The sequence below is a fragment of the Acinetobacter sp. ANC_7511 genome (genome assembly GCF_056779975.1).
Map to the genome: position 1 here is coordinate 57,672 of NZ_JBWYIY010000005.1, position 112,122 is coordinate 169,793.

95 protein-coding genes, 1 tRNA gene, 1 rRNA gene, 4 pseudogenes and 1 riboswitch (1 of these 102 cut by a window edge) are annotated in these 112,122 nt (G+C 39.5%); of the genes and pseudogenes, 45 read left to right on the plus strand and 56 right to left on the minus strand.

The features are described 5' to 3' along the window. The 8 genes and pseudogenes from aroB to AC1M9L_RS04595 form a co-directional block, all read right to left on the minus strand. Window positions 1-833, minus strand: partial view of a 3-dehydroquinate synthase gene (gene aroB, locus AC1M9L_RS04560; protein WP_481591469.1) — the 5' portion only. 247 nt of this gene lie to the left of the window's left edge; 833 of the gene's 1,080 nt are visible here — the first part of the coding sequence; it begins with the start codon at window positions 831-833; the stop codon falls past the left edge of the window. A 25-nt stretch (window positions 834-858) separates the two neighbouring features. Then, entirely contained in the window at window positions 859-1,401 is a 543-nt protein-coding gene (aroK, locus tag AC1M9L_RS04565; protein WP_035263975.1) for a shikimate kinase AroK, read from the minus strand. A 36-nt stretch (window positions 1,402-1,437) separates the two neighbouring features. After that, window positions 1,438-3,168, minus strand: a pseudogene (locus AC1M9L_RS04570) (type IV pilus secretin PilQ); the annotation flags it as partial. A 360-nt stretch (window positions 3,169-3,528) separates the two neighbouring features. After that, a pseudogene (locus tag AC1M9L_RS04575) lies at window positions 3,529-3,927 on the minus strand (AMIN domain-containing protein); the annotation flags it as partial. Between the two features lie 19 nt (window positions 3,928-3,946). Beyond that, the gene (locus AC1M9L_RS04580; protein WP_481589152.1) at window positions 3,947-4,474 is read right to left on the minus strand and encodes a pilus assembly protein PilP; all 528 of its coding nucleotides are present in this window, start codon (window positions 4,472-4,474) and stop codon (window positions 3,947-3,949) included. Continuing rightward, on the minus strand, window positions 4,474-5,202 hold the full coding sequence (locus tag AC1M9L_RS04585; protein ID WP_481591470.1) for a type IV pilus inner membrane component PilO: 729 nt from the start codon (window positions 5,200-5,202) through the stop codon (window positions 4,474-4,476). Before AC1M9L_RS04585 ends, AC1M9L_RS04580 begins: the two co-directional genes overlap by 1 nt. Next, window positions 5,199-5,825 carry a PilN domain-containing protein gene (locus AC1M9L_RS04590; RefSeq protein WP_035263969.1) on the minus strand — a complete coding sequence of 209 codons (627 nt, stop codon included), beginning with the start codon at window positions 5,823-5,825 and terminating at the stop codon, window positions 5,199-5,201. The genes AC1M9L_RS04585 and AC1M9L_RS04590 overlap by 4 nt, the downstream gene beginning before the upstream one ends. Beyond that, on the minus strand, window positions 5,825-6,883 hold the full coding sequence (locus AC1M9L_RS04595; protein WP_035263966.1) for a pilus assembly protein PilM: 1,059 nt from the start codon (window positions 6,881-6,883) through the stop codon (window positions 5,825-5,827). Before AC1M9L_RS04595 ends, AC1M9L_RS04590 begins: the two co-directional genes overlap by 1 nt. A gap of 168 nt (window positions 6,884-7,051) precedes the next feature. Here AC1M9L_RS04595 and ponA point away from each other — a divergent pair, with 168 nt between their 5' ends. After that, the gene (gene ponA, locus AC1M9L_RS04600) at window positions 7,052-9,577 is read left to right on the plus strand and encodes a penicillin-binding protein PBP1a (protein WP_481591471.1); all 2,526 of its coding nucleotides are present in this window, start codon (window positions 7,052-7,054) and stop codon (window positions 9,575-9,577) included. A 32-nt stretch (window positions 9,578-9,609) separates the two neighbouring features. On the opposite strand, the gene AC1M9L_RS04605 is transcribed toward ponA, so the two are convergent. The 9 genes from AC1M9L_RS04605 to AC1M9L_RS04645 form a co-directional block, all read right to left on the minus strand. Then, window positions 9,610-10,416, minus strand: a complete 807-nt coding sequence (locus AC1M9L_RS04605) for a putative RNA methyltransferase (protein WP_180028177.1) — start codon at window positions 10,414-10,416, stop codon at window positions 9,610-9,612. Between the two features lie 71 nt (window positions 10,417-10,487). Then, window positions 10,488-11,606 carry a phospho-N-acetylmuramoyl-pentapeptide-transferase gene (mraY, locus tag AC1M9L_RS04610; RefSeq protein WP_092767279.1) on the minus strand — a complete coding sequence of 373 codons (1,119 nt, stop codon included), beginning with the start codon at window positions 11,604-11,606 and terminating at the stop codon, window positions 10,488-10,490. Then, window positions 11,607-13,010, minus strand: coding sequence for a UDP-N-acetylmuramoyl-tripeptide--D-alanyl-D-alanine ligase (locus AC1M9L_RS04615; protein WP_035263958.1), 1,404 nt, complete (start codon window positions 13,008-13,010; stop codon window positions 11,607-11,609). 9 nt (window positions 13,011-13,019) lie between these two features. Then, window positions 13,020-14,516, minus strand: a complete 1,497-nt coding sequence (locus AC1M9L_RS04620; protein WP_481591472.1) for a UDP-N-acetylmuramoyl-L-alanyl-D-glutamate--2,6-diaminopimelate ligase — start codon at window positions 14,514-14,516, stop codon at window positions 13,020-13,022. A gap of 7 nt (window positions 14,517-14,523) precedes the next feature. Continuing rightward, the gene (ftsI, locus tag AC1M9L_RS04625; RefSeq protein WP_035263956.1) at window positions 14,524-16,353 is read right to left on the minus strand and encodes a penicillin-binding protein PBP3; all 1,830 of its coding nucleotides are present in this window, start codon (window positions 16,351-16,353) and stop codon (window positions 14,524-14,526) included. 9 nt (window positions 16,354-16,362) lie between these two features. Continuing rightward, window positions 16,363-16,707 carry a cell division protein FtsL gene (gene ftsL / locus AC1M9L_RS04630; protein WP_092767285.1) on the minus strand — a complete coding sequence of 115 codons (345 nt, stop codon included), beginning with the start codon at window positions 16,705-16,707 and terminating at the stop codon, window positions 16,363-16,365. Beyond that, on the minus strand, window positions 16,707-17,630 hold the full coding sequence (gene rsmH / locus AC1M9L_RS04635) for a 16S rRNA (cytosine(1402)-N(4))-methyltransferase RsmH (RefSeq protein ID WP_481591473.1): 924 nt from the start codon (window positions 17,628-17,630) through the stop codon (window positions 16,707-16,709). The genes ftsL and rsmH overlap by 1 nt, the downstream gene beginning before the upstream one ends. A gap of 184 nt (window positions 17,631-17,814) precedes the next feature. Continuing rightward, window positions 17,815-18,831 carry a sulfate ABC transporter substrate-binding protein gene (locus AC1M9L_RS04640; protein ID WP_481589159.1) on the minus strand — a complete coding sequence of 339 codons (1,017 nt, stop codon included), beginning with the start codon at window positions 18,829-18,831 and terminating at the stop codon, window positions 17,815-17,817. Between the two features lie 239 nt (window positions 18,832-19,070). After that, window positions 19,071-20,045, minus strand: a complete 975-nt coding sequence (locus AC1M9L_RS04645; RefSeq protein WP_481591513.1) for a sulfate ABC transporter substrate-binding protein — start codon at window positions 20,043-20,045, stop codon at window positions 19,071-19,073. A 404-nt stretch (window positions 20,046-20,449) separates the two neighbouring features. On the opposite strand from AC1M9L_RS04645, the gene AC1M9L_RS04650 reads away from it, so the two are divergent. The 5 genes from AC1M9L_RS04650 to AC1M9L_RS04670 all read left to right on the plus strand — a co-directional run bounded on the left by AC1M9L_RS04650 (window position 20,450) and on the right by AC1M9L_RS04670 (window position 23,501). After that, window positions 20,450-20,764 (plus strand): DUF4179 domain-containing protein, encoded by a 315-nt coding sequence (locus AC1M9L_RS04650; protein ID WP_481591474.1) that lies wholly within the window; start codon window positions 20,450-20,452, stop codon window positions 20,762-20,764. Between the two features lie 127 nt (window positions 20,765-20,891). After that, entirely contained in the window at window positions 20,892-22,400 is a 1,509-nt protein-coding gene (gene gltX, locus AC1M9L_RS04655; RefSeq protein WP_481589160.1) for a glutamate--tRNA ligase, read from the plus strand. Window positions 22,401-22,514: 114 nt separating this feature from the next. After that, window positions 22,515-22,590, plus strand: a tRNA-Glu gene (locus AC1M9L_RS04660). A 105-nt stretch (window positions 22,591-22,695) separates the two neighbouring features. Beyond that, a complete protein-coding gene (locus AC1M9L_RS04665) occupies window positions 22,696-23,037 on the plus strand; it encodes a zinc-ribbon domain-containing protein (protein WP_035263946.1) in 342 nt (113 codons plus the stop codon). A 158-nt stretch (window positions 23,038-23,195) separates the two neighbouring features. After that, the gene (locus AC1M9L_RS04670; protein WP_051586493.1) at window positions 23,196-23,501 is read left to right on the plus strand and encodes an SEL1-like repeat protein; all 306 of its coding nucleotides are present in this window, start codon (window positions 23,196-23,198) and stop codon (window positions 23,499-23,501) included. Between the two features lie 52 nt (window positions 23,502-23,553). Here the strand turns inward: AC1M9L_RS04670 and ettA are convergent, their stop codons facing one another. Further along, the gene (ettA, locus tag AC1M9L_RS04675; protein ID WP_035263944.1) at window positions 23,554-25,215 is read right to left on the minus strand and encodes an energy-dependent translational throttle protein EttA; all 1,662 of its coding nucleotides are present in this window, start codon (window positions 25,213-25,215) and stop codon (window positions 23,554-23,556) included. Window positions 25,216-25,513: 298 nt separating this feature from the next. Here ettA and AC1M9L_RS04680 point away from each other — a divergent pair, with 298 nt between their 5' ends. The 4 genes from AC1M9L_RS04680 (at window position 25,514) to AC1M9L_RS04695 (ending at window position 28,767) form a co-directional block, all read left to right on the plus strand. Continuing rightward, window positions 25,514-26,791: an O-acetylhomoserine aminocarboxypropyltransferase/cysteine synthase family protein gene (locus tag AC1M9L_RS04680; protein WP_481591475.1), complete on the plus strand. Its 1,278-nt coding sequence runs from the start codon at window positions 25,514-25,516 to the stop codon at window positions 26,789-26,791. Between the two features lie 241 nt (window positions 26,792-27,032). Continuing rightward, the gene (locus tag AC1M9L_RS04685) at window positions 27,033-27,920 is read left to right on the plus strand and encodes an SDR family NAD(P)-dependent oxidoreductase (protein WP_179998874.1); all 888 of its coding nucleotides are present in this window, start codon (window positions 27,033-27,035) and stop codon (window positions 27,918-27,920) included. Window positions 27,921-28,036: 116 nt separating this feature from the next. Next, window positions 28,037-28,336, plus strand: a complete 300-nt coding sequence (locus AC1M9L_RS04690) for a hypothetical protein (RefSeq protein WP_481591476.1) — start codon at window positions 28,037-28,039, stop codon at window positions 28,334-28,336. Window positions 28,337-28,449: 113 nt separating this feature from the next. Then, window positions 28,450-28,767 carry a hypothetical protein gene (locus tag AC1M9L_RS04695; RefSeq protein ID WP_481591477.1) on the plus strand — a complete coding sequence of 106 codons (318 nt, stop codon included), beginning with the start codon at window positions 28,450-28,452 and terminating at the stop codon, window positions 28,765-28,767. 58 nt (window positions 28,768-28,825) lie between these two features. Here AC1M9L_RS04695 and AC1M9L_RS04700 read toward each other — a convergent pair whose 3' ends face one another. Together AC1M9L_RS04700 and AC1M9L_RS04705 are read right to left on the minus strand one after the other, a co-directional pair. Further along, window positions 28,826-31,021 carry a bifunctional SulP family inorganic anion transporter/carbonic anhydrase gene (locus AC1M9L_RS04700; RefSeq protein ID WP_481591478.1) on the minus strand — a complete coding sequence of 732 codons (2,196 nt, stop codon included), beginning with the start codon at window positions 31,019-31,021 and terminating at the stop codon, window positions 28,826-28,828. A gap of 198 nt (window positions 31,022-31,219) precedes the next feature. Beyond that, on the minus strand, window positions 31,220-33,586 hold the full coding sequence (locus tag AC1M9L_RS04705) for a Tex family protein (RefSeq protein WP_481591479.1): 2,367 nt from the start codon (window positions 33,584-33,586) through the stop codon (window positions 31,220-31,222). Between the two features lie 482 nt (window positions 33,587-34,068). On the opposite strand from AC1M9L_RS04705, the gene ompR reads away from it, so the two are divergent. The 3 genes from ompR to AC1M9L_RS04720 all read left to right on the plus strand — a co-directional run bounded on the left by ompR (window position 34,069) and on the right by AC1M9L_RS04720 (window position 38,127). Then, complete coding sequence (gene ompR / locus AC1M9L_RS04710) at window positions 34,069-34,833, plus strand: osmolarity response regulator transcription factor OmpR (protein WP_035263934.1); 765 nt, start codon at window positions 34,069-34,071, stop codon at window positions 34,831-34,833. 107 nt (window positions 34,834-34,940) lie between these two features. Further along, a complete protein-coding gene (locus AC1M9L_RS04715; protein WP_092767308.1) occupies window positions 34,941-36,401 on the plus strand; it encodes an ATP-binding protein in 1,461 nt (486 codons plus the stop codon). Window positions 36,402-36,609: 208 nt separating this feature from the next. Continuing rightward, window positions 36,610-38,127 carry an acetyl-CoA hydrolase/transferase family protein gene (locus AC1M9L_RS04720; protein ID WP_481591480.1) on the plus strand — a complete coding sequence of 506 codons (1,518 nt, stop codon included), beginning with the start codon at window positions 36,610-36,612 and terminating at the stop codon, window positions 38,125-38,127. A gap of 397 nt (window positions 38,128-38,524) precedes the next feature. Here AC1M9L_RS04720 and phoU read toward each other — a convergent pair whose 3' ends face one another. Together phoU and abuO are read right to left on the minus strand one after the other, a co-directional pair. After that, entirely contained in the window at window positions 38,525-39,250 is a 726-nt protein-coding gene (phoU, locus tag AC1M9L_RS04725; RefSeq protein ID WP_035263928.1) for a phosphate signaling complex protein PhoU, read from the minus strand. Between the two features lie 96 nt (window positions 39,251-39,346). Continuing rightward, window positions 39,347-40,687 carry a multidrug efflux outer membrane protein AbuO gene (gene abuO, locus AC1M9L_RS04730; protein WP_481591481.1) on the minus strand — a complete coding sequence of 447 codons (1,341 nt, stop codon included), beginning with the start codon at window positions 40,685-40,687 and terminating at the stop codon, window positions 39,347-39,349. Window positions 40,688-40,966: 279 nt separating this feature from the next. On the opposite strand from abuO, the gene AC1M9L_RS04735 reads away from it, so the two are divergent. The 7 genes from AC1M9L_RS04735 to AC1M9L_RS04765 all read left to right on the plus strand — a co-directional run bounded on the left by AC1M9L_RS04735 (window position 40,967) and on the right by AC1M9L_RS04765 (window position 47,657). Beyond that, window positions 40,967-42,019: a hypothetical protein gene (locus AC1M9L_RS04735; RefSeq protein ID WP_481591482.1), complete on the plus strand. Its 1,053-nt coding sequence runs from the start codon at window positions 40,967-40,969 to the stop codon at window positions 42,017-42,019. A 40-nt stretch (window positions 42,020-42,059) separates the two neighbouring features. Further along, a riboswitch (TPP riboswitch) is annotated at window positions 42,060-42,179 on the plus strand. 87 nt (window positions 42,180-42,266) lie between these two features. Further along, window positions 42,267-44,162, plus strand: coding sequence for a phosphomethylpyrimidine synthase ThiC (gene thiC / locus AC1M9L_RS04740; RefSeq protein WP_481591483.1), 1,896 nt, complete (start codon window positions 42,267-42,269; stop codon window positions 44,160-44,162). Window positions 44,163-44,235: 73 nt separating this feature from the next. Next, window positions 44,236-44,862 (plus strand): NUDIX domain-containing protein, encoded by a 627-nt coding sequence (locus tag AC1M9L_RS04745; RefSeq protein ID WP_481591484.1) that lies wholly within the window; start codon window positions 44,236-44,238, stop codon window positions 44,860-44,862. Between the two features lie 3 nt (window positions 44,863-44,865). After that, on the plus strand, window positions 44,866-45,672 hold the full coding sequence (gene cpdA / locus AC1M9L_RS04750; RefSeq protein ID WP_481591485.1) for a 3',5'-cyclic-AMP phosphodiesterase: 807 nt from the start codon (window positions 44,866-44,868) through the stop codon (window positions 45,670-45,672). 206 nt (window positions 45,673-45,878) lie between these two features. Further along, a complete protein-coding gene (gene dksA, locus AC1M9L_RS04755) occupies window positions 45,879-46,400 on the plus strand; it encodes an RNA polymerase-binding protein DksA (protein WP_035263919.1) in 522 nt (173 codons plus the stop codon). A gap of 59 nt (window positions 46,401-46,459) precedes the next feature. After that, window positions 46,460-47,323 (plus strand): tRNA glutamyl-Q(34) synthetase GluQRS, encoded by an 864-nt coding sequence (gene gluQRS, locus AC1M9L_RS04760; protein WP_481591486.1) that lies wholly within the window; start codon window positions 46,460-46,462, stop codon window positions 47,321-47,323. Window positions 47,324-47,402: 79 nt separating this feature from the next. Continuing rightward, window positions 47,403-47,657 carry a zinc-ribbon domain-containing protein gene (locus AC1M9L_RS04765; RefSeq protein ID WP_481589171.1) on the plus strand — a complete coding sequence of 85 codons (255 nt, stop codon included), beginning with the start codon at window positions 47,403-47,405 and terminating at the stop codon, window positions 47,655-47,657. 16 nt (window positions 47,658-47,673) lie between these two features. Here the strand turns inward: AC1M9L_RS04765 and ftsW are convergent, their stop codons facing one another. The 5 genes from ftsW to AC1M9L_RS04790 all read right to left on the minus strand — a co-directional run bounded on the left by ftsW (window position 47,674) and on the right by AC1M9L_RS04790 (window position 52,764). Then, the gene (gene ftsW, locus AC1M9L_RS04770; RefSeq protein ID WP_035263915.1) at window positions 47,674-48,870 is read right to left on the minus strand and encodes a putative lipid II flippase FtsW; all 1,197 of its coding nucleotides are present in this window, start codon (window positions 48,868-48,870) and stop codon (window positions 47,674-47,676) included. A 10-nt stretch (window positions 48,871-48,880) separates the two neighbouring features. Beyond that, complete coding sequence (gene murD / locus AC1M9L_RS04775) at window positions 48,881-50,236, minus strand: UDP-N-acetylmuramoyl-L-alanine--D-glutamate ligase (RefSeq protein ID WP_481591487.1); 1,356 nt, start codon at window positions 50,234-50,236, stop codon at window positions 48,881-48,883. 150 nt (window positions 50,237-50,386) lie between these two features. Continuing rightward, on the minus strand, window positions 50,387-50,635 hold the full coding sequence (locus tag AC1M9L_RS04780; RefSeq protein ID WP_035263913.1) for a DUF6587 family protein: 249 nt from the start codon (window positions 50,633-50,635) through the stop codon (window positions 50,387-50,389). Window positions 50,636-50,659: 24 nt separating this feature from the next. Then, complete coding sequence (gene feoB, locus AC1M9L_RS04785; RefSeq protein WP_481591488.1) at window positions 50,660-52,516, minus strand: ferrous iron transporter B; 1,857 nt, start codon at window positions 52,514-52,516, stop codon at window positions 50,660-50,662. Beyond that, window positions 52,513-52,764, minus strand: a complete 252-nt coding sequence (locus AC1M9L_RS04790; RefSeq protein WP_481591514.1) for a FeoA family protein — start codon at window positions 52,762-52,764, stop codon at window positions 52,513-52,515. The genes feoB and AC1M9L_RS04790 overlap by 4 nt, the downstream gene beginning before the upstream one ends. Window positions 52,765-52,934: 170 nt before the next feature. Here AC1M9L_RS04790 and xerD point away from each other — a divergent pair, with 170 nt between their 5' ends. The 4 genes from xerD to thrC all read left to right on the plus strand — a co-directional run bounded on the left by xerD (window position 52,935) and on the right by thrC (window position 57,406). Then, complete coding sequence (xerD, locus tag AC1M9L_RS04795) at window positions 52,935-53,852, plus strand: site-specific tyrosine recombinase XerD (protein ID WP_481591489.1); 918 nt, start codon at window positions 52,935-52,937, stop codon at window positions 53,850-53,852. A gap of 109 nt (window positions 53,853-53,961) precedes the next feature. Then, entirely contained in the window at window positions 53,962-54,777 is an 816-nt protein-coding gene (locus AC1M9L_RS04800; RefSeq protein ID WP_481591490.1) for a DsbC family protein, read from the plus strand. A 124-nt stretch (window positions 54,778-54,901) separates the two neighbouring features. Further along, on the plus strand, window positions 54,902-56,206 hold the full coding sequence (locus AC1M9L_RS04805) for a homoserine dehydrogenase (RefSeq protein WP_035263907.1): 1,305 nt from the start codon (window positions 54,902-54,904) through the stop codon (window positions 56,204-56,206). 60 nt (window positions 56,207-56,266) lie between these two features. Further along, window positions 56,267-57,406: a threonine synthase gene (gene thrC / locus AC1M9L_RS04810; protein ID WP_092767330.1), complete on the plus strand. Its 1,140-nt coding sequence runs from the start codon at window positions 56,267-56,269 to the stop codon at window positions 57,404-57,406. Between the two features lie 48 nt (window positions 57,407-57,454). On the opposite strand, the gene AC1M9L_RS04815 is transcribed toward thrC, so the two are convergent. Further along, window positions 57,455-58,516: a serine hydrolase gene (locus AC1M9L_RS04815; protein ID WP_143047408.1), complete on the minus strand. Its 1,062-nt coding sequence runs from the start codon at window positions 58,514-58,516 to the stop codon at window positions 57,455-57,457. A gap of 217 nt (window positions 58,517-58,733) precedes the next feature. Between AC1M9L_RS04815 and gacA the strand changes: the two genes are divergently transcribed. The 4 genes and pseudogenes from gacA to AC1M9L_RS04835 all read left to right on the plus strand — a co-directional run. Then, on the plus strand, window positions 58,734-59,369 hold the full coding sequence (gene gacA, locus AC1M9L_RS04820; RefSeq protein ID WP_092767334.1) for a response regulator transcription factor GacA: 636 nt from the start codon (window positions 58,734-58,736) through the stop codon (window positions 59,367-59,369). Window positions 59,370-59,387: 18 nt separating this feature from the next. Further along, window positions 59,388-60,959, plus strand: a complete 1,572-nt coding sequence (locus AC1M9L_RS04825; RefSeq protein WP_481591491.1) for a sensor histidine kinase — start codon at window positions 59,388-59,390, stop codon at window positions 60,957-60,959. 17 nt (window positions 60,960-60,976) lie between these two features. After that, window positions 60,977-62,105: pseudogene (locus tag AC1M9L_RS04830) on the plus strand (sigma-54-dependent transcriptional regulator); the annotation flags it as partial. 107 nt (window positions 62,106-62,212) lie between these two features. Next, window positions 62,213-62,392 (plus strand): annotated as a pseudogene (locus AC1M9L_RS04835) (helix-turn-helix domain-containing protein); the annotation flags it as partial. Window positions 62,393-62,420: 28 nt separating this feature from the next. Here the strand turns inward: AC1M9L_RS04835 and AC1M9L_RS04840 are convergent. From AC1M9L_RS04840 to lptF, 4 genes are all read right to left on the minus strand, one after another. Then, window positions 62,421-63,596, minus strand: coding sequence for a S41 family peptidase (locus AC1M9L_RS04840; protein WP_228143113.1), 1,176 nt, complete (start codon window positions 63,594-63,596; stop codon window positions 62,421-62,423). Between the two features lie 20 nt (window positions 63,597-63,616). Next, entirely contained in the window at window positions 63,617-65,161 is a 1,545-nt protein-coding gene (gpmI, locus tag AC1M9L_RS04845) for a 2,3-bisphosphoglycerate-independent phosphoglycerate mutase (protein ID WP_481586719.1), read from the minus strand. A gap of 123 nt (window positions 65,162-65,284) precedes the next feature. Beyond that, on the minus strand, window positions 65,285-66,355 hold the full coding sequence (gene lptG, locus AC1M9L_RS04850) for an LPS export ABC transporter permease LptG (RefSeq protein WP_481591492.1): 1,071 nt from the start codon (window positions 66,353-66,355) through the stop codon (window positions 65,285-65,287). After that, on the minus strand, window positions 66,355-67,455 hold the full coding sequence (gene lptF, locus AC1M9L_RS04855; RefSeq protein ID WP_481591493.1) for an LPS export ABC transporter permease LptF: 1,101 nt from the start codon (window positions 67,453-67,455) through the stop codon (window positions 66,355-66,357). Before lptF ends, lptG begins: the two co-directional genes overlap by 1 nt. Window positions 67,456-67,598: 143 nt before the next feature. Between lptF and AC1M9L_RS04860 the strand changes: the two genes are divergently transcribed. The 4 genes from AC1M9L_RS04860 (at window position 67,599) to AC1M9L_RS04875 (ending at window position 70,412) form a co-directional block, all read left to right on the plus strand. Beyond that, window positions 67,599-69,038, plus strand: coding sequence for a leucyl aminopeptidase (locus tag AC1M9L_RS04860; RefSeq protein ID WP_481591494.1), 1,440 nt, complete (start codon window positions 67,599-67,601; stop codon window positions 69,036-69,038). Then, window positions 69,038-69,445, plus strand: a complete 408-nt coding sequence (locus AC1M9L_RS04865; RefSeq protein WP_481586716.1) for a DNA polymerase III subunit chi — start codon at window positions 69,038-69,040, stop codon at window positions 69,443-69,445. Before AC1M9L_RS04860 ends, AC1M9L_RS04865 begins: the two co-directional genes overlap by 1 nt. 30 nt (window positions 69,446-69,475) lie before the next feature. Next, window positions 69,476-70,084 (plus strand): cell division protein BlhA, encoded by a 609-nt coding sequence (blhA, locus tag AC1M9L_RS04870; RefSeq protein ID WP_481591495.1) that lies wholly within the window; start codon window positions 69,476-69,478, stop codon window positions 70,082-70,084. Between the two features lie 109 nt (window positions 70,085-70,193). After that, a complete protein-coding gene (locus AC1M9L_RS04875; protein WP_481591496.1) occupies window positions 70,194-70,412 on the plus strand; it encodes a hypothetical protein in 219 nt (72 codons plus the stop codon). A gap of 44 nt (window positions 70,413-70,456) precedes the next feature. Here the strand turns inward: AC1M9L_RS04875 and AC1M9L_RS04880 are convergent, their stop codons facing one another. The 7 genes from AC1M9L_RS04880 to glnK form a co-directional block, all read right to left on the minus strand. Next, on the minus strand, window positions 70,457-71,005 hold the full coding sequence (locus AC1M9L_RS04880; RefSeq protein WP_180028159.1) for a VTT domain-containing protein: 549 nt from the start codon (window positions 71,003-71,005) through the stop codon (window positions 70,457-70,459). Window positions 71,006-71,116: 111 nt separating this feature from the next. Beyond that, window positions 71,117-71,776 carry a riboflavin synthase gene (locus AC1M9L_RS04885; RefSeq protein ID WP_092767353.1) on the minus strand — a complete coding sequence of 220 codons (660 nt, stop codon included), beginning with the start codon at window positions 71,774-71,776 and terminating at the stop codon, window positions 71,117-71,119. A 28-nt stretch (window positions 71,777-71,804) separates the two neighbouring features. Further along, window positions 71,805-73,097: a DNA adenine methylase gene (locus AC1M9L_RS04890; RefSeq protein WP_180028158.1), complete on the minus strand. Its 1,293-nt coding sequence runs from the start codon at window positions 73,095-73,097 to the stop codon at window positions 71,805-71,807. After that, complete coding sequence (gene ribD / locus AC1M9L_RS04895) at window positions 73,094-74,191, minus strand: bifunctional diaminohydroxyphosphoribosylaminopyrimidine deaminase/5-amino-6-(5-phosphoribosylamino)uracil reductase RibD (RefSeq protein ID WP_481591497.1); 1,098 nt, start codon at window positions 74,189-74,191, stop codon at window positions 73,094-73,096. The genes AC1M9L_RS04890 and ribD overlap by 4 nt, the downstream gene beginning before the upstream one ends. 31 nt (window positions 74,192-74,222) lie before the next feature. Then, window positions 74,223-74,687: a transcriptional regulator NrdR gene (gene nrdR / locus AC1M9L_RS04900; RefSeq protein ID WP_092767359.1), complete on the minus strand. Its 465-nt coding sequence runs from the start codon at window positions 74,685-74,687 to the stop codon at window positions 74,223-74,225. A gap of 138 nt (window positions 74,688-74,825) precedes the next feature. Beyond that, window positions 74,826-76,220 carry an ammonium transporter gene (locus tag AC1M9L_RS04905; protein ID WP_481591498.1) on the minus strand — a complete coding sequence of 465 codons (1,395 nt, stop codon included), beginning with the start codon at window positions 76,218-76,220 and terminating at the stop codon, window positions 74,826-74,828. A gap of 58 nt (window positions 76,221-76,278) precedes the next feature. Next, window positions 76,279-76,617, minus strand: a complete 339-nt coding sequence (gene glnK / locus AC1M9L_RS04910; protein WP_004650081.1) for a P-II family nitrogen regulator — start codon at window positions 76,615-76,617, stop codon at window positions 76,279-76,281. Window positions 76,618-76,889: 272 nt separating this feature from the next. Between glnK and AC1M9L_RS04915 the strand changes: the two genes are divergently transcribed. Both AC1M9L_RS04915 and AC1M9L_RS04920 read left to right on the plus strand, forming a co-directional pair. After that, entirely contained in the window at window positions 76,890-77,117 is a 228-nt protein-coding gene (locus AC1M9L_RS04915) for an accessory factor UbiK family protein (protein WP_092767430.1), read from the plus strand. Window positions 77,118-77,206: 89 nt separating this feature from the next. Next, window positions 77,207-78,691 carry a YifB family Mg chelatase-like AAA ATPase gene (locus AC1M9L_RS04920; RefSeq protein WP_092767363.1) on the plus strand — a complete coding sequence of 495 codons (1,485 nt, stop codon included), beginning with the start codon at window positions 77,207-77,209 and terminating at the stop codon, window positions 78,689-78,691. Window positions 78,692-78,734: 43 nt separating this feature from the next. On the opposite strand, the gene AC1M9L_RS04925 is transcribed toward AC1M9L_RS04920, so the two are convergent. Further along, window positions 78,735-79,475, minus strand: coding sequence for a TorF family putative porin (locus AC1M9L_RS04925; protein WP_180028850.1), 741 nt, complete (start codon window positions 79,473-79,475; stop codon window positions 78,735-78,737). 690 nt (window positions 79,476-80,165) lie between these two features. On the opposite strand from AC1M9L_RS04925, the gene AC1M9L_RS04930 reads away from it, so the two are divergent. After that, window positions 80,166-81,479, plus strand: a complete 1,314-nt coding sequence (locus AC1M9L_RS04930; protein WP_481591499.1) for an OprD family outer membrane porin — start codon at window positions 80,166-80,168, stop codon at window positions 81,477-81,479. Between the two features lie 101 nt (window positions 81,480-81,580). Here AC1M9L_RS04930 and ppa read toward each other — a convergent pair whose 3' ends face one another. Together ppa and AC1M9L_RS04940 are read right to left on the minus strand one after the other, a co-directional pair. Beyond that, a complete protein-coding gene (gene ppa / locus AC1M9L_RS04935) occupies window positions 81,581-82,117 on the minus strand; it encodes an inorganic diphosphatase (protein WP_005233448.1) in 537 nt (178 codons plus the stop codon). A 121-nt stretch (window positions 82,118-82,238) separates the two neighbouring features. Then, entirely contained in the window at window positions 82,239-82,637 is a 399-nt protein-coding gene (locus AC1M9L_RS04940; RefSeq protein WP_035268067.1) for an MAPEG family protein, read from the minus strand. Window positions 82,638-82,737: 100 nt separating this feature from the next. Between AC1M9L_RS04940 and AC1M9L_RS04945 the strand changes: the two genes are divergently transcribed. Next, entirely contained in the window at window positions 82,738-83,121 is a 384-nt protein-coding gene (locus AC1M9L_RS04945; RefSeq protein ID WP_035268065.1) for a hypothetical protein, read from the plus strand. Window positions 83,122-83,160: 39 nt separating this feature from the next. Here the strand turns inward: AC1M9L_RS04945 and AC1M9L_RS04950 are convergent, their stop codons facing one another. Together AC1M9L_RS04950 and parC are read right to left on the minus strand one after the other, a co-directional pair. After that, on the minus strand, window positions 83,161-84,834 hold the full coding sequence (locus AC1M9L_RS04950; RefSeq protein WP_481591500.1) for a long-chain-fatty-acid--CoA ligase: 1,674 nt from the start codon (window positions 84,832-84,834) through the stop codon (window positions 83,161-83,163). A gap of 150 nt (window positions 84,835-84,984) precedes the next feature. Beyond that, window positions 84,985-87,201: a DNA topoisomerase IV subunit A gene (gene parC, locus AC1M9L_RS04955; protein ID WP_180028852.1), complete on the minus strand. Its 2,217-nt coding sequence runs from the start codon at window positions 87,199-87,201 to the stop codon at window positions 84,985-84,987. 244 nt (window positions 87,202-87,445) lie between these two features. On the opposite strand from parC, the gene AC1M9L_RS04960 reads away from it, so the two are divergent. Continuing rightward, window positions 87,446-89,176, plus strand: a complete 1,731-nt coding sequence (locus AC1M9L_RS04960) for a hypothetical protein (protein ID WP_481591501.1) — start codon at window positions 87,446-87,448, stop codon at window positions 89,174-89,176. A 34-nt stretch (window positions 89,177-89,210) separates the two neighbouring features. Here the strand turns inward: AC1M9L_RS04960 and niaP are convergent, their stop codons facing one another. From niaP to AC1M9L_RS04980, 4 genes are all read right to left on the minus strand, one after another. Next, complete coding sequence (gene niaP / locus AC1M9L_RS04965) at window positions 89,211-90,530, minus strand: niacin transporter NiaP (protein ID WP_481591502.1); 1,320 nt, start codon at window positions 90,528-90,530, stop codon at window positions 89,211-89,213. 143 nt (window positions 90,531-90,673) lie between these two features. Continuing rightward, a complete protein-coding gene (locus tag AC1M9L_RS04970; protein ID WP_035268119.1) occupies window positions 90,674-91,318 on the minus strand; it encodes a trimeric intracellular cation channel family protein in 645 nt (214 codons plus the stop codon). Window positions 91,319-91,379: 61 nt separating this feature from the next. Beyond that, complete coding sequence (locus tag AC1M9L_RS04975; protein WP_481591503.1) at window positions 91,380-91,847, minus strand: YchJ family protein; 468 nt, start codon at window positions 91,845-91,847, stop codon at window positions 91,380-91,382. Between the two features lie 53 nt (window positions 91,848-91,900). After that, complete coding sequence (locus AC1M9L_RS04980; RefSeq protein WP_481586709.1) at window positions 91,901-93,487, minus strand: TerC family protein; 1,587 nt, start codon at window positions 93,485-93,487, stop codon at window positions 91,901-91,903. A gap of 349 nt (window positions 93,488-93,836) precedes the next feature. Here AC1M9L_RS04980 and AC1M9L_RS04985 point away from each other — a divergent pair, with 349 nt between their 5' ends. Then, on the plus strand, window positions 93,837-94,463 hold the full coding sequence (locus AC1M9L_RS04985) for an LOG family protein (RefSeq protein WP_481591504.1): 627 nt from the start codon (window positions 93,837-93,839) through the stop codon (window positions 94,461-94,463). Between the two features lie 89 nt (window positions 94,464-94,552). Here AC1M9L_RS04985 and AC1M9L_RS04990 read toward each other — a convergent pair whose 3' ends face one another. Then, complete coding sequence (locus AC1M9L_RS04990) at window positions 94,553-96,394, minus strand: choice-of-anchor I family protein (protein WP_481591505.1); 1,842 nt, start codon at window positions 96,392-96,394, stop codon at window positions 94,553-94,555. A 164-nt stretch (window positions 96,395-96,558) separates the two neighbouring features. Here AC1M9L_RS04990 and mdtD point away from each other — a divergent pair, with 164 nt between their 5' ends. The 5 genes from mdtD (at window position 96,559) to AC1M9L_RS05015 (ending at window position 101,735) form a co-directional block, all read left to right on the plus strand. Beyond that, on the plus strand, window positions 96,559-97,950 hold the full coding sequence (gene mdtD / locus AC1M9L_RS04995) for a multidrug transporter subunit MdtD (protein ID WP_179998909.1): 1,392 nt from the start codon (window positions 96,559-96,561) through the stop codon (window positions 97,948-97,950). A gap of 88 nt (window positions 97,951-98,038) precedes the next feature. Beyond that, the gene (locus AC1M9L_RS05000) at window positions 98,039-98,803 is read left to right on the plus strand and encodes a glycoside hydrolase family 25 protein (RefSeq protein ID WP_481591506.1); all 765 of its coding nucleotides are present in this window, start codon (window positions 98,039-98,041) and stop codon (window positions 98,801-98,803) included. A 98-nt stretch (window positions 98,804-98,901) separates the two neighbouring features. Next, complete coding sequence (locus tag AC1M9L_RS05005; protein ID WP_481591507.1) at window positions 98,902-99,912, plus strand: MBL fold metallo-hydrolase; 1,011 nt, start codon at window positions 98,902-98,904, stop codon at window positions 99,910-99,912. Between the two features lie 42 nt (window positions 99,913-99,954). Beyond that, window positions 99,955-101,016 (plus strand): DNA polymerase IV, encoded by a 1,062-nt coding sequence (dinB, locus tag AC1M9L_RS05010; RefSeq protein WP_481591508.1) that lies wholly within the window; start codon window positions 99,955-99,957, stop codon window positions 101,014-101,016. A gap of 365 nt (window positions 101,017-101,381) precedes the next feature. Continuing rightward, window positions 101,382-101,735 carry a RidA family protein gene (locus AC1M9L_RS05015; protein ID WP_481591509.1) on the plus strand — a complete coding sequence of 118 codons (354 nt, stop codon included), beginning with the start codon at window positions 101,382-101,384 and terminating at the stop codon, window positions 101,733-101,735. A 44-nt stretch (window positions 101,736-101,779) separates the two neighbouring features. On the opposite strand, the gene AC1M9L_RS05020 is transcribed toward AC1M9L_RS05015, so the two are convergent. Together AC1M9L_RS05020 and AC1M9L_RS05025 are read right to left on the minus strand one after the other, a co-directional pair. After that, on the minus strand, window positions 101,780-102,325 hold the full coding sequence (locus tag AC1M9L_RS05020; RefSeq protein ID WP_092767397.1) for a DUF2726 domain-containing protein: 546 nt from the start codon (window positions 102,323-102,325) through the stop codon (window positions 101,780-101,782). A 428-nt stretch (window positions 102,326-102,753) separates the two neighbouring features. After that, window positions 102,754-105,150 (minus strand): YgiQ family radical SAM protein, encoded by a 2,397-nt coding sequence (locus tag AC1M9L_RS05025; RefSeq protein ID WP_035268131.1) that lies wholly within the window; start codon window positions 105,148-105,150, stop codon window positions 102,754-102,756. Window positions 105,151-105,476: 326 nt separating this feature from the next. Here AC1M9L_RS05025 and AC1M9L_RS05030 point away from each other — a divergent pair, with 326 nt between their 5' ends. Then, on the plus strand, window positions 105,477-106,502 hold the full coding sequence (locus tag AC1M9L_RS05030) for an alpha/beta hydrolase (protein ID WP_481591510.1): 1,026 nt from the start codon (window positions 105,477-105,479) through the stop codon (window positions 106,500-106,502). Window positions 106,503-106,991: 489 nt separating this feature from the next. Further along, window positions 106,992-107,534, plus strand: a complete 543-nt coding sequence (locus AC1M9L_RS05035; RefSeq protein ID WP_481591511.1) for a type 1 glutamine amidotransferase domain-containing protein — start codon at window positions 106,992-106,994, stop codon at window positions 107,532-107,534. 40 nt (window positions 107,535-107,574) lie between these two features. Here AC1M9L_RS05035 and AC1M9L_RS05040 read toward each other — a convergent pair whose 3' ends face one another. The 5 genes from AC1M9L_RS05040 to rrf all read right to left on the minus strand — a co-directional run bounded on the left by AC1M9L_RS05040 (window position 107,575) and on the right by rrf (window position 111,933). Beyond that, window positions 107,575-107,886, minus strand: a complete 312-nt coding sequence (locus AC1M9L_RS05040) for an ankyrin repeat domain-containing protein (protein WP_092767432.1) — start codon at window positions 107,884-107,886, stop codon at window positions 107,575-107,577. A 30-nt stretch (window positions 107,887-107,916) separates the two neighbouring features. Then, window positions 107,917-108,549: a hypothetical protein gene (locus tag AC1M9L_RS05045; RefSeq protein WP_213032612.1), complete on the minus strand. Its 633-nt coding sequence runs from the start codon at window positions 108,547-108,549 to the stop codon at window positions 107,917-107,919. Between the two features lie 65 nt (window positions 108,550-108,614). Then, a complete protein-coding gene (locus AC1M9L_RS05050; protein WP_092767403.1) occupies window positions 108,615-109,964 on the minus strand; it encodes an aromatic acid/H+ symport family MFS transporter in 1,350 nt (449 codons plus the stop codon). A 372-nt stretch (window positions 109,965-110,336) separates the two neighbouring features. Continuing rightward, entirely contained in the window at window positions 110,337-111,587 is a 1,251-nt protein-coding gene (locus AC1M9L_RS05055) for an esterase-like activity of phytase family protein (protein ID WP_481591512.1), read from the minus strand. A gap of 231 nt (window positions 111,588-111,818) precedes the next feature. Beyond that, window positions 111,819-111,933 (minus strand): 5S ribosomal RNA (gene rrf / locus AC1M9L_RS05060). Window positions 111,934-112,122 lie beyond the last annotated feature (189 nt).

Genomic DNA, 112,122 nt, shown 5'->3' on the forward strand with positions numbered 1-112,122 from the left:
GATAAATCTGCCGCCATCACCATTCCCGTCGCCACAGCCTCACCATGTAACCACTCACCATATCCCAGATAAGATTCAATCGCATGTCCAAAGGTATGACCTAAATTCAGTAATGCACGCTCACCCTGTTCTTTCTCGTCATTGGCCACAATTCGCGCTTTGTGTGCACAAGAGCGGTACACTGCTTCAGCAAGTAATTCTGGATGTTGTGCAACCAGACCATCCATGTTTTCCTCAAGCCATGCAAGAAAATCAACATCTCCTAATAGGGCATACTTAATGACTTCAGCCAAACCTGCTGATAACTCACGCTCAGGCAATGTTTTAAGTTGCGCCATATCCGCAAGTACGACCTGTGGCTGCTGGAATGCGCCAATCATGTTTTTGCCTAATGAGTGGTTGATTCCAGTTTTACCGCCAACGCTCGAATCGACTTGCGATAGCAGCGTAGTCGGGACTTGAATAAAATACACTCCGCGTTGGAAACAAGATGATGCAAATCCAGCCATGTCACCAATCACCCCTCCACCCAAGGCAAGCACTGTACAATCGCGGTTAAATCCTGCCTCAAGCAAGGCATCAAAAATTAAATTCAAATGTTCAATATTTTTATAACATTCACCATCAGGTAGAACACATGTCTCAACTTTTTTACCTAAACCTTCCACAGCTGATACATAGTGATTTAAATACAACGGTTTAACCGTTTCATTGGTGACAATCATGACCTGTTGCCCATGAATATAGGGTTCAAGTAATTGTTGCGGATCTAAATCACTACCAATGAAAATAGGATAACGGCGTTCACCGAGTTCAACGAATAAGGTTTGCATGATGTTATAAGCCAATAAAACAAATTTAATTCAATTCTTTTGCGACAATCACATTAAGAATACGTTGTGCCAAATCACGCGCAGCACCTTGATTCGTTTCAATAATATGATGTGCAACTTCACGATACAGCGGATCACGAATATTCAATAATTCACGTAATTTCTGTTCAGGATTTTCGACTTGTAATAAAGGTCGATTTTTATCACGGTAGGTTCTTTGAAGTTGTATTTCTACGGGAGTATAAAGATAAATCACAATACCTCGATCTTTTAGATAAGATCGATTAATCGACTGAGTAACTGCACCGCCACCCGTCGCAACAACTAAATTTTGTTTTGATGTTAAATCATCAATTACCAGTGATTCACGATGTCTGAATCCCTGTTCACCCTCTTTCTCAAAAATCCATGGGATGGTCGCCCCAGTTTTTCTTTCTATCTCATGATCACTATCAAGAAACTCTCGATGAAGTAAATCTGCAAGATGTCGACCAACGGTTGTTTTACCAGCTCCCATGGGCCCTACCAAATAAATATTCGGTAGGGTTTCAAACTCTTTGCTTGGCAAGGAGTCACCTATTGAATTGCTTTCATTGAAACTATATTAATTGTTTCTAGTTTGCCTGTCATTAACAATTCTTGGTGTCACAAAGATTAATAACTCACGCTTATTCTCTGTTTTACTGTCTTTACGGAATAGACGACCAACAGCAGGAATATCACCAAAGAAAGGCACCTTGGTTTGGTTAAAAATCGTTTCTTGCTCGAAAATACCACCTAGCACCACAGTTTCACCGTTGTTCACAAGCACATTGGTATCAATTTGATTTTTATTCAAAATGATTTCCCCATTCTGTGCATAACCTGCTGGTGAATCACTGGTAATGTTCAATTTCATTTGAATTTTACCATCAGGCGTAATACTTGGTGTTACCTCTAAGCTTAACAATGCTTCTTTAAAGGAAGTCGTCGCCGTTGCAGCACCACCTGCAGTTTCAGTGGTTTGGTAAGGGATTTCTTGACCCGAAGCAACTTTCGCTTGTTGCTTATCAGCAGTGAGAACTTTTGGTGTAGAAATAACTTCACCGTAGCCATCAGCTTGTAGTGCCGACAACTCAAGATCCAGCATAAAATCAGACATATTGATTAAACCAAATGCAATTTTACCTGCAGCCCCAGCCACACCTAAATCCACATTTAAGTTATCAGGACGTTGAATATTATAACGACCATCCTCACTTGGTGATTTTAAATCCCACAGCGTTTGATCACTACCACCAACCAAAAGATCATTATTGGTTGCAACACCTTTCGATACTACACCCCATTTCACACCCATTTCTTTGGTGAAATCTGTTGTCGCGCGTACAATACGAGCTTCGATCATGACTTGTTTTACAGAAACATCCAGTAAATCAATCATCTTGCGTATTTGATCAATTTTTTGAACTGTATCATTAATGATCAATGTATTGGTGCGTGGATCAATTGAAACTGTACCACGTGGACTTAATAATGACCCGACACTGTCCCCCAATGGGTCAGTTGTTGAGTTTGTATTATTACCATTAGATGAACGGCTGTTACGACCTTCAGTAATCAACTTTTCAATATCTTCAACTTTGGCATAGCTCAATTGAATATATTCGGTTTGTAATGGTGCCAATTTCACACTTTGTGCAATGGCTTTCGCCTCTTCTTCTTCAGCTTTAATCAATTCTGGAACAGGTGCAATCCAAATCACGTTTCCGTTGCGACGCTTATCCAAGTTCTTGGTTTTCATTACAATATCAAGCGCTTGATCCCAAGGCACATCTTTTAAGCGTAATGTAATATTCCCCTGAACTGAATCCGAAGTCACCATATTAATGCCGGTAAAATCAGCCAACAATTGTAATACGCGGCGCACTTCAATGTCTTGGAAGTCGAGAGAAATCTTATTACCTGTATATTTCGGTGTACGATTTTGGCTGCTTAAGCCTTTTTTCTCTTCTGGGCGTTTTAGACTGATCGTTAACTTACCATCTGTTTGATAAGCCATATATTCAAAGCTACCACTCGACTGAATGGAAATTACACCATTTGACTTATCATTATAAGCGTCTACTGTAGAGACAGGCGTCGCAAAATCATTAACGTTTAAACGGCGCACCAAATGCGATGGAATTTTGTTACCAAGGAAACGCACCACAACTTTGCTACCTTGCTGTTGTACATCCACTGGTGTATCTGCTGTTTTTAAATTCAGTACAACTTGTCCCTCACCTGCACTACCGCGCTCAAAACCAATATCTTGTAGTCCTTGTTCTACTGCTTGATAAGCGACAGGTGCTGGCGGTGTATACGCAACAGGCTGCTGATAAACAGGAGCTACTGGAGGTGGTACAGGTGCTGCAACTTGCTGACGAACCACTGGTGCAGGTGGAGCGGCAGGTCTTAAAACCGTAGGCGTTGGTGCAGTTGGTTTCAATACCTGCTGTGCTGCAACAGGAAACACAGGTGTTGGCGTTACTGGTGTCTCTGCCACAGCTGTAGCCGCAACAGGTGTAATGTTATTCGTCAGATTAGGACGTATGACTGGCTTTAAAACACTTGGTTTAGTCGCTGGTTCTACTGCTTTGGCTTGTGTAACCACTGGCGCCGCTGGTGTTGCCACTTTCGCAGAGTTCGGGTTATTTATTTTTAAAATAAAGGTATTGCCTTCAACACGTGTCGTGTAGCTACCTTTCTGCGTTAAATTGACAGTTAACCGTGAACGCTGATCATTAGAAATGACTTCAACTGAGTTTGCTTCAGTGGTCGACACAGGTATTTTAGTATTGGCCAGTGTTTGACCTGCCTGCATAAAATCCAAAACCAATCGAGATGGATTTTCCAATTGATATGACTGTGGCTGTGGAGGTAATCCGTTAAACATGACACGGATTTCTGTTCCTTGACCTGGCACCTGCAAAGGCACAATATTGGTCATCGTAGTTTTAGCCGCCGCTGCCTGCATAACAGCTATAGAAACAGTGGTCATAGCGAATTGACGAAGAAAACGGTTCATATACTGTCGATCCCCACCCCAAAAATTTTGCATACTCTTTTTCATTGTTATTCCTTAACTCGTCTTAACCAACAGGCCCAAGCAACACTAAGCTTCTTGGTCTTTCGATATAACCATCTCGACCATCTGAAACAATTTCAATCAGATCGATTTGAGTCGGCGTTATCTTCACGATGCGCCCTTGGTTCATCCCCATGTAATTACCACGTTGCACACGCTCAATCTCACCATCAGGGGTTTGAATCAAAGCGAGAATCTGGCCATTGTTACGTTTTAAACTTCCTTTGAAGTTTAACGTTTCCAATGCATAGCTTTCTAAAGGCTGTGGTTGACGATTAAAATTAGGATAAACACGTTTACCCGACATGATTCTTAGCTCTGTTGCCAATGAGTTTGGCAAGAATGGACTTCGAAGTTGATGTGCCGAGTAAAGAAAATTTGGAACTGGATTAAATACAGGTGCCGGTTCTATGGGTAAAGGCGGCTGGCTACGAATATTCGCCATTTCTTGATTGACCGCATCAATACGCGAATCACATCCCACCAAAGTCGTTGCAATAATTAATCCGCACAAAAGCTTAAATGATTTCATTATTGTCCTCCTGCTGGCATATCAGCTGGTGGAACAACCGCTGAACCTACCGTATCTTCAGTCGATGCAACATAACGATATGTTTTGGCTTTTAATGAATAATTGATCAGTGGAATATCAGATTTTTTATCTGTACTTGGCGTCGCTGTAATCACAAAATCATGTAAGGTCACGATACGCGGTAAAGACGCAATTCCACTCACAAAACGCCCAAATGAATGATAATCACCTGTCGTTTCTATCGAAATTGGCTGCTCAATAAAGAATTCTTGAGCCACTTCATTTTCGAGACGGATATTTTTAAATTTGAGCCCTGAATTCACACCTGTTAAGTTGATGTCCTCAACTAAACTTGGAATTTCTGTTTCTTTTGGCAATTGTTGTAATTGCTCATTGAAATTCATTTCCATTTGTTGCAACTGTGCTTGGTATTGCTGCAAATTACGGAGCTTAGAATCCTTTTCTTTAAACTCTGTCAGTAAATTTGCCTCTTGTGCTTTAGCAAGATCAATGGATTCAAGTTTTGGTTTAATCACCAAAAAGTAACCAATAGCACAAACAAATAGGAAAATAAAAATCCAACAGGTCATTTTTACAGACAGTGGCCAACTACCGTAGTTATTGGAGTCCAAAGTATTAAATTGCTGAAAGAACTTTTCAACAGTCATGGACTTCTTTTTTGGTGCAGTGACATCTGAATCAAAGTCATTTAAATCATTACGACTCATGGTGCACCTCCCACATTATTCGCGTCCATCTCTGATGTCGGTTGAGCAATTGCACCCAAGTCGACAGTCACGATAAATGTACCGTATGACTCTTCAACTCGAGGGATTACCGAACTTGGTGCTTTTTCCTTCACTTCTGGCGCAGCCAAGAATGAATTCATAAATGCATTTCGGTACCACTGGGAAGCTTCTAAACCACGTAATAACTCTGCTACCGCATTCGGACTTTCTGCTTTACCTTCGATGGTAAATTTATTACCAGTACGGGTAAATTTCGTCAGATACACCGTTTCAGGAACAACACGTACCAATTCATCTACTAAACGCACAGTAACAGGTCGTTGACCTTCAAGACCTTGAATCAGTTTCATCCGCTCAATCACTGCATTTCGACGTTCTTGCAATCCTTCCAAGGATTTTAATTGAACGTCTAAACTTTGATTGGTGCTTACAATAAGTTGGTTTGCTTGTTCTTGGTCTTGCAATTTATGATTCAAGAAGAACCAAGCTGCTAAAACCGATAAAATCGCAAGTAATACCACTGCGATACAGATATAAACAAATTGCTTTTTTCGCTGTTCTCTTAGCTCTTCGCGCCAAGGGAGTAAATTAATTTTAGCCATTAATCAAAACTCCTCAATGCCAAGCCACACGCCACCAATAATGATGGTGCATCATTTTCTATTTTTTTCAGGTCGATTTGAGGAGAAAAGCCCATTTGTAAAAATGGATTAGCAATAGTGACACGATATCCCAATTTTTGTTGCATCATTTTTGCAAGACCTGGGATATTGGCATTACCACCCGCCAATAAAATATGATCAATCTCGTTAAATTGAGAAGAAGAGAAAAAGAACTGTAATGAACGCGCTGCTTGTTGAATCACTGCATCAAGGAATGGCATTAAAACTTCTGTTTCAAAGTCATCTGGTAAGGTGTTGTCTTTTTTAGCACGCCCAGCTTCATCATAAGATAAGCCATAACGATTTTGCACATCTTGAGTCAATTGCTTACCGCCAAACACTTGTTCGCGCGTGTAAATAATTTTGCCATTTTGCATGACTGATAAAGTCGTCATGGTATGACCAATATCAAGAACGCCAACAAGATTTGCACCAATCGGCAATGTATCTGCAAAGACTTCAAAACTACGTTCCAGTGCATAGCTTTCAACATCGGCAACTTTTGGGGTAAGGCCGACCAAATCCAATACTTCAATACGAGAGTCCACGTTTTCAGTACGTGTCGCAACGAGTAGAACGTTCACTCTGTTTGGATTGTTTAATCGCTCAGGAAGCACTTCAAAGTCTAAACTGACTTCGTCAAGTGGGAATGGGATATATTGCTCAGCATCCATACGAATCTGAACTTCACGCTCATCATCGCTCATGTCGGCATCCATCTCGATGACCTTGTGAATCACCATAGATGTAGGTACCGCAAAAGCAGCATTCGTCGATTGCGGATTTGCAATATTAATCGCGCGCTCTAAAGCATCAGCCACGTTATCCTGATTGAGGATGTTTTTTTCAACAACACTCCCATCAACCAATGGACTTAACCCGTAACTTTCAACCCAATAGCGACCGTTTTTAACTGATAGCTCTAATAGCTTAACAGAGGTCGAACTAACATCTACCCCCACTAACCCCTTATTTGGCTTACGATATAGTCTAAGCACAATGCAATTCCTATTATTTTTTTGTCCCCAACAACAGCACAATACAAACTAACTACACTTGGTCTAATTTTTTTGCGGATATAATAACTCAACTAACATTCTGTTAAATGAGAAGCTATACTGACCTTCTATTAGTTTGCCTTTAGCACCTATTAAAACTTACTTGTTATGAAAAAGCTATCTTGTTGTGGACAGATTCACCCTTTTTTTTTGCTGATTATCATTATCTTAGTCACAATTCCAATGGGCTTTTATGGAATGTATCTCTATATTGCACCATCTTTGCCAGAGATGACTGCTTTTAAGAAGGCTCCATTATTAAAACCGCTGCAAGTTTATACAGCAGATAACCAATTAATCGCAGAATATGGTGGCAAACTTTCTGTTCCAGTTGATTATGAGCAAATCCCACAAGATTTTATTCATGCTTTTTTAGCTGCAGAAGACTCTTCTTTTTTTGAGCATAGCGGTATTAGTTTTAAAAGTTTAGGACGTGCAGTCAGTGAATCGATCACGGGTTCTGACATTCAAACTGGTGGTTCTACAATTACCATGCAGGTGGCTAAAAACTATTATTTAACACCAGAACGAACTCTCAAGCGCAAACTCACCGAAATTTTCTTAGCACGTAAAATTGAACAAAAATTATCTAAAGAAGAGATTCTTACACTCTACGTCAATAAAATTTTCCTCGGTAAAAATGCTTATGGCATAGCTGCAGCAGCAAAAATTTATTACAACAAGAATTTAAACGATCTTTCAATTGCCCAAATGGCAATGATTGCAGGATTACCTAAAGCACCCTCTAAGTATAATCCTGTGGCCAATCCTGAACGTGCGTTAGAACGTCGCAATTGGATTTTAGGTCGTATGCTTCAATTGGGTTATATCAGTCAAATTGAATATGAAGATGCTGTATCAGAGCCTATCGCTTTGGACATGCCTGATCGCGGTATTAACAATAAATTCCCTTATGTCGGTGAAATGGTTCGTTCTGAACTCGTCAAAAAATTTGGCGATCTCGCGATCGATTCAGGATATAAGGTTTACACCACTATTGATTACAATCGTCAAGCCTTTGCCGAAGAAGCAGTTCGTGTTGGTTTAGAAAGTTATGACCGTCGTCATGGATGGCGTGGCCCAGAAGCCCATGACAAACCCTTAAAAGACTTTGTACCATTTGCAAACACCTACCCTGCTGAAGTCACTAAAGTTTTAAGCAATTCTTTTGAAGCAACTTTACAAGATGGTTCATCAGTCACTGTTCCTTGGTCTGGCATGTCTTGGGCGAGACGCTATCGCAATGCCAATAGTGTGGGTGGTGCACCTAGCAATGCTTCACAAATTGTAAAAGTCAAAGATATTGTTCGTCTACGTCCAAATCAAAATCGCAGTATGTGGTCCTTGGTACAGGTGCCTCGTGTACAAGGTCAGTTAATTGCACTTAACCCAAATGATGGCTCAATTGTCGCGATCGTTGGTGGATATAATTTTTATCAATCGAAATTTAACCGTGCACTGCAAGGTTGGCGTCAACCTGGCTCTATTATCAAACCATTTGTCTACTCGCTTGCACTTGAACGAGGTATGACGCCGCATACCATGGTTAGTGATAATCCCATTACCATTGGTAAATGGTCACCACGCAATTCTGATGGGCGCTATTTGGGGATGATTCCATTACGTCGCGCTTTATATTTGTCACGTAATACTGTCTCTGTTCGCCTTTTACAAACAGTCGGTCTAGAACGTACTCGCCAATTGTTTATGGATTTTGGTTTGCAGGATGATCAGATTCCACGTAACTACACGATTGCATTAGGAACACCTCAAGTACTCCCTGTGCAAATGGCAACAGGCTATGCCGCAATTGCCAATGGCGGTTTCCGCGTGCAACCTCACTTCATTAGCCGTATTGAGGATGCTTACGGCAAAGTGATTTATCAAGCCAATCCTGAATACGCATGTATTTCATGTATTAAATCTCAGAAGCAAGATACAACCTCTGCTGAAGCAACAACACCAGACGACGAAATTATTGAAGTTACCAATCAGTCTTTAGAGGATAAGCAACCCACTTTAACCGATGAAGAGCGTAGCCAATATCGTCAAGCACATCGAATTTTAAAATCCAGTTCAGCATTTGATATGGCGAATATTTTACGAGACGTAATTCAGCATGGTACTGGTCGCGCAGCATTAAAAATTGGTCGTGGTGATTTAGGAGGTAAAACAGGAACAACCAATGATGCAAAAGATGCTTGGTTCGCTGGCTTTAACGGCAATCTAGTCGCAGTTTCATGGGTAGGTTTCGACCAACCGACTACGCTAGGTCGTCGTGAATATGGGGGTATCGCTGCTCTTCCAATTTGGAGTGACTTTATGGAGAAGTCGCTTGCCAATACACCATATGCTTGGGTAAGTTTAGATAAAAATGCAAAAGCTCCTTTAACTCGAGAACAACGTGGTCGTGTACATACATTAAACCATGAGCAAAAAGATAAAACTCCACCTTTAGCTCGTCCAATTTATCGCCCTGCTCCAGTGGTAGCACCAACGAATGATCGCGATTTTGATGATCTACCAGATAACGATCAACCGTTAACACCGACGTCGTCGACACCACCGGATATGAATTCAACACCACAAGTTAAACGAGATTCAATCGAAAATTTGATTAATCAAGTTCAATAACCAAAATAAAGCCCTCTAAAAGAGGGCTTCTTTTAACTTTTCTTTTTTAAAATATAGATCTGAAACTCTGCACTCAGTTCAAATTTTTCAACTTGCTCTAATTGCTCACGCCGTTCAGGTTTGGCCTTATAAGCATATGGCGTCATTGCGATAAGACACTTTAGGTCATTTTGGTTCAACACCAATGGTGCCTGAATTAAGCTTTCATCAATTAACTCAAAGTGCTCGCTCAACTGTGCTACAAATTTATGTGGCTCATGTGCCTTAACTTCTTCAAATAGTGCTTCTCGCATTTTATATAAATGTTGTGGACCTGGGGTAACAACCATTAAATACCCCGATGATTTTAATACACGTAATATTTCCGCCTCGGGAATAGGACTAAATAAACTGGTACATAAATCGATGGTCTCGCTTAAAACAGGCAACACAGCCCCCGTACCCACAACCCAAGTGACATTTTGATTTAATTTTGCTGCTACCTGAACTGCAGTTTTAGCAATATCCACCCCCACAACTTGTATCGCTTCAGCTTCCATTGCATTGGTGTAATATCCTTCACCGCAACCAATATCTAAAAGATTTTCTATACGTAATTCTCGGATTTTAGCAACGACAGCTTGCTGTAATGGCGCATAAAATCCCGCTGATAAAAACGACCGTCTAGCTTGAACAGACTCAGGGGTATCCCCTGGATTTTTACTATGTTTATGCTGTACGACATGCAAATTCACATAACCTTGCTTTGCAATATCGTAACTATGATTACTCTTGCAGCGCCATGTTTTCCCCTCAAGCGCCAATGCCTCGCGACAAACAGGACACATCAACAGATTCATCATTTTCTCCAAAAAATTTTAGCGATGAAAAAAAGTCGGCATAAGCCGACTTGATCTCATTTGATTCTTGCTTAGCGCAATTTTAAGGTCATTAGACCTAAAACTACTAGCATAATTGTGATAATCCAGAAACGGATGACCACCTGTGTTTCACGCCATCCTTTCTTTTCATAGTGATGATGTAACGGCGCCATAAGGAAAACACGTTTATTTCGCATACGAAGCGAACCGATTTGTAAGAATACAGAGACTGCTTCGACTACAAATACACCCGCCATAATTGCAAATACAATTTCCTGACGTACCATCACCGCAATAGTTCCCAGCATCGCTCCAAGCGACAAGGCACCAACATCACCCATAAATACTTGTGCAGGATGCGCGTTATACCAAAGGAATGCTAAACCTGCACCTATCATTGCAGCACAAATAACAACGAGTTCAGATGAATATTTCACATAGGGAATATGTAAATAATTTGCAAAACGAACATCACCCGCCAAATAAGCAAACACCCCTAGGCCCGCCGCAACCAATACAATTGGCATAATTGCAAGACCATCTAAACCGTCAGTCAGGTTAACAGCATTCGACGCACCGTTAATCACTAAATAAGTGAATATGATAAAACCGATCCCTAAAGGTATTACCGATAAAGGAATTGTAAGATCTTTAAAGAAAGGGATCAGCAAATCCAACATATTCGCAGTGTGTACAGGATTAGTTTGCTGAGTCGCAATTACGTAGAGTGATATCCCTGCACCCAAAGAAGCGACAGATGTCCAAAAAAACTTCTTACGCGCTGGCAAACCTGCATTGTCTTTATAACGGATTTTAATCCAGTCATCCGCCCAACCTACGGCGCCAAATATCACCATCACGCCAAGCACAATCCAAACATAAGGGTTTGAAAGATCTGCCCAAAGTAAAGTTGAAATCCCAATAGAAAGCAAAATAAGGAGACCACCCATGGTTGGTGTTCCCATTTTTTTGGCATGGTTTTCCGGAGCGAAAGAACTTACCGCTTGGCCATATTTTAAAGCTTGTAACTTACGGATCATAACAGGACCAAGAACTAGGCCTATCGTGAGTGCTGTCAAGACACTGAGCAGCGCACGTAATGTTAAATAACGAACCACTTGGAACGAGCTGTGATAGCCGGAAAGTTGTTCAAATAACCATAACAGCATTTAGAGTTTCTCCATCAAATCTGCCATCAACGTTTCCATATGGGTATAACGAGAACCTTTGAATAAGAAACTCATTTTTTGCGGTTGATGTGTTTCGATTAGACTAATTAAAAATGGTAGAGCTTGCTCTTGATTGAGGAAAGCTTGTAACTTTTTCCCGTACTGAGTACTACGTGCGCCTTCCTGTGTTGCTGGTGCAAACTCACCAACAGCAACGACAAAGTTGAGTCCGCGAATCGAAACCAAATCTCGCCCGAGTAAATAATGTTGTTGAGCAGCAGTCGGACCTAACTCACCAATATCCCCAATCACCATGACACGAATACCTTCTTGCTGTGCAAGCACTTCACCCGCTGCACGCATCGAAGTGGGATTGGCATTGTATGTATCATCGATAAATAAAAAATCATTTTTTTGAATAAAATTCAAACGTCCCTTTGCACCCACAGCTTGTTCTAAACCCGTGACAATATCATCCAAGCTGATATTTAATGACAATGCAAAAGCAGCAGCAGCCAAAGCATTTTGAACATTATGCTCACCAGCAAAAGGTAAATCCACGGGTTGGACACCTACAGGCGTATGTAATTTAAATTGAGCACTCTGTGGATTCAGCTGAATATCTGAAGCATAGACATCGCCACCTTCTCCAAAACTTAAGGTTTTTGTTGTTTTTACACTTTGACGGATCTGGTCTATATAATCATCAGCTGCTGGCACGATCGAAGTTTCTGAAACATGACCATAGATTTCAGATTTAGCTTTACAAATTCCGTCACGCCCACCGAATTCACCAAGATGAGCCGTACCAATATTAATAATACCCGCAACATGAGGTTGAACGAGCTTCGAGGTATAGTCAATTTCTCCTTGATGACTTGCTCCAAGCTCCATCACTGCATATTCATGATCTGGTCGAAGCTCTAATAGCATCATAGGCACACCCAGATCATTATTGAGATTACCTCGCGTGATCAATGTCGGTGCTTTGCGAGCAAGAATACTACCAAGCATTTCTTTAGTCGTGGTTTTGCCGCTACTACCAGTCAGTGCGATAACTTTTAATTGCGCATGTTGAGCGCGACGAAATGCACCAAGCATACCTAATGCTAATCTCGTATCTGTTACCACCAACTGACAAATATCAATGTCTAAAGGCCGCTCAACAATCGCAATCTGACAGCCTCTTTCAGCCACTTGTTGAACAAACTCATGCGCATCAAAACGCTCACCTTTCAGGGCTAAAAAAGCATCCCCCGACTCCGCATGACGTGAGTCTGTCAAAATACGCTTTACTTCTCCAGTCGGTTTTTTATCATTCAACCAATACCCTTGAGTAGCAGCAACAAGATCAGACAAAGTCCATGGGACAAGTGTCGCAGTACTTGTAGTAGATGTGTGCATAATGATTCCTTAGTCTGCTGGATAAGATGCTGGCTTAGTCGCATGCTGACCCTTAATGGCTGCTTGGACTTCTACCACATCATCAAACCAATGACGAACACCATCAATCTCTTGATAATTTTCGTGGCCTTTGCCTGCAATCACAACAATGTCACCTGCTTTTGCTGTTTTCACTACAAACTTAATCGCTTCACGACGATCATGAATTTCATGAACCTCTCTGTCCAAAAATTCAATTCCAGCCTTCATGTCAGCAAAAATTTGTTCTGGGTTTTCAGTACGTGGATTATCTGAGGTGAGCAATACAACATCTGCATGATCTAGAGCAGCCTGTGTCATTAAAGGTCGTTTACCGCGATCACGATCACCACCACACCCAAACACGGCCCATAATTGTTGTGAAACATGACGTTTTAATGTTTGAAGAACCTGAATTAATGCATCAGGAGTGTGGGCATAATCCACGACAAACAAACGATCTTGATCACGCAACACTTGCATACGCCCTGGCGCGCCTTTTAGCTGAGGAACTAAAGCGACTAACTGAGATAAATCTAAACCCGCCTGTTCAACAGAGATTAAGCTCGCAACTACATTTTCAATATTAAAATGACCCAATAACGGACTATGCACTAAATAGCTTTGGGACTTGGTCACCAATTTAAAATGAACACCATCTAAACTATATTGAATCTCTTCAACACGGTAATCCGCGGGCTGAGTGGTGGAATAAGTTAAAATTTTAGGTTTTGCTGGATTTTGCTCCGCCGCTTTGAGCATGATATTTGCGTAAGCATCATCGATATTGATAATTGCAACTTTAAGACTCTCAAACTGAAATAAGCGTGATTTTGCCTCAGCATAGGCCTCTAAAGTCTTGTGATAATCCAAATGATCGCGACTTAAATTACTGTAAGCTGCAACTTCAATTGGCGTTCCATTGAGACGCCCCTGTTCAAGACCATGGGAGCTGGCTTCAATAGCAGCAAACTTAGCCCCCTGCTGAGCATAAGCATGCAATTGATTTTGCATATGCAATGCATCTAACGTGGTATGTGTAGATGCTTCAAGGTGAGGTAAAATCCCATTCCCTGTCGTTCCCATCACAGCACATGGGTACTTACTTAACATCAGTAGCTCTGCAACAAGCCTTGAAATGGTCGTTTTACCATTGGTTCCCGTGACAGCCAATACTCGAAGTGGATTTACTGGCTGTGTCTGTTGCAAATAATCTTTCTGCCATTGTCCCATAAGCATACGCACATTCGGAACGATCAAACTTGGCGTTAAACCTAGATCTTGTTCTGAAATAATAGCCAAAGCACCAAGATCCAAAGCCTTCTGTGCATATTCTGCAGTTTTTTCAGGTTGAGAAAGACTGGTCAAAGCAATAAACACTTGTCCCGCTTCAACTTTACGACTATCTAATTGGAAGCCATTAAATGCTTGTTGCATCCATTCTGCTGGATGATCTACAGCGTAGATTTGTTGAAATGTAATCGACATTCATCACCTATGGAATGGATTTTGGAGTATCTAAGGGTTTATCCAATGGTACGTTTAACAGTCTCAGCGACTCCTGCATTACTTTTGCGAAAACAGGTGCTGATACAGTACCACCGTAATATGTGCCTTTTGGATTTTCGACCACGACGACCATCGCCAAACGTGGATCACTTACAGGTGCAACACCTGCAAATAAAGCTCGATATTCATTGGTCGAATAACCTTTACGGTCAGCACGTAATTTGTGTGCTGTACCCGTTTTACCTGCAACGCGATAACCTGGTATTTGAGCACGAGTCGCTGTACCGCCTGGTAATGTTGCTGTCTCCATCATTAACAAGACTTGATCCGCAATTTTAGGATCAATCATTTGTTCACCTTGAGGAGCTTCATCCAACTTGTACAAACTTAAAGGAACTTTCTTCCCTTTGTTTGCCAACATGGCATAAGCGTCTGCCAATTGTAGTACCGTGGCATTAAGACCATATCCATAGGACATGGTTGCAACTTCTGAAATATTCCATTTACTTGGCGGTAAGATCAGACCTGGACTTTCACCAGGGAATTTGACAGCCGAACGCTGTCCAAAACCAAGACGCTTATAGAACGTTGGTAAAGTCGGATAAGGCAAAGATAAGGCAATTTTCGCTACACCTACGTTGGAGGATTTTTGAATAATGCCACCTAAAGTAAGCGCTCCATAATTATGTGTATCACGAATCGTATGATTACCGACACGCATCGACCCTGGCGTGGTATTAACGACTGAGTTTGCAGTGTACTTACCACTTTCAAGCGCCATCGCCACCGTTAATGGTTTCATCGTCGAACCTGGTTCAAACGAATCAACTGCACCGCGATTTCGCATTGCATCTTTATTGGATAAACTTTTTTTATCATTCGGGTTATACGACGGCCAACTGGTCATCGCTAGAATTTCACCGGTTTTGACATCGACCGCAATTGCTGTAGCAGAACGTGCATTATTTGCCACGCCTACCGCGGTAAGCTCTCGATACATAATGTATTGCAATCGAGAATCAATACTCAGTGTAATATTTTCCCCAGCTTCAACTTCTTTAATAACTTCTGGAACTTGAACACGGTTACCATGCTTATCACGTACAATTTTCTGTTCGCCATTGACCCCTGCAAGCCGCTTATTCAGCTGCATCTCCAAACCTTCAATCCCTGTTCCCTCGGTATTGGTTAAACCAATGATTTGAGAGTTGGGTTGTGGTTGTGGGTAATAACGTTTATATGATTTTTCAGAATATACGCCAGCAAAATTACGTTGTGCTAACAGAGCCGCTTGAGCAGGTGGTACTTCTTTTTTCAATACTAAATAACGTGAACGAGCTCGATCTTGAACACGCTTTTTGAGGTCAGCTCGATCCAACCCAACTGCATCTGCTAGCTCATCTAAATTCAGGTTTTCCTGTGGTAACTGATTTTTTAATTTACGGCTGGTTGGATTCTTTTTTAACTCTTCAGTGATTTCATCAAAAGTTGCTTTAGTTTCAAAATAATGTTGAGGATCAATCACCACCTTCATAATTGGTGTACTAATAGCCAAGGGAACGCCATTACGGTCGCTAATAACCCCTCGCATCGCGCTTAATTTTTCAGTACGTAAAATTTTGGCATTGGCTTTATTTTGCAAAAAGTCTTTGTTCACAATTTGAACATAAAAGGCACGTGCAACCAATACTACAAAAAATGTCAGGACTAAGCCCCACATTAAATAGAAACGCCACATATCTACAGCAACGGTTCTTTTCTGTGTAATGGGCTGCTGTTTTTTACGTGTTTGTTTTGTTTTGCTTTTATCAACCATTCAGCGTGCCTATTGATTTTTCGCGGTTTCAGCAGGAAGTGAAATCACCACAGTCTGTGATGTTGGTGGTGAATACATACGTAATTGTGTCACTGCACGTGTCCCAATTTGTGCAGTCGCTCCAAATGTCTGTTGCTCAATAAGTAGACGACCCCATTCAGCATTTATGTCTTCAAGCTCACGCATATGCGTATTGAATTCACGAAAATCTTGACGATAAGAATAGACCTGATAGACCACCATAAATGCGCTCACCATGACCATAGCGGTTAAAACGCTATAGATCAGTATTTTTTTACGCACCAAGGTCGTTGCTACCAGTTCCTGTTGTTCTACGTCTTTTTCCTTTTTCATTATTCGCCTTTAAAATTTATTCGCTCTGCAACTCGCAACCAAGCACTTCTAGAACGCGGATTTTGTTTCACTTCTTCTTCACTTGCACGTACGCGATCAATTTTTTTCAAACGACGAGTTTCTTTAGGTTTCTGAGGTAAGCCCCAACCATCATCCTCAGCTAAAGTCGACTCTTTTTGAATAAATTGTTTAATAATTCGATCTTCTAAGGAATGGAAACTGATGACCGCTAATCGACCTCCATTATGAAGCATATCCAGTGCTTCAGGTAAAAAAGCATGCACATCTTCTAATTCTTTATTGATTTCAATTCGAATTGCTTGGAATGTACGTGTCGCAGCATGCTTATTTTTTTCCCATTTCGGATGGGCAACTTTTACAATTTCAGCCAATTGACCTGTAGTCTCAATATAACCTGCTGCTTTAATCGCTTTCGCAATGCGGCGGCTATATCGTTCTTCACCATACTGAAAAATAATATTCGCTAAATGCTCTTCATCAACTTCAACCAACCATTGCGCTGCAGTTAAGCCTTGAGAGTTGTCCATTCGCATATCCAGTGGACCGTCTTTCATAAAGCTGAAACCACGTTCGGCCTGATCAAGTTGTGGTGATGACACACCTAAATCTGCCATAACACCATCGACAGTTTCAACACCGCGTTGATTTAAGGCTGTTTTAATATCTGCAAAACTTGCATGAATAATGGTAAATCTTGGATCTTCTTGTTCTAACTGAGCAGCCACAGCCAAAGCCTGCGGATCTTTATCAAATGCATAGACACGAGAATGTTCATCTAATTTAGACAAGAGAAGCCGAGTATGACCTCCTCGACCAAAGGTGCCATCTACATAAATCCCTGTATTACGCCCACCCAATAGAGCATCTACAGTTTCATGAAGTAATACAGAAATATGCGACATAATAACGTTTCAGAACATCTAAAAATTTAACTGCACATTATTACCTTGTTTTAATAAAGCTCCAAACGACTTTTTGTAGGTAAATTTTACTTTCTATAGGCAAAACCGTTTCATTCACTGGAATGTTCAAATAAAAAAGCCTCACTTGGAGGCTTTTTTATTAATTTTCAATTACTTCAGTATATTAACGACGACTGTTATAAATCTGATCAAAAATCGCACCATTCACAAAATGTGCTTGTTGTGCTTTTGCCCAACCACCGAAAACCTCATCAATGGTGAATGTTTTTAACTTAGGAAATTGTTTTGAGTATTTTGCTAACACTTCAGCATTACGCGGACGATAGAAATGCTTAGCAGCCATCTCCTGACCTAATGGTGAATATAAATAGTTGATATAGCCAGTTGCCAACCATTTATTGCCATTTTTATCTACAGTACGATCAACGATGGCAACAGAAGGCTCTGTCAAAATAGAAATAGATGGATAAACAATATCAAACTGATCTTTGCCCAAGGCTTTTTGAGTGACCAGTGCTTCATTTTCCCAAGTGAGCAACACATCGCCAATTTTACGCTCAGCAAATGTCGTCATAGAAGCGCGCGCCGCAGAGTCCATCACTTTGACGTTATGGTACATCTTGCCAACAAAGTCTTTTGCTTTCGCTTCATTACCACCTGGTTGTTTGAGTGCATAACCCCAAGCTGATAAATATACCCAGCGTGGTAGTCCACCTGTTTTAGGGTTTGGTGTGATGATTTCTACACCCGGCTTAACAAGATCTTGCCAATCCTGAATTTTTTTAGGGTTACCTTTACGCACCATAAAAACAATGGTTGATGTATAAGGTGCAGAGTTATAAGGGAACTCTTTTTGCCATCCTTTATTGATTTGACCCGATTTCACGATCTCTTCAATATCATTTGCCAAAGCCAAAGTGACAACGTCGCCTTTCAAGCCATCAACCACAGAGCGTGCTTGTTTACCTGAGCCACCATGAGATTGTTTAAAGTTGACTTTCACTCCAGTTCTTGACTGCCAATATTGACCAAATGACTGATTAAACTCATCATAAAATTCACGAGTCGCATCATAAGATACATTCAGGAAATCACGTTGTGCTGCTTGAGAAGATACGCTGAACGATAAACCTGTTGCGAGTAAGCCCGCTGTAAGCAAGGCTTTAAATTGAGTTTTCATAGTCAAAAAATCTAGATATACATAATTAATCTAAATATATGAAATAAAATCATATTCATCAATTTAATTTGGACATGTGATTTACGTTATATTGCTACCATTTTTCTTTCAAGATTATGAATTAATTCATAAATCATCTTAAATACAGTCTATATTCAAATATATAGTATTTTATGGATTTCTTATAATTAAAAATGGATAGCATATCGCTATCCATTCACATAAGTTCTAAAAATAGATTATTTTTCTGCTGAAATTTGGTCGTAAATCGCGCCATTTACAAAGTGCGTTTGCTGCGCTTTCGCCCAACCACCAAATACTTTATCGATGGTAAATAATTGTACCTTTGGAAATTTAGTACTGTATTTAGCTGCGATTTTTTCATTACGTGGTCGAAAATTATGTTTAGCAGCTAATTCCTGCCCCAAAGGTGAATACAGATAGTTAAGATATCCTTTTGCGAGATTACGATTCCCATTTCTATCTACGGTTTTATCTACGATGGCAACAGAAGGCTCAGCTAGAATTGAAATGGATGGATAAATAATTTCAAATTTATCTTGCCCCAAACCTTGCGTCGCTAAGAGCGCTTCATTTTCCCAAGACAGTAAAACATCACCAATTCCACGTTCAGCAAAAGTCGTGAGTGATCCACGGGCTCCTGAATCTAACACTTTGACATTTTTGTATAATCGTTTGACTAACTCACGAGCTTTGGCATCATTTCCGGCAGGCTGTTTAAGTGCATAGCCCCATGCAGATAAATAAATCCATCGTGGCGCACCACCTGTTTTTGGGTTCGGGGTAATGATCTCAACACCTGGTTTGACTAAATCATTCCAGTCTTTGATATTTTTTGGATTGCCCTTTTTTACTAAAAAAACAATGGTAGATGTATAGGGTGCTGAATTATTGGGAAATTCTTTTTGCCAATTTTTATTGATATAACCTGCTTTTACAATTTCTTCAATATCATTTGCAAGTGCCAAGGTCACAACATCTGCTTGTAATCCTGTTGCTACAGCACGTGCTTGTTTCCCAGATCCACCATGAGATTGCTTAAATTGCACGTCTTGACCAGTACGTTTTTTCCAAAACTCACCGAAACTTTGGTTATATTCTTGATAAAATTCGCGAGTGGGATCATAAGAAACATTTAAAAATGATGTATTCGCCTGTGCAGTCATACTGAACAACAATGCCCCAATACTCATTGTGCCCAATAATTTATTGAAAAAGTGCTTATTCATTAAAATCTCTTTTTTATTACATTTATGAATTGCACTATATTTTTTATTTACTTCAGTCACAATGTATTCAATAGACGAATTAAATCATTGTAAATATCTAAATTTAATATATATTTTCTTCATAAGAATTGCATTTTTATCACTTAAATTTTCTTTAAAATTTACCGCATAACATCATATCTCCACCGAATCTCCATATTTTATTGATAAAAAGAGGCAAAATTTATTTCAGCTACAGGTTGAGTAACTTAAGGATTGTTGAATAAAAATTGTAAGAAAGTGTGATGCATTTGTACTTTTGTGAATTTTATGTTTAAAATGTAAACCTAATTACTCTTACAATAAATTCAAAATAGGGGAAAATTGAAATGAATTTGTACTATTTACAAGCGTTAAGCTTAACTTTATGTGTTTTTGGTATGAGCCAGACACATGCAGCAGCGTTACAAAACCCTGCTAAATCACTACAAAACTCTAGTGTTGCTGAAAAGTCTTTAACCCCTATCGAACGCGCATTGACTCAACAAAAACGTGAACGTGCTGAGAACAAACCTTCTTCAGAGATGGATCAGATTAAAGTGATCACCTCTATTAAGAATGCTCCAACGCAAAACTTTCTAGCATCGCAACACCAACAGTTTTCGCGTTTTTTACAAAGTTTATTTCCTCAGCACACATCTTAAGCACCATTTTTCTCAATCTCCCCAATTGAGCCAAATTTAGCCCAGTCCGATTTAATGAATTAATCATTAAGCCACTGGGCTTTTTGCTATAATAAAACCAATTTTTATTTGATAACTTTTTCTGGCTATGACAGTTCGTACTCGTATTGCACCATCTCCTACAGGTTTCCCCCATGTAGGTACTGCTTATATCGCATTATTTAACCTATGCTTTGCTCAACAGCATGGCGGTGAATTTATTTTACGTATTGAAGATACAGACCAACTCCGTTCAACACCTGAATCAGAAAAAATGATTCTCGATTCATTGCGCTGGTTAGGTTTAAATTGGTCAGAAGGTCCAGATGTGGGTGGCCCTCATGCGCCATATCGTCAATCTGAACGTATGGATATTTATAAAAAATATGCGTTAGAACTGGTTGAAAAAGGTCATGCATTCTATTGTTTTGCCACTGCTGAAGAATTAGATCAAATGCGTGCAGAACAACAAGCACGTGGTGAATCTCCTCGTTATGATGGTCGTGGTCTAAAACATACGCCAGAAGAAGTTGAAAGACGTTTAGCGGCTGGCGAACCGCATGTTATTCGCATGAAAGTACCTGAAGAAGGGATTTGTAAATTTAATGACTTACTGCGTGGTGAAGTAGAAATCCCATGGGCACAAGTTGATATGCAAATTCTGCTGAAAACCGATGGCCTACCAACTTACCACTTAGCAAACGTTGTTGATGACCATTTAATGGAAATCACTCACGTGATTCGTGGTGAAGAATGGATTCCATCTGCTCCTAAACACCAATTGCTTTATCAATATTTTGGTTGGGAAATGCCTGTGCTTTGCCACATGCCACTTTTACGTAACCCTGATAAATCAAAACTATCTAAACGTAAAAACCCAACTTCAATCAATTACTACAAAGATATCGGTGTATTACCAGAAGCATTATTAAACTATTTGGGTCGTATGGGTTGGTCAATGCCAGATGAACGCGAAAAGTTCAATTTGGCTGAGATGATCGAGAATTTTGACATCCAACGTGTATCGCTTGGGGGTCCAATTTTCGATGTAGAAAAACTCAATTGGTTAAACGGGCAATGGATCAAAGCACTTAGCCCTGCTGAGCTTTTAGATACTTTATTGGCGTGGAAGGCAGATCGTGCCAAGTTAGAAGAAATTGCAGCGGCAATTCAACCACGTATTAACCTATTGTCTGAAGCAGTGAATTGGTCAGCACATTATTTTAATCACTTCCCTACACTGTCTAAAGCACAATTCGAAAGTAAAAAGTTATCTGAAGAGCAAGTTCGTCAAAGCCTACAATTTGCAATTTGGCGCTTAGAAAGCTTATTTACTTGGAATAATGACACTGTTAGCCAAACGCTAATGGATTTAGCTGCACAAATGGAAATTAAATTACGTGACTTTATGCCTGCGTTCTTTATTGCCATTGCGGGTTCTACTGCTTCAACGCCAGTGATGCAAACCATGGTGACCATTGGTCCTGATTTGACTTTTGCTCGCCTGCGTCATGCACTCGAAATCGTTGGCGGTCCAAGTAAAAAAGAGCTTAAAGTATGGGAAAAATTGAATGAAAGCTTAAAATTGCCGAAAAATGATGCAGTTGATGAAGCTTAATTAAATTTTTTATTGACGCATGAGTGTTATATCCCTAATATAGCGCTCACACAGATTGAGCACTTAGCTTGATACCTAGATTGCTTTTATAGCATTAACTGTGTTGCCTCATAAGTCCCTATCGTCTAGAGGCCTAGGACATCGCCCTTTCACGGCGGTAACCGGGGTTCGAATCCCCGTAGGGACGCCAAATTCTAAAAAACCACTGACCTCGATCAGTGGTTTTTTTTCATCTATACATTTTTGATTTTAGTTTCGATGTTATAGAATTAAGCAAAAGAAATACGGAGCGCTCATGCAGTACCAATGCCCTAAATGTCAAAGTCGTAAAATTCTTCCTTTAGCAAGTGCCAATGCACCTGCTGTACGACCAAATGTTCCTAAAAGCTTAATCATCCTCGTACCCACTCTATTTTTACTCCTATTATTGGTGATTATTAGCGTTGTACTGATGATTTTTAGTAATGGTGCTGGCGAGACACTTCAAATTGCAACTGTGATCGTATTTTTAATTGCAGTGATAGCGGGTGTGATGTTCTGGAAAGATTTACCAGATTTCAAAATTTCGATGCAAGCCTTCATGCAATCTCAAAAGAAATGGAAATGCCGTGAATGTAATCACGAATGGGAAAATTAATTGTTTATTTTCATCAGTCCTAAAAGCTCATTTGAGCTTTTAGGACTTAAAATTAAATAAATTTAAATTTTATATATGAGTAGTAGACAAAACCTTCAAAAGAGCATAATTTAATGAAATAGATCTCATTTTTGCATGGATAAGCAAGGAGAACCATAATGATAATAAAACTATTTCAATCACTATTCTTTGATCTAAAACGTACTCGAACGGCTAATTTATCCAATCTCGAGCCATCCACATCCTTAAACCCTCGAAATCAAATGTGGTTATACCTACGTGATGCATTACGTGGGAATGCTGAAGCACAATATCAATTAGGTCTGAGTTACTTAAATGGTGAACTAGGTTTGGATCGAAATTATCAAATTGCTGAAAAATGGCTGAACCAATCAGCGAATGCTGGAAATGAAAATGCAAAAAGAACTCTACTTCAAGCTTATAGTCTTTTAGCATTTTCATAAAATTAATTCATAAAAAAACCAGCCTGAAGGCTGGTTTTTTTATTAGATGGAATTAACCACCAATTTTGCGATATTTTTGGCGCTTGGCCACTAGATCATCGCCATCGCGTTTACGACGGTATTCTTCGAACTCAGCATAGTTTCCTGTGAAGAATTCTGGTGTTTCACCTTCGAATGACAAGATGTGCGTTGCAATACGGTCTAGGAACCAACGGTCATGCGAGATGACCATTACAGTACCTGGGAATACTAAAATTGCATCCTCAAGCGCACGTAAAGTTTCGATATCCAAGTCGTTCGATGGTTCATCGAGAAGGATAACGTTTGCGCCCATTTGTAGAATTTTCGCAAGTTGTAAACGGTTACGCTCACCACCTGACAATTGACCTACACGCTTCTGCTGATCTTGGCCTTTAAAGTTAAAACGACCAATATATGCACGTGATGCGATTTCATATTCACCAATACGTAAGATATCTAAACCGCCAGAAACTTCTTCCCAAACCGTTTTATTGTTATCTAAGGTGTCACGAATCTGACCCACGTAAGCCACTTTAACTGACTCACCTAGCGTTACCGTACCTGTATCAGGTTGTAATTCACCTGTCATCATACGGAATAGTGTGGTTTTACCCGCACCGTTCTCACCCACGATACCCACGATCGCACAAGGTGGAACAACAAAAGATAAATCTTTGTAAAGCGTACGATCACCAAACGATTTGCTGATACCTTCAACTTCCACAACCTTGTTCCCTAGACGTGGACCAGGTGGAATGTAGATTTCAGACGTTTCGTTACGTTGTTGGAATTCACGAGAGTTAAGCTCTTCAAAGCGTTCCATACGTGCTTTATTTTTCTTTTGCTGACCTTTTGCATTAGAACGAACCCATTCAAGTTCTTTTTTCAATGCTTTAGCAAAAGATTCTTCTTGCTTCTGTTCTTGCTCTAAGCGGGCATTTTTCTGCTCTAACCAAGAAGAATAATTACCTTGATAAGGGATACCCATACCACGGTCAAGCTCAAGAATCCACTCAGCAACGTTATCCAAGAAATAACGGTCATGCGTAATCGCAACGATTGTACCAGGGAAATCTTTTAAGAAACGTTCCAACCATGAAACAGATGATGCATCCAAATGGTTCGTCGGTTCGTCAAGAAGCAACATGTCTGGTTTAGACAAGAGCAAACGGCAAAGTGCCACACGACGGCGCTCACCACCTGACAATTTAGTGACATCAGCATCCCAAGCTGGCAAGTTTAACGCTGCCGCTGCTTGTTCAAGCTGGTTATTTAAGTTATGCGCATCCCAAGTTTGAATAATTGCTTCAAGCTTTTCTTGCTCTTTTGCAAGTGCATCAAAGTCGGCATCTTCAGCTGCATATTCAGCGAAAACTTCATCAAGACGAGCTAATGCATCAAGTGCTTCACGAACGCCATCTTCAACGTTGCCACGAACGTCTTTTGTTTCATCTAATGGCGGCTCTTGCTCAAGGTAGCCGATCTTGATACCTGGTTGTGCACGAGCTTCACCAGAGAAATCTTTATCTACGCCAGCCATAATACGAAGCAAGGTAGATTTACCTGCACCGTTTAAACCAAGAACACCAATTTTAGCGCCCGGGAAAAATGATAAAGAGATGTCTTTAAGGATTTCGCGCTTAGGCGGAACCATCTTAGACACACGGTTCATCGTGTAAATATATTGGGCCACGTAGGACTCCTCTATAAAAAAAACAAAATCCGCTGTAAATACAAATCGCGGACAAATAATTAGGGAGCATTATACGATGAATACGATAAAAACATAAGCCATACGCCCGAACTTGCAAGGAATGTTACAAGTTTATTTTTTCATCAAACTTACCATTCAAAGTGCACAAGAATATGGCTTTTAAATGAGCAACATATGAGAATTTTAGATAACTTTTTCAATATTTTATAAATTTTATAATATGATTAGGGTGCTATATTCTCATTGAACAATTTTTAAACCACAAGAAGATCTCAAAATGACATATAAGGACGAAACCCTCGCCATCCATGCTGGATACTCACCTGAACCAACGACTAAAGCAGTTGCGGTACCCATTTATCAAACGACGTCTTACTCATTTGATAATACGCAACATGGCGCAGACCTATTCGATTTAAAGGTCTCTGGGAATATTTATACACGGATTATGAACCCAACGACTGCTGTGCTTGAACAACGTATTGCAGCACTCGAAGGTGGGATCGGCGCATTAGCACTTGCATCAGGTATGGCAGCCATTACCTATGCCATTCAAACCATTGCTGAAGCTGGGGACAATATCGCTTCTGTATCTACACTTTATGGTGGTACATATAATTTATTTGCACATACGCTACCAAAACAAGGGATCGAAGTGCGCTTCTTCGATTATCAAAATCCAGAAAGTTTGCGAGCACTTGTTGATGAAAAAACTAAATTAGTCTTCGTTGAGTCTATTGGTAATCCACTCGGCAATATTATTGATTTAGAAGCGATTTCTAAGCTTGCACATGAACTTGGCATTCCTGTAATTGTGGACAATACAGTTGCTACACCAGTGCTTCAAAAATCTTTTGAATTTGGTGCAGATATTGTTGTTCACTCTCTAACCAAGTACATCGGCGGACATGGTAATTCGATCGGCGGTATCATTGTTGACAGCGGTAAATTCCCTTGGGGTAAATATCCAGATCGTTTTAAAGCGTTAAATACGCCCGATCCAAGCTATCACGGCGTGAACTATGTCGAAGCGCTTGGTGAAGCAGCTTATATTGCACGTGCTCGTGTCGTGCCATTACGCAACACAGGTGCAGCGATTAGCCCACAAAATGTTTTCTTAATCCTGCAAGGTTTAGAAACATTAAGTTTACGTATGGAACGTCATACTGAAAATGCTTTAAAAGTTGCTCAATATTTACAAGCTCATCCAAAAGTAAAATGGGTAAATTACGCAGGACTACCTGATCACCCGCAACATGCTTTAGCTCAGAAATACGTTAAGGGCAAACCTTCAGCAATTCTTTCATTTGGTGTACAGGATGGCTTAGCAGGCGGAACTCGCTTTATAGATGCCCTACAATTATTCACACGATTGGTGAATATCGGTGATGCAAAAAGCTTAGCATGTCACCCAGCAACTACAACGCATCGCCAACTGAATGAAGAAGAGTTAAAAGCTGCTGGCGTTTCTACGGATATGGTTCGCTTATCTATTGGAATCGAACATCCTGACGATTTAATCGCCGACCTAGAACAAGCGCTCGCTCAAGTTTAATCTTGGTAATACATTAGAAATAAAGCCTCATGACTGGGGCTTTATCCTCATTTACCCTATCGTCTTTTTCAATTATTTTATTCGTATTACCACAATAAAAAATTAGAGCATTTACTCTAATTTTTACAATAAATTCATAAACTTATGCCATGGTTTATTTTCATTTTTCCACTATGCTAATTTGTATGACACGTTTAAAAATACGTGTTCCACAATTCATTGCATTTACAGGGAGAATGAAGTGAATAAAAAATTAGAACAGCGTTTTAAAAAACGTGTCCATGGAAAAAATATTCTGATTACAGGCGCGTCCAGTGGTATCGGTTTAACTGTTGCACATCAATTGGCTGCGGCAGGTGCGCATGTATTATTGGTGGCACGAACTGAGGAAACTTTACAACAAGTAAAATATGAGATTGAGCAAAAAGGGGGAAAAGCTGACATTTTTCCTTGTGATTTGAATGATATGAGTTCAATCGATGCTGTAACGCAACAAATCTTCAATAGCGTCACACATATTGATATTCTAATTAATAACGCAGGTCGTTCGATTCGCCGTGCAGTCCATGAGTCCATCGACCGTTTTCATGATTTTGAACGTACGATGCAACTCAACTATTTTGGTGCTGTTCGCCTCATTTTAAATGTCCTTCCACATATGATAGACCGTGAACGTGGACATATTATTAATATTAGTTCAATTGGTGTATTAGCCAATGCTACACGCTTCTCTGCATATGTCGCTTCAAAAGCTGCATTGGATGCATTTAGCCGTTGCCTATCAGCTGAAGTCCATGCGCATAATATCGCTATCACCTCGGTCTACATGCCTTTGGTCAGAACGCCGATGATCGCTCCAACTAAAATATATAAATACGTGCCAGCACTTTCACCGAATCAAGCTGCAGATTTAATCGCTGGTGCTATTGTGAACCGTCCAAAAAAGGTAGCGACTGGTCTTGGAAAACTTGCATCAATTACTTATGCAATTGCACCTGATATTAATAATAAATTGATGTCGATTGGATTTAATTTATTTCCAAGCTCTACTGCTTCTGTTGGTCGCCAAGAGAAATTAAACATTGTACAGCGTGCATATGCCCGACTATTTCCTGGCGAACATTGGTGATCGAACAAGTTAATTTAAGTACTTTGTGAAATGATCTTGTTACATTTTCACTGTGTGATTTTAATTATTCTTTAAGAATTAAACGCCATGATCAGAACATAAAATAGGAGTTTGTCATGGCTCAAATTTATTTTTTTAGATTATTTTTTCTAGCAGTTGCTGTTTTGATTTTTACTCAAATCATGAGCATGATTATTCAGCAACATTACTCATTCGACACCTTATTACAGCTAGGTTTATTTTTAATTTTGCTTGAGCTGGGATTCAACCTCAAACCAGCCGATGCTCAAAATAAAACTAAATTGGATCAACAGCAGATGAATCATGCCAAAGCACCAAAGTCTTATGCATATCATTTGTCAAAAATAGGGTTAGGCACGATCGCATTCAGCTTGATCTTGCCGAATCTTATTTAGTGCTAATCATGATTGAGTTCAAATCTAGGCCTAAAAAAAATTTTGAGATCATTCGTTAGGCGGCAGAGTTATGTTATAAACCTTGCATCTTATTGATTTTATGCTTTGTACTTATGCGTGGTTTAGCTTTAGTGCTGCAATGTGCAGCCATCGCATTTGCGATATTCCTCATTTATCAAGTTACTCTCGGTTTTTATACTCAAGAATTTAAAGTTTTAGACGTAGTCGCAGATGTAGGAACTATTCTCATCTGTATCGATCTTGCCGTATTCTTGTGGCATAGCCGCCAAACTAAAGCTACCAACCTACAAGACTATGCACAAAAGATCGAACAATCAGTTCCAAAATTCGTAAAAATTTCACGAAAATTAGGTCATCTCGGGATTTTACTGATCTTAACCAGCTGGATTGTTCCCATGATTAATGGATAAATTAAAAACCTCCCATTTGGGAGGTTTTTAATATCACTTACTGATGAAATGAGATCATTTAAGATAAAAAGTTGACTTGACCAGATTTCACATCATAGATTGCGCCAACAATCCCAATCTCTTTACGCTCAATCATGTCTCTTAGCGTGTCACTATTTTTAATAATATAATTAATATTATTTCGCACATTTAGCACAGTTACAGCATCAATAAAATTGGTTGTAAGTTGATAATTACTCATATCATTTTTGACTGTTTCCGCCGCCTGCATAATCGGCTTCAAAAAATGCTGAACGTTCGGTGTATCTTTTAGTTGACTCAAATCCACTTTTTGCTCAAATAAATGACAAGCAGATCCTACCGCACCACAGTCCGTATGCCCCAATACCACGATCAGTTTTGCACCTTTGGTTTTACATGCAAACTCTAAAGAGCCCACGACTTTTTGACCAGCAATATTTCCAGCAATACGCAAACTGAATAAATCACCGATTCCTACATCAAAAATGCGCTCTGTCGGTGCTCTAGAATCCATACAACCCAACACTGCAGCAATAGGATGTTGCCCTGCATTTGACGTAACTTGAATTTGGCGAGCAATATTATGGTGTAAACGCTGATGATTAATAAAACGCAAGTTCCCGTCTTTTAGCATCTGTAAAACTTGATCAGGACTGAGCTGTTTTTGGAGTTCTTGCGTACTCACATCAAGATCGAGCTCGTCCTCTTTTATTTCAGGATAATGTGCTTTAAAACCTTGTAAATTAACTTTTATCCCCTGCTTTACCGCCACTTCACTTTGAAAGTCCTTAATAATTTGATAGATATCTGGATCAATATAATAGGTATTGGATGCATCGATTAGCACATTTTCATGCGGTTTAACTTTTTCTAAAGCGGTGACGAGTGCGGCACGATTTAAAAAACTTAAATTCGGTGCTAATTCAATACGGGTAAGTGAACCATGCAAGTGTTTTTCATGGATCACACGTACACCACGGTGTAAATGACTCTGTAAGATAATCAATAAACTGATCACTAGACCAATCATGATGCCTTTCAGTAAATCAGTTGCAATGATTGCAACTACCGTGACAATAAAAGGTAAAAATTGTTTCCAACCTTGCGCATAAATCCGTTTAAATAGGCTTGGTGTTGCCAATTTAAATCCAGTCAAGATTAAGATTGCTGCCAATGAAGATAGCGGTATCGCATTGATTAATGGAGTGAGCGCCACCACTGCAACAATCAGTAAAAAACCATGAAAGATTGCAGAAAATTTGGTTTTAGCTCCACTGGTTGCATTCACTGAACTACGAACAATGACTGAGGTAATCGGCATACCACCGATCAATCCTGACATAGAGTTTCCAACACCCTGTGCAAATAATTCACGATTGGGTGGTGATGAGCGCTTTTGTGGATCCATCTTATCGGCAGCTTCTAAATTCAATAGTGTTTCAAGAGAAGCTACCACCGCTAATGTAATTGCACCCGTATAAATTAAACTATCATTCCAATACGAAAAATCTGGAAACTGGAAAATCGTTTCTGAACCAGAAAAGATATTCGGAAGATTAATCAATTGTTGAGGGTTTACTGCATATGGAGAGCCGATTTTCAACATGATAAAGTTAAGAAGTCCAGCAAATATCACCGCAATCAAGGCTGAAGGCAGCGGCAGTTTTTTTAATTTACTACTATCCCACAGTAGAGTTAACGCAATACAACTTAGACCAATTAATCCTGAGCCAATATCAATATGACTCAGTACAGATTGAATTGACCATTGATCAATCAAAGCAAATCCTTTGACGTCCAAACCAATCAATTTAGGTAATTGACTGATAATCAGTAACAGACCAATCGCGGCAAGCAATCCCAAAATCACATTGGTGGGTACGAAATTTGAGAAAACACCTAACCTAAAAATACCAAATAATATTTGTAAAATTCCAGCTAAAAACAATGTGAACAAAAAGGCTTGATAATTACCTTGTAGTAATTCAATTTGGGTCAATACAATCGCCACTAAGCCTGCAGCGGGACCAGATACACTGATATGTGAGCCACTAAAAAAACCAACAACGATTCCACCAATCACGCCAGCAATAATGCCTGAAATGAGTGGTGCACCTGATGCATGAGCTATGCCCAAACAAAGCGGAAGTGCAACAAGGAAAACAACCAGACCTGAGAGCAAATCACGACTATAAAATTGAGGTTTCAGCTCGTTATTTTGAGATATACTCATGTTTAATTTCTCTTAATTATATGACTTATAAAGTTAAAAATAATTTTGAAGTGATGAATTGATTATTAAGTTTTTCTTGTTGTTTTATACCATCTTAAAGTTTACATTTAAAATAAATCACCTTGATGTTCTTCATTTATTTAAAAACATAAGCATAAAAAAACCTCCCATATGGGAGGTTTTTTACCTGATTAAAGATTACTTCGAACCTTTAACCCCTGCTTGTAATAATAATGCACCTAAACCACCAATCTTCTGTTCTTGTGGTTTCTGCTGCTGAGGTTTTTTCGCATGTTGTGGGCGATCACCGTGTGGACGTGCTTGCTGAGGACGCTTCGCGTGTGGTTTACGCTCACCACGTTGCTCTTGCTGGCCTTGAGTTTCACGACGTGGCTGGCGCGGCGCCTTCGCAGGTACTTCAGATCCTGCAGGACGCATCGATAAATTCACACGATTACGTTCCACATCAACTTGTAACACACGCACTTGAACAATTTGCCCTGGTTTCACAAACTTATGTGGATCAGAAATAAATTCATTCGCTAGTTCTGAAATATGAACTAAACCATCTTGATGAACACCAACATCAACAAATGCACCAAAGTTCGTTACATTGGTCACTACACCTTCAAGCTCTAAGCCTTCAGTCAGTTGTGAAACCTCAGTAATGTCATCACGGAACTTCGCTGTACGGAACTCCGGACGTGGATCACGACCTGGTTTTTCAAGCTCCGCCAAAACATCTTGGATCGTTGGTAAACCAAATTTGTCATCAACAAACTCTTCAGGTTTAACCTGACGAATGATTTCAGTATTGCCAATAATATCTTTTACAGTGGTCGCTTTCGCTTCAACAATCTTGTTGACTAAACCATAAGACTCAGGATGAACTGCTGATGCATCCAATGGTTCTGAACCATCTTGAATACGTAAGAAACCTGCAGCTTGCTCAAAAGTACGCTCACCTAAGCGTGGTACTTTTTTCAAATCTTGACGATTATCAAAACGACCATTCTCTTTACGGTAGTCTACAATTTGCTGTGCTATAGATTTGTTTAATCCTGCGATGTAACCCAAAATCGCTGAAGATGCTGTATTCACATCTACACCAACTGAGTTCACACAGTCTTCCACTACAGCTTCAAGCGTTTTTGCCAAGCCTGTTTGATTCACATCGTGTTGATATTGACCTACACCAATTGATTTAGGATCAATCTTCACAAGTTCAGCCAATGGATCTTGTAAACGACGCGCAATAGATACTGCACCACGAATCGATACGTCTAAATCTGGTAATTCTTGTGAAGCCAATTCAGATGCTGAATATACTGAAGCACCTGCTTCAGATACAGACACGCGCGTTAATTTAAGATCAGCATGAGCAGCCATCATTTCCGCAACAACGGCTTCTGTTTCACGACTCGCGGTACCGTTACCAATAGCAATTAGCTCAACATTGAATTCACGGCATAAACGTGCCAATTCATTGATTGAGCCTTCTTTATCTTCTTTAGGTGCGAATGGATAAATCGTGCTGTGTGCCAGTACATCTCCAGATGCATTCACGACAGCCAATTTCACACCCGTACGGATACCAGGATCCACACCTAAAGTAGTACGTGAACCTGCTGGTGCAGATAAAAGTAAATGACGTAAATTTTCTGCAAATACTTGCATTGCTTCTGCTTCAGCAGCCAAACGCTTTTCTGTCAGAAGTGAATGCTCAATTGTAGGGCGGACTTTGCCGAGCCAGAATAATTTTGCAGTCTGCTTCAGAAAATCTTGACGGGCTTGAGGTTGAACTTGATCAAGATTGTATTCAGTTTCAATGCGCGCCAAAGGAGCATCATTTTCACCATCAACTTTTAGACCGAGTACATTCTCTTGACGTCCACGTAACATTGCCAATAAGCGATGTGATGGAACTTTGTTTAAATTTTCAGAAAAATCGAAGTAGTCACGGAATTTTTTACCAACTTCTTTTTTCTCTTCACTAGCAACTAAGCTTTTTAACACTGCTGTTTTTGCAAACATCGCTTTAAGCTCTGTCGTGAGTGCAATATTTTGTGCCCAGTCATCAATGAGAATATGCTGAACAGCGTCTAATTGACTCTCTAAATCAGGATAATCTTCATGATTAAATCCTGCTAAAGCTTCTGCAGGTTCAACATTTTCATTATAGATTTTTTCAGCGATTGGGCCTAAACCAGCCTCTTTTGCTTTAAATGATTTACTTGTACGTTTTGGACGATACGGTGCGTAAATTTCTTCTAATGCATTTTTTGTTTCAACGGCATTGACGCGAGCTAACAAATCATCCGTGAGTTTATTTTGTTCTTTCAGTGATTCAATGACCTTTTCACGGCGTTCAAATAAATCACGAAGGTAAGTTAATCGGGTATCCAGTTGACGTAACTGCGTATCGTCTAAGCCTTGAGTTACTTCTTTACGGTAACGTGCAATAAATGGAACACTAGAACCTTCATCAATCAGCTTAATGGCAGCTTCTACTTGGTTTGGACGTACGGCAAGTTCACTTGCCAACTGCTGAACTAAGTCAGTCATCGTGTTAAATTCCACAAGGATAAGGACTAAAAGTTAGTGATTATAAAGACCGAGACTATAAAATCCACAATTGTTTTGAATATTTGCAATGAAATTTTAAATAAAAGTCTCAATTTTTCTAGTTTTATCTCCCAGAGAAAAAGCTTCTAGTGAGATCTCTGATCAATTATTTGAGTGTAATGCGTCATTGTGTCATCACTTTGACAATGAACTAAAACATTTAACTCTTTATAATCACTTTATTTTTCTGATTTTGATGTAAATTTTTTGCTTTCAATACCACTTCAAATTAGCTTCATATTGAATAGCGATTTTATTTTAAATTATTTGCTTAAAAACAGGTCAATACATGTTGTGATTTGGTTTCAGAACACACTTAAAATTGTAATTTTGAGCAATTTGATACATAGTCTTAACAAGAACTTAGGCATTATACTGAGACAAATGACTATTTATAAATACAACTTTTAAGGGAGTGCATCATGAGTTTAGTTGTACCTGCTGAAAATACTGATGTAGTACACAATGACACTGACAGAGTTGAACGCATTCTGGTCGTCGACGATGATGTGCGTCTTCGTACCCTTTTACAACGGTTTTTAGAAGATAAAGGTTTTGTGGTTAAAACCGCACATGATGCCACGCAAATGGATCGGTTATTACAACGTGAACTTTTCTCGCTCATCGTTTTAGATTTTATGCTTCCTGTAGAAGATGGTTTGAGCATTTGTCGTCGTTTAAGGCAGTCTAACATTGACACGCCTATTATTATGCTCACTGCACGTGGTAGCGACTCTGATCGTATTGCAGGGCTTGAAGCAGGTGCTGATGACTATCTACCAAAACCATTCAACCCAAATGAATTGTTAGCTCGTATCCGAGCTGTACTACGTCGACAAGTGCGTGAGGTTCCTGGGGCACCAAGCCAGAATGTTGAAGTGGTTTCATTTGGTCCTTGGTCACTCGATCTATCGACTCGAACATTGACTCGTGAGGGTCAAGTGGTGACCTTAACTACTGGTGAATTCGCAGTACTCAAAGCATTGGTGCAACATCCTCGTGAACCGTTGACACGTGATAAATTAATGAATTTGGCACGTGGTCGTGAATGGGGAGCAATGGAACGCTCTATCGATGTTCAAGTCTCTCGTTTACGTCGTTTAATCGAGGAAAATCCGGCTCGTGCACGCTATATTCAAACGGTGTGGGGTGTGGGATACGTATTCGTACCAGATGGTGCAGAATAATTTTTTAAACAATGGACTCCGCCATCAATGATGTCGGGGTCTTTATTTTATGTATTAAACAATTACATGCACTTATTCTTTTTCAGCCCAAACTCTCAGGTTAGACCGTGAAACTTGATCCTATTGACCCACAAAAATTTAATGAATTTGTTGCGTATTCAGAGCGAAAACGAACGAAATGGGAACGCTTTCTTGACAAAATCAAGCCGCGCTCCGCTGCAATGCGAACAACAGTTTTGGTTGTTTTTGTGGTGTTCTTTAGTCTGTTTATGTCACTTTGGTTTTTTTGGAAAACCCTCTATTTACCAGAGATTCAACAGCATGCACGCTACCTTGCGGTTGAACTCGAAATTATCAACAACCCCGACCTTCGAATTTTTCATGGTGACACTGAACTTGATGTTGACACATGGTTAAAACAGCGTGTTGGAATTGAATACGTTACAGACCCTGCTGCGTTCCCCAACCAGCGCGATAAAGTCATTGCTGAATTCTTTACGAACCAAGTTGAAAAACGTTTGGCCAAAGAGCTCGACGTGCCTGAGGTCACCGTCTATTTCCAATTTAAACCTAGCCCACGTATTTGGATTCAAACCCCAGAAATGAACGGGAATTGGGTTCAAGAACCGTTAAAAACTTATGCAAATTATAGCCCCGAATTGATTTTGGCATGGTTTCTTGGCGTACCGCTGATTTCAGCCATGATTATCTTAACTTTAGTGAGACAGCTCAATCGCCCACTACGCCGACTGCAAAATGCAGCAAATAGCTACAGTAAAACTGGAAAAGCCCCCTACCTTGAGACGAACCACGGACCTTTGGAAATCCGCCAAGTCAACCAAGCCTTTAATCATATGATTTATACATTGGAGCTCACTGAACGTGATCGTCAAATTATGTTGGCTGGTATTTCACATGATTTAAGAACCCCGCTCACTCGAATTCGACTGAGTGCTGAAATGATGTCAGATGATGACTTCTTGAAAGAAGGCTTAATCTTTGATGTGGATGATATGGATGCCATTCTTAATCAGTTTATTTCTTACATGCGTGATGGTTCAGATGAAGACCTAAAAGAAACCAATATCAATACCCTTTTGCAAGAATTGGTTATTCAGTTTAAACCCCTGGATATTCGCTTTGAACCAGAAGAACTCCCACTGATTACTGCTCGTTCGCTTTCCCTCAAGCGCTTAATTGGTAACTTAATTAATAATTCTAAGCGTTATGGTGCTGAACCCATTGAGCTAAGTGCGAAAGTCGAGGGAGATCATCTAAAAATTTGTGTTGCTGATCACGGTGATGGAATCCCAGAAGATCAAATTGCAGACCTTATGCAACCTTTTGTACGTGGCAATGAAGCACGTACCATCCAAGGGAGTGGTCTTGGTTTAGCCATTGTAAAACGAATTGTCGATATTCATGAAGGTGAATTAAAAATTCATAATCGTCCTGAAGGAGGTCTTGAAGCTATCATTCTACTGCCCCTTTCAACACCTCAAGTTGCTGATATTTCAACCAATAGCACCTTAGATAAAATCAGGCAAACCATCACCGAACGATTTTGATGAATGGTGAATAGTTGAACGGTTGAATTGGTTTAATTATTCACCACAATGAAAATTAAAAATAAAAAACAATATCTTACAAACCATAATATATCTTTATATCCGCATTTTTTGAAAAAATTAGACCTTAGCCTAACAGGTATGCAAAATGGCTCGCTTGATCGGTACAATCGGTGCCAGATCCAGAATATCAAGAGAAGAGTAAACCATGTCTTTAGATCGCATTCGTTTAGAGTCACTTCATGAAAAAGTCATTTCAGCTGAACAAGCTTCAACGTTTATTGAAGATGGCATGACCGTAGGTATGAGTGGTTTCACGCGTGCTGGTGAAGCTAAAGCAGTTCCATTGGCATTGGTAAAACGCGCTCATACAAACCCTTTAAAGATCACTTTAATCACTGGTGCGTCTTTGGGTAATGACTTAGATAAACAGTTAACTGAAGCTGGCGTATTGGCTCGTCGTCTACCTTTCCAAGTTGATAATACTTTGCGTAAGGCGATCAATAAAGGCGAAGTAATGTTTATTGATCAGCATTTGTCAGAAACTGTTGAACAAATGCGTAATAAACAATTGAAAAAGCCTGATATTGCTGTAATCGAAGCTGTAGCAATTACTGAAGATGGTGGCATCATTCCAACGACTTCAGTAGGTAACTCAGCAAGCTTTGCAATCTTTGCAGAAAAAGTAATTGTTGAAATTAACACAAATTTAAGCCCAGCATTCGAAGGCTTGCACGATATTTATATCCCATCTTATCGTCCGACACGTCAGCCGATTCCACTCACTCAAGTCGATGAGCGTATTGGTACACATGCAATTAATATCGATCCTGCTAAAATTGTTGGCATCGTATTTAACAGCGAATTCCATGATTCTCCATCAACAGTCACTGCACCAGATGATGAGACTCAAGCAATTGCAAACCACTTAATCGAATTCTTTGAAAAAGAAGTGGCTGAAGAACGTCTTCCTAAAAATTTAGGTCCATTACAAGCAGGTATTGGTTCAATTGCGAATGCAGTATTAACGGGTCTTAAAGAATCGAATTTTGAAGATCTCATCATGTACTCAGAAGTACTTCAAGACTGTACTTTTGAATTAATTGATGCTGGTAAAATGAAATTCGCTTCTGGCTCATCAATTACACTTTCTGCACGTTATGGTGAAAAAGTATTCAATAATCTTGAGCAATACAAAGACAAACTTGTATTACGCCCTCAAGAAATTTCAAACCACCCAGAATTGGTACGCCGTTTAGGGATTATCGGGATCAATACTGCGCTTGAATTTGACATCTACGGCAATGTGAACTCTACGCACGTATGTGGTTCAAAAATGATGAATGGTATTGGTGGTTCAGGTGACTTCGCACGTAATGCGCATATCGCAATCTTCGTTACTAAATCAATCGCTAAAGGCGGTGACATTTCATCTGTAGTGCCGATGGCATCTCACGTAGATCACACAGGTCATGACGTAGACGTTCTTGTTACTGAACAAGGTCTTGCTGATTTACGTGGTCTTGCACCGCGTGAACGTGCACGTGCAATCATCGATAACTGTGTTCACCCATTGTATAAAGATGCATTAAACGACTATTTCGATCGTGCATGTGCTAAAGGTGGACAAACTCCTCACCTACTTACAGAAGCGCTCTCTTGGCATTCTAATTTCGAAGAAACAGGTCATATGTTATCTGCACCTGGTGAAGCAAAATCTGCATAAGTATGACTTAAAAAAGCCCTGAATATCAGGGCTTTTTTTATTTCGAAAGATTCTAAAATACTTTTAGATCATCATAATAGTTGACATAAACTAATGAAATAGGCAGGATTGGATAGGACACTAAAGTGTGATAAGGTTTACATTTTACAAATATTAAATTACACAAAATCACACTTTTGCAGCTGAACTTTACACATAATTTGAATATTATTATTTCATAGCAAGATTATGAGTGAACAAATAATAATAACAGCGTACTGTTTCATCAGTTTTCCTTCCTAGATTTCCCCCAAAATCTAGGAATTTTTTTGTATATATGTTTTACAGAACTCAAGTTTAGTGTCCGCATAAAAAAACCTCGATATTCGAGGTTTTTGTGTATTATATGAATTCTATTTTAATGATTACCTTGAACTTTTTCTTCAATCTCTTCCACACTGGTGTGTCGTACGTCATAGCCTTTAGCCATATAAATCACTTGTTCAGAAATATTTCGCGCATGGTCACCAATACGCTCCAAAGAACGCAGCACCCACATGACATTCAGAACACGAGAAATATGACGAGGATCCTCAATCATGTAGGTCATTAATGTACGTGTAGCAGATTGATATTCACGATCGATATCTGCGTCAGCCAACAATACTTTAAGTGCTTGCTCTGCATCAACACGTGCAAATGCATCCAATGCATCATGAATCATTACTCGCACTTGATTACCGATATGACGTGTTTCCATATAACCACGAGGTGATTCACCTTCTTCACATAGATTTTGGGCTATACGTGCAATTTTAGCTGCTTCATCACCAATACGTTCTAAATCGGTATTGGCCTTGCTCATTGCAATCACCATACGCAGATCACTTGCAGCAGGATGGCGACGCACTAAAATCAAAGTCAAACCTTCATCAATTTCACGCTCATAGCGATTTACCGTATTATCCTGAAATTGGACATCTACAGCTAAATTCACATTTGTATCTAAAAGAGCATGAATGGCATTAGCAACTTGTTGCTCAACCAAACCACCCATCGCCATAAATTTGGTATGGACATCTTGCAAATCTTCGTTAAATTGAGAAGAAATATGGTGGCTAAGTACAGGATTATTAGAGCTCAAAGTCTTATTACTCCACACAGCGTGAATGGATTGAAATTTTTGCCATATTAAAGCATATCAATTGTGAATATTTGATGACAAAACAATCAATTTATTCTATTTTTCAACTAACCATGCATTCATTTGACGAAGCTCATTTTCATTCAATTGACCCACAGAAGCCTTCAACCTCAACACATTCAACACATAATCATATTGAGCATTCACAAAATCTAATCGCGTTGCAAAAGCATTTCTTTGCGCAAGCAACACATCAACCATACTTTTAAGCCCTTCATCATACTGAGCTTGGGATGCTTTCGCGACTAATGCTGAAGAATCCATGGCAGCTTTGCGCGCTTGCAATGTAGCACTATCCATATCAATTTGTAGGTAAGATTTTTTAGCATCTGTGGTTGCTTTACGTATCGCAGCTTCTAATTGGCGTTCCGACTTTTTAACATTTTTTGTCGCTTTATCAATATTAATTTTAGTTCGCCCACCGGTATAGGCATTCCAGTTCATTTCTACACCCACCTGATCGAACTGTCCATCACTCGATATAGCTGTTTGTGGTGACTGTTCACTATATCCATAAGTGGCTACGGCTTCGACTTGAGGATAAAGCGCCGCTTGCTCTACACGTCGCTGATCATTGGCATATTGACGTTGCAAACGCGCTTGTAGAATTTCAAGATTCTGTTCTTGAGCTAATTTAGTCCATTCACTCATGATATTCGGTACAGGCTTTTGATACTCGAAATCATCACTTAAAACAGCGAGCTTTTCTTGGTAAGGTCCAATCAACTGAGCAAGTTGCTCTTGTGCCAAGATTAATTGAACACCTGTCGCAATTCGATTTGCTCGCGCATTTTGATATTGTGCATTCGCTTCGCTCACATCGCTTTCAGCAACTAAACCTTCTTTGAGTTTGGCATTCATCATATTGAGCTGCTCGAATAATGCTTTTTCTTCTTGAGCGTTAGTGAGCGTTAAAGACTGTTGACGTAGTACATTAAAATAAGCTTCAGAGACATTTAATATATGTTGTTGCTGTTGCTGTTTTAAAGTGACTTCACTCAGTTGAACTGAGGTTTTTACCTGTTTATATCCCTGCCAAGCATCCATTCTGAAAATGGGTTGTCGTGCAGTAATCGCAATTTGACGAGTGGTCGATGTCGATGCCAACAGGTCAGAACTATTAAAAAAAGGATTCGATTCTGTACTTGAACGATTTACATCTTGGTTTTTACGCGTCACATTTCCTGAAACGGTTACTGTCGGCAGCAAATTACCTTTTGCTAAACCTATATTTAACTGGTCAGCCTCATACTGCAACACGTTGGCTTGCCAATTTGGATCGGTTTGCTTTGCTCGCTCATAGGCTTCAACGAGGTTCAATGCAAAGCTCATCGGGCTAAGTGCAATTAAACTGACTGCAAGTAGAGTTTTTTTCATGATAATGACTTCACAGCACCTTAAGCATTTGAATAACAAGTAATTAGAATAGGATGTTGCAAATATAATCTTTAATCGAGCTTTTTACGTATCAATTTTATTATTTTTTCATTTAATCCGGAGAATTATTTTGAATTATGCACATTGATGTATGTTTTTCATACATTATTTTAACGCTTGATTGCGAAGCAACTACAATAAATTTCACTGTACGGTTTTAAAATAAGTGAAAATCTATTTGCGCCTCATTTCACACTTTAACTGTATTTTGATATCTCAATGAAGTCATTTTTGCACACGTTTAAGCCTATTCGTCAATTATTGACTCTTATGGTCGTAAGTCTTGGCTTAACTGCGTGTCAAAAACCGATTTCCGAAGAAATACCTACTGAATCTCCAAACCCAACCCAAAACCAGAACACCACACCTGATCTCAACCTTATTTGTCAAAAACTCAAAAAAGAAATGCTCGGGATAACTGCTCAACGGACTACATTCGCCATTGAGCAAATCAATCAAGATATTCGACTTTGTCTTCCCTTAATGCCCTTTCAGGAACAGAAAGAATTGATCGGTTTGGCAGACATCATGTATAGAAATTTCTTAAGTATAGATCGATCAGCTGATCAGCAAAAAGCTTTTGATTTATATGCTCATGACCAGTCGCAATTTCCGACGATTCAACAATCACAAATTGAAAAATTACATCCACGAGATCAATATTTACTTCGGCATAAAGGTCAAGCGTATATTGATCTCGTCGATATTAACCACCAAGCAACCTATCAAAGAAACCCATATTATTTAGCACGAGTATTTGCCCCCTATTTCCCTGAGGCAGAACAAGCATTTATGCAAGAACTTGCTGAACAAAATCAGCAAGCACAATTTGAAGATCCTCATTTTCATCTTGAAGCAAAAGAGATTTCTAGACGTGCCCAGTATTGGGAAAATTATCTAAAAAAATATCCTCAAAGCAGTTTCCGTTTAGATGCAGAGTACCTTTATCATTTTTATTCAAATCTATTATTTAAAGGTCTCAACCATGATCCTGTTTCTCATGATTTTGAAGGACGTGTTGAAATTGCACCCGATGCTTTAGCTGAAATCGAACAACTCGCAAATATGAAAAATAGTCGTTTAGCAGATCAAGCGAGACTTTTCTTAAAATTTATCGAACTGGATTCACAACAAAAAAGTAAATTAACTTCAAATCAGACTGATCAAAATCCGCAAGTTCTTATACAGCTAAGTCACTATTTAAACTTAAAAACTGTTGATCTTGAAAATCGTCGTAATTGCTTTAAAGACGCAATTTGTTATGCATCATAGTCTGATGACTTTAATCGGACTTTATATGTTAATATTTTGGCATCGCTTGACGGAGCGCGAGTAATAACTCGCTGAGATCACCTAAAACATTGTTTTGATGGTGAGTACCGTTGAACCTGATCAGGTTAATACCTGCGTAGGAATCAAGCCATCTAAAAACTTTGTTCTAGGTTATTCATTCAGGATAATTCCGCCACCGTTTTTGGTCGTGCTTGATTCGTTGATGTCATTCATAAGGATCATTGCAATGAACCAATTAACGAATCTTTCAAATACAGATCTCTCTGCTCAACATGAGCAAGATGCTCAAGATCTCACCCGCATTTTACCAGCGTCAAAAAAAGTCTATGTTCAGGGTTCTCGTCCAGATATTCGCGTACCCATGCGTGAAATTGCACTCTCCGATACACCAACGGGCTTAGGCGGTGAGTATAATCCTGCCATTTTGGTGTATGACACTTCAGGTGTTTATACCGACCCTGAGATTCAAATTGATTTAAATCGAGGCCTACCAAACCTCAGAGATACATGGCTTGAAGAGCGCGCAGATACAGAACAACTCGCGACATTAAGCTCAAAATTTGGGCGAGAACGTCTTCAAGATATTCGTACAGCTGGCATTCGTTTCGCACATATCCAGAAACCTCGTCGAGCTAAACCAGGACATAACGTTACGCAAATGCATTATGCTAAGCAGGGTATTATCACGCCTGAAATGGAATACATTGCGATTCGAGAAAACCAAAAACAGCGCGAAGGTGTGGATACTCGCCAACATGTTGGTCAAAACTTTGGTGCAAAAAATTTATTAGAAATTACACCCGAATTTGTACGCCAAGAAGTCGCTGCAGGTCGTGCCATTATTCCTGCCAATATCAATCATCCTGAACTCGAACCGATGATTATCGGACGAAATTTCCTAGTGAAAATCAATGCCAATATTGGCAACTCAGCACTGGGTTCATCCATTGATGAAGAAGTGGCAAAAATGACATGGGCAACACGTTGGGGTGCTGACACCATCATGGATTTATCTACGGGTAAAAATATTCACGAAACACGCGAGTGGATTATTCGAAACTCCCCTGTACCTATTGGAACTGTTCCGATTTATCAAGCATTAGAAAAGGTGGATGGAATAGCAGAAGATCTTACATGGGAAATTTTTAAAGACACTTTAATCGAACAAGCTGAGCAAGGGGTTGATTACTTCACGATTCATGCTGGTGTTTTATTACGCTATGTTCCTCTCACAGCCAATCGCTTAACGGGCATCGTTTCACGCGGCGGTTCAATCATGGCACAGTGGTGTCTTGCACATCATAAAGAAAATTTCTTATACACCCATTTTGATGAAATCTGCGAGATCATGAAAGCCTATGATGTCTCATTCAGCTTAGGTGATGGTTTACGCCCTGGGTGCATTCAAGATGCCAATGACGAAGCCCAATTTTCTGAACTGCGTACATTAGGAGAATTAACCCATCGAGCTTGGGAACACGATGTGCAAGTCATGATTGAAGGTCCTGGTCATGTTCCTATGCATATGATTAAAGAAAATATGGATTTACAACTTGAGGTTTGCAAAGAAGCACCTTTTTATACATTAGGACCATTAACAACAGATATTGCACCTGGTTATGATCATATTACGTCAGCAATTGGTGCAGCCATGATCGGTTGGTATGGAACAGCGATGCTTTGTTACGTAACACCTAAAGAGCATTTAGGTCTACCCAATAAAAAGGACGTCAAAGATGGCATTATCACCTATAAAATTGCAGCACATGCTGCAGACCTCGCCAAAGGACACCCAGGTGCTCAAGTCCGTGATAATGCGCTTTCAAAAGCACGTTTTGAGTTTCGTTGGGAAGATCAATTTAATTTAAGTTTAGATCCTGATACGGCACGTAGTATGCATGATGAAACCATGCCGAAAGAGGCACATAAATCAGCGCATTTCTGTTCGATGTGTGGACCTAAATTTTGCTCAATGAAGATTACCCAAAATGTGCGTGAATACGCTCAAAATCAGCAGTCTGACAACCTAGATCTCAAGTTAAATCAAGAGATTGAATCAGGTCTCAACGCCATGAAAAATGAGTATCATAAGCAAGGACAAAAGTTGTATCAGAAGCTGTAAAAATTAAAAAATCTGTTTTTCTTTAATGCAATCTCAGTTAGGATGAAATAAATTTTTGTCCTAACGTATACGAATGAAAATTCTTGAAAAAGCTACTTACAATAATAAAGATTTTAAGGTCCATTCTCGCGAATCCCTTTATCAAGGATTCATTCGTATAGAGAAAGTGAGCATCACACATCGTTTATTTGGTGAGAATACTTATACCCCAACAATTCATCGTGAATTAGTGCATCGAAAAGAAGCTGCTGGTGTACTCATCTACAATGATGCACTCAAGCGCTTTGCACTGATTGAACAATTCCGAATTGGTGCAATCGATGATCCTATCTCCCCATGGCAACTAGAAATCATTGCAGGCGTATTAGATGGCGATGAATCACCTGAAACATGCATTCAGCGTGAGAGTTTAGAAGAATCTGGTTGTGAAATTCGTAATCTGGAACATTTATTTACCTTCTACCCTTCTGCTGGTGCGTGCGATGAAGTTTTTCATTTGTATGTTGCAGAAGCAGATCTTCCTGAGCTAGGCGGTATTCATGGTATGCCAGATGAAGGTGAGAATATCCAACTGCATATCTTAGCTTATTCAGATCTTGAACCATTATTGGCATCCAAACGATTGTGTAATGCACCTGTCATCATGGCTCTGCAATGGCTCAAACAGCACATTGCCACTACCTCTATAGCGCTGAGGTAATTTATGACGCCTTTAATCAAACAGAATAAAAATGATCAGCTCATTATCCAAATTACCGATACTCATCTCATGGATCATCCTGACACGCCGTTTGTTCAGATAAATCCTGAACAAAGTTTTCATGCAGTGATCAATGATATTTTAAATCGCTATCAAGACATTGATGCGATTATTCATACAGGTGACTTGGCACAGGTACCACATGAGGCAACTTATCAGCGATATTTGAGTTTCATGAAAAATTTGAATATTCCGTTTTATCAAATTCCAGGGAATCATGATGATGCCGAATATTTTCCTTTTGCAGCGCCTGATCCTATACCGGCCGTGTTAACTTTCGAAACGTGGAAAATCGTCCTATTAAATAGTGCTGTGCCCCACAAAGTAGATGGTTGGATTAAAGCAGAACAATTGAATCATTTATCAATGATTCTTCAGGAAACACAGCAGCACCCAGTCATTTTGGCGTGTCATCATCACCCACTTGAAATGAATTCCAAGTGGATTGATCGACACATCTTAAAAAATTCAGATCAATTGACACAGATCATGGCAGAGTATCAACAGATTCAAGCAGTGATCTTTGGACATGTGCACCAAGATTCGTTGAATGTCTGGAAAAATATTCAATTTTTATCAACGCCTTCCACCTCTGTTCAGTTTAAACCAAAGACTGAAGATTTTGCCTTTGATGACCTTGCACCAGGCTATCGCAGCCTGCTATTGAAAGCTGATGGTAGCTTTGAAACACGTGTTCATCGCCTACAAAATTTTGCGCAAAATATTAATAAAGAAATTTCAGGTTATTAGCTTTTCTTTTAAAGTGTTTTGGATTAAGTTATCTGTCCGAATGGAATCTGAACAGTCCAAAACAGATATTCATAGCTTTCATCTTTGATAAAAAATCTATATGATGACGCCCCCGATAGCAACAATCTATCGGAAGCGATAAAAACACTTGCATATCACCATATTTTTTGCGTACGCAAACACGCATATGATGAGGAATGCCCTTTATGGCGAATGACAACCAAAATCAAGTCTTGGAAGAAAACAACGTAGTTGCTGAAAAAGTAAAACGCGTGCGTAAGACCAAGCCAAAGACTTCCGAAGGCGGTACTACAGCGAGTCTATTTGGCATCGAGCCTTATCAGCCGAAAAAAAATGAAGAATACATGTCTGAAGGTCAACTTGAGCATTTCCGTCAAATTTTATTGGCATGGAAAGACGAGTTAATGTCAGAAGTGGATCGAACATTAAATACAATGCAAGATGAAAATACTGCATTGCCTGATGTAAATGACCGTGCAACGCAAGAAGAAGAGTTTGCGATTGAGCTTCGTACTCGTGACCGTGAACGCAAGTTAATTCGCAAAATTGAACAATCTATCGAAGCAATCAAAAATGATGACTATGGTTTCTGTGAAACCTGTGGGATCGAAATTGGCTTACGTCGTTTAGAGGCTCGTCCAACAGCGACGCTTTGCATTGATTGCAAAACTTTAGCTGAAATTAAAGAGAAACAAAATAACGGTTAATCATGTTATTTAATAATCCTTCCCTAACCCCTCCTTTGATAAAGGAGGGGGACAACAGGATGGCTTATGTGGGTCGGTTTGCGCCATCGCCAACCGGCCCTCTTCATTTTGGATCACTCATTACAGCTGTTGCAAGCTATTGTGAAGCAAGATCTCATGCAGGCAAATGGGTTGTACGAATTGAAGATACAGACATCCCTCGCATATATCCTGGTAGTGATGAACATATCTTGTCATGTATTGAAGCTTTCGGTTTCGAGTTTGATGACGAAATTATCTTTCAAAAAGACCGTTTAAACATCTATGAATCTGTCTTAAATGATCTTCAGCAACGTGACCTCACCTATGCCTGCCAATGTACACGCAAAATCTTAGGCTCTAATCATATCTATAGCGGTACTTGCCGCGATTTAAAACTACCACACGATCAACAAGCCATTCGGGTTAAAACATCAGACGAGTTGATTTGTTTTGAGGATCTTTTACAAGGTCAGCATTGCTCTAATTTGACCAATGAATTAGGAGATTTTGTTCTTAAACGTCGCGACGGTATTATTAATTATCAGCTCGCCGTGGTTGTGGATGATTATCTACAAGGAATGACTCATGTTGTGCGTGGTGCTGATTTGCTGGATAACACTGAACGACAAATTTGGTTAGGGCGATTATTGGGCTACCCTGAACTTCAGTATATGCATTTGCCCCTAGCAATGAATAAAGATGGTACAAAGCTTTCTAAGCAAAATTTAGCTGTAGCACTTGATCTCACCCAAGCCCCCCAACTCTTGAACAAAGCTATTCACGCATTAGGACAAGATCCAGTTGATCTAGATCAACCAAATCGCATGCTTCTACAGGCAATTCAACAATGGGATCGTAAGAAAATTCCAGTTGGCACCACCATACAAGGTGTTTTTGAATAGTGTCCATACACAATCATGCTTGTTATTCAGCTGAAAATGTTTTTGAATTCCATTTAGCTAGATTAATCAGGAGTTCATTATGTTTTTTATTTTTGGGGTAGGACCTAAAACCATCAAAACGGAAAAGGGGCAATTTCTATGCCCAGTCTGTCGTACACATAGCAATTATGAAATTAAACAACAACGCAATTATTTTTCTTTATTTTTTATTCCATTGATTCCACTATCAAAACCCAAATCTGGTCAAGTCACCTGTTTAAACTGTGGCACACATATGCCAACAATGGTGTTGCAGCAAAATAGTACTCCACCATCATCAGATTTGAATGCTTAAGATACAATCGTGTATTTTAAAAGCTAGATACTTCCTTAGCCTGATTCTTTTCTTGGGTTGTTGCTTCAATTTTCAGCATTAAACTGACCATGACAGCACACATAATCAGAGATGAACCACCATAACTAATAAATGGTAAAGTTAAACCTTTTGTTGGGAGCAGCCCCATATTCATGCCAGCATTTACCATAATTTGCAGAACAAAAATAATGCTAATCCCGTAAGCCAAATAACCCGCTCTCAAGAATTGATGTTGAATGGCACGATGCCCAATTCGAATACACGCACCCACCATAAGAAATGACAGTGCGAGAACAACCGTAATGCCCATGAAACCGAACTCTTCTGCCAAAATAGCCAACATAAAGTCCGTATGCGCCTCAGGGAGATAAGACATTTTTTGAATACTATGGCCTAAGCCTACCCCTAACCATTCACCACGTCCAAAGGCCATAAGCGCATTTGAAAGCTGATAACCAGAACCTAAAGGATCTGCCCATGGATTGGTAAAAGACATTAAACGCTCGAAACGATAAGGCTCGAACACAACCAGCACTACAAATGCCATGATAATGGCACCCAATGCAATACCAAACTGGATTAGTGGCGCACCTGCAAGAAAGAACACCCCTAACATCGTTAAGGCAACCACTACCGTTGCACCCAAGTCAGGTTCAGCAATAATCAAACCAACTGTACATAGCATTACTGTTGCTAACCGTGCCAGCCCTTTCACATTATTCCGCACTTCTTCTGCCCGACGGACAACATAATCTGCAGTAAAAATAGCCATCATCACTTTCGCAGCTTCAGTAGGCTGGAAGGTAAATCCTGCGATTCGAATCCAACGCGTCGAACCGTTCACTTCCGAACCGACTAATAACACCGCGACAAGCAATGCCATAGTCATCATCCATAACGGAAATGTGTTATTAAACCAGGTATTTAACGAAACACGATAAACCAAAATTGCTGCGACAAACGCAACCACGATGGATATGGCATGGCGGATGACATAGTGGAATGGATTTTCATGCAATCTTTCTGCGTAAGGCATAGAAGCTGAACCAACCATCACCGTTCCAATACAGAGCAGTGCAATCACACAAAAAATTAGAACATTCCTTGATGTAATTTCACTTGGAATACGTGGTAACCAACGTTGGTAAATTTTATTCACTTTATCAATCGTTGTCTGAGCTGACTCAGCCATATCTTCGTCCTTATTGTTCTTCGTGCAGCGCATTCACACAAGCAACAAATTGATGTCCGCGTTGTGGATAGCCAGTAAACATATCAAAACTTGCACATGCCGGCGAAAGCAATACCACATCATGTTGCTGTGTATTTGCTTGGCATAATTTTACTGCTTCTTCTAATGATGTAGCGTGAAGAATTGTGGTTGTGCCTTGAATTGCTTGTTCAATCACTGGCGCATCTTCACCAATGAGTACCGCGAGTTTTGCAAATTCCGTTAATGATTTTCTTAAAGCAGTAAAATCTTGCCCTTTACCTTGACCACCTAAAATGATGGCAACTTTAGCTTTCTGTACTGCGATCGCCGCACCTAAGCCGTCTAATGCTGCTAAGGTTGCCCCAATATTTGTACCTTTTGAGTCGTTATAATAACGAACACCTTGCACTTCTTTGACAAATTCGCAGCGATGTTCCAACCCCTTGAAGGTTTTCAAAGTTTCCAGCATGACCTCTAATGGTAGACCTATCGCTTCACCTAAGGCTAAACACGCAAGTGCATTTGCGACATTGTGTGTCCCTTGAATATACATCTCAGAACTTTTCAATAAACGTTCACGCCCCCTTGCTAACCACATCGTGCCATCAGTATCTCTGAGTACACCATACTGATTCATATCTGGTGCATTGAGCCCAAAACTCTGCATTGGCGTTGCATCAGGTACTAAAGGACGTGTCAAAGAGTCATCCCGATTGAAGACCACTTTCTTGACACCTTGAAAAATACGATGTTTGGCAGTGTGATATCCCATCATATCGCCATGACGATCGAGATGGTCTTCGCTCATATTTAAGACGACAGCAACTTCAGCATTTAAGTTCGATGTAGTTTCTAATTGGAAACTGGATAGTTCTAAGATATATAGCTCTGGATCATCTTTGGTTAAATCTAAGGCTGGACGTCCTAAATTCCCCCCTACAGCGACTTTCTTGCCTGCATATTTCGCCATTAAGCCGATCAAGGTGGTCACTGTGCTTTTTGCATTAGAACCTGTTATTGCAACAATAGGCTTTTCAGTCGCACGTCGTAAAATTTGAATTTCACTGACAACAGGAATGCCTTGTGCAAGTGCTGTTTGAATCACTGGCAGTTTAGGATCAAGCCCTGGACTGATAATAATTTCCTCAGCAGACAACAACATTTCTTCGTCAAATTTCCCAAAGCTAGTTTGGACTTCAGGTGGAATTTGATCATGTCCAGGTGGAGAGGTCCTCGAATCTGTTACTGCAACGTGATAGCCTTTTTCATGTAGAAAATTTACCGCAGCAACACCCGAAATTCCGAGTCCTGCGACAACTTTTAATCCACCACGCTGTATTAACATTTCTGCCCCATATTTTAGTCTAATTAGAAACTGCCGAAATGTTAGCACTTTGCTGCTTTGAATGCTTTTTTTGATTTCATAATCTTGACATTATTTTGTGTCCATGCGTAAAAAAACCGCCAATTTAGGCGGTTTTTTTATTGAAGTAAACTACTTCCATTTCACAGCTTGAGGGTTTAACTTGGGTGTTTCCTTGTCTGAAACAGGACAAGCGCAATTTCCGCCACATCCAGCAGTCATTTTGGGTTTAAGCCACTTTGATAGTGCCTTCCACCCTTTTCTTTCCGTGGCATCTGATAGTTTCATAAAGACTGAATTTGACGTCTGTGGAAAAACCTTTTTGAATACGACCAATGCACTCCAAAGGACCAATGCCGTAATAATTAGAATTTCAATCATCTCAGTCTCCTCAACTCTTCAGATTTAAGCTAACACACTGGTCGCGACTTGATAGGTCAAGAACGACATAAAGTACGCTAAACCAAATAAATAGACGGTCATAAAGCCAACTGTCTTCCAAGAACCTGTTTCGCGTCTCACTGTCGCTAATGTCGCCAAACAATGTGGTGCATAAATGAACCAGACCAAAAGTGATAATCCTGTTGCTAAAGACCAGCCCAAATCCCCACCACTACTAATCAGTGATGCCAAGCCTTCCGACATCGCATCCTCATCAACAGCAGACAAAGCATACACCGTGCCTAAAGCAGCAACGACAACTTCACGCGCAGCCATGGCTGGAATTAAGGCAATACAAATCTGCCAATTAAAGCCTAATGGCGCAAAGATTGGTTGCATCAAATGACCTAACATCCCCGCAAATGAATAATCAATCGCAGGTAATGTTGCACCCTCAGGTGGTTGTGGGAATGTGCACAAGAACCATAATAAAATAGAAAGCGCAAAGATGATTCCACCGACTCGCTTTAAAAAGATTTTTGCTCGATCAAGCAAACCAATCCACACATTTTTCAAATCTGGAAAACGATAGCTTGGAAGTTCCATCAATAGCATATGTTGAGATTTATCTTTTTGGAAAAACTTCAACACAAACGATACGATCAGTGCACTCACAATCCCTGCCATATATAGACCGAACAGCACTAAACCTTGAAGGTTAAATAGTCCCCAAACCGTTTGAGAAGGCACAAAAGCTGCAATCAACAACGCATAAACGGGTAAACGAGCTGAACAAGTCATCAATGGTGCAACAAAGATCGTGGTCAAACGGTCTCTTGGATCACTAATAGTCCTTGATGCCATGATTCCAGGAATTGCACACGCAAAACTCGACAGTAATGGAATAAACGCACGTCCCGAAAGACCTGCTTTATACATCAAATTATCAAGTAAGAATGCCGCTCGGGGTAAATAACCTGATTCTTCAAGCACCAAGATAAAGAAGAATAAGATGAGAATCTGAGGCAAAAAGACAACTACACCACCAGCACCCGCGATAATTCCATCAACCACTAAACTATTGAGTAATGGATGGGCAATATTCTCGCCAACAACTTCACCCAACCAGCCAAAGAACGTCTCAATACCATCCATGAAGGGTGCCGCCCAAGCAAAAACTGCTTGGAAAATGACGAACATCATCACCGCTAAACTGAATAGACCAAATACAGGGTGCAGAAAGATTTTATCGAGAAAAACTGAACGTTTATCATCAAATTCAACAAATTGAACGGCATCTTTGACAATCGCTTCAACTTTGTCGTGATCAGATCCTTTCAAACCTGTCAGCTCAGTTTGAGGAACAGCATATTTGCCATGATCTAGCGCATTCATCAGGTTTTCAATACCTGAGCGACGTACAGCAACCGTTTCTACAACTGGAATGCCTAAGCGCTCAGAAAGCTTCTGAGTATTGATTTGCATTCCACGACGGCGAGCTTCATCCATCATGTTAAGCACGAGTAGCATTGGACGACCCAATTGGATCAACTCCAAAACTAAACCAAGGTGCAACTTCAGATTGGTTGCATCTACAACGCATAAAAATGCATCTTGACGACCTTCTTCCGCAATTTTCCCATAAACAACATCACGGGTGATTTCTTCATCTGGACTAGTTGCGTCTAAACTATACGTTCCTGGCAAGTCTAAAACACGAACCGCTTTACCTGAGTTTAGCGTGAAATGACCAATTTTTCGCTCAACGGTTACACCTGCATAGTTACCTACTTTTTGGCGTGTTCCAGTCAAATGATTGAATAATGAAGTTTTACCACAGTTAGGATTACCAACAAGGGCAACACGCAACGCATCGCTCATGCCGACACTCCTTCTATTTCAATTTTTTCTGCTTCATTTTTTCTTAAGGCAAAGCGAGTAAAACCCACTTGAATGAGAATTGGTTCGCCACCAAACAGTCCTTTCGTAATGACTTGTACTTTAGTTCCGGCAACAAATCCTAGCGTTTCTAAACGACTTGCCACCATATCTGTAGAAGTACCATCTACAGTGCGATGCACTTGCGTAATGATGGCAGATTGTTTGACTTTCAAATCAGATAAACGCACCGTACCTAACCCTAAAAAATTTTGAACAGTATACATACAAATGAGAATTATTACCGCACTCTCATCAAGAATGATTCGCATCTTCTTATAACACATCGACATGCATAGAAAATTACACTACATTAGATAATCTCAATTAAATCAATCGAATTTCTCAATCGAATATCCATATGATTAATAAGAAACCTCGAATTCCTACCCCCATTCAAATTCCAGAACAACTTTCGTTCTTATACGGATTTCGGGATTATTTAATCGCTCAGTCTGTTAGTCCGCACACCCGAAATGCTTATCTCACAGATTTAGTCCAATGCAGTACTCTGTTAACCAGCCCCATGACCTTATGGTCACATGATGATATTTCAGATGTACTGATTGAGCTCACCAAACAAGGGAAAAGTCCTCGATCAATTGCTCGCACTTTATCGGCACTTCGGTCTTTTTATAAATTTTTAAGAGAGCAAAATTTAAGAACAGATAATCCTATAGCAGCGCACAAAACACCCAAGTTAGGACGAGCGTTACCTAAAGATTTATCTGAGCAAGATGTTGAATCACTCATTCAAGCACCAGATACAAACACAGCGTTAGGCTTGCGTGATCGCACGATGTTTGAAGTCCTTTATGCTTGTGGTTTACGCGTGAGCGAACTGATTAATTTAAGAATAGATCACATCAATCTCAATCAGGGTTTTTTGCGAATTTTGGGCAAAGGAAATAAAGAGCGTTTAGTTCCTTTGGGGCAAATTGCTGTGGAATGGATTGAAAAATACTTAGCAGAAGCTCGCCCCCAACTCCATAAAAGTGCTACAGATTACTTATTCCTGACCCAACATGGCGGGATTATGAGCCGTCAAAACTTTTGGTATGCCATCAAACGTTATGCCCTCCAAGCAGGTATACCTACAGAGCTATCCCCCCATACATTAAGACATGCTTTTGCAACTCACCTGCTCAATCATGGTGCAGATCTCCGAGTGGTACAAATGCTCTTAGGGCATAGTGATTTATCGACAACCCAAATTTATACGCATGTTGCACAAATTCGCATGCAACAACTTCATGCTCAGCATCATCCCCGTGGCTAAGTCATCGATCTGAATTTTGTAGCACTGAGCTATAATTTAGGATTTGAGAATATTTTTTGTTATGCTTAGCGCAGTAAAAATAATGCTGAAAACTTTAAAAGGGTTGTTTATGTTATTTACCCGTTCGAAAATTTTATTCGTTTCTACCCTTGCAACGACGCTTTTTATGTATGCATGCTCCAAGTCTGAAGACACACAAAAATCAGATGGTACTTTAACGGCAACTGCTCCAGCAACCGGCCAAGCATCAAATTTAACTGAGCGAAATGCGCAACAACGCTTGATTCAAAAGTTAGAGAAAAATTTTAAAACCGCAAATATCAATGCCAAAATTATAGACATTAAACCAACCGAAGTACCAAATCTTTACTGGGTCAATTTAGAGGGTATGACTGCGGTATACACTACTGCAGATGGTCAATATATTTTCCAAGGTGATTTACTACGTTTAGGTAATAAAAAAGTTGAAGATATTGGACAATCCTTCCAGTCGGCATTGAGTAAAGGGTTACTAAGCCAGTTAAAAGCTGAAGATCTCATTATTTATCCAGCTAAATCTAAAACCAAACATATCGTTTACGTTTTTACAGATATCAGCTGCCCTTACTGCCATAAATTGCATGAACATATGGATGAAATCAATTCTAAAGGAATTGAAGTTCGTTATATCGCGTGGCCACGTGGAGAACAATATTTCCCAGCAATGGAAAGTGTCTGGTGTAGTAAGGATCGTAGAACCGCATTTGATCAAGCTATTGCAGGTCAACAATTGGACAATGCCAACTGTGAAAATCCTGTTAAAGATCAGTACCAAATGGGTTTAAAAATGGGTGTAAATGGAACGCCTGCAATTTACAGCTCAGAAGGTGTTTATCTTGGTGGATACATGACAGCAGATGAAATACTACGTAGCTTAAATAACTAATATTTATGAGATAAATTACTGCTTTTTATACATCAATATTTAACTCGATTGACCCTAGAGTCTGCCTCTTTTTTTAGCTATGATCTAGGTTCAATAAAATTTTACATATTTTTTGGAGTGTGACGTGAAACCAGTTCGTCTGGCAATACTCGGTCTAGGAACCGTAGGTGGTGGTGCCCTTAAACTATTACAAGAAAACGCTGCTGAAATTAGACGTCGCACCGGTCGTGAAATTCAAATTACTTATGTGGGTACTCGTCGCCCTCGCCCAGATTTAAATCTTCCAGACTCAGTTAAACAAAGTGCCGACCTTCTTGATATCGTTCGTCAACCTGATGTTGATGTTGTTGTTGAAGTCATGGGTGGTATTCACCCTGCTTATGAAGTCATCAAAGAAGCAATTGTTCATGGCAAACAAGTTGTCACTGCCAATAAGGCGCTTTTAGCTGAACATGGTAACGAATTATTTAAACTTGCTGAAGACAATGCTGTGCAGATCGCCTATGAAGCAGCTGTTGCTGGCGGTATTCCAATTATCAAAGTAATTCGTGAAGGCTTAGCTGCCAATAAAATCGAGTGGCTTGCAGGCATCATTAATGGTACAGGCAACTTTATTCTAAGTGAAATGCGTGAAAAAGGACGTGCTTTTGCTGACGTTTTGAAAGAAGCGCAAGAACTTGGCTACGCTGAAGCAGATCCAACCTTTGATGTAGAAGGGATTGATGCTGCTCACAAGTTAACCATTCTTGCTTCTTGTGCATTTGGTATTCCACTTCAATTTGATAAAGTTTTTACTGAAGGAATTGGTAAAGTTACTGCACAAGATGTGAAGTATGCTGAAGATCTTGGCTTCCGTATTAAGCATTTAGGTATTGCACGTCGTGCAGAAAAAGGCATTGAACTACGTGTTCACCCAACGCTCATTCCAGATGATCAGTTGATCGCAAATGTAAACGGCGTTAAAAATGCTGTTCTCGTACAAGCGAACGCAGTCGGCCCAACTTTATATTATGGTGCTGGTGCTGGTGCTGGTCCAACTGCTTCTGCCGTAGTCGCTGACGTTGTCGATATCGTTCGTGACATTTCTTATACTGAAGACGGTGCTGGAACTATTCCACAATTAGCATTTGAAGCACTCACAGACTTACCAATTCTAAGTCGTGAAGAAATGACAACGGGTTACTACATCCGCATTAATGCTGAAGATCAAACGGGTGTACTTGCTGAAGTTACTACGATCTTGAGTCGTGCAGGAATCAGTATTGATGCCATTATGCAGCAACCTCGCTTAAAAGACCTTATTCCTATCGTGATTCTGACAGATCCTATTGTTGAATCAAAAATGGATGAAGCGCTTTCACAAATTCAAGCATTACCCGTCATCCATGGCGAAATTGTACGAATTCGTTTAGAATCGCTTGATAATTAATCATCTCGGGTAGAGGGTACTGCTGCCCTCTCCAGCTCTACACACAATTGGAACATCATCATGTCTAATGCCAATCGTTACACTGGTTTAGTTGACCGTTATCGCGACCGTTTACCAGTGTCTGCAACTACTCGTGCAATCTCCCTAGGCGAAGGTAATACACCACTGATTAAGCTTGCGAATATTCCACGTTTAATTGGCAAAAATGTTGAAATTTATGTGAAGTACGAAGGCTTAAACCCGACTGGTTCATTTAAAGACCGTGGTATGACCATGGCAGTCACTAAAGCGGTTGAAGAAGGCTCTAAAGCGATTATCTGTGCATCTACAGGTAATACCTCTGCTGCCGCTGCCGCTTATGCTGCTCGCGCTGGTATTAAAGCATTCGTTTTAATTCCAGAAGGCAAAATTGCAATGGGTAAAATGGCTCAAGCAATGATGTATGGTGCGATCACAATGCAAATTCGTGGTAACTTCGATGACGGTATGCGCCTTGTTAAAGAAGTTGCTGACCAAGCCCCTGTAACTATCGTAAACTCAATCAACCCTTACCGTTTGCAAGGCCAAAAAACGATTGCATACGAAATCGTTGATGAATTAGGTCGTGCACCTGACTATCACTGCTTACCAGTAGGCAACGCAGGTAACATCACTGCACACTGGATGGGTTATACAGAAGCTGTTGCAAACCAACCTGCGGATCAATTTGAGCAAGTAATTTATGATGCTGAAACTGATCAATTCACTGGTCCTAAACCTGAAGGTTTACCGACGATGGTTGGCTATCAAGCTTCTGGCGCAGCACCATTCTTACGTGGTGCACCTGTTCAAAACCCTGAAACTGTTGCAACAGCAATCCGTATTGGTAACCCACAAAGCTGGAACCATGCGAAAGCGGTAGTACGTGACTCTCAAGGTTGGTTTGATGAATTAACAGATGCTGAAATCTTAGAAGCTCAACGTTTGCTTTCCATGTATGAAGGTGTATTTGTTGAGCCTGCGTCTGCAGCTTCGATTGGTGGTGCAATCCGCGATATTAAAGCGGGTAAAATTGCTGAAGGTTCAGTCATCGTTTGTACTGTAACAGGTAATGGTCTTAAAGATCCTGATACTGCAATCAAACAATGTTCTGATGCTGTTATGCTTTCTATTGATGCAACAATGGATCAAGTACGCGATTCAATTTTGTCTAATATGTAAGATTGCATGATAAAAAACCCTGCAGATGCAGGGTTTTTTATTTATGGTCTAGATCGCACGTGGTAACTGACTGGTCCAACGCATTAAGCGAACAGCATCATCATTACGAGCTTGAGTATTGCTTGCCCCTAAAAGCACAACTACAGCTGGACGATTATTCAAAGTCGTATGCATCACCACACAACGCCCAGCCTCATTAATAAATCCCGTCTTTGAAATGTTAATATTCCAGCCACCGTTACGAACGAGAGAGTTCGTATTGTTCGATTTCAACACACGATAACCGAGGTTAAAATCATAGGTTGGCGTCGTAGAAAATTGACGAATAAGACCGTACTGTGATGCGGTACTCACCAAGATGCCCAAGTCCCGCGCAGAAGCAACATTGCGAGGATCTAGACCTGTAGACTCAGTAAATTTAGATGAATGCATCCCTAAGGCACGTGCTTTATTATTCATAGCAGAGACGAAAGCCGCACGACCTCCTGGATATGTTCGAGCCAAAGCCGCAGCTGCAGGGTTTTCAGATTTCATTAAAGCGAATAATAAGGCTTCAGCACGATTCATTGTGTCACCTACACGCAATGTCGAGCTTGAGTTTTTACCACCCGCACCTGCAAAATCAATGCTTTGCAGCGTAATATTTTCAGACATATTTAATTGTGCATCTGCGATCACAACAGCTGTCATTAATTTTGTAACAGACGCAATCGGTAGAGCAGTATTCGTGTTCTTACTAAATAAGACCTCACCCGTATTTGCATCCATGACCAATGCTGCACGCGCGTTCACAGAAGGTTGATTACTATAGCGACTGTTATCAAGAATCTGAGAGGTTGGTGATGTTGAGGTCGCAGGGCCTGTAGATTTACGAATTGTTGTTGTAATCGTGGTTGTTGCTTGAGGTGTATACTCTTCTGATGAGGAAGTAGAAGCTTTGAGACTATCATTATTTAAGAATTGGCTTGCATCTTCAGATGACCAACTGATGCTCGCCTGCCCCGGTGCAGAATTAGCATGATTAATTAATTCTGCAAAGCTCAATGAGCTCATAGAGAGTAGTACTGATGTAGTCAGCACATGCATTAGCGTTAATTTCTGTTTTTTCACGATAACTTACTCATCTTACGGAGGCATTTTGCATCATTGCTAATCACCTCAAATATGACTTACATTTAGGTACAAACGTGATTAATATTAAACCACGTGATTATGCACAGTATTTTAGTAAAGATTAGGAATAGCATTGCTATTTTTGTTAGTCCAATGCAAGCAATTTTTGCATCATGTAACAAAAAAGTAAGAATAGATTTCAGAGGAGGTGTTTGTGATCACGGTATTAGTGGTAGATGACCATGAGTTAGTTCGTACAGGTATTTGTCGTATGCTTGAAGATCAAGCAGATATTCAAGTCATTGGTCAAGCAGAGTCCGGTGAAGAAGCCATTAGTCTTGTTCGTCAACACCACCCTAATGTCGTCTTGCTCGATGTGAACATGCCTGGTATCGGTGGCGTAGAAACCACTCGCCGTTTATTACAAACAGCGCCTGACACCAAAGTTCTCGCCGTCAGTGGTCTAGCGGAAGAACCCTATCCATCACTACTGTTAAAAGCCGGGGCTCGTGGTTATATCACGAAGGGAGCTCCGATCACAGAAATGGTGCGTGCAATTAATAAAGTCATGCAAGGTGGTAAATACTTCAGTGCAGATATTGCTGAACAGCTTGCGAGTTCTTATTTATCTGATACACAAACCTCTCCTTTTGACGCACTTTCTGAACGTGAAATGCAAGTCGCGATGATGGTTGTGAATTGTATTAGTGCCCAAGAAATTTCAGACAAACTCTTTGTTAGCGTAAAAACAGTGAATACCTACCGCTATCGTATATTTGAAAAATTAGGAATCGATAGTGATGTCAAACTGACGCATTTGGCAATTCGTTATGGTTTGATTAAGCCTTAATTTGATCTGAGTATTCCAATGACGTCTGCTGCTTCAATTTCTATTTACCAAACGATCTACCGTCTTGGAACACTATATTCAAGTTATCGTATCATTATCGCCCTAAGCTTAACGCTCATATTCCTACTGACGATTGATTCTGAACGTTATTTTTATCAATACGAATCAATCTATTTTTACGCTTTACTCCTTTATGTTGCAAGCAGCATCGTACAAACGATCGTTTTAAAATACTTACCACAAGCTATTTCTAAACAAATTATCACCTTATTTGCAGTTGATCTGCTCTTTCTAAATACGCTTACTTTTGCACTCGGTGGTCCCAATATCGCAATTGGGTTATTGTTTGTCATTTCCGTCTTTGCAGCAAATTTTTTACTCAGTAAAAACCAAGCCTTATTCATCACATTGGTCGCGGTGATTGGGGTCGTATATCAACAGTTTTTTGGTAGTTTGTTCTCCATTGAAAGTCTAAATAATATTGGTGACAGTGCCTTTCTTGCCTTTTTATTTTTTGTGGTTCATGGTATTGGTCAAGTATCAATACAACGGTTTCAAGTACTCGAATCGGTCAATACACATCAAGCCAATGAACTCTTTAAATTACAAAATATTAATCGTTATATTCTTGAGCAAATCGAAGTTGGTTATCTGGTCTTAGATGATCACTGTAAAATTATCGTCTGCAATCCTGCTGCATGTTCACTACTCGGTATTTCGCCACTCTATGCTCATGAACAATATAATCTTGCAAATTTTCAACCAGATCTCTATGAAATTCTCAAAAACACATTAGTTGCTCATGGAGAGCGCTTTCAATTTGAATCACATCAATCATCCTATACGGTTGATATTCGTATTCAAAAACTGGTTACACCTCAACAAGCACTCACGCTATTAATTTTGGAAGATGCGCAAAAGCTTAATCAGAAAGTTCAACAAATGAAATTAGCTTCTCTTGGTCAATTATCAGCCAGCATTGCACATGAAATACGTAATCCTTTAGCGGCAATCGTACAAGCTAATGAACTTAATGATGATTCAGATGAAGAACAAAAACGTATGCTCAATCAAATGATTGCCAAGCAAGCAAAGCGTATTGATAAAATCGTCAAAGACACATTGGATATGGCAAAGAATAAAAAAACTGCTGGTGTACTAATTCATTTTGAACAGTTTATGCATGATCTTATTCACCAAGATTTAGCAGATATCAGTTCTCATATTCAATTACAGCTTGAAGCAAATCTTGAAGTTTATTTTGATGAAATCCAACTGCGACAAGTTCTGATTAATTTAATTCGTAATGCTATTCGTCATAATGATCCGACCGCAGAGTACATTTTTGTCAGAAGCAGTTGTTCAGAAAATCAAATTTTTATTGATGTTATCGATTTTGGCAAAGGCATCCAACAACATGATTTATCTCAATTATTTCAACCATTTTTTAGTACTGAAACCAATGGAACTGGTTTAGGATTATATTTATCACAAAGTATTTGTGAAGCTAACCAAGCAAAATTGAGTTATATCGAGCAAGAACAGCAAGGTGCATGTTTTCGTATTACATGCCATAAGACAGACGTTTAGATGGATAAGATCAGGTTATGGTAAAGCAACAACCTTTAGTACTTTTAGTCGATGATGAACCTGATTTATGTATGTTGATGCAAATGACCCTTTCTCGGATGGGCATTAAAACGCATATGGCACATCATTTGAAACAAGCGCTACATTTTCTAAGCGAATATAAATACGATGCGTGTATCACCGATTTCAATTTACCGGATGGCAATGGCATCGATTTAGTTAAATACGTCACCCAGCACTATCCGAAGACGCCCATCGCGGTACTGACCGCCTATGCCAATATGGAGCTGGCAATCTCTGCTTTAAAAGCAGGCGCTTTCGATTTCGTCAGTAAGCCCATTAATCAACAGCATTTGCATCAATTGCTTAAGAAAGCATTACATACCCCTGCAGTGGATAATGATCTCAATCAGCTTCCACTTGAGGAACAACTGCTGATCGGTGTCTCAGAACAAACTCAACAGCTTCGTACAGCAATCAAAAAAATAGCTCGATCACAAGCACCTGTCTTTATTACAGGTGAATCAGGGACTGGTAAAGAAATCGTTGCGAATCTTATTCATCAACTCAGTAATCGTCATGATCATGCCTTTGTCGCGATCAATTGTGGTGCGATGAATGAAGACCTGATGGAAAGTGAATTATTTGGTCATATCAAAGGCAGTTTTGTGGGTGCTGACCAAGACAAACAAGGGTTAATTCAAACAGCTGACGGTGGGACATTATTTTTAGACGAAATTGCTGAGCTTTCACTCGCCATGCAAGCTAAATTGCTGAGAGCAGTTCAAGAAAAGAAAATCCGTCCGATTGGCAGTGATAAAGAGCTTGATGTTGATTTTAGGATTGTCAGTGCAAGCCATCAAAATCTTGAGCAATTGGTTCAACAAGGCAAATTTAGACAAGATCTATTTTTTAGAATTCATGTGATGGATTTACGTCTTACCCCACTCCGCGATAGACCCAAAGATATTCCCGTTCTAGCTCAACATTTTATTGATAAAATCAGTAGTGAATGGCGTATTGAAGCCCCTCAACTATCTCAAGAGGCGATACAATTCCTTAAACAACAACCATTTACAGGTAATGTACGCGAACTTAAAAATATCATCGAGCGTGCACTTACACTTTGCGATGATAAGCTCATAGCCGTCGAGCATGTTAAAAGCCCTTCATTAGGCTTAACATCCCCACCTTTAGCACAACAACCAAATAGTCAAATTGAAGCTATTACTGATTTACCTTCTCAGACACCCAAAGGTTTGCCCGAGGAGGGATTAGAACAATACCTTGAGAAAGTAGAAAAAGAAGTTTTAATTAATGCGTTAAACTCAACGCATTGGAACAGAACCCTAGCCGCCAAAAAATTAGGAATGACATTCCGCTCATTACGATATCGTTTAAAAAAATTTGGTTTAGATACTGAAGATGAATAACTTAGCATCACCACGATATTGATGATATTTAACGGCTTCTTAACAACAAATCAGCTGCATGTTGGAGGTAAACCTCCTCCTTCATATCCTGCGGCCAAGGATATTCGATATTAGGGGCTATGCCTTGCCCATCAATCTCGACACCATTCGGTGTTAAGTAATGAGATACTGTCATTTGTAGTGCCGCACCATTTTCAAGTGGAAAGAGTTTTTGCACAACACCTTTACCATAACTCTTTTCACCAATGATTACGGCGCGTTGATGATCTTTCATTGCTGCCGTAAATACTTCTGCTGCAGAAGCCGAACGTTGATTAATCAATACTCCGACTTTAAGCCCTGTAAATTCATGTCCTGGTAAAGCTTGGAATTGTTGATCACCTTCTGAACGGCTACGCGTAGATACAATCAAACCCTGATTTAAAAATAAATCTGCCGTTTCCACAGCAGAAGATAATAATCCACCCGGATTATTTCTTAGATCTATTAAAACAGCTTTGAGTTGTTGGCTATGATGCTCATCGATATAACGCTTTATTTCATTCGCAGTATCTTGCTGAAAAACTTTCACCTTTAATAGTAAAACTTGATTACTCAGCATATGTGCTTGTATATCGGCAACATCTAGTTTTTGATTTCTCACTAAAATAATTGGAGATGAGTTCGGTGATCTTTGTAAACTGATGGTTGATCCAATCGAGCCGCTGAGCAAGTCTTTGACTTGATCTTGGTTTAACAATCTAAGCTCTTGTCCATCAATTTTGTAAAGTGTAACGCCGTTGGCCAATCCTAATTTTGCCGAGTCACTATCGGGATCTAAATTTTCGATCTGCCATAAACCTCGTGAGGTATCAAAGCTAAGATCAAAATCGATACTCGCTAAATCCTCCTCGGTATATTTGAGGAGTTGGCGATAATCTTCTGGAGATAAATAGCGAGAGTAACGATCTAGCCCACTCACCAAACCTTGGATCGCTTGTAAAAATAACTGATCGTCAGTGACTTCAGTGACATAGTTTTCTTTTACTGTACCGTAAATCTGAACAAACTGCTGTATAGATTCAATCGGAACTTCTGAACTGTTTGATGACCAGTCTTCTTCTAAAGGATCAACTGCTGGACCCTTAGATCCAGCAGCGAAAGCATGAACCCCATTCAAACTTAAAGCTAGACCTAACATGAGTTTGAATAACAATGGATTCATACTGAATTCCTTCTTATTTTTTAAACTAAAGTCACTAAATTGCGACCTTTCATTTCAGCAGGAACAGGCAACTGCATTAAATGTAATAATGTCGGTGCAACGTCTGCAAGCACACCACCCTCTGCAATTTTTGCTTGAGTTGGACCTACATAAATAAATGGCACATGCTCAGTTGTATGTTGAGTATGGACTTGACCACTTTCATAGTCCTGCATTTGTTCAACATTACCGTGATCCGCAGTGATCAACATATGGCCTTTCTTCGCCATCACTGCATCATAGACGCGACCTAAGCTGACATCCACTGCTTCTACTGCTTTAACGGCAGCATCGAATACCCCTGTATGTCCAACCATATCGCCATTTGCATAGTTCACAACGAGTAAGTCAAATTCACCTGAATTAATTGCATTCACTAACTCATCAGTGACTTCATAAGCACTCATTTCTGGTTTTAAATCATAGGTTGCAACATTTGGTGATGGAATCAAAATACGTTTTTCACCTGGATACTCATCTTCACGACCACCACTGAAGAAGAAAGTCACATGGGCATATTTCTCAGTTTCCGCGATACGTAATTGAGTTTTACCTAAATTAGACAGGTATTCACCAATTGAATTGACCAACGGTTCTGGCATATATGCCACCGGCGCATCAATTGTCGCTTGATAGCGCGTTAACATGACAAATTTCGCAAGCTGAGGCACAACTTTACGCTCGAAACCATCGAAGCCTTGTTCAACAAATGCTTTTGTCAATTCGCGAGCACGATCTGCACGGAAATTCATAAAAACAACAGCATCACCATCTTGTACTGCGGCTACATCCCCAATACGTGTTGCTTTCACAAACTCATCTGACTCTTCAGCAGCATACGCTTGTTCGAGACCTTCCACAGCAGACTCAACAACGCGAACAGCCTCACCTTCTGTTAATAAACGATATGCTTGTTCGACACGATCCCAACGATTGTCACGATCCATTGCGAAATAACGACCGATCATCGTTGCAATTCGACCCTGACCTGGATATTGGGCAAATAATGCATCTAATTTCTCTAAAGATGGTTGTGCACTTTTTGGGGGAGTATCACGACCATCTAAGAAAGCATGTAAATAGACTTGAGCACCTCTTTTTAGTGCCAACTCTGCCATAGCAACAATATGGTCTTCATGAGAGTGAACACCACCTTCAGACAACAATCCAAAAATATGTACTGCTTTTTGATTTTCTTTTGCTTTTTCTACAGCATCAACCAATACTTCATGTTTATAGAAATCACCAGTACGGATATCTTTGGTAATACGAGTGAAATCTTGATACAACACGCGTCCAGCACCAAGATTCATATGACCAACTTCTGAATTCCCCATTTGGCCATCTGGAAGACCAACATCTTCACCTGAACCTGAAATCAGACCATGTGGATGATTCTGTTTCATTGCAGTTAAATTAGGTGTTTTCGCTGCAAGAAAAGCATTATCTTCGACCGCTTCACGATGACCCACACCATCCATAATGACTAAAACGTGAGGGATTTTGCCAGCAGTTGCATCCGTCATGATATACACTCTTTTCTGTTTACAAATTAATCAACGTATCTTAACGAATTTTTCATTAAGACTCTATCTGAACACGATGGCTTTGATTGATCTAGACCATCTATTTTTTAATTTAAAAATTCTCTAGCGCGCTCGATATAGCAAATAGCTACCTACCGCAAAGATAAGCACAATTGGCAGAAAAACAAACCAAGCTGGAGATGGTGAATACACCAAACTCGCGTACCCTAAGAAGTCTTGTAGGTAGTAAAAACCAAGCCCTACAAATAACGCAATCACTAAACGAAAACCCATAGACTGTTGCCGTAAAGGGCCAAAAATAAAAGAGCAAGCAATCAGTACGAGTGCCAACAATGCAAATGGCGAAGCCACTTTTTGCCAGAATGCAAGTAAATACGTTTTAGGAACTTGACTATATTCATCCATATAGCGCATAAAACTGATCAATTGGCTTGGAGCTAAATCTTCAGGATCAATCGTCACCATATGAACATATTTAGGTTGAAGCGCTAAAGCAACATCCTGCTGAGGAGTTTGAATCAGTCTCGAATAGCCTTCAGGAAAAATATCCATCTGACTGGCTTCAATTAAAGACCATTGTCCATTTTGTACAAATTGACCTTGATTCGCAGTCAAGACTGACTTCAGACGATAATCTTGATCAAAGTCCATCATCTCAACTTGACGTAACTGCCCTTGCGCATTTGCATAGTCAATATAAATAAATCGTTGACCTTCTCTAGTCCAATACCCTTTGACTTCGCCAAGCTCAGCAACAGAACGACGGTCTTTAATACTTTCCGCCCGCTCATTGGTGTAAGGAATAACATATTCACTGAGTAAAAATGAAAGCAATACCAAGAGCATTGCTGAGCGCATGACCCAACCCACAATACGCCACAGGCTAATCCCTGAAGCGCGCATGACAGTCAGCTCACTATTTGAAGCCATTGAACCCAAACCGAGCACTGCACCAATCAATGCTGAAATAGGTAAAATTTCATATAAATATTGCGGTGAAGCCCATAGAACATGAATAAGCGCTTGCCAAGCTCCATATCCTTCTTTCAGGCTGCCTAATTCACCCATATAGGTAAAAAGAATTTGAAGGGCTGATAAAATCGCTGTAGCACCCAACATCGCCAGCGCTGTGGTTTTCGTCACATGTTTTGCGACAATTCGACGTGCCAACATTATGATTTCACCTGCTCAATTCGTTTTTTTAACTTAGGTGCTAGTTTTTGTTTACGCGAGAAAATCGCTGCACCCACTGCATAAACAATCAAGATAGCGGGATAAGCCCAAATACCAATCTCATCTTTACTAATTCTGGTTTTAATCGCCATTAATGCCACAATCAAACTGGCAAAAATTAAGAGTGCAGGAAATAATTTTAAATATCGTCCTTGGCGTGGAGTAACCTCAGACAATGCCGTTGCTAACATCAATGCCACAATCAATGTAAATGGCACAAATATTCTCCAGCCCAATTCACTGGCTACTACAGGATCTTCACGAGTTTCAATTAACTTCGAAATTGGTAACGCTTCTACATCACCACTTTCAAATTTCGCCTCTTTATCACTTTCAAGACGCAAACGATATGAAGCAAATTCAGTATGACTATATTTCGGACTATCTTGATAAATTTCGTAACGGCGACCTTGGGTTAAATCAACAACACTCGCTGTTTCACCGACCATTTCAACACGTGTCGCTTCTTTCGCTAAAATCATGATGTCAGGTTTTTCAGGCTTATCTGCTCGCTGATAGAAGAAAATTTCTTTTAAGTTTTTACGATCTTCTGAAAGTGCACCAGCATAAATGGTATAAGGACCTGAGGAAATAAACTCTTTTGGACGTACCAAATCAAAGCCTGATCGAACCGCTTGGGTCGTCGTAAGCTTTTCAAATTCACGTATACCCCATGGAGACATCCATACCATTAATACTGTTTGAATGGCCAAATAAATGGCTGTGAGAGGTAACAATAAACGAGCCAATTGATTACGACTAACACCACTGCCATTGAGAACCGCCATTTCATGATCTATATACAGTCGGCCAAACACCAACATGAGACCAATGAAAAAACCTAAAGGTAAGATCAATGTCAGAAATTCTGGAAGACGGTAGCCAATGATGCTAAATAAAATACTCGCATCCATTCGACCCTGAGCTGCCACGCCAAAATACTTGATCAAACGCCCACCCAACATGATGAGTGTAAGCAATGAAATCACAACCACAGAGGTAGATACCACTTGTTTGACGAGGTAACGTCTTATAATCAAAGTAATCTTCCAAAATTAGGTTAAATCGGCTAGCGCTAGTTTACCCGAATGTTAAAAATATAAAACCTCATTGAAATTCTATCATTGGTAGTGTTTCAATGGTTTAATGATTTAAACGGTCTCAATAGGCACACAACAAGCATATGAAACTTTCAATTAATACATCATTGGCACAAATTTCAGAAAGCCAACATTTGGTTATTTTAGTCGACTCTGAAAACACCCATGCAGTTAAAAGCAACTATCAAATCAACAATTTAGACAGCCTAACTGAAGCAGCTCAATTCAAAGCAGGTTTCAATGAGTCTTTATCGTTATTGGGTCAAATTGATAATCAACCGAATAGCATTCTACTTGGCTTAGGTAATGCACAAGAAGTTAAAGCTGCAAAATTAGCAAAAATTGCACAAACTATTATCAAAGCTTCACAAAAAAAATTCAAACAAATCAGTGTTGATATTTCAGCTTTGCCGAATGAATTACACTACTTATTTGCACTTAAACTCACTCAATCTGCTTATGCTTTTGACGAGTTTAAGTCGAAAAAAAATGACTTTATACTCGAACAAGTTCATCTAATTGCATCAAACTCTACGCTAACGTCAAATCAACTCAACTTAATTCAAGCAATTGAAAGCGGTCAAAACGTTGCACGTGATTTAGCAAATCGTCCAGGAAATATTTGTTTTCCTGAATATTTAGCGGATCATGCAATTGCATTGGCAGCAGAATTCCCAGATTTATTGAAAGTAACCGTGCTAGATGAACAGCAAATTGCTGATCTTGGCATGAATGCATTTCTTGCAGTCAGCAAAGGTTCAGATCGCCCTGGACGTATCATTACTCTTGAATATCAAGGTCAACTTGAACAAGCTCCTATCGTCCTCGTGGGTAAAGGAATCACTTTCGATACGGGTGGTATTTCATTAAAACCAGGTTTAGGCATGGATGAAATGAAATACGATATGGGTGGTGCAGCTTCAGTTTTAGGAACCATGCGCTCACTCTGTGAAGCTCGCCTTCCGATTCATGTTGTAGGTGCAATTGCGGCGGCTGAGAACATGCCATCAGGTCATGCAACTCGACCAGGTGATATCGTCACCACGATGAGTGGTCAAACTGTTGAAATTCTAAATACAGATGCCGAAGGTCGCTTAGTCCTCTGTGACACGCTGACCTATGTCAAACGCTTTAACCCAGAACTTGTGATTGATATCGCAACATTAACAGGCGCTTGTGTTGTTGCTTTAGGCTCTGTTTTAACAGGTATGTTCACACCAGATGATGAACTGGCACATGAACTTTCTCAAGCTGGTGAACAATCCTTTGACCGTGTATGGCGTATGCCTGTCTATGATGACTACCAAGAACAGCTTGACTCTCCATTTGCTGATATTGCCAATATTGGTGGTCCAAAAGCTGGTGCTGTTACAGCTGCTTGTTTCTTGCAACGCTTCACACGTGAATATCGTTGGGCACATTTAGATGTTGCAGGTACAGCTTGGACATCTGGCGCAGCAAAAGGTGCAACTGGTCGCCCAGTTCCATTATTGGTTCAATTTCTCGCAAATCGCGTAAATTAATGTCTAGAATCAGCTTCTACTTATTTGAAAAGAGTCCAGAACGACAGGTCCAAAGTGCCTGTCGTTTATGTCGAAAAATTCTGCGTCACCCTGCAAAAATATGGATTCATTGTCCAGAATTGAGCATTCAAAATGAACTCGATGATTTACTTTGGAGTTTCGATCCGCAGAGTTTTTTGACACATGGCATTGATGATCAATCAGCAGCTATTTGTATTTCGTCTAAGCTCCCTGAAACTCAGGAATGGATCGTGTTTAATTTTCACATTCATGCACTTGAAGATCCTTCACGTTTCAGTCACATTATCGAAATTATTGAAAACAACGAAGCTGCCAAAGAAATTGGACGAGAGAAATATAAAACCTATCGAAAATTAGGTATCTCACCTCAAACACATAAACTTTAGCGCGTTGTCATTGGAAAAAGGAGAATCACGGTGGCCATTAATGTCGGTCAAGATTTTAAAAAACGTTGGTTGAAAGCGCCAGAAGCGGTTCGCCAAGCTTTTATCGACGACCTTAATCGCATCAGTGATTTACTCGAACCTCAAACTCAACCAGAGCAATGGCTAGACCATGATAATCGTGCCCAGCAAGTGGCTCAATTAAAGGTTGAACAGGCTTATGCGGATGAAAAAGCACGATTAATTGAAGAAGCTCGTATTCGTAAGCAATTGGCTTTAGAAAAATCATTAGCAGAAAAACGTGCACTGCAAGAGGCTTATAATCAAAAGCTTCTACAAGATGAATATCTTAAATTTCAACAACAAACCGATTCGCTCGTACAGTTACGACAAGTGATTGATGCAGAAATCGATGAATATACTGAAAAATACCAAAAAGTGACTACACCCCATCGGGACTTTTCAGGAAACTCTCCTGCGCATTTATCAATTCATCAAGATTTAGATACGATTCGTTTACGTCTCGAGCTTGAAGCTGAAACCATGATTGAAGATGCCGTACAAATCTTTAAATCAAAACTTCAAGCAGCAGCAAAAGAAGAGATCGAACTTATTTTAAAAAATACATCTCTACCTTCTTAGAGGCTCGAACGGTGGATGCTTAGTGTCATCAAAATGAAACATATTTGTCACACCATGAATGTAATTTAAATGCTCTCTGCGATTTGACGGACATGAGGAAAGTATCACCATGGATCTTTTAAACAACATCTCTGAACGAATCACTCATTTGAAATCTGGCGAACATGTCACGATCAGTGCTCAAGAACTATTGATTAGTCGAGCAGATTTTCAATCGGTTTTAGTGTATTTAAAACATGAGTCGAAAAGAGGCGACTTTTTAATTCAAGATGAAGATTTGGTAGAGAATTGGTTTGATCGCACATCACTCACCATTAATAAAATTTAAAAGAGCCCACTGAGGGCTTTTTTTATCAGGTTTGAAGTATCAATTTAAGCAAAAAAATCTAAAACGGCTGAGAATATATTTCCCATGCCATACCCCATACCTAGTAAAAGTGCGATCCAAATCCAAGCACCAATAATATTGTAAAACATGAAACTGCTATAGCTCATATATCCAGAGCCAGCAGCGAATGGAGCAAAAGAACGTACAAAAGGGATGAAGCGCGCAATTAAAATGGTCTTACCACCATGTTTTTCGAAATAAGCATTCGTTTTGGCAATATACTCAGGTTTTAACCAACGTGAGTGGTCGCTAAAATATTTAATACCAAGCCATCGCCCTGTATAGAAATTGAGAATATAACCAAGGACTGAGGCGATAAATAATAACAATCCCATATAGTGCAAATGAATCAACTCAGTGGTCGAACATAAAGCCCCGATGGCGATGAGCAAACTGTCCCCAGGTAAAAAAAACATGAAAACGGAACCATTTTCCGCAAATATCACTAAAAATAAAATTGCGTAAATCCATACGCCATATTGCTCTAATAAACTAGGTAAAAGCTGCTCTAAATGCAGTAAAAAATCAATCATTCTGAAGTTCTCTGAGCATGTTGCTTTCTCCTTTAGATAGATTGTATACCTAATTTATTTAAACAAAAAAACAGCCTAAAAATTTAGGCTGTTTTCTATTTTAATCATTTTTTAACGTAAAAAGCCATTCTGTGCTAAAAATTCCATGCTTAATTTAGACTCAGGTTTATGTTCAGCAGCCTTATCCCCAAGCAATAAACGTTCAATATATCGTGCAAGTACATCGACTTCTAAGTTTACTTTAGTCCCGACTTTCCACGTACTAATATTGGTCCGCTCTGCAGTATGAGGAATAAGATTTAAACTCAACACATTGCCACGTAGATGATTGATTGTAAGACTAATTCCATCAACTGTAATGGAACCTTTCTCCGCTAAATATTTTGCAATTTCAGGCGGGGCCGTTACCTCAAAATAGAGTGAACGTGCATCTTGACGTTGCACCGTAATTTCACCAACTACATCTACATGTCCACTAACAATATGACCACCAAAGCGAGTTGTTGGTAACATCGCTTTTTCTACATTGACGGTTTGCCCAACCTTCCAACTCGATAAAGTTGTACGATGAATACTTTCAAGTGACACATCTGCTTCGTACCATTGATTGCCCCATGCAATAACAGTTAAGCAGATGCCATTAGTCGCAATAGAATCACCCAAGTGAACATCAGACATATCAAGATCAGTCTGTATACGCAAGCGGATATCACCACCTACATTTTGTAAACTTTCGACTTTTCCTAAACTTTCTACAATGCCTGTAAACATAATGGGTACTCTTAAATTTGTTCTATTTTTACCATAAATCCAATTGTTCAGCGACGCCTGTAGTATCAACTCCACCCAATTCAGCATAGTGGTGTAACTGACCAAGTAACTGTCGAATTGGCGGTCCTGATTTTGCGTGCGTGTCGGTAATGACGATAAACTCAAGAACGCGCGCACGCTCAGACTGACGCTGCTTACTCACACGATATCTTGGAACATCTTGAGTCAAAATTGTGACTCGTCCACGCTCTAAATTCGCTTTAAGTAAATCGCCAGCCTCAATATTTCCATCCGTTGAATAGCTGGTCAAAATATAGCGTGCATTAATGGTTTGCAAAAGCTTTTCATACGCTTCTTTGGCATGTTTAGAAGAATTGTATGGGCTTGGTCGTTCTTTACGCCAAGCACGGTCGATTCCACTCTTGAAACCCTTAGTATCTGGACTTGGTAAATCTACCTGATCCCATAAAGTCAAAGCATTCAATACATGATAGTTGCTACTATACGCATGCTGATTATAGGGTGGATCCAAATATGCCACATCGACTTCGAAACCACTCATTTGGTTTGCTAAGTGTTGAGCATCCACACACCACATTTCAGCTGCTGGGCCTGTCAGATTTGAATTTTCACAAAAACGACTTGGGGTCAGCCATAGTAATGATTCAATTCGCTCTAAAGCCGTCTGAGTTTTACCGCCCCAGCCGTGATGGAAACTCTTAAATACGCCTGACGTATTACTCACAAAACTTGCTGAATACAATAAAGGTGCAAGTAAAGCGCTCATTTCCACATCATCAATTGCACCTTGAGCTTGCCAGGTTGCAATTTGTTGACGAATTGCATCAATGCGCATGCCATTTCGACGTTTGAAAAATAAACGGTCTCGTGAAGGATCATAGATCTCATCATTACGAGGACAAAGATTGTGTGTTACCCATCCTTTGACCTCAGGCAAGCGATTAAGATAATCAATTGCTTTCTGATATCCGCCTAATTCTTTAAAAGCAGGAGCTTCAGTACATGATAATATGGCATGATTGAGTGCGTGGCTGTAAGGCTCCCAATCATTAGCTATTACTCGGTAGCCATTTTGACGAGCCAAACGAGAAACCACACCACTCCCAGCAAAAAAGTCCGCAAAGATAGGCGCTCGACCTGAACTCGTATTCAAAGTTCCAGTGCTTTCTAATGCCTCAAGAATCAAATGTAATAAACGACGCTTGTTGCCTAAATAAGGCACAAGTTGATTAAACAAATACTCATCTGTCGTACGTGCTGCATGGCGACGTTTATGATAAACCGTTGACTCTGTACTCATAGCGACTCTTGATCAGGGATTAATTTTAAACGGATGTCATCACCTAACTGAGTTACATCTTGAAGTTTAAAACGGAGTTGTTCTGTCATTTGTTTAAATTCAGCATTAAACATTGGACGAGCTGATTGACCTAATAGTGTAGGCGCAATATAACTAATCAATTCGTCTACCAAATTTTCCTGCAAAAATGCAGTAGATAGGGTTGCACCAGCTTCCACCATCACATCATAGATTTGAAAATCTTTTAAGACTTTTAGCAACTCAACTAAGGGCTGAACTTCGAATTGAATCACGCCAAGTTGTGCAAGCTCTGCTCGAAATGGCCCCATGACCATGACAGTATCAGGATTCTCTAACACTTTAGCATCTAAAGGTAAGCGACCTTGACGATCTAAAATCACACGTTTAGGCTGCACAACTCGTTCTAATTGAATATTCGGTAGAGCTCTAACATTCAACTGACAATCATCAGCCAACACTGTTTCAATACCCGTGATCACTGCACCAGAAATTGCACGCCAATGTTGAACATCCTGACGTGCCAATTCACCTGTAATCCACTTCGACTCCCCTGAAGCCATTGCTGTACGACCATCGAGACTCGACGCGACCTTTAAACGTACATAAGGTAATCCCTTAGACATAGCTTTAAAGAAGCCTAAGTTCAAAGGACGCGCTTCCAACTCACAGATCCCGACTTCAACGTCTATACCTGCTTGTTGTAGGATAGCCACACCTTTACCAGCAACCAATGGATTAGGGTCTGAACAAGCCACTATCACTTTTGCAATGCCCGCTTCGACCAAACCTTTAGCACAAGGAGGAGTACGACCATAATGCGCACAAGGTTCTAATGTGACATACGCGGTTGCACCCTGTGCTTGCTCCCCTGCTTGACGAAGTGCAAACACTTCGGCATGTGGTTGCCCAGCTTGGGGGTGAAAGCCTTCACCAATAATCTGTCCGTCTTTGACAATGACACAACCTACATTAGGATTTGGTTTTGTCGAATATTGACCTTTCTTCGCCAATGCTATTGCACGACGCATCCACATTTGATCTTGATCGATCTTTTGTTGCGAGAACTCAGACATTCATAACCTTGAAGTTGAATTTGGGGCGAGATTAATGTTCTTGATCTCGGTGTTGCATTTGTTCGATTTGACGGCGGAACGCTTCTACATCTTGGAAATCTTGATATACAGATGCAAAACGTACGTATGCGACATGATCGAGTGCAAATAAAGCCTTCATTACAATTTCGCCTATAGTACGCGAACGCACATCACGTTCACCTAGTCGACGAATTTGAAGTTGAATATCACTGACCACCGCTTCAATTTGTTCTTGTGTCACAGGACGTTTTTGTAAAGCATGCATGAGTGAACGACGAAGTTTCGCTTCATCATAAGGTTCGTTTTTACCATCGGACTTGGTGACACGAGGCATCACCACTTCAAAACTTTCAAAAGTAGTAAAACGCTCATTACAACTAATACATTCACGACGACGACGAATTTGGCAGCCTTCAGCAGCTAAACGTGAATCAATCACCTTACTATCAGCGGCGTTGCAAAATGGACAATGCATAGCAGTTTAATTGAACAAATTCTATTTGCACCAAGTGTATCAAAAAATTCTGCTCATGTTGAGCTTTCATCAATATATAGAAAAAAAACAGCCCCAAAGGGCTGTTTCACACTATATATTGATTGTTGAGTTTAATCGTTATTCAACACGCTCACCATGTTGACTTAAATCCAGACCCATACGCTCATCGTCTGATTCAACACGAATACCGATGATTAAATCAATGACTTTTAAGATGATGAATGTCAGGATTGCTGAATAAGCGATTGTTGCAAGAACACCTTCAACTTGTACCCATAATTGGCTTAATACGTTTGTAGGTGCTGCATCGCCCATGATGAACTCACTTGCAAAGAATGCGGTTAGAATTGCGCCAACGATACCACCAACACCGTGAAGTCCAAAGGCATCTAATGAGTCATCCGCTTTCAATGCACGTTTTAATGCTGTAATACCCCAGAAGCATACGACACCACCAATTAAGCCCATCGCTAAAGCACCACCTACTGTCACGAATCCAGCAGCTGGCGTAATCACAACCAGGCCAGCTACCGCACCTGATGCGGCACCCAACACAGAAGCTTTGCCACGAACCACTTTTTCAGTGATTAACCATGAAATGGCAGCAGCGGCAGCAGCAACTTGAGTTACTACCAATGCATAACCTGCTGAACCATTTGCACCTAATGCAGAACCACCATTGAAGCCAAACCAGCCGACCCAAATTAAACTCGCACCAATGACAGTCAATGTAAGGTTATGTGGTGCCATTGATTCTTTGCCTAGCCCCATACGCTTACCAAGCATATACGCCGCAACTAAACCAGCAACACCTGAGTTAATATGAACAACAGTACCACCTGCAAAATCAAGTGCACCATCGTTACCTAACCAACCACCACCCCATACCCAATGTGTAATAGGAGCATAGACAACCACCACCCAAATTGCGATAAACGCAACAAAAGCACTGAATTTCATACGCTCAGCAATAGAACCACTGATAATGGCAACGGTAATGATTGCAAATGTCATCTGGAAGATGACAAATAAAATTTCTGGAATTGTTCCACTCAATGCTTCTGTAGTGATACCAGACAACATAAATTTATCTAGACTTCCAATAAAGGCATTACCTTCACCAAAAGCAAGTGTGTAGCCAACCACTACCCAAGCGATACTGACCACCGCAGCAGCGACAAAGCTGTGTGCCATGGTACTTAAGACATTTTTTTTACGTACCATACCGCCGTAGAACAGCGCTAAACCAGGAATGGTCATGAGTAAAACGAGTGCAGTTGAAACTAAAATCCAGGCAGTGTCACCCGTATCAAGAACTGCCGCTTCTTCAGCAGGAGCTTCTTCTGGAGCTGCTGGTAATGTTTCAACCAAATTAGAATCTGTAGATGAAGCCTCAGTTTCAACAACTGCTACTTCAGGAGAGGTCGGTTCTGACACTGCTTCTTCAGCCCATGCGACAGAACCACCTAAGAGTGCGCCAGACAAGCTCAGCGCCATTAGCATTTTTTTCATTCGTATCCCCCAACCTAGTTTTTTGAGTTATTCGCTACTCAGCAAACTTCATGCCAAATTAAACTGCGTCAGCACCAGTCTCACCAGTACGGATACGGATAACTTGTTCTAGATTCGTCACGAAAATTTTTCCGTCACCAATTTTGCCAGTACTAGCTACACGTGTAATTGATTCAATCACTGAATCAACCATTTCGTCACTGATTGCGATTTCAATTTTTACTTTAGGTAAAAAATCAACCACATATTCAGCACCACGATAAAGTTCAGTATGACCTTTTTGACGACCAAAACCTTTTACTTCAGTTACGGTGATCCCTTGAACGCCAATTTCAGAGAGTGCTTCACGCACGTCATCTAATTTGAATGGTTTTACAATTGCTGTTACGAGTTTCATGTTGTTTTCCTTCGGCTTTTTTCACCAGTAAGGTTTTATGTTCAAATTTCATGCCAAACTTCATAATGGTTGGGGATATTAATCAGCTAGCATGAACTTATTTATAACCTATTTTATACGCCTACACGGTCTTATGTTCTAAAAATATTGGGAATTTTGATGGATTTTTTTTATGTTGTTATTGGTTTAACCTATGAAATGTAGTTAACACTAGGGTCAAACCAAAACGAATGTTAAACTTCAATGTTGACGACTTATTATCCGGAAGAACTATGATTGAAACTTTATTACAGGCAATCTTAGAACAGGTTGACCAACCCAAAAAAGATTTAGAAAAAAATGTGAGAGCGTTGTTAAACGAAGCGATTAGTAAAATGGATTTGGTTTCTAAAGAAGAAATCGAGCGTCAGAAAACTGCACTAAACAATGCCAATTTGCGTTTAACAGAACTTCAAACGCAATTAAAATCATTAGAAAGCTTAATTTCCGATCAAAAATAAGCAACATTGCACCAATACAGTGCTTAAACACAAAGTTAGTGATTAAAAATAAAGCAATTCTAAAAATAATATAATAATGGTTCAGTTTTATGTCATTTGCCAAAATTTATACCCGAGGTCTTCTTGGTTTACATGCACCACTGATTGAAGTCGAGGTTCATGTCAGCCAAGGATTACCTTCACTCACCATTGTAGGTCTTCCAGAAGCTGCTGTTCGAGAAAGTAAGGATCGTGTCCGTTCTGCAATCATTAATAGCGGTTTTCAATTTCCAACCAAACGGCTGACGATCAATCTAGCCCCAGCTGATTTACCCAAAGATAGTTCAAGGCTTGATTTACCTATTGCTTTGGGGATTTTAATCGCTTCTGGGCAACTACATGATCAAAATATTGACCGTTTTGAATTTATAGGTGAATTGGCACTCGATGGTCTGTTAAGGCCTGTAACTGGAACTTTGACTATCGCAATGGCATGTCAAACCGCAGGTCATGAGTTAATGATTCCTGTGAGTAATTTGGATGATGCAGCCCTTCTTCCCAATTTTGAGGTGTATACAGCCAAATCATTAAAAGATGTTTGCCAACACTTTGATCAATCGAGTCCAATTCAACCCATATTAGCGAATAAAACGATCCAACCTCAAATAAATCGATTTGATCTCGCTGATGTCAAAGGTCAATTACGTCCAAGACGCGCCTTAGAAATTGCAGCAGCTGGTGGACATTCTATTTTATTTAAAGGCCCGCCAGGCACTGGTAAAACACTGCTTGCCTCAAGATTGTCTGGCATCTTGCCCCCATTAACCAATCAAGAACACTTAGAGGTCGCAAGTATTTACTCCATTGCAAATACACCTTATCAATTTGGTCATCGCCCCTTTAGAGCGCCACATCATACGGCATCCGCTGTGGCCTTGGTTGGTGGTGGATCACACCCTCGACCAGGTGAGATCACCTTAGCCCATTTAGGTGTACTTTTTCTCGATGAATTACCTGAGTTTGACCGAAAAGTCTTAGAAGTATTGAGGCAGCCTCTTGAGTCGAAAGAAATCGTAATTTCAAGAGCATCAAGACAAATTACTTTTCCAGCTAATTTTCAATTTGTCGCTGCAATGAATCCATGTCCATGTGGATACGCCTTCAATCAAGATAGCCGTTGTCAATGTTCACCTGAATCAATTAAGCGCTATCAAAATCGAATTTCTGGCCCTCTACTAGATCGGATTGACTTACATATTGATGTGCCACCTTTACCTCCCCAAGACATGCAAAGCACTACACCGATGGAGAATTCTGAAACCGTCAGAAAACGTGTGATTCAGGCCTATGAGTTGCAAATTCAACGACAAGGTGTGACAAATCAAAATCTAAGTTCTCAACAGCTTGATCAAGTGGCTCAACTAGATGATTCTGCAAAAAAGATTATCGCTATGGCTCAGCAACGTTTGAATTTATCAGCACGTTCTTACCACCGAATCTTACGTGTCGCTCGTACAATTGCTGACTTAGCGAGTTCTGAACATATACAAACAGCTCACTTAACCGAAGCACTCTCTTATCGTAAACAGGAATAAAAAAAGCGACTCAGTTGAGTCGCTTTTTTTATTTGAGTTGAGTTTAGAAGCTATAACCCAATGCTAATACCATTTTATTCTTTAAATTGTTTCCATAACGATCATCACCACCAATAATATAATTCATGCTTGCTGTGACACCTGTTTCCCCTAAAGCTTTACTTAGACCAATATCAAAGTGACGGAAATTAAAACTTTCTGACTCTGGTGTTTCTGCAACATACTTACCGTCTTTTTCATAAACATATAAACCCAAAGCTGTGTCCAAGCTAAAATCGTTTGGTAGAGGATAACTATATGTAGCTTTTAAATATGTGTCTCCAGCGTTCCCCCAACCTGTATCTTCCAACAAAGTTTGAGCAGTTACTCCAACATCTTTGTAATTCAGACCAAGTAATAATTCAAAGCCATCATAAACTGACGTTTCAACGTCATAATAATAGTAATAAGTTGTACCTACAGTAAAACCAGTGTTTTCATTGATTGAACCGTTGTAACCCACATAAAAATTATTTTCCATTGGATTGGTAGTACCGTAAGCATCTGTACCTAACGTAGATGTCCACCACCCTGCGTACAATCCAGAACTATGGCTATAGTCTAATCCACCTTGTAATGTAGCTTCAGTATTTTCAGGAGCTGCCGTATTACCACGCAATATATAACTTGATAAAACACTGATATTACCCGATACAGAATGCGGTGAAGTTGGTACCTCAGCAAAACTAAATGTTGATGCAGATGCTACAACTGCTAGACCCAATGCTTGAATTGCTAATTTCATATTTATGTTCCCCCACATCATGATGAGATGCTTTTTCGGTTTATTTGTTGAACTCATATGTGAATTAGCAATAGCTATGCCAAAGTTAAAGGTGTTTAGATAAAAAAGGAATTTAAACAAGGAGATAAAATAATTTAAATTAATGATTTTATTATTATATTTATTTAAATTTCTTATTTTCAAAAATATTCAAAGCAATTTTTTTTGACGATCCACTTGAGTTAAAGGCATATCTTTTTAGATTATACATTCATTTACAAGATGCATCATTTTAAGGCTATTTTTTAAACAAATTTAAAATTGGAGTATCAATTTAGTGCGGCATGAAAAGCCAATGATGTCTGAACCACATTAAAATTAAATGAAAATGAACTGAATAAATATCATTCTTATTTAAAATCCTTTATTCATCCTTATTTACTTCTGATGTTACAAAAAAAAAACGTGCCAGATTGACTAAATTAAATAAAAAAAAGAATATCAGGTTAAAAATAAATATATGTTATTAATAGTTAAATTTAATTCTATAGTACTTTTAATCTTTAATAATTCACAACTTAGTTCAATTTATATACTTTTTGCTTATGACTTTAGGTGCGAAATTGTGAATAATAGAGCCAATTTTGTTATACATTACGTATACAAATACTAAACATTAACCATAATCATTTTGTATGAGGCTCTCTCCCAATGCAAAAATTCCAAAAACTAAGCTTAGCAGTTCTTATTCAAACTGCTTTAATTTCTACTGCATTTGCGAGTGAGCAAAGTGAATCAAAGGGATTCGTAGAAGATGCTGAAGGATCAGTATTATTCCGTACAGGTTTCTTGCATCGTGATAAAAAGAACGGTGTCGAAGATACCAGCTCAGCAGCTCAAACAGCCATGGTTAAAATTGAGTCTGGTTTCACGAAAGGTATCGTTGGTTTCGGTGTTGGTGTTATTGGTGATGGGTCTTTCAAATTAGGTGATAATGCCCATACCGGTAATGACATGATTCCAGTCGATAATAATGGTCATGCTTATGATCATTGGGCAAGAGGTGGTGCTTTCATCAAAGCTCGTATGTCGAACACCACAGCTACTTATGGGACTCAGATTTTAGATTTACCTGTTCTTGCAAGTAATACAGCTCGTTTGGTACCTGAATATTACACTGGCTTGTTAATCCAAAGTAATGAAATCGATAATTTGACTTTGGTTGCTGGTAAATTTACTGAAAACCAACGTTCTAGTCAAATCAATACCGATGGAAATGAATTAGATCGCGCGGTTGTTTGGGGCGCTAAATATAACTTTGGTGATGCTCTCAATGCGTCTTATTATGGTACAGACATTAAAGATCGTTTAGAACGTCACTATGTGAATGCCAACTATAGTTATGCCGTGGCTAAAGGTAAGTTGACTCACGATTTCAGTGCATATCGTACTGAATGGGATGCTGCACCAAATAATACAGCATATACTTATTCTCATACTTCAAATGATTTCAACAACTTAAGCAATAATATTTGGGCAATTTCAACAACTTACAATACTGGTCCACACAATGTAATGCTTGCTTACCAACAAAATACAGGTAATACAGGTTATGACTATGGTTTGGGCAAAGGTGTTGGTGATGGCCATCAAACGATTTATATGCCTAACTCGTATTTATCTGATTTTATTGGTAATGATGAAAAATCTTTACAGCTACAATATACCTATGATTTTGGCGCATTAAATGTTCCTGGTCTGTCATGGACTTCGGCATTTGTTTATGGATGGGATATTGATGTATCTGCAGGGGGTACTGACCGCTCAGTATTGCTAACCAATGATGCACAGGAACGTGAATTCTTTAATCAAGTGAAATATACAGTCCAATCTGGTTTTGCTAAAGATGCAAGCTTACGTGTTCGTCACTCTTACTACCGTGCAAGTGATGAATATCAAAGTGCTTATATCGGCGACACCAACGAATGGCGTATTTGGTTAGACATTCCCGTGAAATTATTCTAATTTTCAACTAAAAAGATCAATAAAAAAACCTGCACTTTGTGCAGGTTTTTTATAAAAGCTACAAGATCAAAGTTTGTAGCTTTATTTATACATCAGGCAAATTATTTGTTTGCTTCTGCATAAGCAGCAATTGAGCTTAACACTTCTTGTTTAGCAACATCTGCACCTTCCCAACCACTTAACTTGACCCACTTACCTGGCTCTAAGTCTTTGTAGTGTTGGAAGAAATGTTCAATTTGACTAATCAATAAAGGAGGAAGGTCAGTATATTCTTGAACATCTTTATAGATTGGCGTTAATTTATCGTGTGGTACAGCGACAAGTTTCGCATCAACACCACCATCATCTTCCATATTTAATTTACCCACTGGACGGCAACGGATAACCGAACCTGGTTCTACAGGATGTGGAGTAACAACTAATACGTCTAATGGATCGCCATCAAGAGATAATGTATTTGGTACATAACCGTAGTTTGCTGGGTAGAACATTGCAGTACCCATGAAACGATCTACGAAAAGTGCATCTGAATCTTTATCAATTTCATATTTAATTGGTGCTGCATTTGCAGGGATCTCGATAATTACATAGATATCGTTTGGTGCATCTTTACCTGCAGGGATATTACTGTAGCTCATAGCAAACTCTTTACTGTCAGTGTTCATTAAAATGGGGTTGATTATAACGCTTTATTCAGCAATCATCATTCGATTATACAAGCTGAAGATGTATTTTAGGTATGGTGTTAGTCTGTTTTTCTTAGAGCAATCGAATAATTAATAAAAGCAATAAGATCGGACAAAGCATTGATAAGAACCAAACAATTGATCTAAGGGTCGCCCAATTACATAAATAACAAATCCCATAGATGATTCGTAAGACGATATACGCCGAACCTAATAGAATCACCAATTGTTGTTGAACAACCATATACTCAGCCATCAAAACTGCCGCAATAAATAATGGCAAACTTTCAAAGCTATTTTGCTGAGCTGCATTTGCTCGAGCCGCTAAGCCTGTGGTTTTAGACATGAATTCACGCGGATTTTGATTATCCTGCCCTTTAAAACCACCTGCAATTTTAGCAATGACTGTAAATAAATAAGGGAGTAAACAAGCAATTAAAATAAGGTAAATAACACCTTCAATACCGTGCATGGATTTCAGTCCAATGATTTAAGCTGGTTTTATCTTAGCATGATGTTTGTGCGATAATTTTAGTTAAATTATTTTGTTTATTAAAATTCTGAGTAATGGCATGACCAATTCTGACCAAAAAAAGTTATTTGATGTTCTCGAGTTACAAAAGCAACATCAAAAACGTGTCGATCGTGTGCTTTATATCGTTCTTCCGATTATGGCTTTCTTGATCAGCGTAATTTGTGCCAATATGAATTGGCAATCGACTCTCGGCACATTGCTGGTTCTCATCATCGCCTTTATCGCGGTGGGGATTAAACGAGCGAATAAATGGATCTGGCTGAGCATTATTTCAGTATATAGCTTAGTTGATATTTACTTCAGTTATTCAGGACAGTTACCGAGTTCTGCTGTAGGACGTCATTTAGGTACAATGCTGACATTCACATTTATTATTGCAACAGCGCGACCTTATATCGACCGTTGGCTAATGAAAGAATAAATTAAAAAAAGCGCCTTACGGCGCTTTTCTGAATTTGAATTATTTGCGTAAATCTTTACGAAGGATTTTACCGACATTCGATTTTGGCAATTCATCCATGAATTCAACATAACGAGGACGCTTATATCCTGTTAAGTTTTCTTTCGCAAAAGCTAATACTTCTTCTGTTGTTAATGATGGATCTTTCTTCACAACAAACAGCTTAGGCACTTCACCTGATTTTTCATCAGCTACACCAATCGCTGCAACCTCGAGTACTTTAGGATGTGTTGCAATCACTTCCTCGATTTCAGATGGGTATACGTTAAAGCCTGATACCAAGATCATATCTTTCTTACGATCAACAATCTTGAAGTAACCACGAGCATCCATGATACCGATATCACCAGTACGGAAGAAACCATCTGCGGTCATCACCTTAGCTGTTTCATCTGGACGGTTCCAATAGCCTTTCATGACTTGAGGACCACGGATTGAAATTTCACCTTGCTCACCTTGTGGAACTTCATTGCCATCGTCATCCAAGACAGCGACATCCGTTAAAGGTAATGGGATACCAATCGTACCGCTAAACTCTTCAGATGCCGGTGGGTTTGCCGTTGCAATAGGTGAAGTTTCAGAAAGACCATAGCCTTCAATAATATTTGTACCTGTGATTTTTTTCCAAGCTGCAGCAGTTGAAGGCAATACAGCCATACCACCACCCATCGCCATTTTTAATTTGCTATGGTCAAGTTGTTTGAATTCTTCATTATGAACGAGTGCGTTGAATAAAGTATTCACTGCTGGGAAGAAACCAGGCTGATATTTGCGTAGCTCTTTAATGACTGCAGGGAGATCACGAGGGTTAGGAATCAGTACGTTTGCTTGACCCTTGTACATACCATAAAGTGCACAAACCATGAATGCAAAGATATGATATAGCGGTAATGCACAGAAAATGCGATCGTCGCTCGCACCATCTTGAGCACCAAATTTAGATTGGAAAATACCATCTGCTTGCATTAAGTTTGCAACAAGGTTGCGATGTGTTAATTCCGCACCTTTTGATACGCCTGTTGTACCACCTGTATATTGCAATACAGCAGTGTCGCTCAACGTTGTTGCTGGACGCTTATAATGTGCAGTACTGCCTTTAGACATCGCAGTCGTGAATTTCACATGTCCTGGGATACTCCAAGCTGGAATTTGCTTACGCACTTTACGTAAAACAAAATTCACGAGTGTACCTTTTAAGGTACCTAACATATCACCTACTGTCGCCACGATCACATGCTTAACTGGCGTTTTACCAAGAATTGATTGATAAACAGAAGCGAAGTTTTCAATAATCACAAGCGCTTCAGTGCCTGAGTCATTCAGTTGATGCTCAAGTTCACGAGCTGTGTAAAGTGGGTTCACGTTGACAAGAACTAAGCCCGCACGGAATACACCAAGTGCCACTACTGGATATTGCAGTACGTTTGGCATCATGACCGCTACGCGAGAACCTTTTGCTAAACCAAGGCTTTGAAGATAGGCTGCAAATTGACGGCTCGCCGTATCAAGTTCATTGAACGTTAATGTTTTATCCATAAAGATAAAAGCATCACGCGAACCAAATTTCTGGAAGTTTCTCTCAAAAATATCAACAAGAGAGGTATTTTCTGGTGGTAACTCTACTGTTTGTGGAATTCCAGTTTTTTGGTATTCAGCGAACCAAATCTTTTCCATAATGCCATATTCTCCAATTAGTAATACTTGGTTTTAAACTCTTCTTTTCGATAATGTATTGAGCATCTTATTTAATTTATTGCTCAATAAAGCATCCATAACCATAAATACATTTCATATATAACGTATTTTGTCGACTAGATGCTAGCTTTATCTTTGAATGAAGAGTTTATTTGCTTTTTGATAACCTCGTGGTAATACCTGCCCTTTTGAAGCACGTTTACCGATGTATTTCAGCAGATCATCACCTTTTAATTTCAATTGTTGTTGTCCAGCAACGACCTGAAGCACATCATCCAAGTTAAGTGTTGTCATAGACACAATGCGTTCCTTTGCATCCAACTGCATCAATTTATTACCTTTTCCTTTATTGAGCATTGGTAACTCTGTCAGCTCTGTCAGTAATAATCGTCCAGAACTGCTGAGTACAGCGATATGTGTACCATCAATTTGTTGCAATGGCATTGCGCTTGCATCATCTGCAAGCGTTAAAAACGCTTTACCCGCTTTAGCATTGGTGTCCAATTGTTTCGCTTGTGTTTTAAAACCATATCCTTTGGAGCTGATCGCTAATATTTCCACCTCATCTTCAGCAATCAGAATTTGTTGGAAATTTACTCCATTTGCTGGCGATAATTTCGAGCTTAATGGTTCACCTAAGCCGCGCGCTGAAGGTAATCCTGTAATTGGTAATGCGTAACTTCGACCAGATTGATCTAATACATACACTTTTTGATTAGATTTACCTTGTGCATGACTTAAATATTGATCTCCTGCACGGAAATTGACTTTATCTAGATCGATCTCATGTCCTTTCGCACAACGAATCCAACCCGCTTCCGATAAAATGACAGTGACAGGATCAGCTGGCATCAAATCTTGTTCACTAATCGCGGTCGCTTCTTCACGCTGAACAATTGGAGATCGGCGATCATCACCAAACTTTTTCGCATCTTCTTTTAATTCTGAAATGATCAGATTTTTTAAAGATTCAGGATTCGCCAATTGCTCTCGAATCACGGCTGCTCGAGCTTCAAGCTCTTCTTGTTCACGGCGAATTTCCATTTCTTCGAGACGCGCCAAATGACGTAATTTAAGCTCTAGAATGGCTTCGGCTTGAATTTCATCAATACCGAAATGTGACATTAAGACTTCTTTCGGATGATCTTCCTCACGAATAATGCGAATTACCGTATCAATATCTAAATACGCAATTAAAAGTCCCGCCAGAATATGTAGACGTTTTTCAATTTTATTCAAATGGTATTGCAAACGTCTCGTCACAGTCGTTTTACGAATTTCAATCCATTCCAATAAAATACGACGGATTGATTTTACTTGTGGACGACCATCAGCACCAATCATGTTCATATTGACGCGGTAGCTCGACTCAAGATCGGTCGTGGCAAATAAATGGCTCATGACCGCATCTGCATCGATACGATTTGAACGCAAGACAATTACCAAACGTGTTGGACATTGATGATCTGATTCATCTCGTACATCACTTACCAACGGTAATTTTTTTGCCTGCATTTGATCAGCAATTTGGCTGATAATTTTAGAGCCAGAAACCTGATATGGTAATTCACTGATGACAATTTCATTTTTTTCAACCGAATATACCGCACGCATGCGATAACTGCCGCGCCCAGTGCTTTGTAATTTCAGTAATTCATCAGCAGGTGTAATAATTTCTGCTTGAGTCGGTAAATCTGGACCAGGAATATATTCAGCAACTTTTTCATCAGACAAATTCGGGTTACGAATCAGTGCAATTGTACCCTTAACAACTTCCCGTAAATTGTGTGGTGGAATATCTGTTGCCATTCCCACCGCAATTCCCGTCGTACCATTTAAAAGAATATTCGGTACGCGTGCTGGTAAATTTACAGGCTCTTTTAATGAACCATCAAAGTTATCTTGCCAGTCGACAGTTCCTTGACCTAATTCAGAGAGCAGGACTTCACTATATTGTGATAGTTTGGCCTCGGTGTATCGCATTGCAGCAAACGACTTTGGATCATCTGGTGATCCCCAGTTGCCCTGCCCTTCAATAAATGGATAACGATAACTAAATGGCTGTGCCATTAAGACCATTGCTTCATAACAAGCAGAATCACCATGCGGATGATATTTACCTAAAACATCACCAACTGTACGTGCTGATTTTTTGGGCTTACCACTATGCTTTAGACCAAGCTCGCTCATCGCATATACGATACGCCGTTGTACAGGTTTTAATCCGTCACTAATATGAGGCAATGCACGATCCATAATCACGTACATGGCATAGTTTAGGTAAGCTTGTTCTGTAAATTCTGCTACAGAACGATTCTCTGTCGCTTGGTGCGCAAGGCTTGTCATTGAATCGTGAAATCCTAATGAATGAATAGTTTAAGGGTGTATGCTAGTCTCCCAAACTGCGAAGAACAAGCAAGGTTGGATACTTTGTAAAGATAAAATAACAAAAAAAAGGCCAGTTGGTTTTATTTCATTTTAAATTGGACTTTTTTCTTGTATCCAATTAATTTTATTGAATATACAATAATCAAAACACAACTTTATAACAAATGATTTTACATACGCTCATCGTATGAACGGAACAAACATGCATAATTACATTCCTTATGATCTTCGCTCAAAATTATTTCAAATTGACCCTAATCTAGATGTTCATTGGCAAACGCGTTTAAAAAATATTTTTAATAGTGTTCCCGCACCAATACAAGGTCTGATACAGGAACAATTCCTGACTGCGAAGAATATTTACTGGGATCAACATCGACAATCATTCTCTTTTAAGGGCATTGTTGGTCTTCAGGATTTAAGCAGTCATTTAATCTCACCGAAAATGCGCACTTTGGCTGAAAAGATCGCAGCCACTTTAGAAACGCTGAAATCATATCAAGACGTAATTAAAATCGCCGATTACTTAGAAACTGTACAAAATCAAATTGATCGTATTGAAACAGAAGAAGATCAAAGTTTTCTTAGAGATAAACAACTCCTACGAAAAACTTTTTTATATGATGCTGCAAATATCATCAAAACACTCGACTTAAATGTTCCTGATAATTGCCGACATTTAACAGCTGAAGAAATTCGTACTTTTATTCTTGAAGTTCATATTAAACATCAAATTTTAGGCTATTGGTTCAAAACCATCCTCCCGAGACAACTGAAGCAAATTAGCCATCCATTATTCCAAGACTTTATTATTCAAGAACAAAAAATTCGTGATTTTGATGTGATTGAAAGCAGTCAGTATTTATATCTGGTCGCGACCATTCATGACTTTAGACAGAACCCATATTCTATCCGCCGCTTTTTAATGGAAGAAAAGCTAGGTCTTGAAGATCGAGTTTACCTAAATGGCGTGGTGTTGGATAAGAAACGTTTAAATGATCCAAGTTATTTAGAAGAATTTAAATGGCAAGTCAGTCGAATTATTACGATTCAACGACAGATCACGACTCCTATTTTGGATCTGATGGAAAAATTTCATAACGTCAATTTTGATCTTTTATTACCGTTACTCAAAAAACCGCTCGATGCCTCTGGATTTTCAGTCGAACAAGTCATTAACGAGCGCCTTTTAGATTTCGAAAAAGCTTTAACTCTTGAGATCTTGCAACCTTTTCAATATGCACTGCGTCATTCAATTCGTCACCCTGATGAGTTTGATTATTGTTTTATCAGTATGCATCGTCTGTTCTCTGATATTGCGAGTTTTTATAAAGACTTTTCAAGTGAACCCATTATCGCCTTCAATACTCAAGCTCAAATTTTCGAATATAAAATTTTATCCTATTTAAAATTGATGGAAAAAAGACGACATACTATTTTTGTGAGTTTAGACGCAGAGTCTTATGCGGCAAGTCATAGCAAATCTCAAGCAGCGATTGAGCAAGTTAAAACAATTATTGCCGATGCTCTAGACCAACATAAAGTCAATCAAATTGCTTTCAATCAGAAAAAAAGAGAACTCGAAAGCCAATCAAACAAAGGATTCTTTCAAAAAATGTTTGATAAAACTGAAAAGTTAAAATCGGATCTTGAAGCGCTTAAATTGGCTGGAATTAATAATCGACGAATTGCATATTTAGATCTCGTGAAAGTGCCCAAAAAACATGATGAAACGACGGTGTACCTTGAATTTGAAAGTTTGATTTCAATTAATCAGACTGAGCGTCACTATGCTTTTGTCAATGGCGACAATGGGGTATCAGCTTTGCCTATTTTAATTCAACTCCCTGAAGATAAAGAAAAATTCAATCTTCAGCAAGTGTCGAACACATTACATTTTGACTTAACTAAAGCACGTCAAAAATGGGTCTAAAAAAGAGGAGCTTAGCTCCTCTTTTTTCACAGATTTACATCCCCATAGACTCAAGTGTCTTACCTTTGGTTTCCTCACCGAGCACCAAGATCACGGCTGCAACTGCCAATAATACAGCGGTAAACATCATAAATACTTGGCTAAATCCATTTGAAGCCACCATCATATGGGTAACCACTAAAGGTGCAACAATCCCACCAATACGCCCAATTGCTGCTGCCCATCCTGATCCGAAAGCACGAATATTTGCAGGATATTGTTCAGGCGTGTAGGTATATAAAACGCCCCATGCACCAAGATTAAAGAATGACATCAAGCATCCCCAGAACATGATCATCGCTACGGTATCAGCCTGCCCAAAGAAATATGCTGATACTGCACACATTGCAATAAAGCCTGAAAGCGTCGCTTTACGCCCTAACTTTTCGACGAGCCATGCCGCGACAATATAACCTGGCAATTGTGCTAAAATCATCCCGAGAACATATTCAAAAGACTGCACAATGGTATATCCCTCTTTGACTAAAAGACTTGGTAACCACGTAAAAATACCGTAATACGAATAAACAATCCCAAACCAAATTAACCACAGCATTAAACTGCGCTTAGCGAAACCGCTTGACCATAACTGACCAAAACTGACATTTGAATGTGTTGAAACTGGTTTCACTTCAATTTTTTCGATGACTTCGACACCACACTGTCTCTCGATTTTTTGCACAATCGCGTGCGCTTCATCAATACGACCTCGATTGATCAAGTAAGGAATAGATTCCGGAACTTTTTTTAGAATAACGAAGACATAAAGTGCAGGCAAACCACCCAATAAAAATGCAACATGCCAATCAAATTTAGGGATGACGAAATAAGAAACTAGTGCAGCACATAACCAGCCTAGCCCCCAGAAGCTTTCAAGTAACACAATAAAGCGACCACGAACATGGGCTGGAATGTATTCACTCACTAAAGTCACGGCAACTGGTAACTGTCCGCCTAAGCCTAAACCTACAATAAATCTAAAGATTAATAACCATGTTAAATTTGGTGCGAAAGCACAAAGAGCTGTTGCTATACTATAGATGACCAATGTTGTAGCAAATACTGCTTTACGTCCGATTCGATCCGCCAGTCCACCAGAGAACACCGCACCTATCGCCATTCCCACAAAGCCGATGGATACAACCCAACCTTTTTCAGCAGGCGTCATTTGCCAGTCTTCAGCCATCTTCGCCAAGATAAAGGAAATTAGTCCAGTATCCATTGCATCAAACATCCAGCCTAATCCAATCACCCACAACAAGGTGTAGTGAAATTTACCAATAGGTAAACGCTGTATTCGTGAGATTAAATCCATAGCATGCTCTCTGTGAGGAGTGATTTAAATACAACCAATGACAATCGCTGTTTTCTCAATACTGCTTATTTTTATTTTCTAAAGAACCATATAAAAATGACCGATCACATTATCGGCCATTTTCAAAGATGAGTGTAAAAAGTTTAATTTACATCTTTTGATGACGCCGACTGTTCATCATCATCTTTATAAATAAATTTTGGCATTTCAAGGCCAAAGTAAATTGCGATACAACGCAATGTGAAACCAAAAACAAGAGTAGAAATAATGGTGATATCTTGTGAAAAACCGACTTCGATACAGCCCCAATAGAAAATGACCGCAACAAAAGAAATACTGGCATAAAGTTCGCGACGGAAGACTAAAGGCACATCGTTACATAAGATATCTCGTAAAATACCCCCTGAAACGCCTGTCAATACACCTGCCACTGCACAAACCACGAAACCCTGTTCCATTTGAATCGCAATTTGACAACCAATAATGGTAAAACCTATCAGACCTAAGGCATCTAGAAGTAAGAATACCGAACGTAAATGTCGCATCCATTTTGCGATAAAAATCGTAAATAATGCTGCACAACATGTAAGTACTAGATATTCAGGATGTTTCACCCAAGTTAAAGGATAGTGCCCTAGCAAAACATCACGAACTGATCCTCCGCCCAAAGCAGTCACACAGGCAATAATAATGACACCAAACCAATCCATACTTCGTCGACCTGCAGACAAGGCGCCTGTCATCGCTTCCGCAGTAATCGCAATAATATAAATAACGGTGAGTAACATTGCCCTACTTCCAAATGAGGGTTTTTAATGCGCAATATTCTAAGTTAATTAAAAATTAATTCTAGAGAAATCGCGCACAACATTGCTTAAATTTTTTTCCTGATCCACAAATACAAGGCTGCTTCATCGTCACAGTTTGATCTGTCGTTGGGTCTAAAAAATACCACTGTCTATTGATGAATACGAAATTTGAGGTTTCATGATGGACATGTACCTGATCGACATGTTGGTAATGTGCTTTGAATTCAACTTGAGCATGGGTTTTATCCAGACGAGGTAAATGCTGAATAACCTCTAATTTTAACCACTTATTGCTCATCGCCCAATCCCGAATGGCAGCAATGTCTAAATGACTTTGCTGACCTGATGCTGTGGTACTCACAATATAGTCGATTTCATGTTTAGCGAATGCACTATACCGAGAACGCATGAGCTGTTCAGCACTTTCTGCATCACGCTGACCACGATGTAAAGGTTCACAACAGTGTGTATAAATTCCACGCCCGCAAGGACAATTGAGTTCGGACATCAATATTCCAAAAAAATAGCACCTAATCAGATGCTATTTTAACTGAGTTTAAATCATTCTGATGGGTCTTGTTTTACGATGGGTACAATATGTACTTTTTCGATTTTATGACCATCCATTGTAACCACCTCAAATAGATATCCTTCTGCTTCAAAGGTTTCTCCATTTTCAGGTAAATGTCCTAAATGGAATAAGATATAACCAGACAGCGTAGAATACTGTTCTGACTCATCAACTAAATCACGATCAAGCAATAATGAAATATGACGAATATCAGTTGAACCCTCGAGCATGAGTGAACCATCCTCTAAGCTTTCAACTGCAGTTTCTATTTCATTTTCGTTCGGGAACTCACCGGCAATCGCTTCTAAAATATCAATCGGCGTTGCAATACCCTCAATGGAACCATATTCATTAAGAACAATCGCCATTTGTAATGGTGCCTGACGCAATTGATCCATCACCATTAAGACTTGAGCACTTTCATGCACAATGACAGGCTCACGAATGTGTTTTTCGAAATTAAAATCGCCTGATTCAATATAGTCATTCAAAACGTTATGCGTGAGCACCACCCCAGCAATATTGTCCAGCTCGCCATGTGCAACGATCAAACGTGAATGTTTCATAGAAAGCACTTGATGTTTAATACTTTCAGGATCGTCATTTAAATCGATCCATTCGAGTTCTGGACGTGGGGTCATTAATGATTTGACTGGTCGCTCAGATAAACCTAATACACCTTGCAACATCACGCTTTGGTATACCGCATTCTCATCCGAGAACATTTCCTCTACCAACGCTTGGGTAGCCAAGACATCATCTGTATTTGCCGATTGAGCATCTGCCGTTTTTGACTTACCACCCAGCATACGAATGACAGCAGAAGCTGTTTTAAAACGTAAATCAGTCGTTGTTACCGTTTTTTCTTGGTTGCGGCGCATCAATTGATTTAAAAACTCAATCAGGACAGAGAAACCAATTGCAGCGTATAGATAACCCTTCGGAATGTGGAAGCCTAGGCCTTCGACAACCAATGAGAAACCGATCATCATCAAGAAACATAGACACAGAATCACCACAGTTGGATGCTTATTCACAAAGTCCATGAGGGCTTTAGAGGCCCATAGCATGATTCCTATCGCAATAATTACGGCGATCATCATGACCGAAAGATCTTTGACCATACCGACTGCTGTAATCACACTGTCGAGTGAGAACACTGCATCCAATACCACGATCTGTACAATGACCATCCAAAATGCAGCATGAACAGGATTTTCTTCTTTAACATGAACTTTACTTTCTAGACGTTCATGTAGTTCTAAAGTTCCCTTCATTAACAAGAAAATACCGCCAAAAATCAAAATAAGATCTCGTGCTGAAAACGGATGATCAAAGATATGGAATAATGGATTCGTTAACGTGATAATCCAAGCGATTGACGCCAAAAGTATTAGGCGCATGCCAAGCGCGAGCGTTAAGCCTAAAATTCTGGCTTTATTGCGTTGCTCAGGCGGCAGTTTTTCCGCCAAAATCGCGATAAAGACGAGATTATCAATCCCGAGAACAATTTCTAAAATAATTAAAGTTAAGAGTCCCACCCATGCGGAAGGATCAGACATCCATTCAAAAATCATGAGTTACACTCCCAGGTTTCAGGAAGATGGGATTCATTTAAACCAAAGTGATGAGGCAAAGTTGTAAATGCAGTATTTAAATTTAGAAAATAAATAATATTTTGTTCTATTGAGCGATGTCGATCACTACTCATATTGATGTATTGGTTGCCGAACAGATTTTCAGTATAGAAAAGATTTTAGTGCAATTCACTATTTTTTCGGTGAATCGAGATTGGCTTTATCAATCATTTTAGAATGAAACTACAAAATATTTCAAAAAATTCTTATTTATCTATACAGTTGTCACTTTTCTTGCTTAGATTAAACTGCATGATGAAGTTCATTTAAAAAAGGTGAGTAAATAAATATGAATACAAGCGTTCTTAATAACACCTTAGAGACCGATACATCAGTTAAATCAAAAGCAACTCAATGCCTTATTGCACTTTATTGTGGTTCTCGTTTTGGCAATAATCCTATTTACCAACAAAAAGCCATTGCTTTGGCTGAAAAAATTGCAAGGCAAGGATTTGGCATCGTATATGGTGGTGCAAGTATCGGATTAATGGGACAAGTCGCAGATACAGTCATTGAAAACAATGGTGAAGTTGTTGGTGTTATTCCTGAATTTATGCTTGATTACGAGGTTGCCCATAATCAGTTAACAGAACTTCACGTGGTAAGAACAATGCATGAACGCAAAGCCATGATGGCTGAACGTGCTAGTGCTTTTGTTGCGCTCCCGGGAGGTTTAGGTACATTTGAAGAAATCTTAGAAATCGCAACTTGGGGACAGTTAAATCAACACCAAAAACCAATGATTATTTATAACGTCAATGGATTCTATAATGCCTTGATTGCACAACTCGATCATGCAGTAGAAGAAGGTTTTCTACCTGCTCAACATCGGGCAAAAATCATCGTATGCGAGCATTCACATCAAATCATCAATGCCATCGCAAACATGAAATGCCCTGAACAATTCGTGGTCTAAATTCGACAAGACTTTAAAGCATTACGCATGACGAGTAAAAAATAAAAGAGCCATATGGCTCTTTTATCATACATCTACACGATCAGGCTCTATTTCAACGTGATTTGATACGTTGCTGTAGTACCACTGACTTCATTCCCTACAATCAGTAAAGGCGTACCCGTTGGAGATTCTTTTGCGGAAACAAAGGTTAATCCTTCAGGACCTAAGTCTCCTGCCTGACCTTCCTCGATATCGGCAGTGGTTGCATCAAGTTTTCGCGAATGAATATATTGCACAAATTGGGGTTGGGCAGGATTGGAGATGTCATATACCATCACGCCTCCAACTCGTTCTAAACCAATAAATGCATAAGTTTTCTGGCCGATTTGACCGATCACCACGCCTTCTGGCTCTGGTCCCTTATTGTCACTACGATTATCGCCCCCTGCTTCTTCATGGTTTGCATTAAAGATCTCAGGATGGTGCTGAGCAATATATTGTTCAAAATCATCACCCGAATCCCAAACCAGCTCTAATCCTGTTTGAGCATCATTTTCTGTCCAAATACTGACAGATCGTGCCCCGAAGCTATATAAATGATCGTAAACTAAATTGCCTCGAGCATTGAGTTTAGGTGTGCCATCAGTATTCTTTTGATAACCTTCAGTCCAAGTGATATTCAAACGACCAAGCATCTTGTCTTCACGGCATCCTTTAGCATCGCCATCGATCGCTCCACAATATGCAAAATGCAGAGGATTCAATTCAGCACCTTTCGCCAGTGCTCTTAATTGTGGTGGCAGATCTTCCCCTTGCCGTCTGTCGAAACCATCTTTATGGAATAGATGCTTCGCACGCCATTCTTCAACAAAACCCTTTTTAATATTACCTTGAGCATTCGGATTATCCTTCAATCTCTCTCCCCAATATTCAGGATCATCTTCACCCCAAGCACGAGCATCCCCTTCATTGGCAGTGACAATATACGTTTTACCATTGACTTCGTAACTTGAGATCGCATCTGGCATATATAAGCCACGAACATGCTGCCAAGTTTGAATATTGATCTTCGCAAGACCATTTTCACCATCGGCATCACTGACATCTAAACCATGACCTTGTAAGCCATGATCTTTAAAACCGAGCGGATAAACAGCCATGACTTTGGCATTTAAAACATCCACCTTAGCTAAGGCATTATTTTCCTGTAATGCGACCCATGCAATTTTGCCATCTGCGCTGAGAGTGATGTATTCAGGTTCAAAATCTTGCGCTACTGTTGCATTTGGACCATAAATTCGCACACCTTGATCACGTAATAGCTGTGCTTGACTGTTAAAGGCTTTGAAGTCAGCCGTTTTTGCAACTGGTTTGTTCAAATTTGAGAGATCAATGATTGAAATCGAACCTTCGGGATCAATCGCATAATCATGAGATGGCTCTCCTTCATTCGCCACCAATAAGGTTTTACCATCTGCACTAAAGGTCAGCATATCGGGTAGAGAACCCACTGGAACTTGGGCAATAAAGCTCGAATCATTGGCATTAAAAAGTGCCACGATTCCTGGATCTGTTTTATCTTTGGCTTGTACAGCCAAGGCAACAATTCCATTTTTTACAGCAACACTATTTACTTCTGAGTCTGTTAAATATGATTTAGCATCTAAAGAGCCAATCCATTTAGGTTGCTGAGGTTGGCGATAATCAAAAATATCAACCACGCCTTCTTTTGCGTTTACAACAAACAATCTTTGGCTTTGTGCATCATAGGCAGGTATCTCTGCTGCGCTGACCGCAAAACCACGACTTTCTGTACGACTGAGATAGTTGAGTTCAATTGATTCAGGCGTAATATCTGGTACTGATGTGATATTGTTAGTGTCATCATTACATGCCCCTAGCCCCAATGCACACATTGCGATCACAAGTGCGTTAGACTTTAGCTTCATTTTTTTAATCGTCTTATGATGTTGTTGGCAACAACTCTATGACCATGCGATGACAATGCTGTGACCATTAGATTGCAATTTTGTTGCAAATCCTTCGTAAATAAACCACAAGTGATACTGAGAAACAGTTTTAAAATATTAACTTACTAATATGATCCTACAAGATGAGCAGCACAGCACACCAACCCTTACAGCCTGAGTTTAGATTATTGGTGTTTTTGGTCTCGATCGGCTTTTTTATGCAAGGTCTAGACACAACTATTATCAATACTGCGATTCCTGCAATCGCTCATCACCTCAATGAAGATCCTCTACACATGCATAGTGTCGTGGTGGCTTATGTATTGTCAGTCGCAGCCTGTATTCCACTCAGTGGTTGGCTGGCTGACCGATTTGGTGTCCGAAATGTTTATTTTTCTGCAATTATCATTTTCACTTTGGCATCGCTCGGATGTGCATTTTCTTCTAATTTAAATGAGCTTTTATTTTTCCGAGTGATTCAAGGGATTGGAGGTGCTTTACTGCTGCCAGTTGGGCGTCTTGCAATGTTGAAAATCATTCCTAGAACCCAATTCCTTGCAGCCATGTCTCTGATGAGTCTTGCAGGTCTGATTGGCCCCTTAATCGGTCCTACTCTTGGCGGATGGCTAGTGGAGTACGTGACTTGGGAGTGGATTTTCTTAATTAATATTCCTATTGGACTCATTGGAGTTTTTCTCACATTTAAAGCCATGCCAAATGTGACCGAGACCCATGTTGCTAAATTTGATTTTTTTGGCTTCTTGTTATTAGTCATCGCGATGGTTGGCTTAAGTTTAGGGATTGAAAATTTTGCTAGCCCCTATCTTCCACTATGGTGGAGTATTGTTCTTATTGTGTTTGGTTTATCTGCAAGTGCTTGGTACATGGTGCATGCCCATACCCACCAAAATGCTCTATTTCGTGGGAAACTATTCAAAAATCAAATTTTCGCGATTGGTATTGTAGGCAACTTTTTTGCCCGCTTAGGCGGCAATGCGATGCCTTTTCTTATCCCCTTAATGCTACAAGTTGCTTTTGGTTTTGAACCATTTATTACCGGTTTACTTATGATTCCAACGGTATTGGGTTCACTGGCATCAAAACCGATCATTCGCCAAATTATTCAACGATTTGGGTATCGTCGGGTGTTATTAGTCAATACCTGCCTTATTGGCTTATGTATTGCAAGTTTTGCCCTCACCTCAGCCGAAACACCTTTATGGCTAAGAACATTACATTTCTTCATTTTTGGTATGTTGAACTCACTGCAATTTGTTTCTATGAATACGCTAACCTTAAAGGATTTGCCTCAACAAGATGCTAGTAGTGGTAACAGTTTTCTCTCGATGATTATGATGGTATCTATGAGTATTGGTGTAGCGCTTGCAGGTACACTGGTCAATGTATTCACCGCTTATCTTGGTACTGCACAAATGCAACAGGCCTTCCAATGGACCTTAATTTTAATGGGCTCAATTAACATTATTACCATGTTTATTTTTTGGAAAATTCCGAAAGAAATGGATGATGACTAATGGATATGGATTCTAGATACTGTCACTACCATTTCCGTTTATTCGCGTTATGATATTAATTATATTTTGCACCAAACTTTAAGTGCTCATGAATTCAAAAAATAAGCAGCATATCTATTCGCAGAAGATTATCTTGTGGACTTCCCTTTTAGGTGCAGCCCTGATCGCACTCATGGTCGGATTATTGAGCTTTTTCTTTTTGCCGTTTCAACCAGCAACAGCTCAAGAATATCCAATCAAAGGATTTGATGTCTCACATCATCAAAAAGAAATTCGCTGGTCACAAATTCCCAAAAAGGAATATCAATTTGTCTACCTCAAAGCGACAGAAGGTGGCGACTTTAAAGATCGAAAATTTCAGGATCATTGGCTCAAAGCACGCGAGCATGGTTTTAAAGTCGGAGCGTATCATTTCTATCGACTTTGCCGTGATGGGAAAGTTCAGGCATTAAATTTCATTGATTCTGTGCCACGTAAAGAAGATGCCCTTCCTCCAGTCATTGATTTGGAATACGACAGTAATTGCATCAATACCTATAGCAAAGAACAACTGTTATATGAAATCGATGTTATGCACGATTTGCTGCATCAACATTATGGCAAACAACCTATCTTTTATGTTTCTAAAGCCTTCTATAACATCGTACTTGCGGGTGCTTTTACGGATACCCCACTCTGGGTACGTGAATACACCTCTCAACCTGAATTAAAAGACAATCCAGATTGGATCTTTTGGCAATACACCAATAAAGGCAAAATTAAGGGTATTTCTACACCAGTGGATTTGAATGTATTTAATGGCGATCAAAACGACTGGATAAAATTTCTAAAATTAAATCAAATTGAGCCATAAATCTTAAGGAGTCAGTACGTTACAACTAAAGAGATCTAACTAAAAATAGAGTGCAACTGGGCTCAAGCAAGCGAGTTACGCTTTATAAGGATGACATGATGTCGCTTAAAAAAGGGATTTTAACGGTGATTGGTCTTTTGGCTGTCACGCTCATGGCTGCGTTTTTTTATTTATGGCAACCATCAGGAAAGCTCTCCGAATTTAATCAATGGAAGGCTAAAATAGACCAACCCGTCAGTGAACAAAAATTAAATGTTCGCTTTTTTGGCGTTTCCACATTGCTATTTGATGATGGTAATTCACAAATTCTAATTGATGGTTTTTTTACTCGACCATCTCTCATGAACATTGCTTTACAACGCCTCTCCAGTGATCAAGCACTGCTTCACAATATGATTCAGGACCATGAACTTAAACGCCTCAAAGCCATATTGGTGACCCACAGTCACTATGATCATGCTTTGGATATCTCAGTGCTCGGAAGTTCACTCCCAAAAACTCACATCATTGGTTCGTTGAGTACACTAAATATAGCACGAGGCGGCAAAGTGCCTGAGCATCAATTGAAACTGGCTGTGCCTTTTCAAGCACTACAATTGGGTGCATTTCGTATTACGCCTATTCCCTCACAACATACGCCACCTACAGCAGTGAACAATGATTTAGGTGAAGAGATTCTGCATCCACTGCCTCAGCCAGCACGTTTTTATGAGTTTAAAGAAGGCGGTAGCTTTGACTACTTGATTGAGCACAATAATCACAAAATTTTAGTTAAAGCCAGCACAGGTACGCTTCCTAATCAATTTCAAAAGTTAAATGTAGATGTCTTGTTTTTAGGAATTGCTCAGCTTTCAAAACAATCACCCGAGTTTCAACAGCAGTATCTCGCTGAAACCATTGATCAGTTACAACCGAAAGAAGTCATTCCAATTCATTGGGACAATTTCTTTAAACCACTTTCACAACCTTTAGAGTTTCTACCACGAATAGCAGATCATTCTCCGAAAAGCCTACAACTCGTGATTGATCATGCACAGCATCAAGGTCGAAAGGTGACTTTACTGACGGAGCCTTACGCATACCCAATAATCAGCTCAACGATGCCTTAATTATGGGTTAAAATTAAGGCATCTCATGATTGATTGAACATTTTGCGAAAGATAATTCATATCGATATGGATGCTTTTTACGCTTCTGTGGAGCTTAGAGAGCGTCCAGAATTACAACACTTACCTGTGGTCATTGCATCTCATCACCCACGGGCCGTCGTTGCAGCAGCATCATACCCAGCTCGTGAGTATGGCTTACGTTCGGCCATGTCGATGACAAAAGCCAAAAAACTTTGCCCACAAGTGATCGTCATTGAGCCAAATTTTTCTAAATACCAACATGTGTCAGCCCAAATTCATGAGATATTTCAAAAACATACCAGCATCATCGAACCCTTATCGCTGGATGAAGCATATCTGGATGTCACTGAAAATTTACAGCAGATCCCAAGCGCTACTGAAGTTGCGATGCATATTCGTGATGAAATATTTCAGCTTACTGGATTGACCGCCTCAGCAGGCGTTGCACCAAATAAGTTTTTAGCCAAAATTGCATCTGATTGGAATAAACCGAATGGCATTTGTGTGATCAAACCCAATCAGGTGCAACAGTTCATCTATGATCTTCCACTCAAAAAAATCCCCGGTGTAGGTAAGGTCACACAGGAAAAATTAAAAGCTTTGCAACTCGAAACACTTGGGGATTTACAGCAGGTCGAAGAAAACTTTCTCACTCATCATTTCGGAAAATATGGCAAACAATTATTTCTCTATGCTCAAGGGATCGATGAGCGACCTGTTCAAAGCGAACGCCAAAGACAGCAAATTTCCAAAGAAACCACGTTTGATGAAGATCTTTTTTTAAACCAATGTGATCAATTTTGGACTTCACTGCTTTCTTGTGTTTGGCAAAATCTTCAAAACAAGGACATGATCGCTAGAGGTATCAGCGTCAAACTCAAACTTAAAAATTTTCAAGTTTTACAACACTCTAAAAGCTTTAAACAACCTTTCAATCACATAGAGGATTTGCAACTGGCACTCAAATTATTGTTAATGGAAATGAATATTCCTGATGAATATCAGTTTAGACTCATTGGTGTTGGGGTGTATCAACTTTCAGAAAAACAACAAGACACGCAACTCAATTTATTCGGATTGTAAATTTCGTCTAGTTTTCATGCAAAAGAACAAAATTAAGTCAATTTTTTTCGCCTTTTTTTCCTTTTTAGAGTAATCTAATCGCGCAATACATTTACCCATGTGTCTGCTGAGATGTTGTTAGAAGACCTATATCTAACACATTTGTCCTGTGATTGGCGTGACAATCCATCCGAATATTACAGGGCACTCTAATCTGAATGGGTTACAATGTCTTTTTCCTCCAAATATTTCTGATCTCCTCCCATAAAAATAAACTTTCAGAGATACAGCAATTAAACCGAATTCATAGTTCCAATTCCCCTATACTTTCTAAATCCTATACGGCATTTCATAATCTATATTTATATCTATAAGGGATGAGCTTTATGTCTGTTCAACGTTTACACGTTCAAAAACGTTTTTCTGAGGTTGCTATTTTTGGTCACTTCGTTCATCTGGCAGGTCAGTTAGCAGAAGATACGTCTCTCGACATTCGTGGACAGTCACAACAAACCTTTGACATTATTGACCGTTTATTGGCTGAAGCAGGTACAGATAAAAGCCATATCATGTCTGTGACAATTTATCTAAAAGATATTGACAAAGATTATGCAGCATTCAATGAAGTTTGGGATGCATGGGTTTCTGATATTCAAGCTCTACCGCGTACATGCGTAGAGGCTAAACTGTATCATCCCGATGTTCTTGTTGAGCTAACGGTAATTGCCGCGAAACCTTGATAAAAAAAAGCATGCCTGAGCATGCTTTTTTATTTCAAAGATGATTAGCTAAATGCGCGAATATCTGCCAATCGCCCAGCACTATACTTTTCTAATTTATGCTCAATCACGGATTCATCTCCCCATTCAATTGGCATATCCTCAGTGTATTCATCCAAAAAATCACGTCTTAACTGCACATATTCTGGGACAGCATGGTAAGAGATCACTTTGTATCCCGCGGTTTCAAGTAATGCATTTTGAAACTGTAAAGTATGTCCACGCTTGAATGAAAATTTATCTTCTAAACTGACAATGGCAAGAACTTTACAATCCTTATTCATCACCACAAAATCAGCAAACATTGACTCATATTTACGGCGTGTACGCGGTAACTTTGTGGTCAGTAAGGCGTCAAAAGAGACATGTGCCAAAATATGCGCATTTGGCATGATTTCTTTAAGACGATTGAAAGTTACTTGCTGATAGGGGCTAAACACTGCTCTTTGACGGAGCATGCTATCAGAGGGTTGTTGATGCTTTAATCCTTTATAAGCAATGAACAACACCACAGCGAGTATGATCACACTCGCGATGATCATGATATCCATGACTAGTATCCTTATTTGAATTCTTATCGTTAATTTCTTTTTTAAACTACTTCAAAAAACACAACTTTTATTATTGTTTCATTATGCTGATGTTAAACATCGCATAGTCCAAGTGAAAAGCGCTCCAGACCAAGCTTATATTAAACATGTTCTGCACTTATTGGCTATAGTTTAAAACATGAACCACATCACACTATTACATAATTGTTGGACAATGATGAAAATTTCATTTGAAGATAATACAATATCACCTGAAATGAAAAACTCAAAACCTCACTAAACTACTAATTTAAATGATTATTTTAAAATAAAAAAGAGACTTACCCAAATCAAGGCCAATATTCCGATAAAATGAGCATCATCGAAAATATTGTATAGAAAATGTTCAAAAAAGGACGCCGCAGCGTCCTTTTAAAAGAAATTATCATTTATGCACGAGACTTGGGTTTGGATTTACCCTTAGGTTTCCCCTCGCCAAAAGGTTTTTTGCGATCTCCAGTTTCACGTGGTGGCAAACCAGTGTGCTGTGTCAAGATTTGGCCTTTCTTCGGACGATTATTTTGTCCTTGTGATTGACCACGATTAGCGGTTTGACCCGTACGTTTTTGTGAATCACCTGCAACAGTTGAATTTTTCTTACGTGCAGATTGATATTGACCATCCGTGCCCTGAGGCTGATACGTCGGAATCAAATGTTGCTTAGAATTACCAATTAAGTCCTGACGACCCATTTCTTTCAAAGCTTCACGCAGTAAAGGCCAGTTATTTGGATCATGGTAACGTAAGAAAGCTTTATGTAAACGGCGGCGTTTTTCACCTTTTACAATGTCGACATCTTCAGTATAACGTGCCACTTTCGCAAGCGGATTTTTACCGGTGTAGTACATGGTGGTCGCAGTTGCCATTGGTGATGGATAGAAGGTTTGTACTTGGTCAGCACGGAAACCATTCTTTTTCAACCAAATTGCAAGGTTCATCATGTCGTAATCGGTTGTACCCGGATGCGCCGCAATAAAGTAAGGAATAAGATATTGTTCCTTACCTGCTTCTTTACTAAAACGATCAAACATTTGCTTAAAGCGGTCATACGTCCCAATACCCGGCTTCATCATTTTATTGAGAGGGCCTTTTTCGGTATGTTCAGGTGCAATCTTTAAGTAGCCACCGACATGATGCGTGACTAATTCTTTGACATATTCAGGGTTCAATACTGCAAGGTCATAACGTAGACCCGAACCGATCAAAATCTTTTTAATACCTGGTAAAGCACGAGCTTTACGATATAACTGCGTAAGAGGTGCGTGATCAGTATGCAAGTTTTGACAAACACCTGGGAACACGCACGATGGCTTACGACAGTTCTTTTCAATTTCTGGATCTTTACATGCCAAACGATACATATTGGCTGTCGGACCACCTAAGTCCGAAATAATACCTGTAAAGCCCGGCGCCGTATCACGAATCTTTTCAACTTCACGTAAGATCGACTCTTCAGAACGGTTTTGAATAATTCGACCTTCATGCTCCGTAATCGAACAGAAGGTACAACCACCAAAACAACCACGCATGATGTTCACAGAGAACTTGATCATGTCAAACGCTGGGAAACGCGCATCGCCATAAGATGGATGTGGTAGACGTGCATAAGGCAAGTCGAACACATAATCCATTTCTTCTGTGGTTAGTGGGATTGGCGGTGGATTAATCCAGACATCACGCTCACCATGCTTCTGCACGAGTGCGCGCGCATTCCCTGGATTGGTTTCTAGATGCAAAATACGGTTTGCATGGGCATAAAGCACTGGATCATTGGCAACTTCTTCAAAAGAAGGCAGACGAATCACAGCCAATTCACGTGGTGGCAATTTATGTTTAATCGCCTTAGATGATGGCTGTAACTGCACGATTTGCGTATCTGCATCCAAATTGTCGCCTTCACGAACAATCGGATTGCTGACCACTTCTTTTTGGAAATTCTGATACTGCGTTAAGCTGTTGCCTTTGTCTTTCTCAATTTCACAGCCATCAATATCTTCGGTCATCACATATGGATTGATGATTGGATCAACACGGCCTATGGTATCGACATCATTTGATGCGATCTCAACAAATTTAGCTTTCGCTGCACGGTTATGCTTATTAATAATAAATGCAGTACCACGAACATCAGTAATGTCTGTAATTTTTTCGCCTTTGGCTAGACGGTGCATCACTTCAATGATTGAGCGTTCACCATTACCATACATCAATAGATCGGCTTTTGAATCCATTAAAATAGAACGACGAACTTTGTCAGACCAATAGTCATAATGCGCGATACGACGTAATGAACCTTCGATACCGCCTAGCAGAACAGGAACATCAGGGAACGCTTCACGACAACGTTGACAATAGACTGTTGCTGCACGGTCAGGACGTTTATTCGGTTGGTTATCTGGAGAATAAGCATCATCTGAACGGATCTTACGGTCAGCCGTATAACGGTTGATCATAGAGTCCATGTTACCTGCCGATACGCCCCAAGCAATATTTGGTTTACCAAGTACACGGAATGCTTCAACATTCGTCCAGTCTGGTTGGGCAATAATACCAACACGGAAACCTTGCGCTTCAAGCACACGGCCAATGATACCGGTTACAAATGATGGATGATCGATATAAGCATCACCACAAACAAAAATAAAGTCACAACTATCCCAACCGAGTTGGTCCATTTCCTCGCGTGACATCGGCAAAAAAGGCGCGGGTTCAAAACAAGACGCCCAATATTTGTCGTAATCAAACAACGCTTTTGGCGCAGTCTGAGCGGTATAAGCAGTAGACATGGCTAGCAATTCTCGGCTGGCAGATGGAAGATCAAAAATTAGATCAAAGATGAAAGCCGATCATTTTACCATGAATTCAACTCAACTTGCTTGATTAAAAAACAATCAAATACAACTGCTTAAATTTTCTATTCATCACTGATGACCTAAGACCTGTTTCTGTACATTTAACATACAACCAAATCTAAACAAAAAATAATATGCATTTAATTTCAGCAACTTGAGCTTAGCAATTGACTCAATTCCTTTACGACTGATGATTTGGGTAATAAACAAAGTTGCTTTTCATTTTTATAGTGTTTGAAAAAAATGAAAGGCGTTTAATCGTGCTCAAAATAATACTCACAACCGTTACCACTATGATGGCTTTATTACTTTCTAATTTGGCTTGGACTCAATCTAAAATTCCACAGTCTTACCAGCAACAAGCAGCTTGGCAACAATTACAACAAAGGCTCCCTTCGAAATTTCGTATCAACGACCAAAACAAACCACATGAGTACTACTGGAGTTGGAATAATTACCGTGTACATGTCGATGCTTATCCCAATACTAAAGCGCCAGCCAAAGTCATTTTATTACATGGCGTAGGTACAAATGGTCGTCAGATGAGTTTAATTCTTGGGCGTCCACTTGCCCAAAAAGGGTATGAAACCTTCGCATTGGATTTACCCGGTTATGGTCTGACACAATATCCTTCAAAAAAAGAAATTCGTTATGATCATTGGGTGAAATTGGTCAATGATTTTGTGAACGAACAAGCGCAAAAAGATGATCGTCCTATTTTCCTTTATGGACTCTCAGCAGGTGGAATGCTCACGCTACATGTGGCCATGCAGAATCAACATGTCGATGGCATCATCGGAATGACGTTTCTCGATCAAGAATTTAAAGACGTTCAAAAAGGAACTATGCGTTTTAGTGCTCTAAGCCCTATTCTTTTGCCAAGTATGAAAGCAGTAGCGCATACTCCTTTGAAGCAAATCACCTTACCTATGTCCTTGGTTTCAAAGATGTCAAAACTCACCAATGACCCTGAAGCCTTACGCATCATGTTGGCAGACAAAACATCTGCAGGTAATAGCATGAGCGTGGAATTTTTAAACAGCTATATGCATTACCAAAAACCATATCCTTTGACTCAGTTTAATCAAGCACCTGTGTTACTGACTCAACCTGAACAGGATCAATGGACTCCTTTAAAATTGAGCCAACCTGTTTTGAAACAGTTGAAAGTACCTTATCGTGTGATGAGTTTACAAAATGGCGGGCACTACCCTGTTGAGCAACCTGCATTAGATCAGCTGGTAAAATACAGTGATCAATTCATTCGTGAAAATTTACAACGCTAAATTGATCTATTGAACGATAAATGAATCACTTAGATTGTTTTGTAAGCATTTTCCTACAATCATCTCTTCCATTGTCGGCTATGCATATCAACGACACTGCACTATTCTTAAACCATCAGGAAACAGGAAGTTTCCCAAACAAAAAACAACAATAATAAGTTTGAGCATCAGGACGTGAGGTACGACAGGAGTTATACCTAAAAGCAGCCGATACGAAGAAAAGCCCATCAGGAAGATGGGCTTTTCTTTTTCTTAGACGTAGAATTTTTTAAGCACACTACACGTTGTCACGCTTGTAAAACAATTATTCATCATGCTTTTTCGCTTTCACAACACTTTCATGCATTCCATTTGTTAGTTTTAAAGTGTGTCACGCAACAACTCTGACTGTAATTTCCAAAGTGCAAGCAACTTATGCTGTTCCTACAATACGGAATAGCCTAGTGCAAACGGCTTGCATACAAAATTTTAAAGATTGAGGATGTGAACATGGCAAAAGCTTTATTTATTACTGCAAATTTTGGTGTTGAAAAAGATGAATTAATCAAACCCTTAGCATTTTTAAAATCAAAAGGGATTGAAACCTATCATGCTGCTGAAGAAAAGAAATCTGTTCAGACTGTGGTTGGGGATCAAGAGCCTTCTGATCAAGTTCAACCTGATTTAAGCTTCGATGAAGTCATCGCAAATGACTATGACATCCTGATTATTCCTGGGGGAACGGTGAATGCGGATAACTTGCGAATTCATCCACAGGTTCAAAAAATGATTCAAATTTTTGCTGACCATCAAAAACCAATCGCAGCTATTTGTCATGCGCCTTGGACATTAATTGATGCGCAACGTATCAAAGATAAAAATCTGACGTCTTATAAGTCAGTAAAAATTGATTTAGAAAATGCAGGCGGTAAATGGGTCGATGAAGAGGTGCATCGTTGTAATACTGGCGGTTGGCCGCTCATTACTTCACGTTGTCCTGATGATATTCCTGCATTTAATGAAGCCATTTATAAAGAATTGACGCAGTCTTAAAAGATTAAAACCCCTTTTTAGGGGTTTTATTTTGTATGTTTTACAGACTTTTTAAGTAATCTACGATTTCTTGCTCGCCTGCCATTTCAGCGAGTTCTAATGCAGTAAATTGACCTTTATAAGCAACATTTGCACCTTTTGCGACTAGCAGTTGTACTACATCTAAGTACCCATTCTCTGCGGCTGCTTGAAGTGCGCTATAACCTTCATCATCAATTTGGTTTACATCAGCTCCGTTGTTTAAAGCTGTTTCAACTTCTGTGATTTCGCCTAATGAAGCCCAATAGATGAGTTCAGGAAGATGAAGTTCGCTATCATCGTCAGGGATTGGGGAGAATGAGTTAAGTTTCATGTCTTGTTCCATAATGAAAAATTCGTTTTTTCATTTAGTTTGAGTAGATAAATATAAGTCTTTCATTTCTGCTGAATCAGACATAAACCATTCTATCATTTCCCAATTATCTAATTCAGTCGAAGCATTACCCATGCTTTTTCTAATTGCCAATAACATTTCAGATAACAAAGAAATCCAGACTGATGTTTGGACTAACACATGCTCAGGGGAATTATCTTTCATCTTGTTATAAGAATAAGCATGCTGCATCAAGGCATTGTAAGCACGAATTACCGAATCATCAGCAACTAATGAAAGCTTAAAAGCAATTTTACGATAGTCTACACTCAGCATTCTTCCGATACTTAATTGATCCTTAGTCTTTCCCTTATATTTTGGATCTGAATTAAAGATAGCATCACTTGTGAACATAATGATGAACGGCTCTAATAATAAATTATATGTTTCAATTCTATCTACATGTAATTTATCTTCTAACTCTTTAATGCGTTCTAAATTTTTTAATTCTAAATCTGTATTTTTTTCGACATTATTTTTTATATGCCATCCAACGCCAGTTAATGCTAAAACTAGCAAAGGTGTTAATGTATTACTTAAAGCCACAACATAATCTATCCAATCTTTTTCCATATCAATGATAATAATTTTAAATATTATCATTATATTAGCTCCTGCTACTTTAATAAAAAAGCCCCCTTACGGAGGCTTTTAAATCATTCAATTATTTAAGCTTTGGCAATACTTGGCTGACTTGAACCAATCTTTTCAGATTCACTTTCATTCATAATCAGAGCCACTGCAATTGCGGTAATCAACACAGGTAAACCTACTGCCATAAAGTTAAAATGCGCTGGTAAGTTCATCCCTAGTAAGCCACCAATCAAGATTGGACCTACAATTGCTCCCATACGACCAATCGCAGATGACCAGCCAATCCCTGTTGAACGAACTGCCAATGGATAGTACTGAGCTACGTAGCTATATAACAACATCTGTGAACCAATCGATGCAGCACCTGCCAAGAACACCAAGATGTAAAGTAACAGCATATTCGACTGGAAGCCCATTAAGCTCATCACAATCGCACCCATTAAACCTAAGAACATCAATACTGGTTTTAAATGGTAACGGTCTGCCAAGATACCACCGCCAACGATCCCCACTACCGCACCAACATTCATGACCATCATGAACATTAAGCTATTATCCATTGAGTAGCCCGCAGCCATCATCAATTTCGGTAACCAGCTGCTGAGAGCGTACATGGTTAATAAGCATGTAAAGAATGCAACCCAGAACAACAATGTATTTACAGCGCGACCACGACGGAACAAGCTGACAACAGTTGCCGATTCAGGCTCATCTACTTGATCCAGCTCGAAAGTTGTATCTTTCTCAACTTTTACTTTAGGTTCAATCTTCGCCACGATTTGACGAGCTTCTTCCTGACGATTTTCTTTTACGATGAAAGTTAAAGATTCAGGTAAGAATTTCCAAATAATTGGAAGTAAAAGTAATGGAATACCTGCGATAAAGAACATGATTTCCCAACCAAAACTTGGTGTAAACCATGAACCTAATAATGCAGCCATCACACCACCTACCGCATAACCACTAAACATAGTGGTTACCAAGGTGCTACGCATTTTTTGAGGTGCATATTCTGAGGTCAAAGCCACAAGGTTTGGCATAACACCACCAATCCCTAAACCTGCCAAGAAACGCAAAATACCGAACTCAGTTGGATTGGATGCAAAACCACCCGCAAAGGTTAATCCACTGAATAAAATAATACAGATCATAATGACTTTTTTACGGCCAATCTTATCTGCTAAAGAACCAAAAATCATTGCGCCAAACATCATCCCTGCAAGTGCAGTACTTGCGAGCATGCCTGCTTGAACAGCACTTAAACCCCATTCATCCATCAATAATGGTAAAACTACGCCATTAATTGCTAAGTCATAACCATCAAACAGGATAATGAGTAAACACCAAGCGACAACATTGAAGTGAAATGGTGTGAATTTAGCATGGTCAATAATTTTATTGACGTTCATTGCTTGCTGTGACATTCCTCACCTCCTGTGAGAGATCGTATTTCAATAATCTTTAAGCACGATCCAACCAACTTTGAATTTAATTGTTGTGAGCGACGCATCAAAATCGTGTGCTTAAAGTCTGTGAGGTAAATTTCACATAATTCTGTGTTAATAAAAATTGAACGTTAGTCTAAAATCCAATCAAAATTAGGCTTTTTATCTAAATATCGCATTAGACCAAAGTTAGTTTGACTTATGAAAATCAGTGTTTCCATCATTTTATTGGTGAGTAATGATGATATCTCGCTCAAATACGAATTTATTAAAGTACTTATTTCATTATTATATTTTTCACTTAATTTAATAAAAAACCTCATAGATCAAAATCTATGAGGCCTTGAACAATTAATATAACTTTTTGTCTAATTTAATCTGAATAATTTCATTATCATCTGCAAGTTTTGCATTACGTCCACTTGAACCTGGAAAATTATTGTCATTCAACACTGTGATTAAATCAGGTCCTTCAATCACAATATCTTCAATGGTAAAGAATGGAAAACCGAAACGCTCACCCGTCATAATATCGCCCTCACGTGGCGTACCATACAATAAATTTGGATTCGCAATATCCATTAAATTGACCAAGTCCATCTTATTAACCAACTGCTTCGGTTCATTCAGTTGTATTCGAACTAATTTCTTAAAACCACCAATATTATTTTCAGTATCATCACGCTCAATCACAACACCTTCATTTTGAGTAAATAACTGGAAATCACCAATTGCTGTTGCTTTAGGGTCGAGCTCAAAATAGTAATGGTCATTTGTATATGCTTTTTTAGAAATATCAAATTTTGAAATTAATAAATGTCTTTGCGCATTCTTGCTTAATGGTTTTTCCAGCATTGGATATAAATATTGACCATCTGGAGAAATAGCCATGCCTTCAAATCCACCACTTCTTTGCACGAGCGCATTTTCTATTTCAGCCGCACTTTGATGAAGTTGATTTTGTGGAGATCGAAGCTCTTCTCCTTCTTTTTCAGGATGAGGCAATGCAATCGGAGCACTCTTTAAGACACCATCAGCACTAAAATGCAGTAAAAATGGACCGAATTCATCTCCGATCCAAATATCACCATTTTTATCACGCTGTATAGATTCCGGATCAAAATCAGCACCTGTTAAAAGGCGTTCTGGCGTACTCTCATTGACAATTTTGAACGGTACTAACTTATTCGGATCACGAAGCTGTATATGAGACAGTACTTTAACGTTATTTGAGTTGGTCTTAGCAGTTCTAAAATCTACTGAAATATTATAAAGGCGCAATAGATAGTCTGCTGAGTTATCTTGTGCCCCAAATCCATTATCAGACATTACAAGATACGTTTCATCAGCATTTTTTAATGCCCCAGAAAATCCTTGAACTGGCTGACCTTTAAATGGCGGATAAATACCGTTTGCACCTTTCACATAAAGTCCTGAATCTGGTCCATCGGCATAGGTAGCCACATCAAGCTTTGCAAATGAAGCAAGTGTGGGTTCCTTTATCTGATTTTGTTGATCTGAGGTGATCTTATCATCAGAATCATTACAACCGCTAAGGGCTAAAAATGACAATAGCACTGTGCTTAAAAGTGTCTTGTTCATAAATCCATATGTATCACTTAATTAAGGACTCATGATTAAACGGCATGATGGTGTCATTCCTCTGACAGATCAATGAAGATTTGATGAAGGCTTATATTATTAGTTCCTCACTATATAAAAATCTTTATCAGTAAGTTATATGATCCATTTCCCTTTATTTTTATATCTTTATTTCAATTTATATATATAAAAAAACACCCCCTTGTATTGAAGGGGGTGTTTAGAATAATGAGCTGGCGATGACTTACTCTCACATGGGTAACCCCACACTACCATCAGCGCTAAGAGGTTTCACTTCTGAGTTCGGGAAGGGATCAGGTGGTTCACTCTTGCTATTGTCGCCAGCACAACTGTTGTGACTTTGCTTGGGTCTTATTCGCATATATTGTTTGCGTGCCTTTGCTTGGTCAAAGAAGTTATTAACAGCTATTTGAGTTGCTTTAGTTTGTGCAGTTTAGCGTTTTATCTAACTAAATCAAGTTATTTGTCATGATTTGAACCACAACACCAACTGTTTGGGTGTTGTATAGTCAAG

Excerpts from the sequence above, each read along its gene's own strand:
- AC1M9L_RS04580 (WP_481589152.1), bottom strand. The coding sequence starts at position 4,474 with ATGAAATCATTTAAGCTTTTGTGCGGATTAATTATTGCAACGACTTTG.
- AC1M9L_RS04585 (WP_481591470.1), bottom strand. The coding sequence starts at position 5,202 with ATGAGTCGTAATGATTTAAATGACTTTGATTCAGATGTCACTGCACCA.
- AC1M9L_RS04590 (WP_035263969.1), bottom strand. The coding sequence starts at position 5,825 with ATGGCTAAAATTAATTTACTCCCTTGGCGCGAAGAGCTAAGAGAACAG.
- ponA (WP_481591471.1), top strand. The coding sequence starts at position 7,052 with ATGAAAAAGCTATCTTGTTGTGGACAGATTCACCCTTTTTTTTTGCTG.
- AC1M9L_RS04605 (WP_180028177.1), bottom strand. The coding sequence starts at position 10,416 with ATGAATCTGTTGATGTGTCCTGTTTGTCGCGAGGCATTGGCGCTTGAG.
- mraY (WP_092767279.1), bottom strand. The coding sequence starts at position 11,606 with ATGCTGTTATGGTTATTTGAACAACTTTCCGGCTATCACAGCTCGTTC.
- AC1M9L_RS04615 (WP_035263958.1), bottom strand. The coding sequence starts at position 13,010 with ATGCACACATCTACTACAAGTACTGCGACACTTGTCCCATGGACTTTG.
- AC1M9L_RS04620 (WP_481591472.1), bottom strand. The coding sequence starts at position 14,516 with ATGTCGATTACATTTCAACAAATCTACGCTGTAGATCATCCAGCAGAA.
- ftsI (WP_035263956.1), bottom strand. The coding sequence starts at position 16,353 with ATGGTTGATAAAAGCAAAACAAAACAAACACGTAAAAAACAGCAGCCC.
- ftsL (WP_092767285.1), bottom strand. The coding sequence starts at position 16,707 with ATGAAAAAGGAAAAAGACGTAGAACAACAGGAACTGGTAGCAACGACC.
- rsmH (WP_481591473.1), bottom strand. The coding sequence starts at position 17,630 with ATGTCGCATATTTCTGTATTACTTCATGAAACTGTAGATGCTCTATTG.
- AC1M9L_RS04640 (WP_481589159.1), bottom strand. The coding sequence starts at position 18,831 with ATGAAAACTCAATTTAAAGCCTTGCTTACAGCGGGCTTACTCGCAACA.
- AC1M9L_RS04645 (WP_481591513.1), bottom strand. The coding sequence starts at position 20,045 with ATGAGTATTGGGGCATTGTTGTTCAGTATGACTGCACAGGCGAATACA.
- AC1M9L_RS04650 (WP_481591474.1), top strand. The coding sequence starts at position 20,450 with ATGAATTTGTACTATTTACAAGCGTTAAGCTTAACTTTATGTGTTTTT.
- gltX (WP_481589160.1), top strand. The coding sequence starts at position 20,892 with ATGACAGTTCGTACTCGTATTGCACCATCTCCTACAGGTTTCCCCCAT.
- AC1M9L_RS04665 (WP_035263946.1), top strand. The coding sequence starts at position 22,696 with ATGCAGTACCAATGCCCTAAATGTCAAAGTCGTAAAATTCTTCCTTTA.
- AC1M9L_RS04670 (WP_051586493.1), top strand. The coding sequence starts at position 23,196 with ATGATAATAAAACTATTTCAATCACTATTCTTTGATCTAAAACGTACT.
- AC1M9L_RS04680 (WP_481591475.1), top strand. The coding sequence starts at position 25,514 with ATGACATATAAGGACGAAACCCTCGCCATCCATGCTGGATACTCACCT.
- AC1M9L_RS04690 (WP_481591476.1), top strand. The coding sequence starts at position 28,037 with ATGGCTCAAATTTATTTTTTTAGATTATTTTTTCTAGCAGTTGCTGTT.
- AC1M9L_RS04695 (WP_481591477.1), top strand. The coding sequence starts at position 28,450 with ATGCGTGGTTTAGCTTTAGTGCTGCAATGTGCAGCCATCGCATTTGCG.
- AC1M9L_RS04700 (WP_481591478.1), bottom strand. The coding sequence starts at position 31,021 with ATGAGTATATCTCAAAATAACGAGCTGAAACCTCAATTTTATAGTCGT.
- AC1M9L_RS04705 (WP_481591479.1), bottom strand. The coding sequence starts at position 33,586 with ATGACTGACTTAGTTCAGCAGTTGGCAAGTGAACTTGCCGTACGTCCA.
- ompR (WP_035263934.1), top strand. The coding sequence starts at position 34,069 with ATGAGTTTAGTTGTACCTGCTGAAAATACTGATGTAGTACACAATGAC.
- AC1M9L_RS04720 (WP_481591480.1), top strand. The coding sequence starts at position 36,610 with ATGTCTTTAGATCGCATTCGTTTAGAGTCACTTCATGAAAAAGTCATT.
- abuO (WP_481591481.1), bottom strand. The coding sequence starts at position 40,687 with ATGAAAAAAACTCTACTTGCAGTCAGTTTAATTGCACTTAGCCCGATG.
- AC1M9L_RS04735 (WP_481591482.1), top strand. The coding sequence starts at position 40,967 with ATGAAGTCATTTTTGCACACGTTTAAGCCTATTCGTCAATTATTGACT.
- thiC (WP_481591483.1), top strand. The coding sequence starts at position 42,267 with ATGAACCAATTAACGAATCTTTCAAATACAGATCTCTCTGCTCAACAT.
- AC1M9L_RS04745 (WP_481591484.1), top strand. The coding sequence starts at position 44,236 with ATGAAAATTCTTGAAAAAGCTACTTACAATAATAAAGATTTTAAGGTC.
- cpdA (WP_481591485.1), top strand. The coding sequence starts at position 44,866 with ATGACGCCTTTAATCAAACAGAATAAAAATGATCAGCTCATTATCCAA.
- dksA (WP_035263919.1), top strand. The coding sequence starts at position 45,879 with ATGGCGAATGACAACCAAAATCAAGTCTTGGAAGAAAACAACGTAGTT.
- gluQRS (WP_481591486.1), top strand. The coding sequence starts at position 46,460 with ATGGCTTATGTGGGTCGGTTTGCGCCATCGCCAACCGGCCCTCTTCAT.
- AC1M9L_RS04765 (WP_481589171.1), top strand. The coding sequence starts at position 47,403 with ATGTTTTTTATTTTTGGGGTAGGACCTAAAACCATCAAAACGGAAAAG.
- ftsW (WP_035263915.1), bottom strand. The coding sequence starts at position 48,870 with ATGGCTGAGTCAGCTCAGACAACGATTGATAAAGTGAATAAAATTTAC.
- murD (WP_481591487.1), bottom strand. The coding sequence starts at position 50,236 with ATGTTAATACAGCGTGGTGGATTAAAAGTTGTCGCAGGACTCGGAATT.
- AC1M9L_RS04780 (WP_035263913.1), bottom strand. The coding sequence starts at position 50,635 with ATGATTGAAATTCTAATTATTACGGCATTGGTCCTTTGGAGTGCATTG.
- feoB (WP_481591488.1), bottom strand. The coding sequence starts at position 52,516 with ATGAGCGATGCGTTGCGTGTTGCCCTTGTTGGTAATCCTAACTGTGGT.
- xerD (WP_481591489.1), top strand. The coding sequence starts at position 52,935 with ATGATTAATAAGAAACCTCGAATTCCTACCCCCATTCAAATTCCAGAA.
- AC1M9L_RS04800 (WP_481591490.1), top strand. The coding sequence starts at position 53,962 with ATGTTATTTACCCGTTCGAAAATTTTATTCGTTTCTACCCTTGCAACG.
- thrC (WP_092767330.1), top strand. The coding sequence starts at position 56,267 with ATGTCTAATGCCAATCGTTACACTGGTTTAGTTGACCGTTATCGCGAC.
- AC1M9L_RS04825 (WP_481591491.1), top strand. The coding sequence starts at position 59,388 with ATGACGTCTGCTGCTTCAATTTCTATTTACCAAACGATCTACCGTCTT.
- AC1M9L_RS04840 (WP_228143113.1), bottom strand. The coding sequence starts at position 63,596 with ATGAATCCATTGTTATTCAAACTCATGTTAGGTCTAGCTTTAAGTTTG.
- gpmI (WP_481586719.1), bottom strand. The coding sequence starts at position 65,161 with ATGACGGATGCAACTGCTGGCAAAATCCCTCACGTTTTAGTCATTATG.
- lptG (WP_481591492.1), bottom strand. The coding sequence starts at position 66,355 with ATGTTGGCACGTCGAATTGTCGCAAAACATGTGACGAAAACCACAGCG.
- AC1M9L_RS04860 (WP_481591494.1), top strand. The coding sequence starts at position 67,599 with ATGAAACTTTCAATTAATACATCATTGGCACAAATTTCAGAAAGCCAA.
- AC1M9L_RS04865 (WP_481586716.1), top strand. The coding sequence starts at position 69,038 with ATGTCTAGAATCAGCTTCTACTTATTTGAAAAGAGTCCAGAACGACAG.
- AC1M9L_RS04875 (WP_481591496.1), top strand. The coding sequence starts at position 70,194 with ATGGATCTTTTAAACAACATCTCTGAACGAATCACTCATTTGAAATCT.
- AC1M9L_RS04880 (WP_180028159.1), bottom strand. The coding sequence starts at position 71,005 with ATGATTGATTTTTTACTGCATTTAGAGCAGCTTTTACCTAGTTTATTA.
- AC1M9L_RS04885 (WP_092767353.1), bottom strand. The coding sequence starts at position 71,776 with ATGTTTACAGGCATTGTAGAAAGTTTAGGAAAAGTCGAAAGTTTACAA.
- AC1M9L_RS04890 (WP_180028158.1), bottom strand. The coding sequence starts at position 73,097 with ATGAGTACAGAGTCAACGGTTTATCATAAACGTCGCCATGCAGCACGT.
- ribD (WP_481591497.1), bottom strand. The coding sequence starts at position 74,191 with ATGTCTGAGTTCTCGCAACAAAAGATCGATCAAGATCAAATGTGGATG.
- nrdR (WP_092767359.1), bottom strand. The coding sequence starts at position 74,687 with ATGCATTGTCCATTTTGCAACGCCGCTGATAGTAAGGTGATTGATTCA.
- AC1M9L_RS04905 (WP_481591498.1), bottom strand. The coding sequence starts at position 76,220 with ATGAAAAAAATGCTAATGGCGCTGAGCTTGTCTGGCGCACTCTTAGGT.
- glnK (WP_004650081.1), bottom strand. The coding sequence starts at position 76,617 with ATGAAACTCGTAACAGCAATTGTAAAACCATTCAAATTAGATGACGTG.
- AC1M9L_RS04915 (WP_092767430.1), top strand. The coding sequence starts at position 76,890 with ATGATTGAAACTTTATTACAGGCAATCTTAGAACAGGTTGACCAACCC.
- AC1M9L_RS04920 (WP_092767363.1), top strand. The coding sequence starts at position 77,207 with ATGTCATTTGCCAAAATTTATACCCGAGGTCTTCTTGGTTTACATGCA.
- AC1M9L_RS04925 (WP_180028850.1), bottom strand. The coding sequence starts at position 79,475 with ATGAAATTAGCAATTCAAGCATTGGGTCTAGCAGTTGTAGCATCTGCA.
- AC1M9L_RS04930 (WP_481591499.1), top strand. The coding sequence starts at position 80,166 with ATGCAAAAATTCCAAAAACTAAGCTTAGCAGTTCTTATTCAAACTGCT.
- ppa (WP_005233448.1), bottom strand. The coding sequence starts at position 82,117 with ATGAGCTACAGTAATATCCCTGCAGGTAAAGATGCACCAAACGATATC.
- AC1M9L_RS04940 (WP_035268067.1), bottom strand. The coding sequence starts at position 82,637 with ATGCACGGTATTGAAGGTGTTATTTACCTTATTTTAATTGCTTGTTTA.
- AC1M9L_RS04945 (WP_035268065.1), top strand. The coding sequence starts at position 82,738 with ATGACCAATTCTGACCAAAAAAAGTTATTTGATGTTCTCGAGTTACAA.
- AC1M9L_RS04950 (WP_481591500.1), bottom strand. The coding sequence starts at position 84,834 with ATGGAAAAGATTTGGTTCGCTGAATACCAAAAAACTGGAATTCCACAA.
- parC (WP_180028852.1), bottom strand. The coding sequence starts at position 87,201 with ATGACAAGCCTTGCGCACCAAGCGACAGAGAATCGTTCTGTAGCAGAA.
- AC1M9L_RS04960 (WP_481591501.1), top strand. The coding sequence starts at position 87,446 with ATGCATAATTACATTCCTTATGATCTTCGCTCAAAATTATTTCAAATT.
- niaP (WP_481591502.1), bottom strand. The coding sequence starts at position 90,530 with ATGGATTTAATCTCACGAATACAGCGTTTACCTATTGGTAAATTTCAC.
- AC1M9L_RS04970 (WP_035268119.1), bottom strand. The coding sequence starts at position 91,318 with ATGTTACTCACCGTTATTTATATTATTGCGATTACTGCGGAAGCGATG.
- AC1M9L_RS04975 (WP_481591503.1), bottom strand. The coding sequence starts at position 91,847 with ATGTCCGAACTCAATTGTCCTTGCGGGCGTGGAATTTATACACACTGT.
- AC1M9L_RS04980 (WP_481586709.1), bottom strand. The coding sequence starts at position 93,487 with ATGATTTTTGAATGGATGTCTGATCCTTCCGCATGGGTGGGACTCTTA.
- AC1M9L_RS04985 (WP_481591504.1), top strand. The coding sequence starts at position 93,837 with ATGAATACAAGCGTTCTTAATAACACCTTAGAGACCGATACATCAGTT.
- AC1M9L_RS04990 (WP_481591505.1), bottom strand. The coding sequence starts at position 96,394 with ATGAAGCTAAAGTCTAACGCACTTGTGATCGCAATGTGTGCATTGGGG.
- mdtD (WP_179998909.1), top strand. The coding sequence starts at position 96,559 with ATGAGCAGCACAGCACACCAACCCTTACAGCCTGAGTTTAGATTATTG.
- AC1M9L_RS05000 (WP_481591506.1), top strand. The coding sequence starts at position 98,039 with ATGAATTCAAAAAATAAGCAGCATATCTATTCGCAGAAGATTATCTTG.
- AC1M9L_RS05005 (WP_481591507.1), top strand. The coding sequence starts at position 98,902 with ATGTCGCTTAAAAAAGGGATTTTAACGGTGATTGGTCTTTTGGCTGTC.
- AC1M9L_RS05015 (WP_481591509.1), top strand. The coding sequence starts at position 101,382 with ATGTCTGTTCAACGTTTACACGTTCAAAAACGTTTTTCTGAGGTTGCT.
- AC1M9L_RS05020 (WP_092767397.1), bottom strand. The coding sequence starts at position 102,325 with ATGGATATCATGATCATCGCGAGTGTGATCATACTCGCTGTGGTGTTG.
- AC1M9L_RS05025 (WP_035268131.1), bottom strand. The coding sequence starts at position 105,150 with ATGTCTACTGCTTATACCGCTCAGACTGCGCCAAAAGCGTTGTTTGAT.
- AC1M9L_RS05035 (WP_481591511.1), top strand. The coding sequence starts at position 106,992 with ATGGCAAAAGCTTTATTTATTACTGCAAATTTTGGTGTTGAAAAAGAT.
- AC1M9L_RS05040 (WP_092767432.1), bottom strand. The coding sequence starts at position 107,886 with ATGAAACTTAACTCATTCTCCCCAATCCCTGACGATGATAGCGAACTT.
- AC1M9L_RS05045 (WP_213032612.1), bottom strand. The coding sequence starts at position 108,549 with ATGATAATATTTAAAATTATTATCATTGATATGGAAAAAGATTGGATA.
- AC1M9L_RS05050 (WP_092767403.1), bottom strand. The coding sequence starts at position 109,964 with ATGTCACAGCAAGCAATGAACGTCAATAAAATTATTGACCATGCTAAA.
- AC1M9L_RS05055 (WP_481591512.1), bottom strand. The coding sequence starts at position 111,587 with ATGAACAAGACACTTTTAAGCACAGTGCTATTGTCATTTTTAGCCCTT.